This window comes from Spongisporangium articulatum (assembly GCF_044465595.1).
In the GTDB taxonomy this organism is placed as follows: domain Bacteria; phylum Actinomycetota; class Actinomycetes; order Actinomycetales; family Kineosporiaceae; genus Spongisporangium; species Spongisporangium articulatum.
On record NZ_JBITLV010000004.1, the window covers coordinates 56,053 to 169,497 of the forward strand.

Genomic DNA, 113,445 nt, shown 5'->3' on the forward strand with positions numbered 1-113,445 from the left:
GCGAGCTGATCGCGACCGGTAGATCCGCCGCTAGATTCACGGAGCGGTCCGTACCCCTGGTCGAGGGGGTACGGGCCGCTCCGCTCTTTTGTTCGTGATCACGAACGAGGGGGCTGGTGCCAGGTGTACTCGATCTCGGGTCGCCCGGGACCGCCGTAGCGCGGCGCCCGCCGCGCGAGCCCGCGTTCGGCCAGCCGCTCCAGGTACCGGCGCGCGGCCACGCGGGACAGGCCCAGGTGCCGGCCCAGCTCGGTCGCCGTGAGGGGGCCGTCGTCGCGCAGCGCCGCGATCACCCGCTCCGCCGATTCGGCCGCCAGGCCCTTGGGCGCGGGATGCGCGTCGACCGAGTGCAGCTGCCCGAGCAGGCGGTCGACCTGGTCCTGACCGGAGACGGTCGCCGACCGCGGCCCGCCGTCCGCCTCCCGCGCGAGCTCGGCCCGGTACGCGGCGTAGCGCTCCAGCCGGTCCCGCAGGCTGGCGAACACGAACGGCTTGAGTAGGTACTGCACCACCCCGGCCGACACCGCCGACTGCACCACCTCCAGGTCGCGGGCCGAGGTGACGGCGACGACGTCGGCCCGGTACCCGGCCGCCCGCATGGCGCGACAGACGGCCAGGCCGTGCATGTCGGGCAGGTTCATGTCCAGCAGCACGAGGTCGACGCGGGTGCGGGCCAGGGTGTGCAGCGCCTCCTCGCCGGTCCCCACGACGCCCACCACCTCGAACCCGGGCACGCGACGGACGAACTGGGCGTGCGCCTGCGCGGCGAGGGGTTCGTCCTCGACCACCAGCGTCCGGACCGGTTCCGGTGCGGCGGTCACGGGGCGCTCCGCACGGGCAGGTCGACCTCGAAGGTGGTGCTGACGTCGTCCGCCCCGGCCTCGTGCGAGGTCACGGTGATCACCCCGCCCGCCCGCCGCACGGCCTGCTCGACGAGGGCCAGCCCCAGACCGTGCCCGTCACCGTCCTTGGTGGTCCAGCCGCGGGCGAACATCCGGTCCTGGTCCTGCGGGGTGAGCGCCGGCCCGGTGTTGGCGACCCGGACCCGCAGCCGCCCGTCGTCCAGCTGGGCCCCGACCTCGACCCGGCGCGGCCCCGGCCCGCGCAACGCGGCCTCGATCCCGTTGTCGACGAGGTTGCCGACGACGGTGACGAGGTCCCGGGCGTCGACCGCGCCGTCGGGCACGTCGAACTCGTCCGGGAAGGCCAGGGTCACGCCCCGCTCCCCGGCCTCCGCCGCCTTGCCGAGCAGCAGCGCGGCCAGGACCGGTTGCCGGACTCCACCCACGACCTGGTCGGTCAGCTCCTGCGCGGCGGCCAGTTCCCGGGTGGCGAACTCGAGCGCCCGCTCGGTCTGGCCGAGCTCGACCAGGGTGATGACGCTGTGCAGCCGGTTGGCCGCCTCGTGGGCCTGCGAGCGCAGGGCCTCGGCCAGGCCGCGCGTGGTGCTCAGCTCCCCGGACAGCTGCACCAGGTCCGTGTGGTCCCGCAGCGTGACGACGTGCCCGAGCAGGCGACCCTGCCAGCGCACGGCGGCGCGGTTGACCACCAGCACGCGCTCGTCCGTGAGCCGCGGGACGTCGATCAGCTCGGCGTCCGGCCCGGCCTCGGGGCCGGGATCGAGGTCGGCGAGCAGGGGGGCCGGGAGGTCCAACGCCCGCAGGGGTCGGCCGACGTCCGCCTCGGACAGCCCGAGCAGGCGGCGCCCCTCGTCGTTGGCCAGCCGCAGCGTGCCGTCCCGGTCGACGATCAGCAGGCCCTCCCGCACCGAGTGCAGCACCGCGTCGTAGAACTCGAACAGCCGGGTCAGCTCCGGGGGGCTCATCCCGTGGGTCTGGCGGCGCAGCCGGCGGCTGAGCAGCCAGACGCCGGCGCCGGCCACCACCAGGGTCAGACCACCCGCGGCCAGCAGCGCCGGTACCTCCCGGCGGACCTCCCGGCCGACCGCCCGGGTGGTCACCCCGACCGAGACCAGGGCCACCACCCGGCCGCCGTCCCGCACCGGGACGACGGCCCGCACCGAGGGCCCCAGGCTGCCGGTGTACGTCTCGGTGAAGTCCCGCCCGGCGACGGCGGGGGCGGTGTGCCCGAAGAAGCGCTGCCCGATCAGGTTCGGGTTCGGGTGCGTGTAGCGGATCCCCGCCGGCGTCATGATCGTCACGAACGAGACGCCGGTGCGGCGCCGGACGGCCTCGGCGTAGGGCTGCAGGACGGCGGACGGGTCGGGCTCGCGCAGCGCCGCCAGGACGTCGGGGGACTGGGCCACGGACCCGGCGACGGCCAGCGCCTCGTCGCGCTTGGCGTCGGTCACGGTGCGCCTGGTCTGCACCAGCACGGTGGCGACGGCGACGGTGACGAGCACCAGGACCGCCGCCGTGAGCAGGGCGAACACCTGCCGGGCGAGGCTCCAGCGCCTCGGGTCCCACCACATCGCCTCAGTGTGCCGTGCGGCGGGCGGACGCGGGGGCGACCGAAACGACCAGAACCGCGACACCGGGACGGCGGGCGCCCACTCTCAGTCGCAGTGGCCCAGCTCACAGAGCCGACCCCCAACGATGAGGAGCAGCCGATGTCCGCCGTCACCCCCTCGCCCGCCCCGGCCGCGCCGGCCCGGCGCGACCGCACCCACCTGCTGTACCTGAGCGTCATCGTCGCCGTCGCCGCCGGGGCCGTCGTGGGTCTCGTGGCCCCGGACGTCGGGGTGGAGCTGAAGCCGATCGGCACGGGCTTCGTCGCGCTGATCAAGATGATGATCGCGCCCGTCATCTTCTGCACGATCGTCCTGGGCGTCGGCTCCATCCGCGAGGCTGCCAAGGTCGGCAAGGTCGGCGGCCTGGCCCTCGGCTACTTCCTCACCATGTCGACGGTCGCCCTGGGCGTCGGCCTGCTGGTGGGCAACTTCCTGCACCCGGGTTCCGGGCTGGACCTCAGCGGCCTGGCCGGGTCGGGGGCCGAGGCGGCCGGTGACGAGAAGGTCAGCACCGTCGACTTCCTGCTCAACGTCATCCCGACCACGCTCGTCTCGGCGCTGACCGAGGGGGAGGTGCTGCAGGCCCTGCTCGTGGCCCTGCTCGTCGGCTTCGCCGTCCAGGCGATGGGTTCGGCCGGGCAGCCGATCCTGCGCGGGGTGAGCGTGCTCCAGAAGCTCGTCTTCCGGATCCTGGCCATGATCATGTGGCTGGCCCCGATCGGCGCCTTCGGGGCCATCGCCGCCGTGGTCGGGGCGACGGGGGCCGACGCCCTGGTCAGCCTCGCCCGGATCATGATCGCCTTCTACCTGACCTGCGCGGTGTTCGTCTTCCTGATCCTCGGCACCCTGCTACGGGTGGTCGCGGGGATCAACATCTTCTCGCTGCTGCGCTACCTGGGCCGCGAGTTCCTGCTCATCGTCTCGACGTCGTCGTCGGAGTCGGCCCTGCCGCGGCTGATCGCCAAGATGCAGCACCTCGGGGTGTCCAAGCCCGTCGTGGGCATCACCGTGCCGACCGGGTACTCCTTCAACCTCGACGGCACCGCGATCTACCTGACGATGGCCTCGCTCTTCATCGCCGAGGCGCTCGGGAAGCCGTTCAGCATCGGGCAGCAACTGTCGCTGCTGGTCTTCATGATCATCGCCTCGAAGGGGGCGGCCGGGGTGACCGGGGCCGGGCTGGCGACGCTGGCCGGCGGCCTGCAGTCGCACCGGCCCGACCTGGTGGACGGCGTCGGCCTGATCGTGGGCATCGACCGGTTCATGTCCGAGGCGCGGGCCGTGACGAACTTCGCCGGCAACGCCGTCGCGACGGTGCTCGTCGGGCACTGGGTCGGCGAGTTCGACCGGGACACGGCGTTGCGGACGCTGGCCGGGGAGCGGCCGTTCGACGAGGCGACCATGCTGGACGACGACCACGAGCCGGTCGCCGAGCCCGCCTCGGAGGGCCGTTCGGACGCGGGGGACGCGGCGGACGCGGACCGTCCCGACGTCTCGCTCCCGGCGGGGACGGCGGTACCCGCCGCCCGCTGACCCTCCCCTTCGTTCGTGATCATGCAGAAAGGTTCCAGTGATCATGCACGAGCGCGCTCCCGGCCGGGCCGGGCGGCACGTTCCTGCATGATCGCCGGAACCTTTCTGCATGATCACGACGAGGGGGTGGTTGCGTCACCTGGTACGCGCCGGTACCGTGAATGAACGTTCATTCACGCGGAGGTGACGACACGTGCCCGAGGTACGGGAACCGGCGGACCGGCGGACCCAGCTGCTCGACGCGGCCGCCCGGTGCTTCGCCGGCGGCGGCTTCCACGCCACGACCATCGCCGAGATCAGCCTCGAGGCCGGGTGCAGCCCGGGCCTGCTCTACCGCTACTTCAAGGGCAAGGAGGAGCTGGTCACCGCCCTCGTCGAGCGGGAGGCCGAGCGCACGGTCCGCGCCCTGCGCGCCGTGGCCGCCGAGGGCGACGTCCTGGCCGGCCTCTACCGCCTGCACGAGTCACTGACCCAACGCGACCACGGCGGCTCCGCGCCACTGCACGTGCAGATCATCGCCGAGGCCTCCCGCGGCACCGCCGTCACCGCCTCGGTCCGCCGGCACTTCGCCGACGTCACCGACGCGCTCACCGCGACCCTCAAGGTCGCCCAGCAGGCCGGGGTCGTCGACGACGACCTCGACGCCGCGACGCTGGCCCGGCTCCTCGTCGCCACGGCCTCCGGTCTCACGGTGCTGCGCGCCGTGGACGGCGACGGGGCCCCCGACGCCGGGGCGACCGCCGTCCTCGTCGCCCGCCTGCTCCGTCCCCAGAAGCCGACCCAGCCCGCCCCGGAGGACGTCCGATGAGCACCAACCTCAGCGCCAAGGCCCGCGCCGTCGCCCTCCAGGGCCTGGTGGCCGGCGGGGTCGCGGTCAAGCGCGTGCAGGGCGACCCGATCGCGCGGCTGGTCACGCCGTCCGGCCGCCGCAACCCCTACCCGGCCTACCGGCAGATGCGGGAGTCCGGGCTCGTCGTCCCGAGCATGATCGGCTGGGTCACCGCGCACCACGCGGTCGGCAACGAGGTGCTGCGCGACCACGAACGGTTCGGCAGCGCCCCGGTGCCGGACGTCGAGCGCCCCTCCACGTTCCTGTCCCGGGTCATGGTGAGACTCCGGGCCGGAGGCGAGGGCAACGCCCGGATGAACGGCCGCCGGGTGACCGGCGACGGCCTGTTCGATGACACCCCCGACCCGCTCGGCGACGACTCGATGATCGGGATGGACCCGCCCGACCACACCCGGCTGCGCCGCCTGGTCAGCAAGGCGTTCACCCCGCGGGCCATCGAGGCCGTGCGCGGCCGGGTCGAGGAGGTGGCCGACGAGCTGCTGGACGCGGCCCCGCAGCGCGGGTTCGAGCTGATGGAGGGCTACGCTGGCGTGCTGCCGGTCGTGGTGATCAGCGAGCTGCTCGGCATCCCGACGTCGGACTGGGAGCGGGTCAAGCGGTGGGGCGACGTGCTCGCCTCGGGGCTCGACGTGATGGGCGGGGCGCCGGCCCACGTCGTCACGCCCGCGCTGAACGAGCTCGGCGCCTACCTGCGCACCCTCTTCGCGCAACGGCGCCGGACCGGCGGCGACCGGGTGGTCGACGCCCTCATCGCCGACGCCGACTCCGAGGCGGGCCTGACCGACCGCGAGCTGGTGGCCACCGCCATGCTGATCCTGGCCGCGGGCTTCGAGACCACCGTGAACCTGATCGGCAACGCCACCCTGGCCATGATGCGCAACCCCGACCAGGTCGACCTGTTGCGCGAGAAGCCTGAGCTGGCGGGCAACCTCGTCGAGGAGGCGCTGCGCTACGAGTCGTCGGTGCAGATGACGGCGCGGATGATCCGGAAGGACACCGAGATCGCCGGCCGGCGGGTGCGCAAGGGCTCCGCGATCGTCGTGATGCTCGGCGGCGCCAATCGTGACCCGGCGGTCTTCGCCGACCCCGACCGGTTCGACATCGCGCGCGAGAATGCGCGCGACCACATGAGTTTCGCGGGCGGGGTGCACTACTGCCTCGGGGCCTCGCTGGCCCGGCTGGAGGGCGAGGTGGCGCTGCGCATGCTCTTCGAGCGCCACCCCGCGCTGCGGCTCGACGGGAAGGTCGAGCGAGGCAAGGGGCTCATCCTGCGTGGGCCGAAACGCCTTCCGCTGCGGCTGTCGTAGCGCTCGACCGCCCCCGGGCCGCGGCCTGCTCGACCTGGCCGCCTACGACGACTACCTGCACGGCCGGATGACCGACTCCGGGCTCTCGGACGCCGACCTCGCGACCGCGCTGGCCGCCGTCCCCGTGGTCTGAGCGGAGGTCAGGCGGTCAGGTCGACGACGGTGCGCCAGGCCGCCGGGTCACCGGCGGTCTCGGCCGCCAGCTCGGCGAACGTCTCGGCCACCCGCTCGGGCGCGATCGCCCCGGGGCCCCGGCCGAGGCCGCCGCGCACGGTCACCGTCGCCACGTGGATGCCCTCCGGCCCGAGGTCGAGCGCGAGGGTCTGGACCAGGCTGCGCAGGGCCGCCTTCTGCACCCCGAGGGTGGCCACCTCGCGGATCGGGTGGTCGGCCGCGCCGCTGCCGGTGGCCAGGATGGTGCCCGTGTGCTGCTGCAGCATGAGCGGCAGCACGGCCGCCACGGCCGTCGTCAGGGCCGCCGCACCCAGGTGCAGGTCCTCCAGCAGCGTGAGCGCGTTCAGGTCGCGACCGGTCACCTCGCGCCCGAACGACGGGTTGAAGTGCAGGACGTCGACCCGCCCGTGCGCCTGCGACATGACGCTCAACGCCTCGGTCAGCGCGACCGGGTCGGTGACGTCGGCCTTGGCCCAGCCGACCTGGGCGCCGTCGGCCTCCAGGTCGTCGGCCAGCTGCGAGGCGGCGGAACCCCGCGAGACCAGGCCGATCGAGTAGCCGAGGGAGGCGAACCGCCGGGCGGTCGCGGCCCCGACTCCTGGACCGGCGCCGACGATGACGGCGAGAGGCGTGCTCATGGGGCTGAGGTTACTGGTGGGAGAATCCCGGTGTGACCGTTCCCGGAGTGAGCATCCGCGCCGCCCGCACCACCGACGTCCCGCGGATCGCGCGCCTGGTCGACGGCTACGCCTCCGACCGCATCCTGCTGCACAAGGAGACGGTCACCTACTACGAGGACGTGCAGGAGTTCCTCGTCGCCGAGGACGACGGCGGCCAGGTGATCGGGTGCGGCGCCCTGCACGTGATGTGGCAGGACCTGGCCGAGGTCCGCACCCTCGCCGTGCATCCTGAGTGGCGGGGCCGGCACGTCGGCCACGCGCTGCTCGCGGACCTGCTCGAGGCGGCCCGCGAGCTGGGCGTCAGCCGGGTGTTCTGCCTGACCTTCGAGGTCGAGTTCTTCGCCGCGCACGGCTTCGAGCCGATCGACAGCACCCCCGTCGCCCCGGAGGTCTACCAGGAGCTGCTGCGCTCCCCCGACGAGGGCGTGTGGGAGTTCCTCGACCTGGCCCGGGTGAAGCAGAACACCCTCGGCAACACCCGGATGCTGAAGACCCTGTGAACGGGCCGTCATCCTGCCCCTACGATCTGCGACATGCGCAGGTCTGTGGTGCCCCTCGCCGTCGCGGCGGCCCTCCTCCTCCCGTTCGGCTCGCCGGCCTCCGCGGCCCCACCCGTGCTCACGCAGCCGGTGCCCGCCCGGGTCACCGTCACCTGGACCGCGCCTGAGGCCCTGCCCCTGACCGGGGCCGGGGTGCAGTTGTTCGCCGTCCCGACCGACGGGCGTCCCGCGCGGCTGCTCGGCTTCGCGCACCGCTCGGACGACGGGCGCACCTACTCGCTGTCCGTTCCGGCGGGCACGATGCAGGGGGCGCGGCTGGAGGCCCGCGCCGCGGGCCGGCGCCTCGACGGCGGCCCCACGTCGATCACCGCCGCCGCCACCGGAACCGCGCGGTCGTCGTCCAGCGCCCCCGCGCCCGTCGAGAAGGCGGCCTACGCGGACGTCGACCCGGGCGCCCCGGGGAAGTACGCGACCCGCAGCGTCGACTACACGCTGCCCTCGGTCACCCTGCCCGGCCTGCCCCACCCGGTCGAGATGCTCGGGCACGTCGTCGCCCCCAAGGGGGCCCTCGGGAACCGGCCCCTGGTGCTGATCCTGCACGGTCGCCACGGCACCTGCTACATCCCCCGCGCCTCGGGGCCGGGGGACAGCGAGGTCGACGCCGACTGGCCGTGCCCCGCGCCGGAGAAGGCGATCCCCAGCTACCTGGGCTACCTGAAGGCGCAGAAGCTGCTCGCCTCCCAGGGGTACGTGACCGTCTCGATCTCCGCCAACGGCATCAACGCCCAGGACGGCGAGCTGGCCGACGGGGGCGCGCAGGCCCGCTCGTCGCTGCTGCGGTTGCACCTCGCCCAGTGGGCCGACTGGCAGGCGGACCCCGACTCCCGGCCCGCGGGGCTGGCCTCCGTGCCGCCCGTGAACCTGCAGAAGGTGTTGCTGGCCGGGCACTCCCGCGGCGGCGAGGGAGCCAACCGGGCGGCGCTCGACTCGTTGAACCCACCGCCCGCCGACGTCGACGGCTACCACGGCGCCGTGCGCTGGAAGGTGCTCGGCACCTACCTGTTGGCGCCCACCGCGTTCGGTGCCGACCCGGCCGCCGACGTCCCCTCGGTCGTGGTCCTGCCCGGCTGCGACGGAGACGTCTACGACCAGCAGGGCCAGCAGTACGTCGACGGCAGCCGCGCCACCTCGACCGGCACCGCGCTGCACAGCGCCGTGCGGATCACCGGGGCCGACCACAACTTCTTCAACTCCGAGTGGACGCCGGGCCGGTCCGTCGCCGAGTCGAACGACGACTGGTGGCTGCCGAAGGACACGTACTGCGGCACGTCGAAGAAGGTCGCGAAGACGTCGCTGCGGCTGTCGGGCACGACGCAGGAGCAGGTGGGTGCCGTCTACCTGGCCACCGCCGCCCGGTTGTTCGTCGCCGGGGACGACCGGGCCCGGCCCATCCTCGACGGGAGCAAGGTCATCCCGAAATCCCTGAAGGGACTGCGGGTCTCGGCCTCCGCGCTGGGGCTGCGCCGGACGTCGCTGGCCCGGCCCGCCAAGGGCCTGACGATCAGCCGCACCGGCTCGGTCAAGGCCTCGGTCTGCTACCAGGTGGCGGGCGGCGGCTCAGGCGGGTGCCTGCCCGGCGGTGGGGACTCCTCGCTGTCGCCGAACTTCGTGCCCTTCGTCTACGGCGCCCGCGACCCGGACCGGTTCGCGCTGCGCGCCAGCTGGACCAAGGCGTCGGGCCGTGTGCTCGTGCCCGTCACCGGTGCGGGCGGCGGCACGACCGCCGACCTCAGCCACTCGTCGTCCGTCGCGCTGCGGGTGATCGTGCCGCCGAACAGCACCTCGACGAGTTTCGACGTGGCCGTGCGTGACTCGAAGGGACACCGGGCCGTACTCGGGACCCTGAAGCCGAAGGGTCTGCCCGGCACCGCGAACACCGTCTCGTACTGGGCCCAGGAGCGCCGGGTCCCGCTCGCCGAACCGGGAAAGGTCGACCTCACCAAGGTCTCCCGGCTCGAGTTCGTCCCCCGGTCGAAGACCGGCAAGCTGTGGCTGCTCGACGCCTGGGGTCGCAAGGCCGGGACGCCCGCCGTCCGGCAGGCGCCGCTGACCCGGGTCGACGTGGGTGACGCGGGGAAGGTCGCGGAGGGTTCCACGGAGCACACCGTGGACGTGCCCGTCACGCTCACCGGGACGACGCCGGGCACGGTCCGGGTGTTCGTCACCGACTCCGCCACGGGGGTCGTCAAGGCCTCCCTGCTCCAGGTCGCCGGGGACGGGGCCGCGGGCTCCGTGCCGTGGAAGGTGCTGGGGGACGACCTCTTCGCGCCCGACGGGCTCATCACGGTGCAGGCCCGGGCCGGCGCCGGCACCGTGGTCGGCGGGTGGAGCGGTGGGGTCACGATCACCAACGACGACCCGGTGCCGACCCTGTCGTTCACCCCGGTCAAGACCACGGTGACGGAGGGCGCGACGCTGCGCTGGAAGGTCGCGACCTCGGCCCCCGCGGCCGTCGACCTGCAGATCGGGTTGCAGTTCGTCGACCCGCCGCAGACCCCGGCCATGACCACCTACGACGTGTCGGGTACGTGGTTGAGCGACACCTTCTTCGACGCCCAGAAGCCCTACCGCAGGCTGTCGAAGGTCGACGGCACCGCGGCGCTGTTCGTCGCGGCGGGTGACACCTCCGTCGACGTCACGGTGCCGACCGCGAAGGACCCCCGCGTCGAGGGCACCGAGTACCTCCGGCTGCACGCCTTCGTCGTGCCGATGTACGGCAACGAGGGCATCGACGACCCGACCGACCCGGCCAACGGCGTGATGCTCGACGGGACCGTGGTCGACGGCTGAGCTTCAGACCTCCCGCAGCCGCGCGAGCACGTCGTCCAGGGCGGGCTCCAGCACCGTCACGTCGCGCACCCGCACGTCCGGCGGCAGGCGGTCGGCGACGTCGGCGAGGACGTCCGCGGTCGCCGTCCGGCCGGGCGGGCAGAGCAGCCGCTGACGGCGCCCGTCGGCCTCCACCTCGAGCACCTCGGCGTTCGGTACCGAGTCCAGCCGGCCGGCCGCCTCGGTCAGATCGATGACCAGGATGCGTTGCGCCCCGGCCCGTTCCACCAGGTCGGGCAGCGGCCCGTCGTGCACGAGACGCCCGCCGTCCAGCACCAGGAGGCGCCGGCAGGACGACTCGAGGGCGCTGACCGAGGCGGCGCTCAGCAGCAGCGTGCAGCCGCCGACCCGGTGCTCGTGCCGCAGCAGGCCGCGGATCAGGTCACGGCCCACCGCGTCGGGCCCGTCGAGCACGTCGTCGAGGATCAGCAGCGGCGGCCGGTGCAGCAGCGCGACCGCGAGGCAGGCACGCAGCCGCAGGGCGTCGTCCAGCTGCCCGTAGGGCCGGTTCAGGTGCGGGCCCAGCGCCAGCCGCTCGGCCAGCTCGTCGCGGCGCAGCTGCCACTCGCCGGTGGCCAGGCCGCGGGCCTCGGCGACGATCGGCAGCAGCCGGGCCAGCGACAGGTCGCCGGGCAGCCCGGCGTCCTCGTCACCGGCCAGCAACGCTCCGACCACGCGGGTCAGGTCGGCCCGTTGCCGCACCGGCAGCAGGCCGGCCGTGCGCACGAAACCCGCGCTGGGCGCGAACTGTCCGGCGACGATCCGGGCCAGCGTCGACTTGCCGCTGCCCGGGCCACCGACCACCCCGACCGCCTCACCCGCCTCCACCACGAACGACAGGTCGTGCAGGGCGGTCACGCTCCGGCGGCCGCGCCACCCGGTGCGGACGCTGAACGTCTTGCCCACCCCGACGACCTCGATCTGGGGGACCGGTGGGTCCTCGGTGGGCGCGTTCATCCGCTCACCGCCCAGCCGTGCGGGGGCGCGGACAGGCCGGTGGGGGTGTCGAAGACGTCGTCGGTCAGGTTCAGCGCGACGTGGAGGTGCTGCTCGCCGTCGCGCATCGTGTAGGCGAACATGCCGTTGGCGAGGTGGTCGGTCACGAGCCGGGCTCGGTGCAGCCAGGGGTGACGGCGGCGCAGGCCGATCAGGTCCTGGTGCAGCCGGTACGTCGCCCACCCCTCGGGGGCCAGGTCGGCCTCGGACGGCGGGAACGCGGGGCGCACGGCGTCGTCCCCGCCCGCGCGGTCCTCCTTCACCCCGCGGAACGCCTGCTCGTCGCCGTAGTAGACGGCCGGGGTGCCGGCGAGGGTGAACAGGAGGACGAGGGCGTGCGCGAGGTGCCGGGCGTCGCCGAGCCGACTCGCGATCCTGGTCACGTCGTGGTTGCCCACGAACGTGAACGGCGCGAACGACTCGACCAGCTCGTCGTGCCGCTTCAGGGCCCAGCTCAGCTCGAAGAAGTTGCGGTCGTTGAGCGAACTCCAGACCGCCTTCCACAGCTCGTACTGGGTGACGCTGTCGAGGCCGGACTGCACGTAACCCGGGTAGTCGCCGTGGATCACCTCGCCGAGCAGGTACGCCTGCGGGTGCTCGCCCTTCACCCGCGCCGAGACCCGGGCCCAGAAATCCTTCGGGACGGCGTAGGCCGCGTCGAGCCGCCAGCCGTCGGCGCCGCGGGCCAGCCAGTGGTTCATCACCGCGACGACGTGGTCCTCCACCGCCGGGCTGGCGTGATGCAGGGCGACCAGCTCGGGATGCCCCTCGAAGTCGCGCGCTCTCGGCTCGCCGGCCGCGTCGCGGTGGTCCCAGTCGAGGTCGAACCAGCCGGCCTCCGCGCTGTGCGGCCCGTACTCCAGGGCCGCCCGGAACTGGGGGAAGTCGCGGCCGACGTGGTTGAACACGCCGTCCAGCAGCAGCTTCAGGCCCCGTTCGCGGCAGGCGGCGACCAGCGCGTCGAAGTCCTGTTCGGTGCCGAGCCGCTCGTCGACGCGGAAGGGGTCGCTCGTGTCGTAGCCGTGCGTGCTCGAGGCGGAGACGGGGTTCAGCAGTAGCCCGTTGCAGCCGAGCCTCGTGGCGTAATCGAGCCACTGCGTGAGCTTTTCGAGGGCTCGCGGGCCGCCGGGGGTGGGCGCGCCGGTGCGGTGCACGTCCGCGCCGGCGAAGCCGAGCGGATACACCTGCCACCAGATCGCGTGTCGCACCCAGTCGGGTTCCATGCGCCTACTCTGCCCGATCCGTGACGATTGATCAGTCTGCGATCAGTGCGGCAGCCGGTACCGGTCGTCCGGCAGGGGTTCGACCAGCCCGTCCTCGACGAGCCCGGCCAGGCAGCGTTCGCGCTGCCGCGGGTCTTTGAGGACGTCGTCGGGCGCGGCCTCGCGCAGTTGCGCGGCGGTGAGCGGGGTGCGGGTCGCGCGCAGGGCGGCCATCAGCTTGCCGCGGACCTGCCGGTCCGTACCCGCCCACGCCTGACCGCGGCGCGGCGGGCCGTCATGGGCGGGTGAGCCGGCGGCGCGCCACGCGCACAGGTGCTCGACCGGGCAATCGCCGCAGCGGGGCGTGCGGGCGGTGCAGACGAGCGCCCCGAGTTCCATCACGCCGATCGCCCAGCGGGCCGCGGTCCTCGGGTGTTCCGGCAGGAGTCGTTGCGCCAGAGCTGATTCCGCTGCGCTCAGGTTGTTCTGCGGGTGCGCGTCACCGGTCACCGCGCGGGCGTGCACCCGGCGCACGTTGACGTCGACGACGGCGTGCCGCTGCCCGTAGGCGAACGTGGCCACGGCGGCGGCCGTGTAGGTGCCGATCCCCGGCAGGGCGAGCAGCTGCGCGTGGTCGGTGGGCAGTTCACCGCCGTGCCGTTCGACGATCACGCCGGCCGCCTCGTGCAGCCGTAGCGCGCGCCGCGGGTAGCCGAGCCGGCCCCACGCGCGGATCACCTCGCCGGGCGTCTCGGCCGCCAGGGCCGCCGGCGTGGGCCAGCGCTCCACCCACTCGCGCCAGACCGGCAGCACCCGGTTGACCGGGGTCTGCTGGAGCATCACCTCGCTGATCAACACCGGCCAGGCCGGGACGCCGGGGGCGCGCCAGGGCAGGTCGCGCGCGTTCGCGTCGTACCAGGCGATCACCGGTTCGACGAGCGGGTGCTCTCCGGTGGTCTGCTGGCGCACCGGGCGACTCTAACCCGGCACGTGACGGCGTCCTCCGTATGGGCGCGGTGTCACACAGTGCTCGTCTGGTGGATGCGGTGTCACACCGTGCCCATCCGGCGGGGGTTGCCGTACGGCTCCGGCGAGCGACGCTCGTGCAGACCCGGCAGCGGCGGCGTTCGCGGCGGCTCAGACGCCGAGGTACCGGCCGGGTCGGTGGTTCAGGGCCAGCACGCTGTTCAGCACGACGGCCCCGGCCGCCGAGATCGCGACGCCGGTGGGGCTCAGGACGGCGAGGGCGAGCAGGACGACGCAGGCGTCCAGGGCCAGCTGCACGAAACCCGCCCGCCAGCCGAGGCTCTCCTGCGCGATGAGCGCGACGATGCCGAACCCGCCGGCGCTGGCGTCGTGCCGGAACAGGATGAGGAGGCCCACCCCGGACACGAGGTTGCCGAGCAGTGCGCCGGCGACCGGGTTCACGGTCCCGAGCGGGACGGCGGCCGGCAGGACGGCGCTGAGAACGGCGACGAGGGCGATGCACAGCACCGACCGGGCGGTGAAGGCCCAGCCCTTGCGGCGGACGCCGAGCGCGAGGAAGGGCAGGCCCACCACGACCAGCAGTGCGGTCAGCGGAAACCCCGTCGCGTAGGCGAGGAGCAGTGACAGGCCCGCCGTGCCACCGGTCACGGCGCCGCCCGCGTGCAGCAGGGTCAGGCCGAACGCCGTGAGCAGCGTCCCGGTCAGGAGGCCGAAGGCGTCCTCGAGGAGCGTGTGCCGGGGCGGCGTCGGGGCCGACCGGGCGGCGGTGGCGACGAGTGTTGCGGACATGTCGTCATGCTGAGCGGAGGTGCGACATGTGCGCAAGCGAGCCACCCCCAACTGTGCAGATATTCAGTTGAAGAGTCATTTCGGTGACAGAATGCTGCCATGACCCTCGACCGTCTCGATGCCCGCATCCTGCTGGCGCTGGACGACGACCCGGAGGCGACGGTGCTCTCGCTGGCCCGGGAGCTCGGCGTCGCGCGGAACACGGTGCATGCGCGGCTGCGCCGGCTGAACGCCTCCGGAGTGGTCCGCGGGTTCAGCCACCGGGTCTCCCCGGAGGCGTTGGGGTACGGGCTCACGGCGTTCGTGGCGGTCGCCGTGGCCCAGTCGTCGGCGGGGCCGGCCACCGAACAGCTGGCCCGCATCCCTGAGGTCGTCGAGGTGCACGCGACGACCGGGGAGGCGGACCTGCTGGCCCGGGTCGTCGCGAAGGACACGGCGGATCTCTACCGGATCACGGCCCGCATGCTCGCCGTCGACGGAGTCATCCGCAGCGACACGACCATCTCGTTGGCCGAGCTCGTACCCGCCCGCGTGCGGCCGCTGCTGCAGGCGATCGAGGCGTCGGGTCAGATGTAACGCTCGAGGATGCTGGACTCCGCCAGCCGCGAGAGCCCCTCGCGCACGGTGCGGGCCCGCTGCTCGCCGACGCCCTCGACCAGCATGAGGTCGTCGAGGTTGGCGGCCAGGAGCTTCTGCAGGTCGCCGAAGTGGTCGACCAGACGCTCGACGATCGCGCCGGGCAGCCGCGGGACCTTGGTGAGCAGCCGGTACCCCTTGGGGCTGACCGCCGCGTCGAGCGCGTCGGCGCCGGCGCTGAAGCCGAGGACGCGGGCCACGAGCCCGAGGTCGACGAGGTCACCGGAGGGGATGTCGGCCAGGGCCGTCACGACCTCCTCCATCGACGCCTCGCCGCGGGTGGCCTCGATGTAGTCGCGGATCACGAGGTCGCGGTCGGGGCTGACGCCGCCGATCAGCTCGTCGAGTTGCAGGGACAGGAGCCGGCCGTCGGTGCCGAGCTCGATCACGTAGAAGGCGATCTCCTCGCTGATCCGGCGGACCATCTCCAGCCGCTGGATGACGATCGACACGTCCCGGACCGTCACCAGGTCCTCGATCTCGAGCGCCGAGAGGGTGCTGGTCACCTCGTCGAGGCGCGCCTTGTACCGCTCGAGGGTGGCCAGGGCCTGGTTCGCCTTGCCGAGGATCGCGTCGGAACCCTCCAGCACGTAACGCATTCCGGCGACGTAGAGAGCGACGATCCGCATCGACTGGCTGACGCTGACGACGGGGAAGCCGGTCTGTTTCGCGACCCGCTCGGCGGTGCGGTGCCGGGTGCCGGACTCGGACGTCTCGATCTGGGAGTCGGGCACCAGCTGGACGGCGGCCCGCAGGATCTTCGAGACGTCACCGTCGCAGACGATCGCGCCGTCCATCTTGGCCAGCTCGCGCAACCGGGTAGCGGAGAACTCGACGTCGAGGACGAAGCCGCCGGTGCAGACCTCTTCGACCAGTTCGTTGTAGCCGAGGACGATCAGCGCGCCGGTACGCCCCCGCAGGATGCGCTCCAGACCGTCCCGCAACGTCGTGCCCGGGGCGACAGCGGCCAGCGTGGAGCGCAAGAGCTCCTCGGGGGTCCGGTCGACAGCCACGACAGGGATTCTAACCATCGGCCGTGACGCCGCGGTCACGAAACGTGTGGTCACGACGGGCTGAGCAGGACCGTCGGACGCAGCGCGCCGACCAGGTCGGGTACCTCGAGGACTGCCATCCCGTCGGGCGCGGGCACCTGGTCGCGGGTGCCGGCGGGCACGATCGCCTTCGTGAAGCCGAGCCGCGCCGCCTCGCTCAACCGGCGCGACACGCCCGGCACCGGGCGCACCTCACCGGCCAGCCCGACCTCGCCGAGCACCACGAGGCCCGGCGGGACCGGCCGGTCGAGCAGCGAGCTGGCCAGCGCGATGGCCACGGCCAGGTCGGCGGACGGTTCGCCCAGGCGGGCGCCGCCCACCGTGGAGACGTAGGTGTCGTGCTGGTGCAGCGTGATGCCGGCCCGCCGGTCGAGGACGGCCAGGACCATCGAGACGCGGCTGCTCTCCAGCCCGTTGCTGACCCGGCGCGGGCTCGACAGCGGCGACTGCGTGACCAGCGCCTGCACCTCCCCGACCATGGGGCGGCGCCCCTCGAGGGTGACCGTGATCGCCGTTCCCGGAACGGGTTCCGCGTGCTGGGACAGGAAGAGGCCACTGGGGTCACTGAGGCCCACGATGCCGACCTCGGACAGGTCGAAGCAGCCCACCTCGTCGGTCGGCCCGTACCGGTTCTTGACGGCCCGGACCATCCGCAGGCGGGTGTGCCGGTCGCCCTCGAACTGGCAGACGACGTCGACCAGGTGCTCGAGCACCCGTGGGCCGGCGATGCCGCCGTCCTTCGTCACGTGACCCACCAGCAGCGTCGCCATGTGGCGGGTCTTGGCCAGCTTGATCAGCGAGGCGGCGACCTCGCGGACCTGGGACACGCTGCCCGGCCCGGAGTCGACGTTCGCGCTCAACACCGTCTGCACGGAGTCGACCACCAGCAGGTCGGGCTTCACCTGCTCCACGTGCCCGAGGACCGTGGCCAGGTCCGTCTCGGCGGCCAGCAGCAGCCGCGGTCGCAGCGCGCCGATGCGTTCCGCGCGCAGCCGCACCTGGCTGGCCGACTCCTCGCCCGTCACGTACAGCACCGTGCGCCCGGTGGACGCCGCCCGGCTCGCGACGTCCAGCAGCAGCGTCGACTTCCCGACCCCCGGCTCGCCCGCGAGCAGGACCACGCTGCCGCTGACGATGCCGCCGCCCAGCACCCGGTCGAGCTCGTCGACGCCGGTCGCCCACGTGTCGGCCGACTCGGCCTCGATCTCGGCGATCGGGCGGGCCTGGGCGCTCGGGGCGACGGACCGCGCGCGCGTCACCCCGACGACGGGTGGCCCGACCTCCTCGACCGTGCCCCACGCCTGGCATTCGCCGCAGCGCCCGACCCAGCGCAGCGCCGTCCACCCGCATTCGGTGCAGCGGAACTGCGGCTGCTTCTCGCTCTTGGGTTTCGGCGCGGAGGGCATGCCGGAAACCTAACCGCCCCCACCGACAGAACGCCGAGTGCGACGCCGGTGCAGATTCTCCCGCGCAGAACTCCGCACCGGCGTCACACCCGGCGCGCGGCGAGCCCGGCGTCGAAGGACTCGAGCAGGCGGTGGAAGGAGCGGTCGACGTCGCGGGGCATGCCGAAACCGCCGCCGGTCTCGAGGGTCACCCAGCCGATCACGAGGGCGCGCAGCCCCCGCACGGCGTCCACGGCGTCATCGCCCTCGAGGTGGTAGCCGGCCAGCACGGCATAGAACAGGTCGAGCAGCTCCTGGGCGACGCGCACCAGTTCGGCGTCCTCCGCATCGGGCACCCGCTGCAGAGCGGAGAACAGCGCCGGACGTTCGCGGCCGTACGTGCGGTACGCCTCGGCGATGGCGAACAGCGCCTCGCGCCCGGACCGGCCGACCGCGGCGGCCCGCCCGCGCTCGAGCAGCTCGCGACCGCCCAGCAGGGTCAGCTCGCGGCGCAGGCCGCGCAGCCCCTCCACGTGGTTGTACAGACTGGGCTGGCGCACCCCGAGGCGCTGCGCGACGACCGCCAGGGTGAGCGCCTCGAGGCCGAGTTCGTCTGCGGCGGAAGCGGCTTCGGCCACCACCTGGGCTCGCGAGAGGCCGGCCCTAGGCAACCGGGGTGTCCTTCAGGAACGCCAGGACGGCGGGGGAGACCACCTCGGGGAACTCGAAGTGCGGGTAGTGGCCGGCGCCCTCGACCAGCACCAACCGGGCGTCCAGCCCGTCCCGCAGCCACTGCGCCTCGGCCGTCGGGTCGGGCCAGTCGGGATCCCTGGTGCCCATCACGACCAGCGATTCTGCCCGGACGCCGGGCAGCGCGGCCTCCGCGGGGGCGTGCGACGTGCGGGTGGTCCGGTAGAACGCCCGCCAACGACCGGGTCGGCGCAGCCCGGTCAGGAGGGCGTCGACGTGGTCCGCCGGGTACCGGCTGGGATAGGCCGTCTTCAGGTAGGCCTTCCAGGCGAGCGGTCCGAACGGCCGGAGCATCGCGACCCGCATGGCTGTGACGAGCAGCGGGTTGACCTTCGGGTTGCGCGCGAACGGACCGATCAGCACCAGTTTCCGCACCAGGTCCGGCCGGTGCGCGGCGGCGATCACCGCGGCGCCGGCGCCCATCGAGTTGCCGGCCACGTGCCCGGGCCCGAGCTTCTCCAGCAGCGCCACCAGGTCGGAGGCCAGCGCCTCGTCGTCGTAGTCGTCGAACGTCAGGTCGCTGTCGCCGTGCCCGCGCAGGTCGAGCACCGCCACCCGGTAGCCGGCCGCGGCCAGGTCGGTGGCCAGGACCGAATACACCGCCCCGGTGTCACCCATGCCGTGCGCGGCGACGACCAGTTCGCCGTCCGCCGGACCGTAGGTCGTGTACGCGAGCCGCCCCTCGGGGCGCTCCAGAGTTTCCCTAGTACTCATAGTCATAAAACTAAGAGCATTAGTTTCGAACGTCAAGAGGTGACGCCGCGCGCGCCACCTGCCGGCGCACCCAGTCCGGTTCCCGCATCAGTTCGGTGAAGCGTTCGGGTGGGACGGCCTTCTCGAACAGCCAGCCCTGGCCGAAACCCACTCCCAGGGCCTGGGCGGCGGCCAGCTGCTCGGCCGTCTCGATGCCCTCCGCGACCACGTCGATGCCCAGGGCGTGCGCCATCTCGGTGACGGCCCGGGCGACGGCCGATCCGCGGGCGTCGCCGAGCTGACTGGTGAGGGAGCGGTCCAGCTTCAGCACGCGCAGGGGTAGCCGGGTGAGCAGGCCCAGCGAGGCGAACCCGGTGCCGAAGTCGTCCATGGCGACGCTCAGTCCCAGGTCGGACAGCTGCCAGAGCGCGCCGACGGCGGGGTCGTCGTCCTCGATCTGCAGCGACTCGGTGACCTCCAGGACGATCCGGCCGGGCTCCAGCTCGAGCTCGTCGAGCAGGTCGGCCACCTGGGCCGCGAAACCCGGCCGGCGCAGCTGAGCCACCGAGATGTTGATCCCGCCGGAGAGTCCGCGCGCCGCCGCACCGCTGTCCTGCCACAGGCTCATCGCCCGGCGCGTGAGTTGCAGGCCGAGTTCGACGATCAGGCCGCGGTCCTCGGCCACCGGGATGAACTCGTCCGGAGGGACGAACCCGAGCTCGTCGTCGAACCAGCGGGCCAGCATCTCGCCGCCGACCATCTCCAGGCGCTGCAGGTCGACCACGGGCTGGACGTGCAGCGCGACGCCGTCGTCGGCCACTGCGGCGCGCAGCCGGCGTTCCACCGCGTCCAGCCGGTGCTGGCGCCGGGCCAGCCCGTCGTCGAACGTCACCATCCGGTCCCGGCCCGAGGACTTGGCGGCGCGCATGGCCTCGCCCGAGCGGTTCAGCAGCAGGACCGCGTCGGGCAGCTCCGGCGACCCCGCCGGCCGGTGGGCGATCCCGGCGCTGGCCGACAGGTCCACCTGGCCGGTCCCGGGCAGGGACCGGGCCACGTCGTTGACCCGGGCCAGCAAGCGGTGACCGAGTTCGACGGCCTTCGCGAAGGTGCCGATCGCGAGGACGGCGAACTCGTCACCGCCGAGCCGGAAGGTCCGCAGCGCGCCGCCCTCCCGGCGCAGCGCGTCCGCCACCGCCGCGAGCAGGTCGTCGCCGGCGTGGTGCCCGAGCAGCGTGTTGACGTCCTTGAAGTGGTCGAGGTCGACCGTGATCACCGTGACGGAGTGGCCGCCCAGCAGGTCGTGCTCGATGGCGGCGGCCAGCGCGCGCCGGTTGCCCAGGCCGGTCAGGGGGTCGGTGGTGGCGAGCGCGCTGAGCTTCTGGACCAGGTCGGCGTACGTCCGCAGCCGCAGGGACTCCCGCCACCAGAGGGACGCGAGGGTGAGCAGGACGATGCCCCCGTCGAACGCGTGCAACCGGTCCCCGCCGAAGGTGGCCAGCAGGATGGTGGCCGACAGGGCGCCGAGCCCGATCGAGGTCCCCGTCAGGACGGGTGTCGTGCCGGTCCGGACCGGTGGCTGGGCCGGGGGGCGCACGGTCCAGGTGAGGATCGTGACCAGGAGGCCGACCGCGACGGCCAGCACGGCACTGACCAGGACGGACAGCGGGGTGATCCAGCCCAGCGGCACCGAGACGGCCAGGACGAGCAGCAGCGAGGTCGTCACGGTGGACACGTCGGACAGAACCGGCTTCGCGCCCATGATCTCGATGAGCAGGCGCAGCCGGACGCGCAGCGCCATCGGCCGCGACCGCGCGCCGATGGGGCTGCCCGGTGCGTACAGTCCCCCCACGCTCGCGTTTCGGCCGTCGCGGAGGCGAACTTGACCGTTAGCGCGCGGCGCCGGGCGTGCGCGGCGTCAGAGGCTCAGCCAGAAGAGGTTGACCGCGTAGTCCACGGACGAACCCGGGTGCTCGCGCAGGATCGCCTCGGCCAGTTCGGGGGCGAACTCGATCCGGACCACCGACTCGAAGTCGGCGCGACTCCCGAACGCCCACCCCATGTCGAGCGAGCGCCGCGACCAGCCCTGCCGGGCCCAGAACTCCTCGACCGCGGCCGGGTCGTACGACGGCAGCGACCGCCGGAACCACGCGCCGAACGTCGAGCGGGACGCATCGTTGTCGATGACGAACGCCGCCCCACCGCGGCGCAGCACCCGCCGGATCTCTGCCAGACCCGGCTCGCAGCCCGGGCCGAAGAAGTAGGCCCACCGCGCGTGCACGACGTCCACCGAGGCGTCGGCCACCGGAAGTCGTTGCGCGACACCGGGTCTCACCGACACGTTCGACAACGAGGCGACGCGCCGGGTGGCGGCGGCCACCAGTGGAGGGTGGGGCTCGACTCCGATCACGGACGCCGCCTCGGCCGCGAACCGCGGCAGGTGGAACCCGGTGCCGCACCCGACGTCCAGCACCACCGAACCGGCCCACGGCCGGATCTCGCGCATCGCCGCCTCGAGCACACCGCCCGGGTCGACGCCGCGGTTCTCGATCTCGTAGGTGCGGGGGGTGTTCCAGATGTTCGGGCTCGGGACGACGCCCGTCATCGCTTCGTCCCCTCGAATCAGCGCTTCTTCCGGGCCGCCTTCTCGGCGAGCAGCGTGGCCGGGTGGACGGCGAGCGGCAGCAGCTTGCGGGGCAGCTCGCGGCGCGCCTCGACCAACCGGTCGCAGTGCTCGGCCAGCACCTCGTAGGCCTGCGCGCCGATCAGCTCGACCAGTTCGGGCTTCAGCGAGACGTACACCGGTTCGGTGCCGACGTGGGCCTGCGGGTTGCCCGTGCAGTACCAGTCGAGGTCGTGCCCGCCGCCGCCCCAGCCGCGCCGGTCGTACTCGGCGATCGTCACCTCGAGGTACGTCGAGCCGTCGGGGCGCTCCACCGTCCGGTACGTGCGCCGGATCGGAAGCTGCCAGCACACATCGGGTTTCAGCTCCAAGGGATTGCGGCGCTCGCGCAGCGCCAAGCCGTGCAGCGCGCACCCCTCGCCGCCGGCGAAACCGGGCCGGTTGTTGAAGATGCACGCCCCCTCGACGACCCGCGTCTTGCGCGCGCCCTCCGGATCCTTCTCCGTCCAGCTCTGCGCGCCCTCGGCGGCGAACTGCCAGTGCTCCGGCTCCAGCCGCTTGACCGCCTCGGCGACGCGCGCCTCGTCCTCCTCGTCGGCGAAGTGCGCGCCCAGGGTGCAGCACCCGTCGTCCGGGCGTTCGGCGTAGATGCCCTGGCAGCCCCGGCCGAAGATGCAGGTCCAGGACGACGTGAGCCAGGTGAGGTCGCACCGCACCACCTGCTCGGCGCCGTCCTCGCTGACCTCGCCTGCCGGATCGGGGAATTCGAGCCAGCTGCGGGTGACGTCGAGGTCGATCTCGGGCGCGGGGGGCTGCGGCATGGGCCAAGGCTAATTCACGTCTCGGGCATACCCACCGTGCGGCGCGGCGACGGGCTGTAGCGTGATCGCTCATGCGGTTGGGCGTCATCGACGTGGGCTCGAACACCGTGCACCTGCTCGTCGTCGACGCGCACCCGGGTGCCCGGCCCCTGCCCGCGTCCAGTCACAAGATCGAACTCCGCCTCGCCGAGCACCTCGACGACTCCGGCCACGTCACCGACGACGGGTGTCGCGCCCTGGTCGAGTTCATCGAGTCGTGCGTCGAGAAGGCCGAGGACCTCGGCGTCGAGGAGACCTACGGGTTCGCGACCTCCGCCCTGCGCGAGGCGGGCAACGGCGAGCAGGTGCTGGCCGCCGTCCGTGGGCGCACCGGCGTCGACCTGCGGGTCCTCGGCGGCAAGGCCGAGGCCTCGACGACGTTCCTCGCCGTGCGGCGCTGGTTCGGCTGGTCGGCCGGGCGCCTGCTGGTGCTCGACATCGGCGGTGGGTCGCTGGAGCTGGCGGCCGGTAACGACGAACTGCCCGACGTGTCGCTGTCGCTCCCGCTGGGCGCGGGCCGGCTGACGCGCGACCGGTTGCCGGGCGACCCGCCGGCGCTGGACGACGTCCGCGCCACCCGCCGGTACGTCCGCGCGGAGGTGGCCCGCGTCGTCCCGGACCTGAACAAGGCCGGGCCGCCGGACCGGGTCGTGGCCACCAGCAAGACCTTCCGGTCGCTGGCCCGCGTCTGCGGGGCCGCGCCCAGCACGGACGGGATCTACGCGGAGCGGTGGCTGGCGCGTGCGGACCTGGCCGACATCGTCCCCCGGCTGGCCACCATGACGGCCGGCGAGCGCGCCGAGCTGCCGGGCGTCTCGGCCGGGCGCGCCGGGCAGTTGCTGGCCGGGGCGTTGGTGGCCGAGGCGACCATGGAATTGCTGGGGGTGGAGCGGTTGCAGGTGTGCCCGTGGGCGTTGCGCGAGGGGCTGATCCTGCGGCGGCTGGACCTGATGACCAACGGGACGCGCTGAAGTCCGATGGACACAGGTCCGGACAGGTTGCCGGGGCTACCCTTGGGCGAGTGACGCCAGACGCTCAGTCCCTGCCCGCGGGCCAGCGCCGGGCCCCGGTGCGGGTACCCGCGGCGCGCGTCGTGCTGTCGGCCAGTTCCGTGTACCCGGAGACCGCGTCGGACGCGTTCGAGATCGCGGCCCGCCTCGGGTACGACGGCGTCGAGGTGATGGTCTGGACCGACCCGGTCAGCCAGGACACGGCCGCCCTGCAGCGGTTGTCGCAGCACTACGGCGTGCCGGTGCTGTCGGTGCACGCGCCGACCCTGCTGGTCACGCAGCGGGTGTGGGGCAAGGACCCGTGGCCGAAGCTCGAACGTTCCTGCCAGATGGCGGTCGACCTCGGGGCGAGCGCCGTCGTCGCGCACCCGCCGTTCCGCTGGCAGAAGGAGTACGCGGCGAAGTTCGTCGACGGGGTGGAGGAACTGACCGACTCCTACGGCGTGCTGATGACCGTCGAGAACATGTACCCGTGGCGGGCCCGCAACCGCGAGATGATGGCCTACGCCCCGGGCTGGGACCCGGTGGTCCAGCCGTACCGCAACGTCACGCTGGACTTCTCGCACACCGCGGTGGCCGGCGGCGACTCGCTGCAGATGGCCCGCGAGCTCGGCGACCGGTTGGCCCACATCCACCTGGCCGACGGGGCCGGTTCCGCGAAGGACGAGCACCTGGTGCCCGGCCGCGGCACGCAGCCGTGCGCCGAGGTGCTGGGCTACCTGGCCGAGCGGTCGTGGAACGGCGTGATCGCGGTCGAGGTGAACACCCGCAAGTGCAAGACCCGGGCCGAGCGGGAGGCCGAGCTGGCCGAGTGCCTGGCGTTCGCGCGGCTGCACCTGGCCGCGCCGTCGCTGCAACCCGTCCCGGGGGCATGACCGAGGCGCCTCGGCGGCGCGGGCGTCGTCCGGCCGGCGAGGACGCGCGGGGGGCGATCCTCGAGGCGGCCCGCGGGGAGTTCGGTTCGAAGGGCTACGACGGGACGACGTTCCGCGGCGTCGCGCGCGCGGCCGGCGTGGACGCCCGCCTGGTGCACCACTACTTCGACGGCAAGGACGCGTTGTTCGTCGCCGCGTTGGAGCTGCCGGTGCGTCCGGCCGACCTGGTCGCGGCGGTGGCGGCCGGCGGCCGGGAGGGCGTGGGCGCGCGGCTGGTGCTGACGCTGGTCTCCGTGTGGGACTCCCCGGCCGGGCGCGACCGGATCATCGCGTTCCTGTCGGGTGCGCTGTCGAGCGACGCCGGGCGCCGGATGCTGCGGGAGTTCGTGACCCGGGAGATCTTCGGGAGGCTCGGCGAGATCTTCGAGCTGGACCGGCCGCACTGGCGGGCCGGGCTGGCGGCCTCGCAGCTGATCGGGCTGGCGATGGCCCGGGCGGTGGTCGGCATCGAGGCGCTCGCCGCGGCGGAGCCGTCGGAGCTGGCCGCCGTCATCGGCCCCACCCTCGACCATTACCTCTTCGCCGACCTTCCCTGACCCCTTCCCGCCCGTGCGTCGCCCGGCGTGCCCACCGAAAGCACAGAGTTTTCGGCTTGGCGGCCGGTCTTTCTGTGCTTTGGCTGGGCACGCCGGTTGACCCGTGCCTGGGCGTACACGTAGATTTCATCGCATGATGAAAAACGCGGTCGAGGTCGACCGGCTGCGGGTGGTCCGCGGGGGTCGACCGGTCATTCCCGAACTCACGTGGTCGGTGCCCACCGGCCAGGTCGTCGGCCTGCTCGGCCCCAGTGGCTGCGGCAAGACGACCCTCATGCGCTCGCTGGTCGGCGTGCAGCGGGTGGCCGGCGGCCGGGTCGACGTGCTCGGCCGGCCGGCGGGGTCGAAGACGCTGCGCGACAAGGTCGGCTACGTCACCCAGGCGCCGAGCGTCTACGCCGACCTCACCGTCACCGAGAACCTGCGCTACTTCGCCTCCGTCGTCGGGGTGCGCCGGGGCGCCCTGGCCGAACAGGTCGCGCGGGTCCTCGAACTCGTCGACCTGACGGCCCGGGCCCACGCCCCGGTCAGCCAGTTGTCCGGCGGGCAGGGGTCGCGGGTCTCGCTCGCCGCCGCCCTGCTCGGCGACCCCCAACTGCTGGTGCTCGACGAGCCGACGGTCGGCCTCGACCCGGTGCTGCGCCGGGACCTGTGGCACCTCTTCGGCGAACTGGCCCGCGGCGGAACGACTCTCATCGTCTCCAGTCACGTGATGGACGAGGCGACCCGGTGCGACCGGCTGTTGCTCATGCGCGACGGCCGGGCGCTCGCCGACGACACCCTGCTCGGGCTGCTCGAGCGGACCGGTACGGACGACGTCGAGGCCGCCTTCCTGACCCTGGTCGACGACGCCGCGCACGAGGAGGCCGCCCGATGAGCCCGCGACTGACCCTGTCCACCGCGAGCCGGGTGCTGCGGCAGGTCCGGCACGACCCACGCACCATCGCCCTGCTGATCGTCGTGCCCTGCGTGCTGCTCGGCCTGCTCGCCTGGATCTACGACGGCACGCCGGTCTTCGACCGGCTGGGCGCCCCCATGCTCGGGGTCTTCCCGTTCGTCGCGATGTTCCTCGTGACCTCGATCGCGACGTTGCGCGAGCGCCAGAGCGGCACCCTGGAAAGGCTTCTGGCGATGCCGCTGGGCAAGGGTGACCTGCTGGCCGGCTATGCGCTCGCCTTCGGCCTGTTCGCCACCGTGCAGGGGCTCGTGGCCACGGGCTTCGCGGTGTGGGGGCTCGGTCTGGACGTCGGCGGCTCGGTGGCCCTCATGGTGCTGGTCTGCATCGCCGACGCCGTCCTCGGCACCGCGCTCGGGCTCTTCGTCAGCGCGTTCGCCTCGACGGAGTTCCAGGCCGTGCAGTTCCTCCCCGCGTTCGTCCTGCCGCAGTTCCTGCTCTGCGGGCTGCTCACCCCCCGTGAGTCGATGCCGGACGTGCTGCACGCGGTGTCGGACGTGCTGCCGCTGTCCTACGCCGTGGACGCGATGACGACCATCACCGGCGGCGGCGCGAACGGAGACGTGGTGCGCGACCTGCTGATCGTGCTGGCCTTCGCGGCGGGGGCGATCACCCTCGGCGCCGCCACCCTCCGCCGGCGCAGCGCCTGACCGGATGATGCGTTTGCGCATGATCACCGCGGGGTGTTCTCGCTGATCATGCACGAGCGCATCATCCGGCGGGGCATAGGCTCGAGTGCGTGACGAAGCAGAAGGTGGCGCTGGTCGGCGCGGGAATGATGGGCGAGAGCGTGCTCGGGGGGCTGGTCGCCTCCGGGTTCCCGGCCGAGAACCTCGTGATCGTGGAGAAGCGTGCCGACCGGGCCACCGAGCTGCAGTCCAGGTACGGCGTCACGGCGGTCGACCTCGGCCTGGCCGGTGCGTTCGCCGAGATCGTGCTCCTGGTGGTCAAACCCGGTGACGTCGGTGCCACTCTCGACGAGCTCGCGCCCAGCCTCGGTAGCGGCACGGTCGTCGTCAGCCTGGCGGCCGGGGTGACCACCGCGACCCTGGAGGCCCACCTGCCCGCCGGGGCTCCCGTCGTCCGGGTGATGCCCAACACCCCCGCCCTGATCGGCCAGGGCATGGCCGCCGCCTCGCCCGGAAGGCACTGCACGGGCGCCCAGCTCGACGCGGTGACCGAACTCCTGAAACCGACCGGCGCCGTCGTCCAGGTGCCCGAGAGTCAGCAGGACGCCGTGACGGCGGTGAGCGGTTCGGGCCCGGCGTACCTGTTCCTGGTCGCCGAGGCGATGACGGACGCGGCCGTCGGGCTCGGCCTGCCCCGGGCCACCGCCGAGCAGCTGGTCACCCAGACCCTGGCCGGCGCCTCGGCCATGCTGGCCCGCAGCACCGACGGCCCGACGACGTTGCGGCACAACGTCACCAGCCCGGGCGGGACGACGGCCGCCGCCCTGCGCGCGCTCGAGGAGTACCGGCTGCGGGCCGCCTTCGCCGCCGCACTGAGCGCCGCCCGGGACCGCTCTCAGGAACTCTCGGCGCGCTGAAGTTACGGTTGTGACCGTGGAGCAACTGCGGCTGGTCTGGGACGAGGCGTTCACCGCCTACGACTTCGGGCCGGGCCACCCCATGGCGCCGATCCGGCTCGAGCTCTCGGCGATGCTCAGCCGCGACCTCGGCCTGCTCGCCGCCCCCGGCGTCGCGCTGATGAGCGCCGAGCCGGCCCCCGACGCGCTGCTGCGCCAGGTGCACGACGCGAGCTACCTGGACGCCGTCCGCCGGGCGTCGCTCGACCCGACCGGTGCCGACCTGCGCTTCGGCCTGGGCGGTGACGACACCCCCGCCTTCATCGGCATGCACGAGGCCAGCGCCCGGATCGCCGCCGCCAGCCGCGAGGCCGCGCTCGCCGTCTGGACCGGCCAGGCCGAGCACGCGGTGAACTTCTGCGGCGGAATGCACCACGCGATGCCGGACCGGGCCAGCGGCTTCTGTGTCTACAACGACATCGCGCTGGCCATCCGGGGCCTGCTGGACGCCGGCGCCGAGCGCGTCGCGTACGTCGACACCGACGTCCACCACGGCGACGGGGTGCAGAAGGCGTTCTGGGACGACGACCGCGTCCTGACCATCTCGCTGCACGAGAGCGGCCGGGTGCTGTTCCCCGGCACCGGCTTCGCCGACGAGCTCGGCGGCCCGGACGCCGAGGGCGCCGCCGTGAACGTGGCGCTGCCGCCCGGGACGGCGGACGCGGGCTGGCTGCGGGCCTTCGACGCCGTCGTGCCCCGGCTGCTGCGCGAGTTCCGCCCCCAGTTCCTGGTCACGCAGCACGGCTGCGACACCCACATGCTCGACCCGCTGGCCCATCTCGCGCTGTCGATCGACGCGCAGCGGGCCGCCGCGGTCGCGCTGCACGATCTGGCCCACGAGCTGTGCGACGGGAAGTGGCTGGCCACCGGCGGCGGCGGGTACGAGGTGGTGGACGTCGTCCCCCGGACGTGGGCGCACCTGGTCGGGATCGCCGCCCACCGGCCGGTCGACCCCGTCGTCGAGATCCCCGAGTCCTGGCGTGACCACGTGGGCATCCGGTGTCGTCGGCCCGCGCCCTACCGGATGACCGACGGCGGTTCGACCGAGCACCGGCCCTGGTCGACGGGCAGCGACCCCGGCGACTCCCTGGACCGGGCGGTGCTGGCCACGCGGCGCGCGGTGTTCCCGCTGTACGGGCTCGATCCCTGGTTCGACTGAGTACCACCGGCTGACACGCGGACCGTCCCATCCCTAATTCGGATGACTCCGCATTCCAGCGACCACATCGTCATCAGTTGCCTCTAATGTGATTACACGGCGTTGCTGCTCGTAAACGGAGCGATACGACCGATCATGCAGGATCAGTGCGAGAGGACTGGATGAGATGTCTGCTGTGCGCCCCCTCACCAGGGGAAACTTCGAGGTCCGCTTCCTGACCGTGGCCGAGGTGGCCTCGATCATGCGCGTCTCGAAGATGACCGTGTACCGGCTCGTGCACTCGGGGGACCTGTCCGCCATGCGGGTCGGCCGTTCCTACCGCGTGCCCGAGCGTGCGGTGCAGGAGTACCTGCGCGAGTCGTACCTCGGCGAGACCCAGTCGCCGACCGGCACCGCCTGAGCGCGGACCCCGGCCTGCGCGCCGCCCGGCGGACCGGCGTCCGGAGCACTCCTGTCCGGGCGTTAGGCTGTGCCCCGGATTTCTTACGATCGAACTGCGAGGACCCGTGGGCTCCGTCATCAAGAAGCGCCGCAAGCGGATGGCCAAGAAGAAGCACCGCAAGCTGCTGCGCAAGACGCGTCACCAGCGCCGTAACAAGAAGTAGGGCCGCGCGACGGCGCCTGTCGACAAGAGCGATGGGGTCGTTTCGCGTAACATGGCAGGCGCTCGCCGAAGCCCGATGACGGGTTCCGGCGGCGCAGCCGTGTCCTACTGACAGTGGGGGTCGCCATGGGTCGGGTCGTGCTGGTCACCGGCGTCTCCCGATACCTGGGCGGGCGTTTCGCCAAGCTGCTGTCCGCCGACCCCGAGGTCGACTCGGTCATCGGTGTCGACGTCATCCCCCCGCCGCACGACATCGGCGACACGTCGTTCGTGCGGGCCGACATCCGCAACCCGATGATCGGCCGGATCATCGAACACGCGGGCGTCGACACCGTCGTGCACATGAACGTGATCGCCACGCCGATGGGCGCGGGCGGTCGGGTGTCGATGAAAGAGATCAACGTCATCGGCACCATGCAGCTGCTGGCGGCGTGCCAGCGGGCCGACACCCTGACCCGCCTCGTCGTGAAGTCGACGTCGTCGGTCTACGGCAGCAGTCACCGCGACCCGGCGATGTTCTCCGAGGACCTCGTCGGCAAGGTCCCGCCGCAGTCCGGCTGGGGCCGCGACTCGGTCGAGGTCGAGGGCTACGTCCGCGGTTTCACCCGGCGCCGGCCCGACGTCGACGTCGTCACGCTGCGCCTGGCCAACATCATGGGCCCGGGCGTGCGCACGTCGATGACCGACTACTTCCAGCTGCCCGTCATCCCGACCGTGCTGGGGTTCGACCCGCGCCTGCAGTTCGTGCACGAGGACGACGGGCTCGAGGCCCTGCGGCTGGCCACCCTGCGCCCGGTGTCGGGCGTGTTCAACGTGGCGGGCGACGGCATCCTGACCCTCAGCCAGGCCGCGCGGATCGCGGGGCGCCCCACCGTGCCGGTCCCGCCGGGGCTCGGCGGCCTGGTCGGCACCCTGTACCGGCGCACCGGGCTGACCGACTTCTCCGCCGACCAGATCCGGTTCCTGACCCACGGGCGGGGGCTCGACACCACCCGGATGCGGGAGGTGCTCGGGCTCGAGCCGCGGTACACCACGCGCGAGGCCTTCACGGACTTCGTCCGGTCCCGTACCGTGCCGGGCTCGGGCAGTTCGCTGGACGTCGTCGGGCAGCTCGAGCGTGGGGTCTCGCACCTCATCGGGGTGGCGGCGGGCGGGCCCGCCGACACCGGACGCGGCGGTGCAGGCTGAGCATGGATGCGACGGTGATCCCGATGGCGGGCAGCAGATCGCGGGCCGGAACGCGTTCCGTGCTGGCCGGGGCCGACCGGGCCAGTGGTGAACGGCAGGTCCGGCGGCGGCGCACCACGCCACTGCTGGCCGCGCGGGAGGGCCAGGCCCCCGCCGAGGCGCCCGAGGTCGAGGCGCCCGCGGTGAAGGCTCCGGCGGTGAAGGCTCCGGCGAAGAAGGCCGGGGCCACGAAGGGCGCGGCGAAGAAGGCCTCGGCCGCCCGGAAGCAGCCCACGGTGAAGAAGGCGGCCGCCACGAAGGGTCCGGCGGCGAAGGCTCCGTCGGCGAAGGTTCCGGCGGCGAAGGTTCCGGCGGCGAAGGCTCCGGCGGCGAAGGCTTCTGCCTCGAAGACGGCCGCACAGAAGAGCACGTCGCCCGCCGCCAAGGCGGCCGCGGCGCCGAAGGCCCCGGCGGCCCCGGCCCCGGCCCCGGAACCCGCGGGGACGTCGTCCACCGGCAGCACCCCGGGCAGCACTCCCGGCAGCACTCCGGGCATGCGCCCGGCCTTCCGGCCCGCCCCGGCGAGTGGGGAGGCGTCGCCCACGCCGCGTGTCGTGGCCGCGTCCGCCGCCCACGCGCCGCTGCCCGAGGGCGGCACGCAGTCCATGGCCTGGATGATGGTCGCGCAGATGGGCGAGGCCCTGGCGGACATGGTCGGCGAGGCCGTCGCCGACCAGGTGAAGAGCGTCGAGCTGCCCGAGAAGCTCACCGAGCTGCTGGGGTACGTGGGCCGGCGGCTGTCCGGTGAGTACGACCTCGACGACTTCGGCTTCGACCCCGAGTTCACCGACCTGGTCTGGATGGGCCTGATGCGCCCGGTCTACCGGCGCTGGTTCCGGGTCGAGGTGCGGGGCGTGGAGAACCTGCCCCTCGCGTCCGAGGGGGGCGCGCTGATCGTGGCCAACCACTCGGGCACGGTCCCGGTCGACGCACTGATGACCGCGATCGCCGTCCACGACGAGCATCCCGAGCACCGGTTCATGCGCACGCTGGCCGCCGACCTGGTGTTCCAGCTGCCTTTCGTCTCGGAGCTGGCCCGGCGCACCGGCTCGACCCTGGCCTCCAACCCGGACGCCGAGAAGCTGCTCTCCGACGGCAACATCGTCGGTGTGTGGCCCGAGGGCTTCAAGGGGGTCGGCAAGCCGTTCAGCGAGCGGTACAAGTTGCAGCGGTTCGGCCGGGGCGGTTTCGTGTCGGCCGCGCTGCGCACCCGCACGCCGATCGTGCCGTGCTCCATCGTGGGCGCCGAGGAGATCTACCCGATCGTCGGCAACATCCCGTCGCTGGCCCGGTTGATGGGCGTGCCGTACATCCCGATCACACCGTTCTTTCCGTGGCTCGGGCTGCTGGGCGCCGTCCCGCTGCCGAGCAAGTGGCTGATCGAGTTCGGCCCGCCGCTGCGCACCGACCAGTACGCGCCCGGGGCCGAGGACGACCCGATGCTGGTCTTCGACCTGACCGACCAGGTGCGGCAGAGCATCCAGCAGACGCTCTACGCCCTGCTCGTCCAGCGCCGATCGATCTTCTTCTGACCCTCGCCCCGGTCGGCGTGCCGAACCAAAGCACAGGAATTCGGCTCCTCACCGTCGATTCTCTGTGCTTTGGCTGGGCGCGCCGAGGGGGTCAGGGGAGGCGGGGGGCGATCAGGACGTCGACCAGGTCCGAGTAGTTGGTCGCGCCCGCGACGCCGACCAGGTCGGCCGCCGTGGTGTCGGGGGTCAGCACGGACACGAACACCGCCACCAGCTTCAGGTCCGGCACCACCTCGACCAGCTGCCCGCCCCGACCGGCGGCCGCGATCGCGGGGTGGCCGCCGGCGGCGTCCGTCCACACGGCGAACCCGTAGCCGGGGAACTTCTCGGTCGTGCCGGTGAAGACGTACTGCGTCGACATCGCGTCCACCCAGGCCGCCGGGACCAGCGGCCGGCCGTACCAGGTGCCGCGGTCGAGCCACAGCTGCCCGAGCGTCACCAGGTCGTGGACGGTGAGCCCGGCCCGGTCGGTGAGACCGGCCCGGTCGGTGAGACCGAGCGGCCCGTAGAGCTTCTCGCGCGCGTAGGCGTCGACGGTGCGCCCCGTCGCCTGCTCCAGCACCGCGGTCAGGAGCAGGGTGTCGGCACCGGAGTAGGCGAAGCGCTCACCGGGCTCGGCGACCAGCCCATGGGTCAGCACCCAGGCGACGCGCTCGCGGGCCGGGACGTCGGCGACCTGGGCGGCGTAGGCGTCGTCCTGCATCAGGCCGGCGGTCATGCCCAGGAGCTGCCGCAGGGTGACGGCCGAGACGTCGGCGGGCATGCGACGGTGGGGCAGCAGGTCGCCCAGCCGCGCATCCAGGCCGGGCAGGTCGCCGTCGGCCAGCGCGATGCCGACCAGGCTGCTGAGCACCGTCGTGCGGACGGCGTCGACGTCGGCGGGGGTGTCGGAGGTGAAGCCGCGCCGGTACCGCTGGTACACGGTGCGCCCGTCGACCGTGAGGGCGACCGCCTCGAGGTTGCGGTACAACCCGGTGGGGTCGGCGTCCAGGTTCGCCTGCAGCGCGGCGGCCACGTCGGCGTACGGCCGGTCGGGGGCGGCGTCGGCCCCGTGGCACCCGGCCAAGAGGGCGACCAGCACCGTGACCAGGACGGTCGCGGCGGCGGCTCTCACCCACCGGCCGGCCACGGCTACCGGGCGGGCTTGCCCGTGGTGTAGAGCTCTGACAACCCCATGGACCGACGTTACCGGCGGAACCGCCCGAAATCAGCGCCTCAGCGCAACGTTTACCCGGCCGTCCGGTGGCGCCGGTTGGCGGCCAGCGCGCCCACCGCGACCCCGGCCAGCACCCCGGCCGCCGCCGACGGCAGGCCGATCCGGGCGGCCCGGCGCTTGGTGCGGTAGTCCTGCACCTGCCAGCCGTTGGCCCGCGCGTGCGCCCGCAGCGCGTGGTCCGGGTTCACCGCGACGGGGTGGCCGACCAGTGACAGCAAGGGGATGTCGTTCGCCGAGTCGGAGTACGCCACGCACCGCTTGAGGGCCAGCCCCTCGCGCTCGGCCAGCGCCCGGACCGCGGCCGCCTTCGCCTCACCGTGCATCGCGGCGCCGACCAGCTTGCCGGTGTAGACGCCGTCCACGTGCTCGGGGACCGTGCCCAGCGCACCGGTCAGGTTGAGCCGCTCGGCGATCACCTGGGCGATCTCGATCGGGGTGGCCGTGACCAGCCAGACCCGCTGCCCGGCGTCCTCGTGCATCCGGGCCAGGGCCAGGGTGCCGGGCCACAGCTTGTCGATCAGCAGCTCGTCGAAGACCTCCTCGCCGACCGCCCGCATCTCCGCGACCGACCGGCCCGCGATGAAGGCCAGGGCCCGGGCCTGGACGTCGGCCACCGTCGAGGTGTTCTCACCGACCGCCATGAACTGGGCCTGCTGCCACGCGAACTTGACGATGTCGCGCCACGTCAGGAAGCCGCGCCGGTACAGGCCGCGCGCGATGTGGAAGATCGAGGCGCCGCGCACGATGGTGTTGTCGACGTCGAAGAACGCCGCCGCGGTGGGGTCGCCGACCGCGCGTTCCGACACCGTGCGCAGGGGGATGGGGCCGCTCAGCGCCGGTCTTCCGGCCGGCCGGGGCAGCGCTCGGGGGGCCAGGTACTGGCCCGGAGCCGGAGACTCGACCTCACCCGCAACCATGTCCTCAACTGTACGCGCGAGGCATGTGTGAGTGGTGTGCGTCGCATCGTCCGGACGGGTGACGTTCGCCGCTTACGGACGGGTAACAACGTCAGGGCGTGACGGAGGTCAACACACCGTCGATGTCGTGGTCGTAGACCAGCACCTGCGTCCCGCGCCCGGCCGCGATCACGCGGGCCGGCGGGCCGAACTGGGCGTCCCGCGTGGCCGCCGAGCAGCCGCTCAGGGTCAGGGCGTCGGGCACCCAGACGACGAACACCCGCGGAGCCGGCCGCGTCAGCCGCGACGTGTCGGACAACCACTGCCGGGTCGCCAGCCGGTGGTTGCTGCAGACCAGCTCCACCGACGTGCGGGGCCGCCCGGCCAGGTAGGCGTTGATCGTCCCGGCCCAGAAGGGCGCGTACCCCTTGTCGGCGCCCGCGGACCGCACCGCCCGGACGACGGACGCCTGGTACTCGAGGTCGGGCGAGGGTCGGGAGGCCGCGTCCAGGGCCGCGGCGGCCGTCGTCCCGCCGGTGAGCGCCGCGGCGACGACCAGTAACCCGGCCAGGGGCGCGACCAGCCGCGGCCGCCGGGCCCGCAGCACTGGCGCCAGCACGGCGGTGGCGAGCGCCGCGTCGTACACGATCAGCACGAGGTAGCGGCTGGTCCGGATGTCCTGCGCGTACCAGCTGAGCAGGTAGGCGGCGATCACCAGCGGCCAGTGCAGCCCGAGGAACACCGGCAGCAGCTGCCGGCGTCGCCAGCCGACGACGGCCAGCGCGCTCGACGCCGCCAGGGTGAGCGCGAGGGCCACCAGCAGCAGGACGTGCGCGGCGTCGTCCACCGGGCCCCTCGACCAGTCGTCGACGCCCAGCTGCACACCGACCCCGGGCGGCAGCAGCACCACGTGGTCCCAGACCGCGGCCAGCGACTCGGCCAGCGTCTTCCCGCCGTCGCCGGTCTCGAACCCGGCGAGCGCGACCAGCCGCACCAGCACGGGGTACAGCACGAACGAGCCCGCCAACGACCCGGCCAGCCACAGGTAGCGCCCGTCGCGCTCGAGCCCCCACAGCCGGGCTCGCAGGCCGTACCAGACCAGGCAGGCGACCAGAAGCGGTGCGGCGACGAGGATCTCGAAGTACGGGTCGTCGAGCCAGAAGACCGCCAGCCCGAACGCCACGCCGAGCGCCGCGGCGAGCCGGGGCCCGAACCGGCCCGGCGTCGTCCGCTCGCCCTGCAGGTAGCGCGCGGCGAGCGCCAGCAGCAGGAAGCACAGCCCGAGTTCGATGTTGCGGTAGTTCGGCAGCATCCGGTTGCCGGCCACGCCGCCGCCCAGGGCGGCCAGCCAGGTCAGCGGGACGGTCAGCTCCCACCAGCGGGCGGTCGGCGCGAGCAGCCGGGCCGCCAGGCCGAGCAGCACGAACGTGATCGCGTTCAGCGCCAGCACCGCCCCGAGGATGCGGGCCGGCGGCGACAGCGGCAGCAGTTCCAGCACCACGTAGACCGGCAGCTTCAGCACCCAGGTGTCCGGCGGGACGTACGTCGTGACGTGGCCGACGTCCAGCCACGTCGTGATCAGCGCCTGCTGGGCCACGGAGTCGGACGTGTAGACGGTGCGCGGGTGCTTGGTGGCGGCGATCGCCATCACCGTGAGGGCCGGGAGCAGCGTCGGGCCCAGCACGGGCATCAGTCGCGTGAGCACGGGCGTGGCTGCTCGCCCTCCTGGCCTGCGCACCCGCCCGACCCTACAGATCGTCCGGCGCGCGCTGCGCCGTTCGGGTGATGCACCCCTCTGCGCGGGATAGGCTGCCGTCGTGGGACCGACGCCCGAACCCGAGGCGGCCGCTCCCGGCGTCCGGCCAGGAAGCGCGCCGCGCATCACCCTCATCGGCAAACCCGGCTGTCACCTCTGCGACGACGCGCGGCTCGTGGTGCGCCGTGTGGCGGAGGACACAGGGGCGGGGTGGGCCGAGCGCTCGATCCTGGACGACGCCGACCTGTTCACCCGGTACGCCGAGCAGATCCCGGTCGTGCTGGTGGACGGCGAACCGCACGACGTCTTCCGGGTCGACGAGAGCCGCCTGCGGGGTGCTCTGGCCGGTCGGCGGCGGTGGTTCCGAGACCGCCGAAGGTGACGCTCGCGACTTTGTGCGTGCGTTCACAAGTGCATAGGCTGTTGCCGCCCCAGCAGATCCACGTCAGCTGACCAGGTACCGACCGCAATCTGGGCCGTCATCGAAGGAGCCGGCAAGCCCGTGAGTCGTCAACGACCGCAACGGTTGGGCGTGCGAACGCGCCCCACCCGTGACGGCATCCCCGACGCCACGGTCTCCCGCCTGCCCGTCTACCTGCAGGCTCTGACCGGTCTCGCCGAGAGTGGTGTCCCCACCGTCTCATCCGAGGAACTGGCCGCGCTCGCCGGGGTCAACTCCGCGAAGCTGCGCAAGGACCTCTCGCACCTGGGTTCGTACGGGACCCGCGGGGTCGGCTACGACGTCGAGTACCTCGTGCAGCACATCTCCGCCGAGCTCGGCCTGACCCAGGACTGGCGGGTCGTCATCGTCGGGGTCGGCAACCTGGGTCGCGCGCTGGCCAACTACGGCGGCTTCGGGTCGCGCGGGTTCAGCGTCGCCGCGCTGGTCGACGCGGGGGCCGACATCGTCGGGACGGCGGTCGCGGGGCTCCCCGTGCTGCCGCTGACCGAGCTGGAGCGCGTGGTCCGCGACCTGCGGGTGCAGATCGGCGTGGTCGCCACCCCGGCCGACGTGGCCCAGGAGGTCTGCGACCGGCTGGTCTCGGCGGGCGTGACCGGTGTCCTGAACTTCGCCCCCTGCGTGCTGTCGGTGCCGAACGGCGTCATGGTCCGGCGCGTCGACCTCTCCACCGAGCTGCAGATCCTGGCTTTCCACGAGCAGCGCCGGGCCGCCTCCGATCTCGCCGAGGACCTGTCGAGCGACCTGGCCGGCGGGCTGTTCGACGACGACGCGACGATCGCGCCGCCGGTCGACCTCCCGAAGGAGGCGGCCGGATGAGCACCCTGATCGTGGGCCTGTCCCACCGCACCGCCTCGATCGACCTGCTCGAGCGGGCCACCCTGACCGGCGAGCAGGCCGAGAAGCTGGCGCTGGAGCTGACCGACGCCGTCGAGGTGCGCGAGGCCGTCTGCCTGGTCACGTGCAACCGCCTGGAGATCTACGCGGACGTCGAGCGGTTCCACGGCGGCGTCGACGAGATCGGCACCGGGCTGGCCCGGGCGACCGGGGTGCCGCTCGACGAGCTGTCCCAGCACCTGTACGTGCACTACGACGCGGCCGCGGTCGCCCACGTGTTCCGGGTGGCCAGCGGGCTGGACTCGATGGCCGTCGGCGAGGCGCAGATCCTCGGGCAGGTCCGCACGGCGATGCGCACCGGCCAGTCGTCCGGCACCGTGGGGCGGTCGCTGTCGCACCTGCTCCAGAACTCCCTGCGGGTCGGCAAGCGCGCGCACAGCGAGACCCGGCTCGATCAGGCCGGTCCCGACCTCGTCGAGTACGGACTGGAGGCCGCCGCGACCCTGCTGGGCGGGGCACCCGGGGCGCCGTCGATGGCCGGCCGTGAGGTGCTCGTGCTCGGCGCCGGTGCGATGAGCGGCCTGGCCGCCGCCTCCGCCCAGCGCGCCGGGGCCGCCGGCATCACCGTGATCAGCCGGACCGCCGAGAAGGCGCACCGGTTGGCCGATTCCGTGGGCGGCCGCCGGCTGCCGCTCGACCGGCTGGCCGAGGCCCTCGAGGCCGCGGACGTCGTCCTGGCCTGCGCCGGGGCGACCGAGCACCTGGTGACCGTGGCGGCCGCCCGAGACGCCCAGGCGGCGCGGGGCGGGCGCGCGCAGGTGTACGTCGACGTGGCCCTCCCGCGCGACGTCGAACCCGAGGTGGCGACGCTGCCCGGCGTGCACGTGCTCGACCTGGAACGGCTCGGGGCCGACCTGGCCGAGCGCGGCCTCGCCGAGGACCTCGCCGCCGCGCGGGCGCTGGTGGCCGACGAGGTCACCGCCTACCTGGCCGGCCAGCGGTCCGAGGCGGTCAGCCCGACCGTCGTCGCGTTGCGCGAGATGGCTCTTGGGGTGGTCACGTCGGAGCTGGAGCGGCTCAACCAGCGGCTCGACGCGCGGTCGGAGCCGGTCGGCGACGACGTGCGCGCCGAGCTCGAGCAGGCTGTGCACCGGGTGGTCGAGAAGCTGCTGCACTCGCCGACCGTGCGGGTCAAGGAGCTGGCCGCCGAACCGGGTGGCACCAGCTACGCGACCGCGCTGCGGGCCCTGTTCAACCTGGGGCCGGAACCCGCCGAGGCGGTCACCGGGCTGCCGTCGGACCTGCCGGTCCCCGTGCGGGTCTCGCCGCCCGTGACCAGCGAGCACGGCCTCGACCTGACCTCCCTGCGCGCCGCCGACCCGTCGTCGGGGGAGGTGCCGCGATGACCACCGTCGGGATCGTCCCCACCCGCGTCGAGTTCCCGCCCGCGCTACTGCCCCGCAAGCTGCGGCTCGGCACCCGGCGCAGCAAGCTGGCGCTGACCCAGTCGCAGTGGGTGGCCGACCGGCTGACCGAGTCGCTGGCCGCGCTCGGCGCGACCGTCGAGGTCGAGCTGGTCGAGGTGACCACGCACGGTGACGCCACGGCGAAGGACAACACGCCGCTGGCCACGCTGGGCGGTACGGGCGTGTTCGTTACGGCGCTGCGCGACGCCCTGCTGCGCGGCGAGGTCGACCTGGCCGTGCACTCGCTGAAGGACCTGCCGACGGGTCCCGCCGAGGGCCTCTCGCCCGTCGTCGTCCCGCTGCGCGAGGACCCGCGCGACGCGCTCGTCGCCCGCGACGGTCTGACCCTGGCCGAACTGCCCGCCGGCGCGCGGATCGGCACCGGGTCGCCGCGCCGGGCCGCGCAGCTGCTCGCCCTCGGGCTCGGTCACGAGGTCGTCGGTCTGCGCGGGAACGTCGACACCCGGCTGGGCAAGGTGACGTCCGGCGAGCTGGACGCCGTCGTGCTCGCCGTCGCCGGCCTGCGCCGGATCAACCGGGCCGCGGAGATCACCGAACTGCTCGACCCGCTGCTGATGCTGCCCGCCCCCGGCCAGGGGGCGCTCGCCGTCGAGTGCCGCGAGGCCGACCCCGCGCTGCGCGAGGCGCTCGAGCTGGTGCAGGACGACGACGCGCTGGCCTGCGTGCTCGCCGAGCGGGCCCTGCTGGCCCGGCTCGAGGCCGGGTGCTCGGCGCCCGTGGGCGCGCTCGCCGACGTGGTCGAAGGGGACGACGGCCCGGAGCTGTCGCTGCGCGCGATGGTGGCCGCCCTCGACGGGTCCGTGACGATGCGCAGGTCGAGCGTCGTCCCGCTGGCCCCGGACATATCCGGCTCGTCGGGAGCCGACCGTGCCGAACGGGCGCGGGCGGCCGGGCACGCGCTGGCCGAGCAGATGCTCGCCGAGGGTGCCGCCGACCTGATGTCCGCCCCGGACAGTGAAACTCCCGCCCGAGCACCACAGCACGACCCGGAAGGTGACCAGTGAGCGCCACCCACGCAGCTCGTAAGGGCTCCAGCAGGACGGGCTCCGTCGCGTTCGTCGGGGCGGGGCCCGGTGACGACGGACTGCTCACCGTGCGCGCGGTCGAACGGCTGGCGGACGCCGACGTCGTCGTGGTCGACCAGCTCGACCGCGACGCCGTCATCAGGGCCCACTGCCGCGCCGACGTCGAGGTGCTCGACGCGGGCTTCGGTGAGGACGGTCAGCCGATGACCCGCGCGTCGCGGGCCAAGCTGGTCGCCGGTGCGGCCAAGGGCGGGCGTCGCGTGGTGCGGCTGATGGACGGCGACCCGGCCACCTTCACCGGGCTGACCGACGAGATCGCGGCCTGCCGCAAGGTGCACGTGCCGTTCGAGATCGTGCCCGGCGTCTCCGCCGTCAGCGCCGTGCCCGCCTACGCCGGGGTGCCGCTGACCCCGGCCGGCACCGACGCGCTGCACGTCGTGCACCCGCACGGGGTCGACGTCGACTGGACCGCCCACGCCGGGGCGCACAGCACCGTCGTGGTGCTCGGCGCGCAGGACGACATCCTGGGTGCCGCCGAGGGACTGCTCGCGGCGGGTCGCCGCCCCGCGACGCGCGTCGTGGTCACCGCGAACGGGACCACGGTCCAGCAGCGGTCGCTGGCCTGCACGCTGGGCGAGCTGGCCGACCTGCTGCCGGCCGCCACGCTCGGTCGCCCGATGATCGCCGTCGTCGGCGACGCCGCGGCGCTGCGCGAGAAGGCCTCCTGGTTCGAGAACAAGCCGCTGTTCGGCTGGCGGGTGCTCGTGCCACGGACCAAGCAGCAGGCCGGGGGCGTCGTGTCCCGGCTGGCCGACCACGGGGCCACCGCGCAGGTCGTGCCGACCATCTCGGTCGAGCCGCCGCGCACGCCGCACCAGATCGAGAAGGCCGTCAAGGGTCTGGTCACCGGGCGGTACGAGTGGATCGGCTTCACGTCGGTGAACGCCGTGCGCGCGATCCGGGAGAAGTTCGAGGAGTTCGGGCTGGACGCGCGGGCGTTCGCGGGCCTGAAGATCGCCGCCGTGGGCGGGGTGACCGCCGCCGCGCTGCGCGAGTGGGGCATCCAGCCCGACCTGGTGCCGACCGAGAACCAGTCCGCCGTGGGCCTTCTCGAGGTGTGGCCGGCATACGACCGGATGCTCGACCCGATCAACCGGGTGTTCCTGCCGCGGGCCGACATCGCCACCGACACCCTGGTCGCGGGCCTGCAGGAGATCGGCTGGGAGGTCGACGACGTCACCGCGTACCGCACGGTGCGCGCCGCGCCGCCGCCCGCCGAGGTCCGCGAGGCGATCAAGACCGGGCAGTTCGACGCCGTCGTGTTCACGTCGTCCTCGACGGTGCGGAACCTGGTCGGCATCGCCGGGAAGCCGCACGCCACCACGGTCGTCGCGTGCATCGGCCCGCAGACCGCGAAGACCGCCGAGGAGCACGGCCTGCGGGTCGACGTCCTCGCGTCCGAGCCCAGCGCCGAGGCGCTGATCGAGGCGCTGGCCGATTTCGGTGCGGCGCTGCGGCTCTCGGCCGACGAGGCGGGCGAGCCGGTGCTGCGCCCGTCGCAGAAGCGGCCCGCGGGCCGGCGGTCGGCCAAGTGAGCACGGCCGGGTTCTCGCGCGCAGTGGGCTCCGGCCCGAGCTTCCCGAGCACCCGGCCCCGGCGGTTGCGCTCGACCCCGGCCCTGCGCCGGATGGTGGCCGAGACCCGGCTTCACCCGGCGGATCTCGTGCTGCCGGTGTTCGTGAAGGAGGGCCTGTCGGAGCCCGCGCCGATCGCCTCGATGCCCGGCGTCGTCCAGCACACCCGCGAGTCGGTGCGCAAGGCGGCCGCCGAGGCCGTGGCGCTGGGGCTGGGCGGGATCATGCTGTTCGGGGTACCCGAGACCAAGGACGCGGTCGGGTCGGGCGCCACCGACCCGGACGGCATCCTCAACGTGGTCACCCGCGACGTGCGGGCCGAGGTGGGTGACGACCTGGTCGTGATGGCCGACCTGTGCCTCGACGAGTTCACGGACCACGGTCACTGCGGCGTGCTGACGCCGGGCGGCGAGGTCGACAACGACGCGACCCTGGTGCGCTACGCCGAGATGGGGCTGGCCCTGGCGGACGCGGGCGTCCACATGGTCGGCCCGAGCGGGATGATGGACGGGCAGGTCGGTTTCGTGCGGGCCGCGCTCGACCACGCCGACCGCACCGATGTCGGGGTGTTCGCGTACAGCGCGAAGTACGCCTCGGCGTTCTACGGCCCGTTCCGCGACGCGGTGGAGTCGTCGCTGACGGGTGACCGGCGCGCCTATCAGCAGGACCCGGCCAACGGCGCCGAGGCGTTGCGCGAGGTCGCCCTCGACATCGCGGAGGGAGCCGACACGGTGATGGTGAAGCCCGCCATGAGCTACCTCGACGTCGTGGCCCGGGTGGCCGACCGGTTCGACGTACCCGTTGCGGCGTACCAGATCTCGGGTGAGTACTCGATGATCGAGGGGGCGGCCGCCCATGGCTGGATCGACCGCGAGCGGGCCATCGCCGAGTCGGTGCTGTCGATCCGCCGGGCCGGGGCGTCGATCGTGCTGACGTACTGGGCCGCGGAACTCGCCGCCTCGCTGCGCTGAGAAGCGCGCCCTGAGAGGCCCGCCGGCTCTCCTCACGCCCCGGCGACGCCGTACTTCCAGTAGCCCATGCTGACCACGCTGCCCTTGGGCCAGCCCGCATCGCGCAGCAGGTGACGGCGGAGCGCCACGACCATCCCGGCCTCGCCGGCCAGCCAGGCGTAGCCCGTGCTCGGCCCGGTGAGTTCCTCGACGTCCCACAGGACCTCGCCCTCCGGCAGGTCCGCGACGTCGGCCGCCCGGCCCGCCGCGGGGAACAGCTCCCGCAGGGCCGGGACCAGGAGGTCGCCGACTGTGCGCCCGAACCCGCGGAAGAACCACAGCAGCTCGACGCCGGGCGGGGCGCTGACGTCGTCCAGCGCGTCACGGGCTGCCGGGACCTCCATCAGGGCCCGGCCCGTCGTCCCCGGCGCCAGCCGCTCGAGGATCGCGGCGATCGCCGGAACGGCGGTCTCGTCCCCGACCAGCAGCACCTCGGCCCCGGCCGGCGGGTTCCAGACCAGCCCACCGTGCGGCCCGTCGAACCGGCCGTCCGGCCCGACCAGCAGGATGCGGTCGCCGATCACCGCGCGGTTCGCCCAGCGGGAGGCCGGCCCCGCATCGCCGTGCAGCACGAGATCGATGTCGACCTCCCGCAACGCCGGCCGGGCGGACCGCACGGTGTAGGTCCGCACCGGGTTACGCCGCTCGTCGGGCAGGGCCCGCCAGGGCAGGAACCAGTCCGTCTCCCGCGGGAAGTGCTCGAACCCGCCGTGCCCCGCCCCCGCCAGCGGCAGGATCACCTTGATCCGCTGGTCGAGCCCGTTGTCGGCGAAGTCGCGCAGCTCGTCACCGGTGACCGTGACCCTCAGGAAGCTCGGGGACAGCCGGCGCAACGCCACGACCTCGGTGTCGAAGGTCCGGTACGGCAGGACCTCGGGCTGGGTCTCGGCGGACAACGTCACAGTCACCTTCTCCTCCGACTACTTAGGTTTACCTAACCTAACAGGCGGAACGCTCGGAGACCACGCCCGGTTCCGGACGGTGGGCCGGCGCGGCCGGCGGAATGTGGGGAGGGCAGCCGCTCGAGCTTTGCCGTGAGCGCCGATTGGCGTTTGCCGGGGCCCCGGCTGCCCCGCCTGCCGATGAGCCGGCATTGGTCTCAGAGCTAACCGTGAGAGCCAATCGGCAGTCGGGGTCGCGGCTGGGTCCGAAGGCGCCGTGAAGGCCGATGGGCGTTCACGGCAAAGCTCGAGGTCGTGACCGTGCCGTCCTCTCGATTCATCCCCGGCGAGGGGGCGTGCGTGCGGAACTTGTCGTCCACAGCAGGCAGGAATGGGGGTCTGTCCACAGGAGTGGGCTCGTACCGGGTGGTCGTCACCCATCTGCGGCAAGGCTCTGGGGATGTGGGACAAGGGCTTTCCGTCGGGGGACTACACGCGCCAGGTGCGGCGTCGATCCGAGTTGAGTCAGCGTGGGCTGGCCGAGCGGCTGGCGGTGCCCCAGTCGACCGTCGCCCGGCTGGAGACCGGAGCGCGAGTCCCGTCGGTCCGGTTCTTGGAGCGGGTGCTCGCGGTCGCCGACCTCACCCTGGTCGTGGTGGACGGGCAGTCGCGGTTCGTCAGTCCCCTGCTCGAATGGCAGGGCGACTGCCGGGACGGCGCCGGCCGCCGGTACCCGGCCCACCTGCCGCTGATCCTCGACCCCTGGTACCTCGAATGGTGGGGCGACGTGTACGGCCTGGTCCGGCCGCCCGAGACCTACATCCGGGACCCGTGGCGCAGGATGGCCCAGCGTGACTACTCGCGCTGGAGCCGCACGCGGGACCGCCCACGTCCTGACTGGCCACCCGCCGTCCGCCGGGCGGCCTACGGCGTGGCGGCGCTCGACCCGCCGCCCGAGGCTCAAGCCGTGGCGGGCGTCTCCTCGGGGTGGCGGCCGACGGACAGGTGGCCCTGCGAGGATGGGCGGGTGAGCTATCCGTACGACGCACCGGCCTCGCAGGAACTGTTCGAGCGGGCCTCCCGGGTGACCCCGGGCGGGGTGAACTCGCCGGTCCGGGCGTTCCGGGCCGTCGGGGGCACGCCGCGGTTCATGACGGCCGGCGAGGGGCCGTACCTGACGGACGCCGACGGGCGCCGCTACGTCGACCTGGTCTGCTCGTGGGGGCCGATGATCCTCGGGCACAAGCATCCCGCGGTGCTGGACGCCGTGCAGCAGGCCGTCGCGCGCGGGTTCTCGTTCGGCACCCCCACCGAGGGCGAGGTGGCGCTGGGGGAGGAGATCGTCCGGCGGATGAACGCCGCCGCCCCCGACGCCGGCGCACACCCGGTGGAGCAGGTGCGGCTGGTCTCGTCGGGCACCGAGGCGACCATGAGCGCGGTCCGGCTGGCCCGGGGGTTCACCGGCCGCAGCGCCGTCGTGAAGTTCGCCGGCTGCTACCACGGGCACGTCGACGCGCTGCTGGCCAGCGCCGGTTCCGGGGTCGCGACCTTCGCGCTGCCCGACACCCCCGGCGTGACCGGGGCCAGCGCCGCGGACACGATCGTCCTGCCGTACAACGACGTGGCCGCCCTCGAGGCGGCGTTCGCGCAGCACGGCGACCGGATCGCCGCCGTGATCACCGAGGCCGCCCCCGGCAACATGGGCGTCGTCCCGCCCGAACCGGGGTTCACCGCCGCCCTGCGCCGCGTCACGCAGCAGCACGGCGCGCTGCTGATCAGCGACGAGGTGATGACCGGGTTCCGGTGCAGCAGCGCCGGTTGGTACGGGCTCGAGGCCGACCAGGGCACCCCCGACCTGTTCACCTTCGGGAAGGTGATGGGCGGGGGTTTCCCCGCGGCCGGGTTCGGCGGCCGGGCCGACGTGATGGCCAAGCTCGCCCCGGCCGGCCCCGTCTACCAGGCCGGCACGCTGAGCGGGAACCCGATCGCCACCGCGGCGGGGCTGGCCACGCTGCAGCACGCCACCGACGAGGTCTACACCCACCTGACCAAGGTCGCTCGCGAACTGGCCGAGCAGGTGTCCGTCGCGTTGAGCGCCGAGAGCGTCCCGCACGTCGTCCAGTTCGCCGGCAGCATGTTCTCCGTCTTCTTCACCGAGCTGTCCCGCGTCGTGAACTACGACGACGCCAAACAGCAGGACCTGCCGGCCTTCACGGCGTTCTTCCACTCGATGCTGAGCCAGGGCGTGTACCTGCCGCCGTCGGCGTTCGAGTGCTGGTTCCTGTCCGCCGCCCACGACGACGCGGCCCTCGACCAGATCGTCGCGGCCCTGCCTGCGGCGGCCCGGGCGGCGGCTGGGAGGATGAGTTCGTGACGGAGCAGGAGCCCGAAGCGCCGCAGGTGACCCCGACGGCCGAGACCTCACCCGAGGCCCGCGACCGTCTGATCAACCCCGCGGTCCCGCCGGCGCCGTCCGAGCCCCTGCCCGCCGACCCCGCCGCCAACGCGGGCGTCGTGTCGCCTCCGGTGGGCGACACCGGCAGCGGGCGGACCGTCGTCCACCTGCTCCGGCACGGCGAGGTCTACAACCCCGACGGCGTGCTCTACGGGCGGCTGCCCGGGTTCAAGCTGTCCGAGCTGGGGCTGCGGATGGCCGAGCGGGCTGCCGGGTACTTCGCCAGCCGGGACGTCGTCCTGGTCGTGTCGTCGCCGATGGAGCGCGCGCAGCAGACCGCCGAACCGACCGCCGCGGCGCACGACCTGGCGATCGGCACCGACCCGCGGATCATCGAGGCCGGCAACGTCTTCGAGGGGCAGACCTTCGGCGTCGGGGACGGGTCGCTGGCCCACCCGCGGCAGTGGAAGCACCTGCGCAACCCCTTCCGCCCGTCGTGGGGCGAGCCGTACCAGCAGATCGCGGACCGGATGCAGGCTGCGATGGCCGACGCGCGCGACGCCGCGGCCGGGCACGAGGCCGTCCTGGTCAGCCACCAGCTGCCGGTCTGGATCGCCCGGCTGTCGCTGGAGCACAAGCGGCTGTGGCACGACCCCCGGAAGCGGGAGTGCGCGCTGGCCAGCGTCACGTCGTTCACCTACGAGGGCGACCGCCTGGTCGAGATCGACTACACCGAACCGAGCCGGGACCTGCTGCCCGGTGCGAGCAAGGTCGCGGGGGCCTGACCATGAAGCGCATCGTCGTCGCCGTCGTCAGCGCGGGACTGCTCCTGGCCGGGTGCACCGGCGGGGGCGGTGGGACGAAGGGCGGTGACGCCGGGTTCGTGCAGGGCAGCGGCATCACCGTGGTCCCCTCCGAGCAGCGCAAGGAGCCGGTCTCGCTGAGCGGGACGACGCTCGACGGGAAGAGCCTCGACCTCGCCGCTTACCGCGGGAACCCCGTGGTGATCAACGTCTGGGGCTCGTGGTGCTCGCCGTGCCGGGAGGAGGCGCCGGCCCTGCAGGCCGCATCGGTCGAGCTGGCGACCAAGGACGTCAAGATGGTCGGCATCAATACCGCGGACCACGACCCGGCCAAGGCGATCGCGTTCGAGAAGAACTTCGGCGTCACCTACCCCAGCCTGGTCGACAAGGGCGACCTGCTGCTGCGGCTCAAGGGGGCCGTGCCGCCCAACGCCATCCCGACCACGCTGGTGCTCGACGCCCAGGGCCGGATCGCCGCCCGGGTCAGCGGGGCCATCACCAAGACCACGCTGGTCGACCTCGTCGAGGACGCGTCGGCGCAGTGAGGTCGCGGTGAGTGGAAGCGTCGTCGACGGGTCGCTGCTGGTCGCGTTACCGGTGGCGGTCCTCGCGGGCCTCGTCTCGTTCGCCTCGCCGTGCGTGCTCCCGCTCGTCCCGGGCTACCTCGGCTACGTCACCGGCCTGACCGGGGAGGACCTGGAGAACCGCCGGCGCACCCGGATGCTCGCCGGGGCCACGCTCTTCGTGGCCGGGTTCACCGCCGTGTTCGTGCTGATGGGGTACTGGGTCGGCGTCGTCGGCGAGTCGCTCTACCGCTACAACGACCAGATCTCGCGGGGGCTGGGAGTCGTGGTCATCGTGCTCGGGTTGATCTTCGCGGGGCTGGCCCCGCGTCTGGCCGGCAGCTGGCGACCCTCGATCCGGCCGGCCGCCGGGCTGGCCGGCGCGCCGGTGCTCGGCGTCGCGTTCGCGTTGAGCTGGACGGCGTGCTCGTCGCCCACGCTGGGCGCGATCCTCGGCCTCGGCATGACCTCGCCCGACCGGGGCATGCTGCTGGCCACCTTCTACTGCCTCGGCCTCGGGCTGCCCTTCCTGTTCGCCGCGGTCGCCTACAAGCGGGCCAGCGAGAGCTTCGACGTCCTGCGCCGGCACCGCCTGGCCATCACCCGCTTCGGCGGCGCGATGCTCGTGCTCATCGGCGTGCTGCTGGTCACCGGGCTGTGGAGCCAGTTGATGGTCACCGTGCAGGGCAGCATCGCCGGATTCGAGGTGGCGCTCTGATGGCCATCACCGACGACACGTCCTCGACCGCGCCCCCCGACGAGCCCGAGGAGCCGGGCCCCGAAGGGCGCAAGGGCACGTCCGAGGCTCCGGTGCTGCCCAAACTCGGGGTGCTCGGCACCCTGCGGTTCGTCTGGCGACAGCTCACCAGCATGCGGGTCGCGCTCATGCTGCTGATGCTGCTGGCCGTCGCCGCGGTGCCGGGCAGCATCTTCCCGCAGAACCGGATCAACCCCTCCTCGGTCACCAGCTACCTGCTCGACCACCCGACCGTCGGCCCGACGCTGCGCAAGCTCGGCATGTTCGACGTCTACAACTCGCCCTGGTTCTCCGCGATCTACCTGCTGCTGTTCATCTCGCTGATCGGCTGCGTGCTGCCCCGCTCCCGGCAGCACTGGCAGGCCATGCGGCAGGGCCCGACGATCGTCCCGCGCCGACTCGCCCGCCTCCCCGAGCACCGCGAGCTCACCCTCGACGACGACGTGCTGGCCGGCCGGACGGCCGAGCAGGTGCTGGCCGCCGCCCGGAACCGGCTGCGGCGCAAGGGATACCGGACGCGGGTTACGGACGGCGATCCGCTGGCTCTGTCGGCGGAGCGCGGGTACCTCGCCGAGACCGGCAACCTCGTCTTCCACCTCGCCCTGCTCGGGCTGCTGGCGGCGATCGCGGCCGGGTCGTTCCTGGCCTACTCCGGGCAGGTCATCGTGGTCGAGGGCCAGTCGTTCTCGAACACGCTCGTGGACTACGACTCGTTCACCGGCGGGCGCCGTGTCGACCAGGACGACCTGCCGCCCTTCTCGTTCACGCTGAACTCCCTCAAGGTCCGGTTCGAGGAGGCCGTGGGCGGCAACCAGTTCGGCGCCGCCCGCGACTTCGAGGCGTCCGTCGACTACCGCCGCGACGTGGACGCGCCGCAGGAGTCCAAGGTGATCCGGCTCAACGACCCGCTGGACGTCGACGGCGCGCGCGTCTTCCTCGTCGGCAACGGGTACGCGCCCGTGATCACCGTCAAGGACGGCGAGGGCAACGTCGTCCAGTCCGACGCCACCGGCACCCCGTTCCTGCCCGTCGACGGCGTCTACACCTCGAACGGCGTGATCAAGGCGGCCGACGCGAAGCCGAAGGGCATCGGGCTGATCGGCGTGCTGCTGCCGACCGAGGCGCAGAACGAGATCGGCCAGCCGGTGTCGGTGTTCCCGGACGCGAAGAACCCGCGGCTGATCTTCACCGCCTACACGGGCGACCTGAACATGGACGGCGGCACGCCGCAGAACGTGTACTCGCTCGACACGTCGAAGATGACCCAGCTGAAGACCAAGGACGGCGGCGTCTTCAGCGTCATGGTGAAGCCCGGCGACACCGTGACGCTGCCCGACGGCGCCGGCACGGTCACCTTCGACGGGCTGAAGCGCTACGCGGCGTTCGACGTCCGGCACGACCCGACGAAGGAGTGGGTGCTGGTCTTCGCGGTCGCGGCCCTGGTCGGGCTGACCCTCTCCCTCTTCGTCCGGCGGCGCCGGGTGTGGGTGCGCGTCGAGGCTCAGGAAGGCACCTCTACGGTGGTGCAGGTCGCGGGCCTGGCCCGCAGCGACGGCGACCGGGGTCTGGGCGCCGAGGTGGACGGCGTGCTGGCAGCACTCGAACAGCGGAAGGCGTCACGGTGACGGTCGACGAGAACCTGGCTCACCTGAGCAACAACCTCGTGTACTCGGCGATGGCCGCCTACGCGGCGGCGCTCGCCGCGTTCACGATCGACCTCTCCGGGCGCGGGCGGGTCGCCGAGAAGCCCGCCGAGCAGCAGGCGGCCCCCAAGCAGAAGGCCGCCGCCCTGACCGCTCCCGGCGGCCGCCCGGTGGCGGGCGTCCCCGACCAGGCCGCGGGCGTCGTCCCCGAGCAGGTCACCCCGGAGCGGCGCAAGGCGGCCGCGATCGGTGTGACCGTGACCTGGCTGGCGTTCCTGCTGCACCTGGGCGGCGTGATCGCCCGCGGCGCCGCGTCGCACCGCGCGCCCTGGGGCAACATGTACGAGTTCTCGGTCAGCGGCGCGGTGGTCGTGACCGGGGTCTTCCTGGTCACCCTGTTCAAGAAGGACCTGCGGTTCCTGGGCACGTTCGTGGTCGGCCCGGTGCTGCTGATCCTCGGCCTCGCGGTGACCGTGCTCTACACCGAGGCCGCGCAGCTGGTGCCGGCCCTGCAGAGCTACTGGCTGATCATCCACGTGTCGATCGCGTTCATCGCCTCGGCGCTGCTGACGCTCGGCTTCTCGGTGACGATCATCCAGCTCGTCCAGGACCGTCGCGAGCAGCAGCGCGCCGCCGGGAAGACGCTCAAGGGCGGCAACTTCATGAACAAGCTGCCCCCGAGCGCGGAGCTGGAGCACACCGCCTACCGGCTGCACGCCATCGCGTTCCCGCTGTGGACGTTCACGCTGATGGCGGGCGCGATCTGGGCCGAGAAGGCCTGGGGCCGCTACTGGAACTGGGACCCGAAAGAGGTCTGGACCTTCGTGATCTGGGTGGTCTACGCGGGCTACCTGCACGCCCGGGCCACCCGCGGCTGGGACGGCCGGCGGGCCGCCTACTTCGCGCTGGTCGGTTACGCGTGCGTGCTGGTCAACTTCCTGGTCGTGAACATCTTCTTCTCCGGCCTGCACTCCTACGCCGGCGTGGGCTCGAACTGAGTCCCGGCGCTAGTTCTCGTCGTCCGGCTTGACGTCGTTCGGCTCGTTGTTCAGCGAGCGCAGGAAATCGGGGTCGTCGTCGGGGGCGATGGTGCGCGGCGAGCGGCCCATCTGATGGTTCGGGGCCGAGGAGTCGCCCATGAGGATCCACGCGATGCCGCCCACGGGGGCCAGCACCACGATCACCACCAGCCAGAAGGGTTTCGGCAGCCCCCGCACCGTCGTCGGGTCGCACCGCGCGCAGTCGATGAAGGCGTAGATGGTCACGCCGATGATCACGAGTGCCAAGACCACCTGACCCATCACCCCACTGTAGGCCAGGTCCTTGTGCGGTGAGGACGCTCAGCGAGCAGTGCTGCCGGATCGTGACTGCTCCGGGGTGGTGCGCCGCAGCGCCGGTCGCTTCAGCAGCAGCGAGACGATGTCCTCGCTGGGCAGCGGCCGGGCGATCGCGAAGCCCTGCACGGCGTCGGCCTCGATGTCGCGGGCCCCGCGCAGCTGCATCATCGTCTCCACGCCCTCGACGATCACCCGCAGCCCGAGCGAGCGGCACAGCTGGGCGATCGAGCGCGGTACGGCGTCGCCCGACTCGCCGCGGCCCAGCTCGGCGGCCAGCACGTGGTCGAGCTTCACCGCGCTGACCGGCAGCTTGCGCAGCGCCGACAGCGAGGTGCCGGAGCGGCCGAAGTCGTCGAGCGCGACGGCGATGCCGAGCGAGCGGAGCATGCTCAGCGTGGTCTGGGTCTGCTCGGCCTCGACCAGGTGGGCGGCGCTCACCTCGACGACCAGGCTGGACGGCGGGAGCCCGCGGGTCGCGAGCCGCGCGGCCAGGTCGTGGGCCAGGTCGGGGTCGCGCAGTTGTGCGGGGGAGACGTTCACCCAGACCTGGTCGACCTGGAGGCCGCTCCGGCGCCAGTCGACGAGCGCGTCGAGGGCCAGGTCGGCGATCTGCAGGCCGAGTTCGCCGCCGATGCCGAGCTCGTCGGCCATCGGGATGAACGTGGTCGGCGGCACGCTGCTGCCGTCGCTGCGGATCCAGCGGGCCAGCGCCTCGGCCCCGACGATCCGGTCCTCGCCGTCGCCCTCGCCGTCGTCGCCGGCCCGGCCCAGCGCGACCAGCGGCTGGAAGTAGACCTCGACGGCGCCGGTGCGCACGACGTCCCGCAGCTCGATCTCCAGGCTGGCCCGGCTGTGCGCGGCGGCCCGCACGGCCTGGTCGAACAGCACCCAGCGGGCGGTGCCCGCGGCCGTCGCGGCGCGGGTGGCCTCGTCGGCCGCCTGCAGCAGGTCGTGCGCGTCGCGCAGGCCCGGACCGCGCAGCGCGGCGCCGACCGAGCAGGTCACCGAGTAGTCCCGGGCCCCGGCGACGACCGGGCGCTCCATCAGCCGGGTGATCCGGCGGGCCACGCCGGCGCACGAGTCGGGCGTGGCGTGCGGCAGCAGGAGGCCGAACCGGTGCCGGGCGAGGCGGGCTACCAGTTGCTGGGCGGGCAGGCCGGAGCGCAGCCGGCGGGCGACCTGCAGGGCCACGTCGTCGGCCAGCGCGGCCCCGAGGCTGTCGGCGATGACGTCGAACCGGTCGACCTCGACGATCAGCACGGCGACCTGGTCACGCGACGGCTCCAGGTCGTGCGCGGTGCGCGCCTCGAGGGCCGCCGTGGTGGCGCGCAGCAGGGCGTCGCGGTTGGGCAGGCCGGACTCGGCGTCGGTGGTCGAGGCCCGGCCGATCCGCGCCGCGGCCTCGGCGGCCTCGGCCTCGCGGCGGACGGCGAGCTCGGCGGTCGTGGCCAGGGCCCGGCGCACCGACACCGCCGTCATCCCGACCAGCAGGACGACGAGCACGCCGCACAGCTGGACGACCCGCACCCGTCCGAGGAGGGTCGCGTCCAGCGGGGCGCCGGCCGGGGCGGTCAGCGAGTCGACCACCGGCCCGAACCCCTCGATCGCGATCCCGGCCAGCAGCGGGACGGCGAGCGCGGCACCGGCCATGGCCAGCACGATCCGGGACTGCCGCTCGGCCAGGCCGATCGGGTAGGTACCCGCGGCGGCCACGGCGATCAGGACGGCGATCGCCCCGGTCGGTTCGTGCAGGAGGGGCAGCGCCGCGGCGGCGGCCAGCATCAGCCCGGCCCGCAGCACCCGCAGCCGCGGTTGCTCCGGGGTCATCACGCTGAGCGGGGCGACCAGCGCCAGCCCGACGACCGGCAGCCAGGCGGCGGCCGGGGCGCCGGACGAGCCGACCCCGATCGCGGCGACGGCGGCCAGGGTGACGGCCACCGTCGGCTCGGGCAGCCGCGGCATCGCGATGGAGTCGGACGGCGCCCCGCCCGGCCGGGGCTCGGGGCCGGCCCCGGGGGTGCGCGGTGTAGAGGGCTTCGGCGCCCGACCCTTACCGGGGGCCGGCGGCGTGACGAACGACGTGCGCTGCTCGCGGGGGGCCAGGCCCGGGATCAGCAGCGCGGGGTCGGCCCCGAGGACCGCGTCGAAATCGGTCGGGGGTGCCGGCGGCCCCGGCTCGGGCGCGGCCCAGCGGATGGCGGCCGGCGGGACGTCGTCGGCCTCGCGCGGTTGGGCCTGGCGCCCCGTGGTCAGGTCGGCGTCCTCGATCAGGTCGACCGGGTCGCCGATGGTCTCGGTGTCCTCGTCGGGCCCGGCGGCGCGCGGCGCCGGGACGAGCGGCCGGTCGCCGGATCCGTCCCGGGGCCGGGTGATCAGCCGGGGCCCGTCGGAGAGGTCGATGTGCAGGTCGGCGCCCGGCGCGCGGAGCGGGCGCCCATCGGTGTCGGGAGCGGCCCACAGCTCGGTGGGCTCGTCGTCCGCGGGGCCGTCGTCCGCACCGTCCGTCCCGGGGGACGGCTCGTCGGCCGGGACGTCGGCCGGGACGTCGGCCACCGCGTCGGAGGGTTCGTCGCCGTGGATGCTGTCAGCGCCGGCATCCGGGGCGAAGTAGGCCTTGGCCGGAGGGCGCGGGCGGCCGAGCGCCGCGAACGGGTCGTCCTCGTCCGGGCCGGCGGGACTCTCGGCCTCGTCCGGGCCGTCCGGCTCGCCCGAGCTGTGGGCGGCTTCGAGCTCGTCGGCCGAGGGGGCGTCGGGCGCCCGGACGGCGCGGGCCAGGGCGGCCAGGTCGGACTCCCCGTAGGGCGTGTCACCGGGCGTCGTCCAGAGGGGTTCACCGGCCGCCGGCGTGCCGATGACCTCGGCGTCGAACAGCCCGAACACCGACAGCCCGGACGCGGACCCTCCGGACGCGGACCCCCCGGACGCGGACCCCCCGGGCACCGACGGTCCGGTCCGGCGCGAGTCGCGGCCGAGTGGCCGACCGTCCGCCCGGGCGGGCCGGCCCGGTTCGGGGAACGGCAGGTCGTCGGGCCGGTCGTCGCGGCCGGGCTCGGTGGTGGTCCGGCGGAACAGCCGGCCGGGCGAGGAGTCCTCGAGCAGCAGGTCGAGCGGGGTCGGTGCGTGCAGCAGCGGGGCCGGCAGCGAGGCGTCGTCGACGGACGGCTTGGAGCGGGCGCGGACCCGGGCGCCCCGGCGGTGCAGCGGTTGTGCCGGCATTCGTGTTTCCCCTCCACGCCCCGGGCCGTCCGGCCTGGGGCCGGTACTCGCAGCCGGACCCGGGCGGGAGGCCACTAGGCTGACCTCGTGCACGTGGCCCTGCTGAAGTTCACCGTCCTGCGACTCGGTCTGTTCGTCGCCAGCCTCGGCCTGCTGTTCGTGCTCGGGATGCGCGGCCTGATCACCTTCGTGCTGGCCGCGGTCATCTCGCTGGTGCTCTCGTACATCCTGCTGCGCCGTCAGCGGGAGGAGTTGGCTCAGGCCCTCGAGCAACGCACCCACGAACGACTGGCGAACCGGCAGGCCGCAGGAGCGGACGCCGATGCCGCCGCAGAGGACGGTACGGGTCCGCAGGGCTGAATCGCGGTAACACAGCGTCGCGACACGCTTACGGCGAGGTAACAGTTCTTCGGTGCGACTCACCCGTCACGCGCGTCACGCCGGGCGCCGGGAGGCGTCAGAAGACCGGTCCGGACAGCACCAGCCCGATCGCCAGCAACGCCGACCACACCAGGTCGAGCCGCCCGGTGCCGGCCAGGGCGGGCAGCAGCCCCGCCCCCTCCCGCCCCCCGAGCACGGCCTGTAGCGGACCGCGCGCCAGCGGCAGCGCGGCGAGCGCGATCAGTGCCCACCCGGCGCTCGGCGCGATCGCCAGGGTGAGCACGAACGGCGTCCCGATCAGCACGGCGAAGAACGTGCGCGTGCGGGCCGCGCCGAGCCGCACCGCGAGCGTGTTCTTGCCGACCAGCGCGTCCTTCGGCTCGTCCCGCAGGTTGTTGGCGACCATCACCGCGCAGGCCAGCGCCCCCGTGCCGATCGCTCCCAGGACGGCCACCGCCGTGATCGCGCCGATCTGCGTGTACGTCGTGCCCAGCGTGGCGACCAGGCCGAAGAACACGAACACCGACACCTCGCCGAGACCCGAGTAGCCGTAGGGCCGCCGGCCGCCCGTGTAGTACCAGGCCCCGAGGATGCACAGCACGCCGACGGCCAGCAGCCACCAGTGCCCCGACCAGGCGATCAGCGCCAGCCCGGCGACCGCCGCGACCCCGAACGCCGCGAACGCGGCCGCCTTCACCTGGGCCGGTTCCGCGGCGCCGGACCCGGTCAGCCGGAACGGGCCGACCCGGTCGTCGTCGGTGCCGCGGATGCCGTCGGAGTAGTCGTTGGCGTAGTTGACCGCCACCTGCAGCGCGAGCGCGACGAGCAGCGCCAGCACCGCCTGTCCGGCCTGCGCCCAGCCCCAGAAGATCGTGTCGGCCCGGCCGATGGTCGAGCCGGGCAGGTACTCGGCGTGGACCCGGGGCGTGTCGCCGAAGCGCACCACCGTCAGGATCGCCGCGCCCGTGCCGATCAGCACCGGCGCCACAGAGACCGGCAGCGTCCTCGGGCGTGCACCCGAAACCCATTGCGCCGCAGTCGCCATCAGCTCTTCTCCAGTCGTTCGGTCACGATCCGCAGCACCGCGGCCCGGTCGGGTTTCCCCGGCCCGCGCACCGGCAGGCCGTTCAGCAGCACGAGCTCGCGGGGGGCGGCCGGGGCGCCCAGCTCCGCGGTCACGGCCCGGCGCAGGTCCGCCAGGAGCCCGTCCGGTTCGATCGAGCCTTCCACGACCACGGCCGCCACCACGCGCTGCCCCCACGTGGCGTCGGGCACGCCGACCACCACCACCTCGGCCACGCCGGGCACCCGGTGCGCGACCGCCTCCACGGCGGCGGGCGCCACGTTCACGCCCCCGGTGATGAGCACGTCGTCGAGCCGGCCCACGACGGCCAGGCGCCCGTCGTCCAGCCACCGACCCTGGTCGGAGGTGACGAACTCCCGTCCGGTCAGGGAGTCGACGAACGCGGCGGCCGTGGCCGCCGGGGCGCCCAGGTACCCCCGCGCGAGGGTGGGGCCGGACAGCCGGACCCGGCCGTCGTCGTCCAGGCGCACCCGGACGCCGTCGAGTGCCCGCCCGTCGTAGACGCACCCGCCGCTGGTCTCGCTCATGCCGTAGGTGGTGACCACGTGGACCCCCGCCGCGGCGGCGCGCTCCAGCAGCGGGGCGGGCGCCGCGGCGCCGCCGAGCAGGACGGCGTCGAAGGTGCGCAGCGCGGCGCGGCCTCCCGTGTCGTCCAGCAGGCGCCCGAGCTGGGTGGGCACGAGCGACGTGTAGCGGCGCCCGGCGGGCAGCTGCGCGGTGCCGGCCGCGAAGGCCTCGGCGGTGAACGAGGCCTGCGGGTCGAGGACGACCGGCGTGCTGCGCGCGACCAGCGAACGGATCAGCACCTGGACGCCGGCGACGTGCTGGGCGGGCAGTGGCAGCAGCCAGTGCCCCGGGCCGCCCAGCCGGTCGTGCGTGGCCGCGGCGGAGGCCAGCAGGGCGGAGGCGGGCAGCAGCACCGTCTTGGGTTCGCCGGTGGACCCCGAGGACGAGACGGCCACGGTCGTCGGGTCGCGCGGGTCGTCGTCGGCCGGGCCGAGCGCGAGGGGCGGGGCCGGGGCGAGGGCCGGGCGGACGGCGGGCCCGGCGCCGGAGAGTGCCGCCCGCAGGTGGTCGACGGCGGCCAGGACGTCGCTCCTGGTGTTCACGGGTACGGTCACGAGAGCCCTCCGTGCCGTCATGATCACCGCCCGTGTGCCGAATAGTCGGGTCCGAGCCGAGATAGTGGCACGTTCACGGTGATCATGATCCACGAGGGTGCCTGCGTGTCTGATGACCGGTTCATCCCGGTTCGGGGGGACGTCGAAACACAAAATTCGCTGGTCGTAGCCATGTTGTGGCCAGCGCGGCGGTTTTCGTGACCCGGGGTGAGGTGGCAGGCTTTCCATCGTGCAGTCCGTGGAGCAGGCACTGGCCGCCATCGGCCGTGTCGAACCCGAGGTGGCCGAGGATGCGCGCGCGGCGTGGGAGTCGCTGACCGGGGGCCAGGGCCCCGAGTCGCTCACGCAGTGGCGCCTGCAGCAGTTCCTGTGGGATGAGCTGAGCAGATCCTCCTCCACCGACGCCCCCGCCCGGTGGCGGGTCGCCTCCGCCCTCGCCGCCCTGCTCGACGGCCTGGGCATGCAGCGGTACTCCTCGATCGCCCGCAGCGAGACCACCCGGCAGATCCTGGCCAGCGGCGAGTCCACCCCCGACCGGGGCCGCACCGCGGTCCGGCGGGCCATGCAGCGCTCGGGCATCGAACCGCCCGACACCGAGCTGCTGACCTGGGGGTCGGTGTCCGGGCAGGTCGAGGCCCAGGCCCTCGAGGCCGTGGCCGACCGGCTGGAGCTGGCCGTCGCCGTGGGCGACCTGGTCCCCGGCGGCCGGGGCTGGCGCGACCAGCAGGCCGAGATCGCCGTCGACGTGCTGATGGCGCCCCGGCTGGAGACGTCCGGCGAGTCGTTCTACGACGGCATCCTCGACGAGCGGCTGGACCACTGGGTCCGCGGGCCCCGCTCGACCACCCGCGGAGGGCTGCTGGCCCCCCTGGAGCTGGCCCTGCGCGAACCCGTCGACCCGGGGATGGCCGCCCCGGCCCGCGCGCTGCTGCGGCCCCTGGACTGGTTGCTCACCGAGATCGGTGACGGCCTCGCCCTGACCGCCGCCGGCTACCTGCCCCCGCGCACGGTGTCCCGGGCGCTGGACGAGCTGGGCTGGCGGGACGAACTGATCGGCCCCGCCAACCGTGAGGTCGACGCCTACCCCGTGCTCGTGCTGCGGGAGACGGCGCAGCGGCTCGGCCTGGCCCGGCGCCGCGGGGCCCGGCTGACGCTGACGCCGGGTGGCCGGGCGGCGCTGGCCGACGGGCGCACGCTGTGGCAGGCCGTGGCCGCCGGACTGGTCGGTCCGGAACACTCGGCGCTCGCGGTGGCCTGGGAGGTCGTTCTGGCCGTGCTCGCCACCGGCGATGTGGTCGGCGAGGAGGACGTGCGGGTCCTCGTGCAGCAGGTGATCACCGAGTCCGGCTGGCGGGTGGCCGGGCGGCGCACACCGTCGGAGTCGGACACCTCGGCGCTGTTCTTCGCGGTGCTGCGCGAGCTGCGCTGGCTGGAGCTGGTCGAGGAGACCGGTGCGTTGCTCGACCGCCGGCTGCGGGCCCGGGCCGGGGCGCCGGACCTGTTCCGCTCCGCGCTGCGGCACCGGGTGCTGCACCGCGACGTCGTCCCGTTCTGAGCGCACGCCAACCGTCGACGAGTGATTTTCGCGTGGCTATGGCGCGCGTAGTTCTCTCGTCGACGATCGGCGCCCGGCTCTAGGCGGGCAGTGGGGGAGCCACCACGGCCGACGACGCCCGGTGCAGCAGGGTGCGCAGGGCGCCGGCATCGTCTCCCAGCGGCGCCAGCAGGTCGTCTTCGACCGCGCGCAGCTGCGTGCCGATCGTCGTGACGGTCTGCTCGCCCGCCGTCGTCAGCGCGATCAGCCGGGCCCGGCGGTCGGCCGGGTCGGGGCGACGCTCGATCAGGCCGGCCCCCGCGAGCTCGTCGAGCAGATAGGTCATCACGGTCCGGTCCAGGCCCAGGTCGGCGGCCAGGCTCGCCTGGTTGCGCCCGCCGCCCTCCCCGGCGCGCAGCAGGACCAGGAACCCCCGGGGCCCACCCGGCAGCTCCTCGAACGCGGCGGCCGACTGCCGGTGGTACTCCCGCAGCAGCGTGCCGAGGGCGAAACCCAGGTCACGGGCGCAGCTGGGAGTGTCCGGCGCGAGGCGGGCCTGGGCCTCTGCGCCGGTCGTCAGCTCCACCCCGGTGCAGGGTTCCACGTCCGCCACCTCCACAGGATAGGTCAGACGTTCGGCGATCTCTATGGTCTGTTGACAAGATAGTCTTGAGCGCAGATCATCTGTCGAGACGACGACGTCGTGACCTTCTGAACCGCGTACCGATGTGAGGACCCGATGACCCTGTTCCGACTCGACAGCAGCATCCAGGGCGACAACTCGACCAGCCGGGCGGTGGCCGACACCGCGCAGCGGGCCTGGGAGGTCACCCGCCCGGGCGTGACCGTCGTGACCCGTGACCTGGCCGCGACCCCCATCCCCGCGGACGCCTGGCAGCTGAACATCGCCGGCTCCTACGCCCCCGAGGGCACCCGCACGCCGCAGCAGCAGGAGGCCATCGACCTGGCCGCCACCCTGGCCGACGAGCTGCTGGAGGCCGAGGCGTACATCTTCGCCGCGCCGCTCTACAACTGGGGCGTCTCCCAGCACATGAAGGCCTGGATCGACCTGGTGCTGCGCGACCCGCGCACCGGCCCGGGCCAGCAGCCGCTCGCCGGGCGCCCCGCCGTCCTGGTGGTCTCCCGCGGTGGCGGCTACGGGCCGGGCGCCCCCAAGGAGGGCTGGGACCACGCGACCCCCTACTACCGGCGGATCTTCGCCGACCAGTGGGGCCTCGACCTGCACGTCAACGAGGTCGAGCTCACCCTGGCCAAGGTCACCCCGGCGATGGCCGACCTGATCCCGCAGGCCGAGGAGAACCTGGCCAACGGTCACTCGACCGCCGAGAAGCACGGCCGCCTGATCGCCGAGCGCGCGGCCTGACCGCCTCGTTGATCATGCACAAACGCAGAAACGGTGCGGGCGAGCGGCGAGCTCATCCGCACCGTTTCTGCGTTCGTGCATGATCGACGCAGGGTCAGAGGCCCGCCCGGTAGGCGCGGGCGGCCCGCGGGTTCTGGACCGGACCCCACAGCGAACCGGCGTAATAGGACGCCGACTCGTTGAAGTACGCCTCGTAGGCGATGTACTTCGCGTTGGCCCGGAAGAAGCGCGTCATCTTGGCGATGTAGTAAGGGTTGTCGCCGCCGTTGTGACCCGCGTGCGACGTCCCCGGGTACACCCCCCACTCCGGCACGCTCAGCTTCTTGCCGTGCGCCTTGGCGAACCGCAGCCAGAAGTTCAGCCCGTAGGCGCCGTTCAGCTGCTGGTTCCAGGCGCTCGCGCTGGTCGCACCGGGCCACACGTCGTAGGAGTCGACCCCCACGACGTCCACGTACCTCGACCCGGGCCACGCCTTGCGCGCGTCCGAGACCGATTGTCCGGCACCGCGATTCACCGACCAGTCCCAGCGCAGCCCGGGCGCCACCGACTCGGCCGCCGACACCACCTGCCGCCAGCACCTCACGAACAGGCTCGGCGAGTGGGCCGACCAGCGGTACCAGTCGCCGTTGAACTCCCAGCCCAGCCGGACGATCGTCTCGTACTCCATGCCCGCGGCCTTCACGGTGCGCGCGAACGTCTTCCACTGCTCGTCGTAGGCCCCGGCCGCGCACTGCGACATCGTCGCCGAGCCGTTCTCCGGGATCGGCGGCACACCGATCACCTTGACCACGGGCATGTCCGACCACGTGCGGTAGATCCAGTCGGGGTTCGTGATCTCCGACCAGTTCGAGCGCGCCGTCCACATCACCGCGACGTCGAGCTTGTGCCCGCGCCAGGCGCCGAACCGGGCGTACGTGTGCGGCGATCCGCCCGGCACGTACGCACCCGACGGCCAGGACAGGCCGGACCGGTTGCGGCCGGCCACCAGCAGCCGGGCCGCCGAGGCGTCCCGGTCGGCGATGGACTGCGTGCTCACCTGAGCGCCGGACAGGCGGGGGGACGACGGGAGCCCGGCGGTCGCCGTCCGGTCGGGTGCGGCGGTGGTCGAGAGGGAGGAGCCGCCGGCGGCGGCTGCGCACATCCCCACGGTGAGCGCGGTGAGCAGGACCAGGGTCGGACGGATGCGCGTGCGTCGCACGGGTGTGAGCCCCTCGAGATCGTGCGCCGGGCCTCGTCCGTGGGCACCGGCGCGCTGTCCGGAACCCGTTCGGGTCACCGGCCTACCTGACCTCGATCGGGGCCTGGGGCGCCGCCCTGAATCCCCCGTCCGGGGGACAGGCGCGCGCCGCGAGTGGAACGAAGTGCCCCGTAAACGACCCGAACCGGGGTCGAAAAGGGGCAGAACGTTCCACTCGGCTCGGGCTACTGCGGCAGGAAGCCGGTGCGCATGGCCGCGCCGATGTCGGGGAAGCCGTTCTGGGCGGCCGCGTCGGCCGCGGCGTCCCAGTCGTAGACGACCTGGCGGTACTCGGCCGACCAGCCCTCGTCGGGTGAGCCGGTGACGATCGCGTACCGGGCGTGCGGCGAACCGGCCTCCACCACATGAAAACTCGGGACGTCGTCGTCGTAGGCGGGCCAGCCGACGCTGCCGGGGTTCACGATGTACAGGCCGCCGAGCCGCAGCTCGCGGGCCAGGTGGGTGTGCCCGACCAGCAGCAGGGTCACCCCGTCGAGGAGCCCGGCCGTCCGGGCCGGTACCAACCGCTCGGCGACTTCGTCAGGAGTCGCCCGCCGGAGCGCGCCGGGCTGGATCGCCGGGTCGACGGTCTCGAGCAGGTACTGGAGGTCGTCTGTCGGGGAGCCGTGGCAGGCCAGGACGCCGGGCGCGGGCTCGAGCGTCGGGGCCAGCGTCGCCAGCCACTCGAGTCGGGCCGCGCCGAGGTGGTCGTAGGTGAAGTCGTCGACCCGGCTGGGGATCCGGGTCAGCACCTGCCGCTCGTGGTTACCGGCCAGCGACACCCACGCGCGCCCGGGCGCGGTCAGGAAGTCGGCCACGCCCGCCGGGTCGACCGGCCCGGACACGATGTCGCCGCAGTTCACGACCAGGTCCACCCCGTCGTCCGCCAGCGCCGCGGCCACCGCCTCCAGGGCCGGCAGGTTGCCGTGGACGTCCGCGACCACACCGATCCGCACAGGTACCTCCCTCAGGTCGAATCAGTTCTCGGACAAGCTCATTCGCTCGACGGCGGGCAGCCACCGGTCGGTGGGCAGGAGCAGGGCGACGGCGACCCGCAGCATCGTCGCCCGGGTGGCGGCGAGGGCCTCGGTGTCGTCCTCGGCGTGGGTCAGATGGTGGTGGTAGCAGCTGAACTCGAGGGTGTTCAGCAGCACGTACAGCACCTGCGGGTCAGGTCGTCGCCCGCCGGCCTGCTCGAACTGCAGGCCCAGCAGGTCGACGAGCCGCCCCAGCCACAGGTCGCGGTTCGTGGCCACCGGTGAGCTGGGGTCGTGCAGGTCGGCGAAGAGCGAGGGCAGAACCGCGCGGTGTCGCCGCCCCCACTCCAGGTATCCGTCGACGGCCTCCTCCGTCCGGCGGGTGAAGCCGCCCGGGCCGACCAGGGCCGGCGTGACCAGGTCGACGATCGAGCGGGTCACGCGCTCGAGCATCAGGGCCATCGGTTCGTCCAGGTCGCGGAAATACTTGTAGAAGGTGCCGCGCGAGACCTGCGCGCGCTCGAGCACGAGGGCGACCGTGAGCCCGTGGTACCCGACCTCCGCGAAAGCGTCGGTCAGGGCCTCGACGATCGAGTCGCGGACCCTCTGCTCGTCCTCGGGACTGTTCGGACGCCGTCCCCGACGGCCGGGCGCAGGAGCCGCCGGGACGTCGTCCGTCGCCATCCGTCCCCTCCTCGCCGCTCGTCGTGAGGCCCGGATCGTACCCGTGGTTGACGGCCCCCACCGGGGCCGCCTACTGTCCGGATTCTATTTCTCGACAGTAATGTCGAGAAATGGCTGCACGGTCACCCTGACATGGAGGTCAGCATGGTTCCGCGCCTCGCACGCGCACTTGTCGCCGCGGCCGCGGTGGTGGCGCTGAGCGGTATCGCCGCCCAGGCCGCTCCGGCGCCCGTCACGGAGGCGCCGCAGGCCGCGGCCCTCATCCCCGTCAACAGCCAGATGGGCCGGCTGCGGCTGCCCTACACATGCGCCTTCCCGATCCTGGGCAAGCAGACCCTGGGCCTCGATCTGCAGGGCACCTTCACCACGCTGCTCGCGCCCGGTCAGAAGTACTGGTTCACGGACGGCAAGGCGAACATCGAGGTGCCTTCGAACCTCGCCTCGCTGCTGGCGGGTCTCGGCGCCGCGTACATCGACGCCACGGTCAGCAGCTTCACGATCAATGCCGTGAACGCCAGCCCGGCCAGCGTCAACGCGCTGCCGAACGGGCTGGTGCTGAAGAACATCCCGGTGACGGCCGGGCAGAAGACGGTCATCCCGATCGCCGGCCCGCTCACCGTCGGCCCGTTCACGGCCGGGCCGAGCGGCATGGCCGCGCTGAAGATGGGCGGCGCCAAGGCGAGCATCAAGCTGAAGGCGAAGAACGGTGCCACCCTGCCGATCCCGCTCGACGTGAGCTGCGCCGCGCCCGTACCCGACGTCGTCCTCGCCGGCATCAACATCGGCACGGCCGGCGACGCCACGAACGGCGCGCCCAGCCACGGCGGCCTGTACACGTACCCCGCCGTGGACCTCGACCACCAGCAGGGCAGCGGGAAGGTGCCGCTGGTCTGCCAGTTCCCGGCCCCGATCGGCGAGCGCACCCTCACACTGACCTTCACCGGCGACGCGGGCACCGTGTACGGGCAGGGCGAGAAGTTCTACCTGAAGCGGGCCTCCGCCTACCTCGAGGTCCCGGGGCCCGTGGTCGACGCGCTGCGCGCCCGGTTCCCGACCGCCACGAGCGTGCGGACGTCGATCTCCCGGTTCGACATCGACTCCTCGGGCGCCAGCCCGGCGTCCCTGAACGTGGCGGGCTCCGGCTGGACGCTCCCGGCCCAGCCGCTGACGGCGGGGACGACGCTCGGGATGCGGATCCCCGGCAGCGACTACATCACCGCCGGGCCGTTCACCGCGGGCGCCCCCGGGCTCATGCGGCTGGAGGTCGGCGTCTCGGCCGGCACGGTCTCCTTCCTGGGGGCCGGGGGGACGCAGGTCGGCTCGCTGAGCATCAGCTGCGCCAAGCGCGTCCCGGCCGTCGTCATCGTGCCCCTGGTGTCGGCCAAGCCCGACCCGATCAAGCCCGTCGTCAGCTTCCTCCCGCCGGCCACCGGGAAGACGGCGGGCGGTGAGTTCGCGACCCTCACCGGCATCGGTCTCGACCAGATCCGCGAGGTCTACTTCGGCGACGTCGCCGCGCCGTACCTCGCGGTCGGCAACGGGATCGTCGTGGTCGAGACGCCACCGCACGCGGCCGGAAAGGTGACGGTCACAGTACGGGCGCTGAACGGCACCACGACCACGCCGTTCACCTACACGTAGGCGAACGCGGGCCGGGCGCGCGATCGACGTGCCCGGCCTCACCCGCCGAGGAGGCGGGTTTCAGTCCGGGGGCGCGAGTCCGCGGGTCAATGCATCCACGATCTCCCGACGGCGTTCCGACCGAGAAAGCCACGGCGGCATGAAGGTCGCCGTGAAGTTGTGGACGAGCATCTCCAGGTCGCCGGGCCAGCGGTGCATCAACTCGGCGACCCTTTCGGGCCCCAGCACCGTCGAGACGTCGGAACCCAGCAGCCGTGCCGCAGCCCGCTCGACGTCCGCTTCTTCGGCGACGAGAATCTCTTGGCCCCGGGGTGAGTCGTACAGCTCGTCCTCCACCTGCTTCGACTCTGCGTACCAGTACGCGGCGAGGGCCAAGTCGTTCGCGTCCTTCACCTCGCCCCACGCCGAGCGGTCCAGCCAGGCGGCCAGCTTGGCCGCCGTGTAGCCCGGGACCGTCGGGCAGCGAATGTCCAACGTGGGGTCCACTGCCAGCGGTCGCGAGTCCTCGAAGATCTCCGAGAAGGCCCAGACGCTGATTGCCTCACCACGGGTCGGGGGGACGACCGTGCCTCGTGGGTCCTCCGGCTCGCCGAACGGGATCAGGTCGACCGGTAGCCCGGCGATGCTGAAGCGGACACCGCTGTCTCCGGTGCGGGGGAAGGACCTGGCCAACAGGTTGTAGGAATCCCACCCGGACAGCGCCACCGCGAGGTCGATGTCGCGCGTCGCGCTGGTGCTGAACTCGTGCCCGAGACAGGCGTGCAGCGTGTCGCGGCACCAGGCGCCGACGAGCATGACCCGATCAGGGGTGATCTCGGGCGCCTGATCGCGTATCTCGCGGACGATCTGCGCGACCGGGTCGAGAAGACCCTCAGCGCCCCGGGTCGCGGTGAGCACTGCGATCCCTCCACTCCGCGGCCACGTTTCGCACGCGTGGATCGTTGCTGGACAGCAGGTCGGCGAAGACCAGTACCGAGGGGGCCGTGGGCAGGCCGACCGACGGGTGAGCGGGCTCGGGTGACTCGTCCAGCGGCGTCTTCCAGAACTTCCGCCGCACGGTGACGTTGGAGTCGGAGGGTTCGCGCGAGCGCCAGCGATTCATCACCGGCAACATCGGGTCCACGTCGGTGACGTAGATCGTCAGCGTCGTCGGGCGGATGAGGTCCTCGGCGGCGAACTCGCCTGAGACCACAGCTTCGGAGTCGAGCGTTCGGAAGCCTTGGATCGAACCGTGGAACGTGGCCAGGAGCAGTTTCCGGCCGAGCCCGTTGGGGAAGGATGCGGCCCACAGATCGAGGAACTCGTCATCCGTCCGATGCCCTCCGGGTCCGAAGCCGTTGTCACGGAACATCTTCATCGCGTCGTTGGCCTGGCCCAGTGACACCCCGGCGATGTCCGCGACCTCGCGCTGCGGCTTCTTCCAGGATCGAGGCCATTGCAGGAGCGCGAAGGCGACCTGGGCCCGCGCAGTGCTGAAGAGGTTGCCACCCTTGTCCATTCGCCCGTCCGCCGCGTCGCGTTCTGAGCGGCGACCGCGGACATCGATGAGCACGTCACCGAAACGGATGGAGGCGTTACCCCCGGCGTCCACGTACTGGATACCGGCTCGTCGGAAGGCGTCTGCGGAACGGGACGACACCGATGAGGCGCCGATCAGCGGAGTGGGAGCTTTCTCCTCGGGGCTCCTGTTGTGGCGAACATGGGAGAGTGTGCCGTACTTGGAGAGTTCCAGGACGAACTCTCGACGTGAGGAGCCACGGGACAGGATCAGTGGGACATCGCCGTACCCGTCCGGAGGGCGTCCCGTCGTCTCCACCCGAAGTCCGAACTCTTCCAGGCGCGTCTTCAAGATGGCGAGGAGATCGCTCATGGCCCCTCATGTTCGGCTTTGTGAGGCGTTCAGAATAACTGAACAATCTCAAAATCCGAACGGGACGCGCCGGGCTCAGTAGTAGTACGGGAACGGCGACCAGTCGGGCGCGCGCTTCTCCAGGAAGGCGTCCCGGCCCTCGACGGCCTCGTCGGTCATGTAGGCCAAACGGGTGGCTTCGCCGGCGAAGACCTGCTGGCCCATCAGCCCGTCGTCCACCAGGTTGAAGGCGAACTTCAGCATCCGCTGGGCGGTCGGCGACTTGGCGTTGATCTCGGCCGCGACCTGCAACGCCTCGGCCTCCAGCGACTCGTGCGGGGCCACGATGTTCACCGCGCCCATCCGCTGCATCTCCTCCGCCGAATAGGAACGGCCGAGGAAGAAGATCTCCCGGGCGAACTTCTGCCCCACCTGCCGGGCCAGGTACGCCGACCCGTACCCGGCGTCGAACGAGCCCACGTCGGCGTCGGTCTGCTTGAACCGCGCGTGCTCGGCGGAGGCGATCGTGAGGTCGCAGACGACGTGCAGGGAGTGCCCTCCACCTGCGGCCCAGCCGTTCACGACGGCGATCACGACCTTCGGCATGGTCCGGATCAGCCGCTGCACCTCGAGGATATGCAGGCGCCCGCCCTCCGCGGCCACCCGGGCCGAGTCGACCGTCTCGGCGGACTCGCCGGTGGCGTACTGGTACCCCGACCGGCCCCGGATCCGCTGGTCCCCGCCGGAGCAGAACGCCCACCCGCCGTCCTTGGGTGACGGCCCGTTCCCGGTGAGCAGCACGGTGCCCACGTCGGGGGTGCGTCGGGCGTGGTCGAGGGCCCGGTACAGCTCGTCGACGGTGTGCGGCCGGAAGGCGTTGCGCACCTCCGGCCGGTCGAACGCGATCCGCACCGTCCCGCCGGCCGGACCGGAGAGCACGCACCGGTGGTAGGTGATGTCGGTAAAGTCGAAATCGTCGACGGCCGCCCAGGCGGCGGGATCGAAGATGTCGGACACGGACTGGGACTCACTCGTCGGCACGCGCCCGAGGATAGGAGGTGCGCCTTGGACGTCGGCGCACCCTCCGCGCATCCGCACCGCCAGGCCCGCCTGCGCTACCACCTCCAGCCCGACGGTGGGGTCTGGTACCACGACGTCCCGGCCGGTGAGGGCCGGTTGTCCGGCAACCACGTGCTGGTGGACGGCGCCGCGCGGGCCCGTGCGCTGGGCGAGGGTTTCGTGCGCCCGATCGAACTGTGGGAGTCGTCGCGCTGGCTGGGCCCCTCCAGCGTGGCGGTGGTCCGGTACCGCAACACCGGTGGGGTGGCCGGGCTGGACGAGGTCCCGGTCACCGGCGGGGTGGTCGACCGGTCGAGCGTCGTCGACTTCCTCGGCGACCCGGTCACCTTCCGCGGGTCGACGCTCGGCCTGCTGATCGACGCGGTGGAGGCCGCCCTGCGGGGCGGGCCGGCGGTCGTCCTGGCCGCACCGGCCGAGGAGGCGCCGCTGTGGATCGGCGCGGTCACCTTCCTGGCGCCGCCCGTGGCCGCGGCCGCGATCTCGTTCTCGACCGGGGAGCGGTACGCCGACGTGGTCCGCGCCGCCGGCCGCCCGGACGGCAGCTTCACGGACGAGGTCACCAAGGTGCCCGGGTGGCGGCTGCCGGTGCTGTGCGTCGTGCCGCCGGACGACGTCCCGACCGCCCCCGCGGGCCCCGCCGACGACCTCCCGCTCGTCGTGGTCGACCCGCGCGTCCAGGCGGTCCGGGTCACGGTCGACGGGAAGCCTTACCGCCGAACGCATCTGGGCCAGCTAGTGCCGGTGGCGCAGTGGTCGGGGGTGGCGCAGCGGGCGGTCGCCGAGGACTATCCGGTCCTCGAGCGCTGCCTGGAGCGGATGGACGACGAGCCGCCGCTGCCCGACGAGGTCGACGAGATCGACCCGGCCCGCTCGCTCGCCGAGGCGCTGGGCGCCACCGGGGGGACGGTACTGACCGGGGTGGACGACGTCCTGGCGCCGCTGCGCGCGGCCGCCGGTGCCGCCGGGCGCCCGGAGGTCCAGGAACTGCTGGCCGCGACCGTCCGGCGGCTCGTCGAGGCGCCCGCCCGGGCCGGGGCGGGCGGGATCGCCTCCGGCCTGGCGGCCCTGCGGGCGGTCGACCTCGCGCACCGGTTGTCCCGGCAGGTACCGGGTCTCGACCTGCGGGCCGCGCGGGTCGACAGCCTCGCGGTGGTGGCCGCGGAGGCGCTGGCCGGTGACCCGTTGACCGGGCACCGTGGCGAGTGGGTCGCCGAGCTCGCCGGCGCGCTGGACGGCGATGCGCTGGCCACCTGGGTGCACCCGCCGCTGGCGCACCTCGGCGCGTTGGGCGGGGGCTGGCGGCGCCCGGGCCGCAGCGTGGGCGACCGGCTGCCGGCGCCCGTCCTCGCCGCCTTGTGGCCCGCGGTCGACGTGGCCCAGGTGGTGGCCGAGCCGGCCGCCCTGCAGGCGGATCCGGTGCTGGCCGAGCTGGTCGTGGCCGTCGGTTCCGGGCGGCTGGCCGGCGACCCCAGGTTGCGGGCGGCGGCGGTCCGGCACCTGGTCGTCACGCTCGCCGAGGCGTACTCGGGGGCCGACCCGGAACGGCTGGTCACCGAGGTCCTGCGGGTCCTGCGCGAGGACGGTTCGAGCGGCTGGCGGGCCGAGACGCTGCTCCAGATCGCCCGGCTCGGCACGCCGCGGTTCGTCGCCGAGCTGGCCGTCCCCGCGATGCGGCACCTGTCCGGTTGGGCCGACGACCCCGCCGCCGGTCTGCTGGCCTCGGCCCTGCTCGAACCGGTCGAGGAGCTCGAGCAGCGCCCGGTCGGCCTGACCCGGGGTGACGTCGCGCTGCTGCACCTGCTGGCCGTCTCCGGTGAGGGCTGGCTGCGCGCGGACGGTGGGCTGCACCACCTGGCCGCCGAGGTCCTGGCCTGGGCCGACGGCGCCTGGCCCGGCCTGTCCCCGCAGGACCGGGCGCTGGTCGAACCGCGCGTGGTGGTGGCCGCGGTGCAGGTCGCCCTGGGCGCCGCGGCCCCCATCGGACCGGTCGGTCCCGCCTGGCAGGAGGCGGTCACGATCGGCCTGCACGCGGCCCTGCCCTACCTGACCGACCTGTTGCGGGCCGACGACCTGCGGCTGGCCGAGGCCCTGGTCGCCGCGACGACCCGCGCGATGGTGACGCCCGCGCGGACCGGGGCGAACGTCGTCCCCGGGGCCGTGAGCCGCCCGAGCGGCGACGTGCCCGGCGTCCTCGACCTGCCCGTGGAGGCGATCCTCAAACCGGTGCTGGACGGCGTCGGCGAGAACGTCGTCGCCCGGCTGGCCCGGGCCGTGGAGGGTGAGCTGCCCGCCGACCTGCCGAGCGTCTACGCGGCGCCGGTGCTGCGGTTCTGGACCGGCGTGCTGCCGGGCGTCCGGCTGCGGTCGGGGACGGTGGCGGCGATCGAGGCGATCCCGGCGCCCGAGACCGCCTGAACCGTCAGAACGGGACGGCGGTGGCCAGCAGGCCGGCGCCCGTGCCCCGGCCCGAGACGGTCCGGCAGAACTCCAGCGCGTCCAGCGTCAGGTGCTCCCCGCCGTCCCCCCACCGGCCGCCGGCGGGGCCCGTGAGTTCCAGGGTGCACGGGCGGCCGTGACGCTGCGCCCACTCGCGGGCGACGTCGTCGACCAGGCAGCCCTCGTGCTCGGCGCTCACCTCGACGGGCAGTCGCGTCGCGGCGTGGATGTCGAGCCGGTGCATGAACGGGTCGCGGGTGAGGATCACGTCGAGCAGGAACCCGAACGTCCAGCGCTCCAGCTGCCCGCCGACGAGCTGCTTCTCGGGCAGCGTCCGGCCGCCGAGCAGGCCGGACAGCCGCCGCCGGCCGCGCACGGCTCGCGGGGTCAGCGCCCGCCACTGCTCGATCAGCTCGGCGGTGCTGAGGCCGGCGTTGCGCCGCACCTGCAGCGCCGTGAGGTGGTCGATGGAGACGGGAGCCTGCGCGCGCCGGGCCTCCCGCATCGACGTCGACATCTGCCCGGCGAGGCCGGGCAGGCTGCTGACCATCTGCATCATGCCCAGCATGTGCCCGGCCGTGTCGCGCACGGTCCACCCGGTGTTCACGGTCGGCAGGGCCCAGTGCTCGGGCTCGAGCCGCTCGAAAAGCGTTGCACAGTGAAGGTATTCGGCCTCGGCGAGGGCCATCGCCGAGGCGCGGTCCGGGCCCGGGCGGCGGGGCGGTGCGGTGTCGACGGGTAGGGCGGGCGCGGTCATGGCGGTCTCCTGTCGGTGGTCTTCAGTGGGTGACGCCGACCCCGTCGGCGTACATGTCGATGGCCCGGTCCAGCAGACGCGACCAGCGCTCGCCGCCCGGGTCGTTGGCCAGTTGCGCGTCGACCAGGCCGCTGACGATGGCGACGAAGAGGTCGATCTCGTCCTGCCCGGTCACGCCCCGGCGGGCCATGCGGGCCATGAAGTCGCTCATCACCGCCACCGACGGGGCGTAGGCCTCGGGGCTGGGCGTGAAGTCCGGCAGGGTGCGCAGGTTCATCAGCTGGTGCCGGGCCGGGAACGCGACGGCGAAGTCGAAGAACACGCGGGCGTAGAAGCGCAGCGCCGCCCGGTCCGCGCGCGGTTCGTCCACCTCGCGGGCCCGCGAGTACTCGCCGAACGCCGTCCAGGCCTGGCCGAACATCGCGTCGTAGATGGCGTTCTTGGAGGCGAAGTGCGTGTAGAGGGACGGCGGGCGCATGCCGACCAGGTCGGCCACGTCCCGCAACGTCACCTGGGCCAGGCCCTTCTCCCGGGCCACCTGCCAGGCGGCCCCGACGATCTCCAGGCGCGTCGCCGTACGGCGTTCGGCCTGCCTATCGCGATTCGTTTCGCCTAACATGATTAGGAGGATCGTCGCGCACAGGGCCCGCTGTCAAGCGCGGCCGCGGTGCTCGGCGCCGCCCAGTTCGGCATCGCCGCCCTCACCCCCGCCGCTGGTCGGTGTGCTCGGGGTCGACGCCCTGGCCATGGCCACGCTGATGCCGGCCGGGATGGCGCTCGCCCTCGCGGTGCTCGTGGTGCTGGTGCGCCCGGTGAGCGCCGTCGAGGCGGTCGGGGACGTGGTGCCCGCCGGGTGACCGGAGAGTCGCGTGTGGCCGGGCGCGGCGAATGCGTGACGATGGTCTGGTGAGCACGTCACAGCCGTCGGCCGAGCCGTCGACCGAGCCGTCGACCGAGCCGTCGACCGAGCCGTCGACGCAGGTCGCGGAGACCCTGGTCGCGGCCCTGACCGCGCTGGGTGTCCGGCACGCCGTGCTGTGCCCCGGCAGCCGGTCGGCGCCCCTGGCCTACGCGCTGGCCCGGGCCGAGCAGGCCGGCCGGCTGCGGCTACAGGTCCGCCTCGACGAGCGCACCGCCGGGTTCGCGGCGCTCGGCACGTCGCTGGCCACCGGCGAGCCGGCCGTCGTGGTCACCACCAGCGGGACGGCGGTCGCCAACCTGCACCCGGCGGTGCTCGAGGCCGGCGCGGCGGGCGTACCGCTGATCGTGCTGTCCGCCGACCGCCCGCACGAGCTGCGCGGGATCGGGGCCAACCAGGTCACCGACCAGGTCAAGCTGTTCGGGGCCGCGGTGCGCTGGTTCGGTGAGCTGCCCGCGCCCGAGGCCGTCACCGACGGGCTGCGGAAAGGCGTGCGGCAGCAGGTGTCCCGGGCCGTCGCGGCCGCCCGTGGGGTGCCCGGCGGCCATCCCGGCCCGGTGCAGGTGAACGTCGCCTTCCGCGAACCGCTGGTCGCCTCCGGCCCGGTCGCCGCGGACGAGGGCACCGCCGGGCTGACCCGGGTCGAGGCCTCGACCGAGCCCGCCCGGGTGCGGCTCGAACCGGGCCCGCGCACCGTCGTCCTGGCCGGGCACGGCGCCGGGCCCGAGGCGCTGGTCGTGGCGCGCGCCGCGGGCTGGCCGCTGCTGGCCGAACCGTCGTCCGGCGCCCGGATGGAGGACGCCGTCCCCGCCTACCGCCTGCTGCTCGACCGCCCGGACCTGGGCGGCCGGATCGAGCGGGTCCTGCTCTACGGCCGGCCGACGCTGTCGCGGCCGGTCACCCGGTTGCTGTCCCGGGACGACGTCGAGGTGATCGTCGTCTCCACCCGCCCCGACTGGGCCGACCCGGGCGGCCGCGCCGCGCGCGTCGTCGGGGCCGTCGACCCGCCCCTGGGCGGCACCGGCCCCGCCGCCCAGGTCGAGGCCGACGGCGACTGGATCGACGCCTGGCTGAAGGCGGGCGAGCTGGCCGGGCAGGCGATCGACGCGGCGCTCGCCGAGGCCGACGGCCTGACCGGCCCGCTGGTGGCGCGGGAGGTGCTGGCCGCGACCGGGCCCGGCGACGTGCTGGTCACCGGCTCCAGCAACCCGGTGCGCGACCTCGACCTGTTCGGCGTCCTGCCCGGGTCGGTGCGCTGGGCGGCCGGCAAGCACGTGTACGTCAGCGGCGGCGCGCGCCTGCTCGCCAACCGCGGGCTGGCCGGCATCGACGGGACGGTCTCGACCGCGCTCGGCGTGGCCGCCGCGCTCGAGGGGACGACGGTCCGCGCCCTGGTCGGCGACCTCACCTTCCTGCACGATGCCGGGGCGCTGGTCCGGGGCGTCCACGAGCCCGAGGTGCCCCTGCAGATCGTGGTGCTGGACGACGGGGGCGGCGGCATCTTCTCGACCCTCGAGCAGGGCGCCCTGGCCGAGGTGTCCCAAGCTGAGAACGCTCTGTTCGAAAGGCTTTTCGCGACCCCGCAGGGAATGGACCTCGAGCGGCTGTGCGCGGCGCACCGGGTCGCCTACGCGCCCGCCCGCGACCTCGACGAGCTGCGCAGCGCCCTGGCGGGCCCGCCCACCGACGGGCTCGGCGTCGTCCACGTGCGCGTGCCCCGCGACGGCCGCCGCGCGCTCGGCGAGAAGCTGACCGCCGCCGTCCAGGCCGCGCTGGGCCCCAGCGAGCGGAGCGAGGGCTAGCGGGCACGGTGTGACACCGCGATCACCTGGTGAGCACTGTGTGACACCGTGCCCACCCCTGCCGTTGCGGGCGGGCCGAGGTCAGTCCAGGGCCATGCGCATCGGCAGGAGCTTGGCCTCCGACTCGGCCAGCTCGGCCGCCGGGTCCGACCCGGCCACGATCCCGCAGCCCGCGAACAGCCGCAGCCGGCGGTCGTCGTCCGCGTCGATCCGCGCGCAGCGCAGGGCGATGCCCCACTCGCCGTCGCCGTCGGCGTCCATCCAGCCGACCGGGCCCGCATAGCGGTCGCGATCCATCCGCTCCAGCTCGTCGATCAGGTCGGCCGCGGCCTTGGTGGGAGTGCCGCACACCGCCGCCGACGGGTGCAGCCGGGCGGCCAGGTCCAGCGACGTCGACCCGGAATCCCGCAGCACACCGCTGATCTCGGTGGCCAGGTGCATCACGTTGGCCAGGTGCAGCACGAACGGCGACTCGGGCACGTTCGTGGTCGCGCAGAACGGGGCCAGCGCCTCGGCGACCGAACGCACCGCGTACTCGTGCTCCTCCAGGTCCTTGGACGAGCGGGCCAGCGAGGCGGCCAGGCGCAGGTCGTCGGCCTCGCGGGCCGGGTCGTCGCTGCGCCGGATCGTGCCGGCCAGCACCCTGGACGTGACCAGGCCGCGTTCCAGCCGGACGAGCATCTCGGGGGTGGCGCCGAGCAGGCCGTCGACGGTGAACGTCCAGCAGCCGGGGTAGTCGGCGGCCAGCCGCCGCAGCAGCGCCCGCGGGTCGACCGGCGCCTGCGCGGTAGCGATCACGTCGCGGGCCAGGACGACCTTCTCCACCTCCCCGGCCGTGATCCGGTCGATCGCCGCCGCCACGGTGTGCGCCCACTCGTCCGGGGCCTGCGCGCCGGGGGAGAAGGCCACGCCCCGTGGGGGCTGCGGCCCGTCGGCCGGCGCCGGACGCACGGAGCGCGGCACGGACCCGAGACCGATCGTCGTCACCCACCACACGCCGTCCCGGCACCCGACCACGACCTCCGGGACGACCAGCACCCCGCCGGCCGCGGAGGCGTCGGAGAAGGCGAACGAGCCGAACGCGACCGGGCCGGTGCCGGGCAGGTTCACCTCGTCCCGGACGACGGCGTGCCGGTTCAGGTCGGCCCAGGCGGCCGCCGCGTCGGCGAACCGTTCGGGCCCGCCGGTCTCGATCCGGGCGGCCTCGCCCCAGCCCACCAGCCCCTGCCCGCCGCGCACCCAGGCGGCCGCCTGCTCGCGGGGCAGCAGGTCGAGCAACCCGCCCAGCTCCGCGACGGCGGCACCACTCAGCGGCACGGTGCGCGCCACGAGGGGGCGCGAGGCCGGGGCTGTCGTCATCGTCCATCAGCGTAGGACCACCGGATTCCCCCTCGGCGCGGAGGGCCCGGCTGGCACGATGCCCGACATGGGACGGGGCGCGCGGTTCGGGGTAGGGCTGTCGGTGGTGGCGGGGCTGCTGCTGGCCACGGTGATCCTGGTGGTGACGGGGTTGAGCGGCCTGGACTGGAACGACGGGCTGACCGCGCAGGCCCGGGCCACCGTGCTCGACGTCGACCACGACGAGTGGGACGACACGTGGGTCAGCGTCGACGTGAAGTTCGAGTACGACGGTGAGATCGAAGTCACGTACATCGACTGGCCCGGCGGCCGCGAGGAACCCCGGCTCGGGGCCTCGGTGCCCGTGCGCTTCGACCCGACCGACCCGGAGTACACGGTGGTCTACGACGACGACCCCGACAACCGGGGCCAGCACGTCTCCGACCCGTCCGCCCCGGTCTTCGGCCGGCTGGCCTGGGCCTGGTGGGCGGCGCTCGGCTGCGTCCTCGCGGCGGTCGTCGTCGTGGCCGCGACGATCGCGTGGGCGCTGCGGGCGCCCCGGCGGGAGCCGGCCCTCACGCCCTACCCCGGGCCCTACTACGGGGTCCCGACGCCGGGATGGGGTGCCACGCCGCCGCCCGGCTATCCGGCCGGCTACCCGGCCGGCTACCCGGCCGGCTACCCGGCCGGCTACCCGCCGCCGGGGTACCCGCCGCCGGTCGTCCCGTCGCCCGTTCCGACCACCGGGCCGCCCGCCGGGTCGCCGCCCGGTCCGGCCGGCCCCGGCTACCACCCGCCGACCTGATCCCGAGTCTCTGAGACCATCGAGGCATGAGCCGCGCCAGCCTGGAGAAGTCGCCGCACGACGTCGCCGCGATGTTCGACCGGGTCGCGCGCCGCTACGACGTCACCAACACGGTGCTGTCGTTGAGCCAGGACCGGCAATGGCGCAAGGCCGTCGCCGACGCGCTGCAGGTGCACGCCGGGCAGACGGTGCTCGACCTGGCCGCCGGCACGGGCACCTCGAGCGAGCCGTTCACCGACGCCGGCGTGCACACCGTGCCGTGCGACTTCTCGCTCGGCATGCTGCGGGTCGGGCGCACCCGCCGTCCGGACATGCCGTTCGTGGCCGGCGACGGCACGCGGCTGCCCTTCGCCGACGCCTCGTTCGACGCGGTGACCATCTCGTTCGGCCTGAGGAACGTCGTCGACGTCGACGCCTGCCTGCGGGAGCTGTACCGGGTGACGAAACCCGGTGGGCGCGTGGTGGTCTGCGAGTTCTCCCGGCCGACGTGGGCACCGTTCCGGACGGTCTACACCGAGTACCTGATGAAGGCCCTGCCCAAGGTGGCCACCGCGGTCAGCTCCAACCCGGAGGCGTACGTGTACCTCGCGGAGTCGATCCGCGCGTGGCCCGACCAGCCCGGCCTGGCCGCCAAGCTGCAGGACGCGGGCTGGAACACGGTCCAGTGGCGCAACCTCTCGGGCGGCATCGTCGCCCTCCACCGCGGCATCAAGTAGCTCGCGACTGCCCTCCCCAAGGCACACCACTGCCCTCGAACGTGCACTTTCGAGGGCACTCAGTGGAGTTGTCCACAGGTGGGTGGCTGACTTGAGGGGGCCGCCGCCGGAGCGCGCCAGGATTTGGGCATGGGGGTGCCACCTGAACTGCGTGCGCGGCCCTTCACCCGTAGGCAGGGCCTGAAACACCTCAGTCGCAGGCAGCTGGCCGGCCCAGATTTCCGCCGGTTGGCGCCCAACGCCTACTGGGTGAGTCAGGGCGATCTGACCCACGGCCGGATGATCGAGGCCTGGCGGCTCACCCTGCCTCAGCGGGCCGTGCTCAGCGGCGTGAGCGCCGCCTGGGCGCTCGGAGCCCGATTCGCCTGGCCCGACGACCCGGTCGAGGTGAGCCTGCCGCCCCACCTGCGCATCACGAGCCGCCCCGGCCTGCGGGTGCGGGGAGTCGAGCTCGGCGGGGACGACGTCGTCGAGTCGTCGTTCGGCCTCTGCACCTCGGCGTTGCGTACGGCCTGCGACCTCGGTCGGACCGGGCCGCTGCCCCTGGCGGTGGCCCGGCTGGACGCGGTCGCCGCGGCCACCCGCCTGACCGCGTCCGGGCTGACGCGGGCGGCGAACGCCCTGCCCGCCGGGCGGGGGACCCGTCAGCTGGCCCGGGCCGTCCGGCTCGTCGATCCGAGGGCCGAGTCGATCCGGGAGTCGATGCTGCGGGTGGCCCTCGTCCTGGCCGGTCTCCCGCCGCCGGTGGTGCAGCACGAGGTCAGGGACCCAAGGGGTGGATTCGTGGCCCGCGTCGATCTGGCCTGGCCGCAGTGGCGACTGGCCGTGGAGTACGACGGCGCGTATCACGATGACCGGCGCCAGTTCTCGCGCGACCGCGACCGGCTGAACCGGCTGCGGGAGGCCGGCTGGGAGGTGCTGTCCTTCGACGCGACAGCGCTGCGCGACCTGGATCGCGTGGTGGCGCTGGTACGGGCCGTCCTCGCGCGACTGTCCTCGTGAAGGCGCGATCAGGACCCGAGACGTGCACCGCGAGGGACAGTCGCCGACGAGGTTAGGCAGCCCTCATTTTTTGGTGGGCGCGCGATGGTTCTAGACTCCACCTCGTGAATCAGTTCACAAACCACGACGCCGACGTGATCGTGGTCGGCGCCGGCCCTGCGGGGTCCACCGTCGCGCACTACCTGGCCCGCGCCGGGGTGCAGGTCCTCGTCCTCGAGAAGACCTCGTTCCCGCGCGAGAAGGTGTGCGGCGACGGCCTGACGCCGCGCGCCGTGCGCGAACTGGTGAGCATGGGCGTGCCGACCCGCGAGGAGGACGGCTGGATCCGCAACCAGGGTCTGCGCATCATCGGCGGCGGTCAGCGGCTCGAACTTCCGTGGCCGGACCTCGGGTCGTTCCCCGACTACGGGCTGGTCCGCCCGCGCCAGGACTTCGACGCCGTCCTGGCCGAGCACGCCCGCACGTCGGGCGCCAAGATCGTCGAGCGGATGTCGGTCACCGAGCCGGTGCTGGACGACGACGGCCGGGTGGTCGGGGTCGTCGCCAAGCCGGTCGACGAGAAGGGTCGCCGCGCGGGTGACGACGTCACCTACCGCGCGCCGCTGGTGATCAGCGCGGACGGCGTGAGCGCGCGGCTCGCGCTCGCGCTCGGCATCGAGAAGCGCGACGACCGACCGCTGGGCGTCGCGTACCGCACCTACTTCAAGAGCCCGCGCCACGACGACGACTGGCTGGAGAGCTGGCTCGAGCTGTGGGACGGCGAGCCGAACCGTTCGAAGCTGCTGCCCGGCTACGGCTGGGTGTTCGGGGTCGGCGACGGCACGAGCAACGTCGGGCTCGGCATCCTCAACTCCTCCGACGCGTTCGGCAAGGTCGACTACAAGGACCTGCTGCACCGCTGGGTCGCGAACATGCCGCCCGAGTGGGGCTTCACGCCCGAGAACATGACGACGCCGATCCGGGGCGCCGCGCTGCCGATGGGCTTCAACCGCACGCCGCACTACACCCGTGGCATGCTGCTGATCGGCGACGCCGGCGGCATGGTGAACCCGTTCAACGGCGAGGGCATCGCCTACGCGATGGAGAGCGCGCGGATCGCCGCGGAGATCGTCGTCCAGGCCCTGTCCCGGCCCACGCCGGAGGCGAGAGAGGCTGCGCTGCAGGCGTATCCGGATGCGATGAAGGATGCGCTGGGCGGCTACTACACGCTCGGCCGGGTCTTCGTGAAGCTGATCGGCAACCCGCAGGTGATGAAGTACGCGACCCGCTACGGCCTGCCCCGGCCGCTGCTGATGAAGTTCACCCTGAAACTGCTCGCGAACCTGACCGACCCGCGCGGCGGCGACGCACTGGACCGGCTGATCAACGGCCTGACCCGCATCGCGCCGGCCGCGTAGGAGGATCGATGACTCGGGGAAAGACACGCAGCCTTACCCGGCCTGTAACGAATGTGATGCATGTTGCAGGGCGTCCCCTTGAATTGGGCCGCCACCCTGACCGGGCGGGAGCCCACCGACTGCCTAGGATGACCGTGGCTCGACCAGACGCCTGCCTCTTCACGGGTGAAGGGAACTGTTGGTGAACCCGTACGTCGCGATCCTCCCGTTGCTGGCGATCGCCGGTGGTTTCGCGCTCTTCTCGATCGTCGCGGGTTCGCTGTCGGGGCCCAAGCGCTACAACCGGTCGAAGCTCGACGCCTACGAGTGCGGCATCGAGCCCACTCCCCACGCGGTGGGCGGCGGGCGCTTCCCGGTGAAGTACTACCTGGTCGCGATGCTCTTCATCATCTTCGACATCGAGAGCGTGTTTCTGCTCCCGTTCGCGATCGGGTTCGACTCGCTGGGCTGGTTCGCCCTGACCGAGATGGCGCTGTTCGTCCTGACCGTCTTCGTCGCCTACGGCTTCGTATGGCGGCGCGGCGGGCTGGACTGGGACTGAAAGGCGGCGTGGGACATGGGTATTGAGGAGAAGCTACCCGCCGGGTTCATGCTCACCTCGGTCGAGGCGCTGGCCGGGTACATGCGCAAGGGTTCGCTGTGGCCGGCGACGTTCGGTCTGGCCTGCTGCGCCATCGAGATGATGACGACGGGTGCGCCGCGCTACGACCTGGCCCGGTTCGGCATGGAGGTGTTCCGCGCCTCGCCGCGGCAGGCCGACCTGATGATCGTGGCCGGGCGGGTCAGCCAGAAGATGGCCCCGGTCGTGCGCCAGGTCTACGACCAGATGGTCGAGCCGAAGTGGGTGCTGTCGATGGGCGTGTGCGCCTCGTCGGGCGGCATGTTCAACAACTACGCAATCGTGCAGGGCGTCGACCACATCGTGCCCGTCGACATCTACCTGCCGGGCTGCCCGCCGCGGCCGGAGATGCTGATCAACGCGATCCTCGAGCTGCACAAGCAGATCCAGGCCACGCCGCTCGGGGTGAACCGCGACGCCGCCGCGCGCGCCGCGGAGGAGGCGGCGATGGCCGCGCTCCCGACGTCCCACATGAAGGGTCTGCTCAGGTGAGCGACGACGACAAGCCGGCCGACGAGGCCGCGAAGGTCAGCGACCCGCCGCCGGTCCAGGCGGAGCCGCAGGACGAGCGCGCCCTCGGTCAGACCACCGCCGACGGCCTGCCCTCGACGACCGACCCGCAGGCCGACGTGATCACCACGCGCACCGGCATGTTCGGCGTGAAGGGCAGCGGTGACACGTCCGGCTACGGCGGCCTGGTCCGCAGCGTCTCGCTGCCCGGGCCGAGCCTGCGCCCCTACGGCGGCTACTTCGACGAGGTCGCCGACGCGCTCAGCCGGTCGCTGCGCGACGCGGGCGTCGACCCCGACGAGGCCGTGGCCTTCGTCGTCGTCGACCGCGGTGAGATCACCTTCCACGTGCGGCGGGAGCACATCGTCGAGGTGTGCCGGCAGCTGCGCGACCAGCCGGACCTGCGCTTCGAGCTGCTGGCGTCGCTGTCGGGCGTGCACTACCCCGAGGACGCCGGCCGCGAGCTGCGCAGCGTCTACCAGCTGCTCTCGATCACCCACAACCGCCGTGTGACGCTCGAGGTGGCGACCGCCGACGACGACCGGCACATCCCGTCGGTCGTCGAGGTCTACCCGACCGCCGACTGGCACGAGCGGGAGACCTGGGACTTCTTCGGGATCATCTTCGACGGTCACCCGGCGCTGACCCGCATCCAGATGCCGGACGACTGGCCCGGTCACCCGCAGCGCAAGGACTACCCGCTGGGCGGCATCCCGGTGGAGTACAAGGGGGCGACCATCCCGCCGCCCGACAAGAGGAGGTCGTACTCGTGACCGAGACCCTCAACGAGCCCACCGAAGGCAAGGTCTTCACCGCCTCGGGCGGCGACTGGGCGGACATCGCGGAGGAGGCGGCGAGCCTCAACGAGGAACGCATCGTCGTCAACATGGGGCCGCAGCACCCGTCGACGCACGGCGTGCTCCGGCTGATCCTCGAGCTGGACGGCGAGACGGTGACCGAGGCCCGCTGCGGCATCGGCTACCTGCACACCGGCATCGAGAAGAACATGGAGTTCCGCACCTGGACGCAGGGCGTCACGTTCTGCACGCGGATGGACTACCTGACCCCGCTGTTCCAGGAGACGACGTACTGCCTGGGCGTCGAGCGGCTGCTCGGCATCACCGACGACGTGCCCGAGCGGGCCACGGTGATCCGGGTCCTGCTGATGGAACTCAACCGCATCGGGTCGCACCTCGTGGCGCTGGCCACCGGGGGCATGGAGATCGGCGCGCTGACCGTGATGACGGTCGGCTTCCGGGCCCGCGAGACGGTGCTGCACCTGCTGGAGTTCATCACCGGTCTGCGGATGAACCACGCGTTCATCCGCCCCGGTGGGCTCGCCCAGGACCTGCCGCCCGGCGCGATCGACCGGATCCGCGCGGACATCCCGAGCCTGCTGCAGGACCTGAAGGACCTGGAGAAGCTCAACAACGAGAACCCGCTGGTGAAGGCCCGCCTCCAGGGTGTCGGCTACCTCGACCTGACCGGCTGCATGGCGCTCGGCATCACCGGGCCGATCCTGCGCTCGACCGGGCTGCCGCACGACCTGCGCAAGAGCCAGCCCTACTGCGGGTACGAGACGTACGACTTCGACGTCCAGACCTGGGACACCTGCGACGCCTACGGGCGGCTGCGGATCCGGCTCAACGAGATGTACGAGTCGATCCGGATCATCGAGCAGACGCTCGACCGGCTCGAGGAGATCGGCCCGGGCCCGGTGATGATCGGCGACAAGAAGATCGCCTGGCCCGCCCAGCTGGCCATCGGCGGCGACGGGATGGGCAACAGCCTGGACCACATCAAGGAGATCATGGGCACCTCGATGGAGGCCCTGATCCACCACTTCAAGCTGGTCACCGAGGGCTTCCGGGTGCCGGCCGGGCAGGTCTACAACCCGGTCGAGTCGGCGCGCGGCGAGCTCGGCGTCCACCTCGTGTCGGACGGCGGGACGCGCCCCTACCGCGCGCACTTCCGCGACCCGGGCTTCGTCAACCTGCAGGCGGTGGCCGCGATGTGCGAGGGCAGCCAGATCGCCGACGTGATCGCCGCAGTCGCAAGTATCGACCCCGTGATGGGAGGGGTGGACCGCTGATGGCGCTGTCTGCCGAGGCGACCGAACGCCTCACCGGTGAGGCGCAGCAGATCATCGCCCGCTATCCGGTGCCGCGCTCGGCGTTGCTGCCGATGCTGCACCTGATGCAGTCGGAGGAGGGCTACGTCAGCCCCGACGGCATCGCGCTGTGCGCGGGCCTGCTCGACCTGACCACCGCGGAGGTCTCGGCGGTGGCGACGTTCTACTCGCAGTACAAGCGGCACCCCAACGGTGAGTACACGGTCGGGGTCTGCACCAACACGCTGTGCGCGGTGATGGGCGGCGACGCCATCTTCGAGGCGCTCGAGGACCACCTCGGCGTCGGGCACGACGAGACCACCGAGGACGGCAAGATCACCCTCGAGCGGGTCGAGTGCAACGCGGCCTGCGACTTCGCCCCGGTCGTGATGGTCAACTGGGAGTTCTTCGACAACCAGACGCCGGGCAGCGCGCGCACCCTGTGCGATCGGCTGCGGGCCGGGGAGGCCGTGCAGCCGACTCGCGGGCCCGACCGGGTGCCGACCTTCAAGGAGGTCTCGCACACGCTGGCCGGGTTCAACGACGGGCTCGCGAACCAGGGTGTCGGGGCGGGCGAGGCCTCGCTGCGCGGCACGGTGCTGGCCGCCGAACGCGGTTGGACGGCCCCCGAGGGTCGCTCGGGCCGCAGCCTCTCCTCGCCCGGCACGGGAGCCCGCACGACCCGCGCGGACACGGCGTCCGCGGCCGCCGACGTCGCGGCCCGCGGCGCGGCGAGCAGCGGCACCGACGCCCAGCCGGCGGATGCCGAGCGCGGCGACGGCCCGAACGGCGCCGGCCCCGGGACGACGGCGGGCAAGTCGCCGGCCGAGGCCGGCCCGGGCAGCGCGAAAGACCCGCAGGACCCCGGTTCCATCGGCAAGCAGGAGGGCTGAGCAGTGGCGGACGAGGAACGCGCGCCGGTGACCCTGGCGCCGGTGCTGTCGGCCTCCTGGGACGCCGAGGAGTCCTGGACGCTCGACACCTACCTGGCCAACGGCGGGTACGAGGGGCTGCGCCAGGCGTTGGCCATGGCCCCCGAGGACGTCGTGACCGCGGTGAAGGACTCCGGCCTGCGCGGCCGCGGCGGGGCGGGCTTCCCGACCGGCCTGAAGTGGAGCTTCCTGCCCAAGCCCGACGGCGGGGCGCGCTACCTGGTGGTCAACGCCGACGAGTCGGAACCCGGTACGTGCAAGGACATCCCGCTGATGATGGCGGCCCCGCACTTCCTGATCGAGGGCGTCATCATCACCTGCTGGGCGATCCGCGCGGAGCGCGCGTTCATCTACCTGCGCGGTGAGGTCGTGCACGTCTACCGGCGCCTGCTGCAGGCGATCGAGGAGGCGCGTGCGGCCGGGTTCATCGGCGAGAACGTGCTCGGTTCGGGCCTGAACATCGAGGTCGTCGCGCACGCCGGGGCGGGCGCGTACATCTGCGGCGAGGAGACGGCGCTGCTCGACTCGCTCGAGGGCCGCCGCGGCCAGCCCCGGCTCAAGCCGCCGTTCCCGGCGGTCGCCGGCCTGTACGCGCGCCCCACGGTGGTGAACAACGTGGAGTCGATCGCCTCGGTTCCCTCGATCATCACCGAGGGCGCCGACTGGTTCGCGGGCATGGGCACCGCGAAATCGGCCGGCTACGGCCTGTTCTCGCTGTCCGGCCACGTCACGCGCCCCGGCCAGTACGAGGCGCCGCTGGGCATCACGCTGCGCGAGCTGCTCGACATGGCCGGTGGCATGCGGGCGGGTCACGAGCTGAAGTTCTGGACCCCGGGCGGCTCGTCGACGCCCCTGTTCACGGCCGAACACCTCGACACGCCACTGGATTTCGAGTCCACCGCGGCGGCCGGGTCGATGCTCGGCACGCGGGCGCTGCAGTGCTTCGACGAGACCACGTGCGTGGTGCGCGCCGTCCTGCGCTGGACGGAGTTCTACGCGCACGAGTCCTGCGGCAAGTGCACGCCCTGCCGCGAGGGCACGTACTGGCTGGTGCAGGTGCTGCGCCGGCTGGAGAACGGCCAGGGCACGCCCGAGGACCTCGACAAGCTGCTGGACATCTGCGACAACATCCTCGGCCGGTCCTTCTGCGCCCTGGGTGACGGTGCGACCAGCCCGATCTCCTCGTCCATCCAGTACTTCCGGGACGAGTACATCGCCCACCTCACGGGCGGTGGCTGCCCCTTCGACCCGGTGGCCTCGACCCTCTTCGCGGGAGCAACGGCATGACCGTGACGCAGAACGACGCCGCACCCGCGGCCGTCGAACTGGTGACCCTGACCATCGACGACATCGAGGTCAGCGTCCCCAAGGGCACCCTGGTGATCCGGGCGGCCGAGGAGCTCGGCATCGCGATCCCGCGGTTCTGCGACCACCCGCTGTTGGCCCCGGCCGGCGCGTGCCGGCAGTGCCTCGTCGAGGTGTCGATGCCCGGCCCGGACGGCTCGCTGCGCCCGATGCCCAAGCCGCAGGCCTCGTGCACGCTCGAGGTCGGCAAGGGGATGGTGGTCAAGACCCAGCTGACCTCGCCGGTCGCCGACAAGGCGCAGCGCGGCGTGATGGAGCTGCTGCTGATCAACCACCCGCTGGACTGCCCGGTCTGCGACAAGGGCGGCGAGTGCCCGCTGCAGAACCAGGCGATGGCCAACGGCCAGGCCAGCTCCCGGTTCACCGAGACCAAGCGGACGTTCGCGAAGCCGATCCGCATCTCCACCCAGGTCCTCCTCGACCGCGAACGCTGCATCCTGTGCCAGCGCTGCACCCGGTTCTCGAAGGAGATCGCGGGCGACCCGTTCATCGACCTGCAGATGCGCGGCGCGAAGCAGCAGATCGGCACCTTCTCGCCGGGCATCCTCGGCTACCACGTCGACCTCCCCGAGCCGACCGTGCGCACGCCCGAGAACCTCGAGCCCACGCCGTCCACCACCGAGCAGGGCACCCTGCAGACCGGCGGCGACGAGAGCCGCGGCGCGGGCCACGCGCACGTGACCGGGACGTACGCCACCGACGACATCGACGGCACCCGCACCACCATCGGCGAGTCCCTGATGGACGAGTCGGGCCAGCCGTTCGCCAGCTACTTCTCCGGCAACACGGTCCAGATCTGCCCGGTCGGCGCGCTGACCGGCGCGGCCTACCGGTTCCGGTCCCGCCCGTTCGACCTGGTCTCCTCGCCGGGCGTCTGCGAGCACTGCGCGTCGGGGTGCGCGCTGCGTGTCGACCACCGGCGCGGCACCGTCGTCCGGCGGCTGGCCGCCGAGGACCCGGCCGTCAACGAGGACTGGAACTGCGACAAGGGCCGCTGGGCGTTCACCTGGCAGACCGCCGCCGACCGGCTCACCACGCCCCTGGTCCGCGACGCCCAGTCGGGGGAGCTGGAGCCGGCCTCGTGGCCGTACGCGCTGCAGGTCGCGGCCGCCGGTCTGGCCGCCGCCCGCGACGCCGGCGGGGTCGGCGTCCTGCCCGGTGGGCGGCTGACCGTCGAGGACTCCTACGCCTACTCGAAGTTCGCCCGCGTGGTGCTCGGCACCAACGACGTCGACTTCCGGGCCCGCCCGTTCTCCGCCGAGGAGGAGCAGTTCCTCGGTGCGCACGTGGCGGGGACGGGGCTCACGGTGACCTTCGCCGACCTGGAGGCGGCGTCGTCCGTGCTGCTGGTCGGCCTGGAGGTCGAGGAGGAGGCCGCGAGCGTCTTCCTGCGGCTGCGGAAGACGGTGCGGGCCAAGGGACTTCCGGTCGCCTCGCTCGCCGCGTACGCGACCCGTGGGCTGGAGAAGCTGAACGGCACGCTGCTGCCGACCGTGCCCGGTGACGAGGCCGCGGTGCTCGGGACGGCGGCCGCGCGCGACGCGCTGTCCGGTTCCGCGCCGCTGATCCTCGCCGGGTCGCGGCTGGCCGAGGCGCCGGGCGCGCTGAGCGCCGCGCTCGCCCTGGCCACCGCGACGGGGGCCCGGCTGGCCTGGGTGCCGCGCCGGGCGGGGGAGCGGGGCGCGGTCGAGGCCGGCCTGCTGCCGTCGCTGCTGCCCGGCGGCCGTCCGGTCGCGGACGCGCAGGCCCGCGTCGACGTGGCCGCCGCCTGGGACGTCGAGACCCTGCCCGCCGAGCCCGGCCGTGACCTGGGGGGCATCCTCGCCGCCGCGGCGTCGGGCGAGCTGGCCGGTCTGGTGGTCGGCGGCGTCGACCCCGACGACCTGCCCGACCCCGCGCTGGCCCGGGCCGCGCTCGAGAAGGCGCAGTTCGTGGTCAGTCTCGAGGTGCGGGCCAGCGACGTGACGCCGTTCGCCGACGTCGTGTTCCCGGTCGCCCCGCCCGCCGAGAAGGCGGGCACGTACCTCAACTGGGAGGGCCGCTGGCGGCCCTTCGGCGTCGCCCTGCTGGGCGGCAACGGGGACGGCCGGGTGCTCGCGGACGCCGAGGTGCTCGACGCGATCGCCGCCGAGAGCGGCTGGCTCGGGCTGCGCACGCCCGAGCAGGCCTACACCGAGCTCGCCGAGCTCGGCGCCTGGGACGGGCCGCGGGTCGCCGCCCCGGCCGAGAGTGCCGGGGCCGCAGCGGCTCCCGTGCGCGGCGAGGCCGTGCTGGCCAGCTGGTCGCTGCTGCTGGACAAGGGCCGACTGCAGGACGGCGAGCCGTACCTGGCCGGGACGGCGCACCGCGCCGTCGCGCGGCTGTCCGCGGCCACCGCCGCGGGCGTCGTGACGGACGGCACGGTGACGGTGTCCACCGACGCCGGGTCGCTGCAGCTGCCCGTCGCGGTCACCGACATGCCCGACGGTGTGGTGTGGCTGCCCGCCAACTCGGGAACCTCGACGGTGCGCGCTACCCTCGGCGCGACCTCGGGGGCGGTGGTCAGGCTCGGTGCAACCACGGCCGCGGATACCACCGAATCGAGCGAGGAGCCTTCGTGAGCCCGCTTGCTGCCACCACCGTGACCGGTGGCGTGTCGGAGAACCCGTACGCGGACTTCAGCCAGGACACCCTCGGGATCGTCATCCTGAAGGCGCTGCTGATCTTCGTGTTCTGCGTCGTCGCCACGCTGCTGACGATCTGGGCCGAGCGCAAGGTCGTCGGCTACATGCAGTCCCGGCCGGGCCCGATGTACACCGGCCCGTTCGGGTTGCTGCAGAGCCTGGCCGACGGCGTGAAACTGGCGCTGAAGGAGGACATCATCCCGGCCGCGGCCGACAAGATCGTCTTCATCATCGCGCCGATCATCTCCTGCACGACCTGCTTCCTGGCCTTCGCGGTGATCCCGTTCGGGCCCGAGGTGAAGATCCCGTTCACCGACACGATCACGCCGCTGCAGCTGACCGACCTGCCGGTCGCCGTCCTCTACATCCTGGCCGTCGCCGGGATCGGCGTGTACGGCATCGTGCTGGCCGGCTGGTCCTCCGGGTCGACCTACCCGCTGCTGGGGGGCCTGCGCTCGTCGGCCCAGGTGATCTCCTACGAGATCGCGATGGGCCTGTCGCTGGTCGCGGTGTTCCTCTACTCGGGGTCGATGTCCACGTCCTCGATCGTCGCGGCGCAGACGTCGCTGTGGTGGGTCATCCCGTTGTTCCCGTCGTTCGTGATCTACGTGATCGCGATGGTCGGCGAGACCAACCGCGCCCCCTTCGACCTGCCCGAGGCCGAGGGCGAGCTGGTCGGCGGCTTCCACACCGAGTACTCGTCGCTGAAGTTCGCGCTGTTCTTCCTGGCCGAGTACGTGAACATGGTGACCGTCTCGGCGCTGGCCACGACCCTGTTCCTGGGCGGCTGGCGGGCCCCGTTCATCACGGCCTTCTGGCCCGGCGCCAACCACGGCTACTGGCCGGTGCTGTGGTTCGTGCTGAAGGTGGTCTCGTTCCTGTTCGTCTTCATCTGGCTGCGCGGCACGCTGCCCCGGCTGCGCTACGACCAGTTCATGGAGTTCGGCTGGAAGCGGCTGATCCCGATGTCGCTGCTGTGGATCATGCTGGTCTCCGGCGTGCGCGCCACCCAGCAGTTCGGGGACCTGACCCAGCGCGACCGGTTCATGATCCTGGGCGGCGCCGCGCTGGTCTTCTTCCTCCTCTACTTCGCCTACGAGGCGCTGCGGCTGCCGGAGGAGGAGCCCGAACCGGTGGACCCGAACGTGCCCGTCGACCCGTTCGCGGGCGGCTACCCCGTCCCGCCGATGCCGGGTCAGAAGCTGATCAGCACGTCCGGTCCGTCGTCCGGCAGTACCAAGAGTGAGCTGAAGGAGGTGGCCGGTGGCTGACAACAGCCAGAACCGCAAGGGCCCGAACTGGCTCTCCGAGGCGCTCGGCCTGCCGAAGATCGCCGGGTTCGGCGTCACGTTCGGCACGATGTTCCGCGGCAAGGTCACGGAGTACTACCCGTACGAGAAGCTGCCCACCGCGCCGCGCTACCACGGCCGGCACCAGCTGAACCGGCACCCGGACGGCCTGGAGAAGTGCATCGGCTGCGAGCTGTGCGCGTGGGCCTGCCCCGCGGACGCGATCTACGTCGAGGGCGCCGACAACACCGAGACCGAGCGGTTCTCGCCCGGTGAGCGGTACGGGCGCGTCTACCAGATCAACTACCTGCGCTGCATCTTCTGCGGGCTGTGCATCGAGGCCTGCCCGACCCGGGCGCTGACCATGACCAACGAGTACGAGCTGGCCGGGCCCTCGCGGGCCGGGCTGATCTACGAGAAGCAGGACCTGCTCGGCCCGGTGCTGCCCGGCATGCTGCCGGCGCCGCACCCGATGGTCCCCGGGACCACCGAGAAGGACTACTACCGGGGCGAGGTCAAGGGCGCCGTCCCCGAGCAGGAGGCCTGGGTCGAGGCGCGTCGAGGTCAGGACGAGCCGGCGGAGGAGTTGTCGTGACGGGTGAGGCGGTCTACGGCAGCGGCGGCGAGAACGTCCTGTTCTGGATCCTGGCGATCGTCATGGTCCCGGCGGCGTTCGGCCTGCTCTTCGCCCGCAAGGCGGTGCACGCCGCGCTGTGCATGGCCACCGTCATGGTCGGCCTGGGCATCGCGTACCTGTCGCTCCAGGCGCCCTTCCTCGGCGTCGTGCAGATCTTCGTCTACGCCGGCGCCGTGATGATGCTGTTCCTCTTCCTCCTGATGTTCATCGGCGTCGATTCCTCCGACTCGCTGGTCGAGACCATCAAGGGCCAGCGCTGGATCGCCCTGGTCTTCGGCATCGGCCTGGCCGTCCTGCTCTCCAGCGTGATCGCCGACGCCGCGTTCGCGCCGCCGCAGGGCCTCAAGGACATCGACACCGGCGGCAACATCACGACGCTGGCCGGGGCCATCTTCGGCCAGTACGTGTGGGCCTTCGAGGTGACCAGCGCCCTGCTCATCACCGCCGCGCTCGGCGCGATGGTGCTGGCCCACCGCGAGCGGATCGTCCCGAAGCCGACGCAGCGCGAGCTGTCGATCAAGCGCATCAAGGACGGCCCGATCAAGGCCCCGCTGCCCGCGCCCGGCGTCTTCGCCCGGCACAACGCGGTCGACATCCCGGCGCTCCTGCCGGACGGTTCGCCGTCCCCGCTGTCCGTCTCGCGGGTGCTCACGGCCCGCGGCCAGATGCGGGCCGTCGCCACGGTGGCGGACGACGTCGCGACCATCGAGAGCGAGATCGACCCCGAGCGTCGCGGTGAGAACCGGGACGCCGGAGAGAGGGGCGCGCAGTGAACCAGGTCCACTGGTTGTACCTGTCGGTCCTGCTGTTCAGCATCGGCGCCGCGACGGTCCTGGTCCGCCGCAACGCGATCATCGTGTTCATGGGCGTCGAGATGATGCTCAACGCCACCAACCTGGCCTTCGTCACCTTCTCCCGGATCAACGGGAACATCGACGGCCAGGTGATCGCGCTGTTCGTGATGCTCGTGGCGGCCGCCGAGGTCGTGGTCGGGCTGGCCATCATCATGTCGATCTTCCGCACCCGCAGGTCCGCGTCGGTCGACGACGCCAACCTGCTGAAGTACTGAGAGGCGTAACGGATGCTTGCCGCCGAAACCGCTGAGTCCGTGGGGCATTACCTCCCCGCCGACGGGACGGTAGAGCAGTACGCCTGGCTGCTGATCGCCCTGCCGCTGGCCGGCGCCGCGTTCCTGCTGCTCGGCGGCCGCCGCACCGACCGGTGGGGGCACTGGCTGGCGGTCGCGCTGTCCTGGGCCTCGTTCGTCTGGGGCGCGCTGCTCTTCTTCGACCTGCGCGGGCTCGCCCCCGAGGAGCGGGCGCGCAGCCTGCACCTGTTCCACTGGATCGAGGCGGGCGCGTTCAAGCTCGACGCCGGGCTGCTGCTCGACCCGCTGAGCATCGCCTTCGTGCTGCTGGTGACGTTCGTCGGATCGCTGATCCACGTGTACTCCGTGGCCTACATGGAGCACGACCACGACCGGCGCCGGTTCTTCGCCTACCTGAACCTGTTCGTCGCCTCGATGCTGCTGCTGGTGCTGGCCGACTCCTACCTCCTGCTGTTCGTCGGCTGGGAGGGCGTGGGTCTGGCCTCGTACCTGCTGATCGGGTTCTGGAACCACAACCCCGACTACGCGGCCGCCGCCAAGAAGGCGTTCGTCGTCAACCGCGTCGGGGACATCGGGCTGTCGCTGGCCACGATGAGCGCCTTCGCGTTCTTCGGCTCGGCGTCGTTCAGCGTGGTCTTCCCGAACGCGGCCGCGGCCGGTGAGGGCAAGCTGACCTGGATCGGCCTGATGCTGCTGCTGGGGGCGTGCGGCAAGTCGGCGCAGTTCCCGCTGCAGTCCTGGCTGGGCGACGCGATGGCGGGCCCCACCCCGGTCTCGGCGCTGATCCACGCGGCGACGATGGTCACCGCAGGCGTCTACCTGGTCGTGCGCAGCGCGCCGATCTTCAACGGGGCGCCGAACGCGCAGCTGGTCGTGGTCATCGTCGGGGCGATCACCCTGACCTACGGGGCGATCGTCGGCTGCGCGAAGGACGACATCAAGAAGGCGCTGGCCGCCTCGACCATGTCCCAGATCGGCTACATGATGCTGGCCGCCGGCCTCGGCCCGGTCGGCTACGCCTTCGCGATCTTCCACCTGCTGACCCACGGCTTCTTCAAGGCCGGGATGTTCCTCGGGGCCGGGTCGGTCATGCACGGCATGAACGACTCCGTGCAGATGCGCACCTACGGCCGCCTGGCCGGGGCCATGAAGTTGACCTGGATCACCTTCGGGTTCGGCTGGCTGGCCATCCTGGGCATCCCGCCCTTCTCCGGCTACTGGAGCAAGGACAAGATCATCGAGGCGGCGTTCATCGGCGACGGCTGGCGGCCCTGGGTCTTCGGCCTGGCCACGCTGCTCGGCGCCGGGGTGACCGCGTTCTACATGTCCCGCCTGTTCTTCATGACCTTCCAGGGCAAGCAGCGCTGGCCGAAGGACGCGCACCCGCACGAGTCGCCGCTGCTGATGACCGTGCCGATGATCATCCTGGCGGTCGGGTCGGCCGGTCTGGGCGCGTCGCTCGGGGTCAGCAACGCGCTGGTCCACTGGCTGGAGCCGGTGACCGGTCCGGAGGGCGACGGCGAACCGGTGCTGTCGGTGCCCGTGCTGACCACCGCCACGCTCGTGCTGATCGCGCTCGGCGTGGGTCTGGCCTGGTTCATGTACTGGCGGGCCGACGTCCCGACCACGGCGCCGCGCGGCAGCCTGCTGACCCGCGCGGCCCGGCGGGACCTGTTCCAGGACGACCTGAACGAGGCCGTGTTCATGCGGCCCGGCCAGTACCTGACCCGCACCCTCGTCTTCGTCGACAACCGCGGCGTGGACGGCGCGGTCGGCGGCCTGGCCGCCCTGGTCGGCGGCCTCGGCGGTCGGCTGCGCAAGGTGCAGACCGGCCTGGTCCGTTCCTACGCTGCCTCGATGCTCGCGGGCGTCGTGGTGGTGCTCGGCGGCGTACTCCTAGTGAGGATCTGATGGACTTTCCCTGGCTCACCGTGATCGGTGCGGTGCCGCTCGTCGGGTCGGTGGCGGTCGGCGCCCTGCCGCGGGCCCTCGCCCCCCGGGCCCGGCACCTGGCGCTGGCGGTCTCGCTGGTCACGCTCGCCCTGACCGTCGCCATGGTGCTGCAGTTCGACACCGGGAAGGCCGGCGAGTACCAGTTCGCCGAGCAGCACCAGTGGATCCCGCAGTTCGGCGTCTCCTACGCCCTCGGGGTCGACGGCATCGCGCTGGTGATGGTCGCGCTTTCGGTGATCCTGGTCCCGGTCTGCGTGCTGGCCGCGTGGAACGAGGTCGGTGCCGAGAAGGCCCGGCTGTTCTTCGGGTTGATCCTCGCGCTGGAGACGATGATGGTCGGCGTCTTCGCCGCCCGGGACATCTTCCTGTTCTACGTGTTGTTCGAGGCCATGCTGATCCCGGTCTACTTCCTGATCGGCTCCTTCGGCGGCCCCCGGCGCAGCTACGCCGCGGTGAAGTTCCTGATCTACTCGCTGGCCGGTGGGCTCGTCATGCTGGTCGCGGTCATCGGCCTGTACGCGGCCGGTCCGGGCGGCGAGACCGGTTTCCTCACCTCGAACCTGACCGGGCTGGGCTTCAGCAGCGACGTGATCGAGCGCCTGCTGTTCCTCGGCTTCTTCTTCGCCTTCGCGGTGAAGGCGCCGATGTGGCCGGTGCACACCTGGCTGCCCGACGCGGCCGCCGAGGCGCCCGCGGGCGTCGCCGTCCTGCTGGTCGGCGTGCTCGACAAGGTCGGCACGTTCGGCATGCTCACCCTCTGCCTGCCGCTCTTCCCGGACGCCGCCCACTGGGCCGGGCCGGTGATCATCGCCTTCGCGCTCGTCTCGGTCATCTACGGTGCGCTGCTGGCCATCGGGCAGAGCGACCTGAAGCGCCTGATCGCCTACACCTCGATCTCGCACTTCGGCTTCATCGTGCTGGGCATCTTCGCGTTCACCTCGACCGGACAGTCGGGTTCGACGCTGTACATGGTCAACCACGGGTTCTCGACCGCGGCGCTGTTCCTGGTCGCTGGCATGCTGATCGCCCGGCGCGGCTCGCAGCAGATCGAAGACTACGGAGGCCTGCAGCGCAGCACGCCGATGCTGGCCGCGGCCTTCCTGATCGCCGGCCTGTCGTCGCTGGCGCTGCCCGGGCTGTCGAGCTTCATCAGCGAGTTCCTCGTGCTGGCCGGCACCTACGTGAAGTACCCGGCCGCCGCGGTGATCGGCACGCTCGGCATCGTGCTGGCCGCGCTGTACATCCTGCTCACGTACCAGCGGATGTTCACCGGCCCGGCCAAGGAGTACGCGGCCGGCTGGAAGGACCTGAGCGTCCGTGAGGGCTGGGTGGTCGCGCCGCTGGTCGCGGTCATCGTCCTGCTCGGCTTCTACCCGAACCCGGTGCTGAAGGTGATCAACCCGGCGGTGCACCGGACCATGACCACCGTGCACAGCACCGACCCCGCTCCCACCGTGCCCGTCGAGGCTGGAGGCCAGAAGTGAAGGCTCCGTCCATCGACTACGCCGCCGTCCTGCCGATGCTGATCGTCTTCGGCGCCGGCCTGGTCGGCGTGCTCGTCGAGGCGTTCGTGACCCGCGCCCAGCGGTTCATCAGCCAGGTCGTCGTCACCGTGGTGGGCCTGGCCGCCGCGCTGGTCTCGGTGATCCTGCTGGGCGTCGACGGCAAGAGCGTCTCGACCGCGTCGGGCACCGTCGTCATCGACCCGCCCGCGCTGTTCCTGCAGGGCACGATCCTGGTGCTGTCGCTGCTGGCCGTGCTGACCATGGCCGAGCAGACCGCCGGCGACTCGGGCGCCCTCACCGCCCAGGCGTCCGCCGTCCCCGGGTCCCCGGAGGAGGCCGCGGCCGGCCGGCTCAACCTGGTCCAGAGCGAGGTCTACCCGCTGCTGCTGCTCTCGGTCGGCGGCATGCTGCTGTTCCCCGCGTCGGGCGACCTGCTGACCATGTTCGTCGCGCTCGAGGTCTTCTCGCTGCCGCTGTACATCATGTGCGGCCTGGCCCGCCGCCGGCGCCTGCTCTCGCAGGAGGCGTCGATGAAGTACTTCCTGCTCGGCTCGTTCTCCTCGGCGTTCTTCCTGTTCGGCAGCGCGATGATCTACGGCTTCGCGGGCACCGTGAAGCTGTCCGGCATCGCCTCGGCCATCTCGGTGCAGTCCGGCGACAGCACCGCCGGGGCCGTGGTCGGCCGGGACGGCCTGCTGTTGCTCGGCATCGGGCTGCTGGCCGTGGGCCTGTTGTTCAAGGTCAGCGCGTTCCCGTTCCAGGCCTGGACGCCGGACGTCTACCAGGGCGCCCCGACGCCGGTCACCGGCTTCATGGCCGCCTGCACCAAGGTCGCCGCGTTCGGTGCGCTGCTGCGGATCGCCTACGTCGCCGTCCCGGACGCGCGCTGGGACTGGCAGCCCGCCCTGTGGGTGGTCGCGGTCGCGACCATGCTGATCGGTTCGATCGTCGCGATCGTGCAGGCCGACGTGAAGCGCATGCTGGCCTACAGCTCCATCGCGCACGCGGGCTTCATCCTCGCCGGGCTCATCTCCATGGACAAGGCGGGCGTCAGCGGGGTGCTGTTCTACCTGGCCGCCTACGGCTTCACCACGATCGGCGCGTTCACCCTGGTCGGGCTGGTCCGCAACGCGACCCGCGACGGCGGCGTCGGTGGCGAGGCCACGCACCTGTCCCAGTGGGCCGGGCTCGGCAAGCAGAGCCCGCTGCTGGCCGGCCTCTTCACGCTGTTCCTGCTGGCCTTCGCGGGCATCCCGCTGACCAGCGGCTTCACCGGGAAGTACGCGGTCTTCTCGGCCGCCCTGGACAGCGCGCCCTGGGGCGCCTGGCTCGTCGGGTTCGGCGTGCTGGCCAGCGCCATCGCGGTGTTCTTCTACGTCCGCGTCCTGGTGCTCATGTACTTCTCCGACCCGGAGCCCGACGTCGAGGGCACGACCGTCGTGGTGGCGCCCGGCGCGTTGACGGTGCTGGCCGTGGGCATCGGTGCGGTCGCCACGATCGTGCTCGGCGTCATGCCGACGTGGGGGCTGCACCTGGCGCAGAACGCCTCCGTCTTCCTGCCTTGAGGCCCTGCCCACCGCCCGGGTGGCCTCAAGTACGGTGGGGGCTGTGACGTCGCCTGTCGCCGCGGTCCTCGACCTCCCCGTCGCCGACGCCGAGCTCGCCCGCTCGGTGCAGACCGGCCTGGAGGCCGTCGAGGTACGCCTGCGGGAGGCCGTCCGGCACCAGGACCAGTTGGCGGACGACGCGTCCCGGCATCTCGTCGAGGCCGGTGGCAAGCGGGTCCGGCCGATGCTCGCGTTGATCGCCGCCCAGCTCGGCGACCCCACCCGGCCGGAGATCGTGGACGCCGCGGTGGTCTGCGAGCTGACCCACCTGGCCTCGCTGTACCACGACGACGTGATGGACTCGGCGCCGCTGCGGCGGGGTGTGCCGGCCGCGCACGAGGTGTACGGCAACACGGTCGCCATCCTGACCGGCGACCTGCTCTTCGCCCGCGCGTCGCGGGTGGTCGCCAACCTCGGCCCCGACGCGGTGCAGATCCAGGCCCGCACGTTCGAGCGGCTGTGCATCGGGCAGTTCCACGAGACGGTCGGCCCGGCTCCGGGGGAGGACCCGGTCGAGCACTACATCCAGGTGCTGGCCGACAAGACGGGTTCGCTGATCGCCGCGTCGGCCCGGCTGGGGGCGATGTTCGCGGGTTGCCCGCCGCACGTCATCGACGTGCTGGTCACGTACGGCGAGAAGGTCGGCGTCGCGTTCCAGCTGGCCGACGACGTCATCGACCTGACCAGCACCGACTCGGGCAAGACGTCGGGCACCGACCTGCGCGAGGGCGTGCCCACCATGCCGGGCCTGCTGGTCCGGCGGGCCGCCGAGGCCGGTGACGCCCAGGCCGCGGCCGTGGTCGAGCTGCTGGACGGTGACCTGTCCACCGACGAGGCGCTGGCCGCCGCCGTCGCCGCGCTGCGGGCCCACCCGGCGATGGAGCAGGCCCGTCAGGAGGCGTTGCGCTGGGCGCGCGAGGCCGTCGAGGCGCTCGACGACCTGCCGTCCGGGAAGGCCACGGAGGCGTTGCGGGCCTTCGCCGGCCTGGTCGTCGACCGCACCCGCTGAGCCGCCGGTCTAGTCGCCCGAGAGGCGGCGCATCTCGGCCTGGATCTCGGCTTCGGTGAACCCGTCCCGGCCGAACACGCTGCGGGCCTGGAAGGCCAGTCCGAGGCCCCAGCCGAGCAGCGGGAAGATCGGCCACGGGAACCAGCTGCCGCCGTTCAGGCCGCTGATCACCCAGATCACCCACAGGAACGCGTTGACGATCAGGTAGGTCGTGAGCTGGCGGTAGAAGGCCTGCTTGCGCTTGAGCCGCTGCAGGGCTCGCCCCCGCAGGTCGTCGCCCGCTGACTCCTCCGGTGTCCCGTACGGCGCTGCCATGGAGGCATTCTGGGGCGTACCGCCGCACCATGCCACGTCGTCAACCTTTATTGACGCTGGGCTGTGCGTCAACTATGGTTGACAGCATGACGCAGGCGACCGAACTGGCGACCGCCGCCGGCAGTGCCGACCCCCGGGTCGGGCTCCGGGCGGCCCTGGCATTGCGGCGGCTGGCCGAGCAGCTGGAACGGCTGCAGGTCGAGAACGCCCGCCACCAGGGCTGGTCCTGGCAGGAGATCGCGGCCGCGCTCGACGTCACCAAGCAGGCCGTGCACAAGAAGTACTCGGCGACCATGCCACCTCAGGAGGGCTGACATGCTCGAGCGATTCACGTCCGGCGCCCGCGAGGCCGTCGTCGGTGCGCGGCAGGCGGCGACCGACCAGCAGCGACCGGTCGGCACCGAGCACCTGCTGCTCGCGCTGACCGCCGACCCCGGGCCGGGCGGCACCGCCGTGCGGGAGTTCGCCCCCGGTCTCGACGCCGCCGCCGTGCGGGCCGCGATCGAACGGCTCGTCCCCTCGCCCCGGCCCCTGCTGGACGCGCAGGACGCCGAGGCGTTGCGTTCTGTGGGCATCGATCTGGACGCGGTCCTGGCCCGGATCGAGGAGACCTTCGGCCCGGCCGCGCTCGAGCGTCCGAAACCTCGCCGGGGCTGGTTCCGCCGCACGCCGGTGGAGCCGCCGGTCGGCCGGTTCGTCCCGCGGGCCAAGAAGGTGCTGGAACTGGCGCTGCGCGAGGCGCTCCGGCTCGGTGACGGGGAGATCGGTTCCGGGCACCTGCTGCTCGGGCTGCTGCGCGAGGGCGAGGGACTGGGCGTGCGCATCCTCGTCGACGCCGGGGTCGACCTGGCCGCGCTGCGCCAGGCCTGCGAGGAACGGCTCGGGCACGGTCGGGCCGCCTGAGGGCCACTGATTGTCGATTGGCCTTGCTCCCGAAGGGTTCGCGGCCGGGGCGACCGGGCCTCCGCTCGATACAGTGGTGGGATGAATTCGAAGGGCGTCCTGTACGGCTTCGGGGCGTACTTCCTGTGGGGTGCCTTCCCGCTGTACTTCCGGCTGCTCGAGGACTCCAGCGCCTTCGAGGTCCTGCTGCACCGGGTGGTCTGGTCGGTGCTGGCCTGCCTGGTGCTCGTGGTGGCGCTGAGGCACCGGCGCGAGCTGACCGCCGTCCTGGCGCAGCCGCGGCGGGTGGCGACGCTGGGGGCCGCCGCCGCCGTGCTCGCCGTGAACTGGGGCGTCTACATCTACGCAGTGAACTCGGGGCAGGTCATCGAGGCCGCCCTCGGCTACTTCATCAACCCGCTGATCACCGTCGCCCTCGGCGTGCTGGTGCTGCGCGAGCGGCTGCGCCGGCTGCAGTGGGCGGCCGTCGTGGTGGGCTCGGTGGCGGTGGCGGTGCTCACCGTCGACTACGGGCGGCTGCCGTACATCGCGCTGATCCTGGCCTTCTCGTTCGGGGCCTACGGGTTGATCAAGAACCGGGTCGGCGGCCAGGTGAGCGCGCTGGTCGGGCTGACCACCGAGACGCTGACGCTGACGCCGTTGGCGCTGGTCGGCCTGGTCGTTCTGTCGGTGAACGGTTCGCAGACGTTCACGTCCGACCCGCCGTGGCAGGGACTGCTGCTGGTCTCGACGGGCCTCGTGACGATCGCCCCGCTGCTGCTGTTCGCCGCCTCGGCGTCGCGGGTGCCGCTGACCACGCTGGGACTTCTGCAGTACGTCACGCCGACGCTGCAGTTCCTCTGCGGCGTCACGGTGCTCGGCGAGCACATGCCGTTGTCCCGGTGGCTGGGCTTCGGTCTCGTGTGGGCGGCGCTGGTGCTGCTGACCGCCGACACCCTGCGCACGGCCCGGGCCAGCGGTCGGGCGGCGCGGGCGGCCGAGGTGGTCGAACCCCTCCCCGCCTGACTCTGCTCGCACCTTGTCTCTCCTAGCGTCGTCTTGGTGCCTCCGGTAGGCCGGGAAAGCGACGCCACGCGAGACAAGGTGCGAGCAAGGTCGTCAGCGCAGCGAGACGACGGCGATGTACGGCCCCATCTCGGCGGCCCGACGGCAGGCGACCTCGATGCGGCGACCGAGGGCTTCGGCCCGGACGAGGTCGAGCACGTCCACCGCGCCCCACCGGACGACGTCGATGCCGACGTCGCGCATGTTCCGCTCCCGTCGACGCTCGGAGTCGAGCACCTTGAACAGGGAGTCGGGGTTCGCGCCGCCACGTTCGGCAGCCGCCAGCCTGTACTTCGACTTGCCGTCCGCCTCGCCGATCACCCCCGCCCACCAGGCATCGCCCCGCCCGATGAAACGGCCGTCGGGGTCGCGGACCACCACCTGCCACTCGGGCCCTGGGACGCCCACCTGCTCGAACGCCCAGGCCGACCAGGACTCGAAGGGGGACTCGCGGCGCCCGTCGGCCAGTTGCAGCAGCAGGCGGGCCCTGGCGACACCCGGCCATCGTCGTTGCGTAGCGGCCACCCCCAGGAGTTGCTGCCTGGTCACCAGCCCTCGATGCAGGGCGGCATCAGCGATGGCCAGACCGTCCCGTGGTTCCAGGGATCGCAGGCAGTCCACGACCGTGCGGGCCGTCCCGGTCAGACGTACCGTGCTGCCGATCACGGCGCCGTCCGGCAGTTCGGCGACGTGAATGTGAAGGTCCGGACGGACGACGACCGGACGGCGGTTGCTGGTGAAGGTCGGTGGTCCCCAACCGGTCAGGGGTTTCGGCAGCTTGTGGAGGCGCGCCGCGGTGAGGTGGGAGGCGACCAGGTCGCGACCGGGGTGTGCGAGCCGGGCCGCCTGCACGACAGCGACGGTGCCCGGTTCGGCTGCCGTGAGCACGCCGCGATGGGTCGCGCTCAACACGCCGGACCGAAGGCGCCTGTCGATGGCGCTGTCGCTCAAGCCGGCCGCGCGCAACTGGGCTCGGGTCCGGGGTTCCATGAACCGAAGGATGACGCGAGTACCGAGTGGGCCCAACGGCCCGCTGTGGACGAGCGCCCTGTGGACGCCGCGACCAGCGGGCCACTGGAGACGGCCCGGGAAACGGTTGGCGAGCCGTGATGTCCGGCGGCTACGGTCCTGCGCATGACCTGCACCGGCCGTCGACTTACCGCGCTGCCTACAGCGCGCAGTTGAGCACGGCTGCTCACACCGCGCCACAGGCCGGTGTAGCCCAATCGGCAGAGGCGACAGGCTCAGACCCTGTGCGTTGGGGGTTCGAATCCCTCCACCGGTACCGATTTCAGCGCGTGCGGGCCGCGGCCAGCGCGGGCTTGGGGACCTTCTTGGCCACCTCGTAACGGCGCAGGTCCAGCCGGACGGCGAGGTCGGCGTCCGCCAAGCGCTTCAGCACCAGGGGGCAGGCCTGGCACCGAGGCTTGTCCTTGCAGCACTTGCGCTTCGCCTTGACGGCTTTGAAGCCCTTGGTCGCCTTCTTGGACACCGCAGCAGTGTAGGTAAGGCTTACCTGATTGTGAAGTCAGGTGAGTGATCCGACCACGGACCACGCGCCGATGCCTCCGAGCACCCCGAGCGCCAGGACCAGGACGGCCAGCAGGGCTTCGGGCCGCAGCACGCGGATGGCCTCGTCCACCGGCACCCGCCCGACCGAACGGAACGGGTCGTCGTCCACCGGGCCGGCCGCCGCCCGCAGCGCCTCGGCGCTCGCGGCGACCGCCTCGACGTCGGCGTAGGGGCCGCTGCTCAGGGGACGACCGCTGTCGCGGAACACCATGATCTCGTCGTCGTCGACCCGCAGCTGGCTGATCTGCGTCCACGGCACCCGGTCGGAGAACACGGGACCGTCGACCTGCAGGCCGTCGGCGTCGAGCACCAGCCGGCTGACCCGCACGGTCCAGCCGTAGTAGACGCCGAAGGCCAGCTGGAAACCGATGACTGCCAAGGTGATCGGGTCGGCGCCGGCCCAGCGCGCGAAGGCCGCCGCGACGGTCGACACCACCGGGACGCCGGGCAGCAGCAGGGGCGACCACCAGGGCTGATCGGGGCGGACGACGATCGGGAGCGCGGTGGGCACCTGCTCGGCGGCGGGCACGACCCAGCCGACCTGGGGCCCGTCCTGGGTACGGCGCTGCGGCCCCGACCCGCCGGGATCGGGCGACCCGGCCGGACGGCGGTGCCGGCCCGTTCCGTCCTCGGCGCCGTACCGCCGGTCGAGCAGGCCGGGCCAGTTGCTCACCCACCACCACGGCGCGTCGCGCACGGTGCGCAGCGCGGTGCGCGGCAACAGGACGGCGTCGTCGAGCAGGACGGCGACCGCACCGCCCGTGGTCACGTCACCGACCAGCGTGCCCGGCGCCAACCCGGCGTCCACCAGGATCGGTGCCGGGCTCAGCTGCCGGTATTCGACCCCGAACTCGGCGAACGGCGGGTCGCCGGGCCCGGCGTCGACCGCGTGCAGGTACGCCGTGGTGCCGTCGGTGTCGACCAGGACCATCAGGGCCGGCCGCTCCTGCCACCCGCCCACCCAGGTGACCAGCGACCGGTCGCGCCAGAACAGCAGCCCGGCCGCCAGCAGGGCCAGCACGGCGCCGGTCAGCCAGAGGCTGTTGTCGGCCCGTTCGGCGACCAGGCGGAACCAGCCCGGGTCCGCCGGGTCGACCAGGACCGGCACCGACGTCCCGACCGGGTACTGCGCCGTGTCGAACGGCTCGACCGTGTGCCTCGTCTGCCCCGGGACGGACAGCTCGATCCCGTACGAGTCGTCGGGAGCCGGGTTACGGGTGACGGTCGCCGTGATCACGACGGCCCGGGCGACGTGCCGCTGCTCGGCGGCGTCCACCACGTGCAGGACGGTGAGACAGGCCAGCCCGGCCAGCATCAGGCCCCCGGCGGCGGCCGTCCGCCAGCCGTACCGGTGCCCACCCGGCAGCTGCGGCACGCGGGCCGTGCGCCCACCGGCCGCGCGTTCGGCCAGGCCCCGGCGCCGGACGACGTCCTGGTGCAGCAGGAGGAGCGTCACCAGGCAGGCGAGGGCGAACCCGGCCCACGGGATCCGGGCGGGCGGCGCCGAGTCGAACCCGAAGCCGTAGAGGCCCAGCGCGACCCCGGCTAGACAGCCGAGCCGCGGCATCGACCAGAGCAGCACCGGCGTCAGGAAGACGAGGCTGATCGCGGCTCCGAAGACGTCGTCCTGGCCGCAGGGGTCCGTGGCCGTGCAGACCACCGCGTCGGTGCTGATCGACAGGGTCAGCACCGACCCCCACGCCACGATCAGCACGCCGCTCGGCACCCACCAGGGCAGCAGTCCGTGCGCCCAGTCCCGGGCGGTGCGGTGGTCGAAGGACACCGCGCGATCGTGTCAGGTGGAACTGCTGGTGCGCCGGGGAACTACGAAGAGACCGTCCAGGTGTCCTTGCCGTACAACAGCGCCTCGAGATCCTCGTCGGACGCCCGACCGCCGGCGTCGGACACCGCGAACTCGACCTGTTCCCGGGCCAGGTCGTCGTAGGTGGGCCGGTCGACGGACCGGAACACCCCGACGGGCACGTGGGCCATGGTCGGCTCGTCGAGCCGGGACAGGGCGAACTGCACCGACGGGTCGGGGTTGACGGCGTCGTGCACGAGCAACCCCTCGACCCCGACGGACGCGACGTCGACGACCTCGAGCCCGCCCGACGCCGTCCGGGCGATCCCGCGCACCGGCTCGCCGTCGTCCCCGGCCGGCCCGAACCGGATCGGCTGCCCGTGCTCGAGCCGGACGAGACGCGCGGTGGCCTCGTCGCGGTCCTTCAGCACGTCGAAGGCGCCGTCGTTGAAGATCGGGCAGTTCTGGTAGATCTCGACGAGCGACGCGCCCCGGTGGTTGACGGCGGCCCGCAGCACCGAGGTGAGGTGCTTGCGGTCGGAGTCGAGAGTCCGCGCCACGAACGAGGCTTCGGCGCCCAGGGCCAGCGACACCGGGTTGAACGGGGTGTCGAGCGATCCGGCCGGGGTCGACTTGGTGATCTTCCCGGGCTCGGACGTCGGCGAGTACTGGCCCTTGGTGAGCCCGTAGATCCGGTTGTTGAACAGCAGGATCGTCAGGTTCACGTTGCGCCGCAGCGCGTGGATCAGGTGGTTGCCGCCGATCGAGAGCGCATCCCCGTCGCCCGTCACGACCCACACGTTGAGGTCGGGGCGCGACGTGGCCAGGCCGGTCGCGATGGCCGGGGCGCGGCCGTGGATGGAGTGCAGGCCGTAGGTGTCGAGGTAGTACGGGAACCGCGACGAGCAGCCGATACCCGAGATGCACACGACGTTCTCGGGGGCGATCCCCAGCTCCGGCATGAAACCCTGCACGGCGGCGAGGATCGCGTAGTCGCCGCAGCCGGGGCACCAGCGCACCTCGGAGTCGGAGGTGAAGTCCTTCTTCGTGGGCTTCACGGCGTCGTCGGCCAGCAGCGGAACGCCGACGAGCCCCTTCGGCGGGGGGACGGTGACTGACATCAGATCTCCTCGGACGAGGCGAGTTTGCCGATGGCGTCGGCCAGTTCGGCGGAGCTGAAGGGCAGGCCGCGCACCTGGTTGTAGCCGCGCGCGTCGACCAGGTAGCGGGCCCGCAGCAGCAGGGCCAGCTGGCCGAGGTTCATCTCGGGCACCAGCACCTTCGGGTAGCGGCGCAGCACCTCACCGGTATTGGCGGGGAACGGGTTGAGGTGCCGCAGGTGGGCGGTGGCCACGCGCACGCCGTTCTCGCGGGCCAGCCGGGCGCCGGCCGCGATCGGCCCGTACGTCGAACCCCAGCCCACCACGAGCACTTCCGCATCACCCGAGGGGTCGTCGACCTCCAGCGGCGCCGCGTCGATGCCGTCGACCTTGGCCTGGCGCAGCCGGACCATCCGGTCGTGGTTGGTCGGGTCGTACGAGATCTCGCCCGTACCGTCGGCCTTCTCGATGCCGCCGATGCGGTGCTGCAGCCCCGGCGTGCCCGGCACCGCCCACGGGCGGGCCAGGGTGTCGGGGTCGCGTTCGTAGGGCCGGAACGGCACGTCGCCGCCGGCGGGCGCGAAATGCACGTCGATCCGGGGCAGTTCGGAGACCGACGGCAGCTTCCACGGCTCCGACCCGTTGGCCAGGTAGCCGTCGGACAGCAGCAGCACGGGCGTCCGGTAGACCGTCGCGATGCGCACGGCCTCGAGTGCCGCGTCGAAGCAGTCGGCGGGGGAGCGCGGCGCGACGATCGGCACCGGCGACTCGCCGTTGCGCCCGAACATCGCCTGCAGCAGGTCGGACTGCTCCGTCTTGGTGGGCAGCCCGGTCGACGGGCCCCCGCGCTGCACGTCGACGATCACCAACGGCAGCTCCAGGGAGACCGCCAGGCCGATGGTCTCGGACTTCAGCGCCAGGCCCGGACCACTCGTGGTGGTCACCCCGATCGCGCCGCCGTACGAGGCGCCGAGCGCCGCCCCGATGGCCGCGATCTCGTCCTCCGCCTGAATGGTGGTGACCCCGAACCGCTTCAGCCCCGACAGCGTGTGCAGGATGTCGGACGCCGGGGTGATCGGGTACGAGCCCAGCACGAGCGGCAGCTGGGCCCGGTGCGCGGCGGCCACCAGCCCGTAGGACAGCGCGATGTTTCCGGTGACGTTGCGGTAGGTCCCCGACTCCGCCGCCGCCGGCGCCACCTCGTACGAGGCCTCGAAGGCCTCGGTCGTCTCGCCGAACGCCCACCCGGCGCGCAGCGCGGCCAGGTTGGCGCGCAGGATCTCCGGCTTCTTCCCGAACTTGGCCTGCAGGAACCGTTCGGTCCCGGTGGTCGGCCGGTGGTACATCCACGAGAGCAGGCCGAGGGCGAACATGTTCTTGGCCCGCTCGGCGTCCTTGCGGGTCAGGTCGAACTCGCGCAGGGCCTCGACCGTCAGCGAGGTCAGCGGCACCGGGTGCAGCCGGTAGGAGTCGAGCGAGTCGTCCTCCAGCGGCGAGGCGGCGTACCCGACCTTGGCCAGGTTCCGCTTCGTGAACTCGTCGGTGTTGACGATGATCGTCTTCCCGCGGGGCAGGTCGCCCAGGTTCGCCTTCAGTGCCGCCGGGTTCATCGCGACGAGCACGTCGGGCGCGTCGCCGGGGGTCAGCACCTCGTGGTCGGCGAAGTGCAACTGGAACGACGAGACGCCGGGCAGCGTGCCCTGGGGGGCGCGGATCTCCGCGGGGAAGTTGGGGAGCGTCGCGAGGTCGTTGCCCAGACCGGCGGTCTCCGCGGTGAACCGGTCACCGGTCAACTGCATCCCGTCCCCGGAATCGCCCGCGAACCGGATGACGACACTGTGCACCTGTTCGACCGTGCCCACGGCTGCTTCTCTCCTCGTGACCTGCCTCGGGACCGAGACCATGCATTCACAAGCCTGCAACCATTCTGCGCCTCGTGCTAGTCCCCGCAGAACGGTGAGGTCACAAGCTCTGCTTGTGAGAAACTGCTGGTCGTGCCGCTGTCACCCCGGGTGCCCGACCTGATCTCGCTCGACCTGTTGCTGTCCGTGGCCCGCACCGGCAGCCTCGGCGCGGCCGCCCGCGAGCACGGCGTGACCCAGCAGGCGGCCAGCCTGCGCATCCGTCGGCTCGAGGGGCTGCTCGGCGTCCCGGTGGTGACCCGGTCCCGCCGCGGCAGCAGCCTGACCAGCGCCGGCGTCCTGGTCGCCGACTGGGCCGCGCAGCTGACCGAGCTGGCCGCGGGCCTCGACGCCAGCCTCGAGGCGTTGCGCGGGTCGCGCTCGGCGCAGCTGAGGGTCGCGGCCAGTCTGACGGTGGCCGAGTACCTGATGCCGCGCTGGTTGGTCACGCTGCAGCACGCGGCGCGGGCGGACGGCGGTCCGGGGTTGGCCGTGCGGCTGCGCGCGGTGAACTCGGACGAGGTCGCCGAGGAGGTGCTCGCCGCACGCGCGGACCTCGGCTTCGTCGAGGGCCCGCAGGTCGCGCCCGGGCTGGGCTGGGAGCAGGTCGGCGCCGACCAGCTGGTGCTCGTCGTCCCGCCGGGCCACCCGTGGGCGCGGCGCCGCCGGCCGGTGACCGTCGCCGAACTCGCGGCCACCCCGCTGGTCGCCCGCGAGGCCGGTTCCGGGACGCGGCGCGCCTTCGAGGTCGCTCTGCAGGCGGCGGGCGCCGAGCCCGTCGCGCCCAGCCTCGAACTGTCCGGGACGGCGGCCGTGCGCGGCGCGGTGCTGGCGGGGGCCGGGCCGGCGGTGCTCAGCTCGCTGGCGGTGCAGGACGACGTGAGCTCGGGTCGGTTGCGGGCGGTCGGCGTGGTGGGCCTCGCCCTGCGTCGACGGCTGCTCGCCGTGTGGGACGCCGGGACGGCGCTCAGCTCACCCGCCGCCGACCTGCTCGCCGTGGCCCGCGCGGCCCGCCGATGATGCGTTTGCGCATGATCACCACGCCCTATTCGTGATCATGCGCAAACGCAGCATTACCGCGCTGATCATGCGCAAACGCAGCACGCAGGAAGCGCCCCGCGGAGTCCAGCGCCTCACCCGCCTCGTCCAGCGGCAGGGCCGTGCCCTGGAACACGTGGGTCAGGCCCGGCCACGCCTCCAGCGAGACCCGGACGTCCCCGGCGGCGGCCCGCGCGGTCAGGCGCGTGGCGTCGTCCAGCAGCACCTCGGCCGAGCCGACCTGGACCAGGAGCGGCGGCAGCCCGGCCAGGTCGGCGAACACGGGGCTGACCAGCGGTTCGGCCGGGTCGCGACCGGCCAGGTAGCCGGGCGCGTAGGCGCCGATCCGGTCGCGGGTGAACAGCGGGTCGACGCCGTGCTTGGTGTCCATGCTGTCGCCGGTGAAGGTCAGGTCGACCCACGGCGAGAACACGACGGCGGACGCGGGCAGCGGGTCGCCGGCCGCCCGCAGCGCCAGCAGCGTGGCGACGGTCAGACCGCCGCCGGCGGAATCGCCGGCGATCACGAGATTCTCGGGCCGGTGCCCACGGGACAGCAGGTCGCGGTAGGCGGCCACCGCGTCGTCGAGCGCGGCGGGGAACGGGTGCTCGGGCGCGAGCCGGTAGTCGAGGGAGTAGGCGTTGCCGTTCACCCGCCCGGCCAGCTCCCAGGCCAGCGTGGCGCCCGTGCGGGCCGAGCCGACCATGTAGCCGCCGCCGTGCAGGTACAGGACGACGGCGGGCCCGGTGCTCGCCGCGACCGCCACCTCGAGTGCGGGGCGGCTGCCGAGCGTGGTGTCGGTGAGGGCCACGCCGTCGGGCACCGGCCGGCTCAAGCTCTGCTCGAAGATGTCGCGTTGCTGCCCCACGGAGGCGTCGGCGTCGTAGGGAGCGGAGCGCAGGGCGTCCGCCACGGCCTGGATCTGCTGGATACTCATGGCCGGCTCAAGTAGATTCTTAGGAATCTAATTCCCAGGAATGGAAAATTCTCGATGGCCGACGTGGGCGAGTTCTTCATCAGGCTGGTGCGGGCCGAGACGCTGCTCTACAACGCGGTCGACGCCCGGCTGCAGGCCGACTTCGGGCTGTCGCTCGGGCAGCTGCAGTTCCTGCAGATCGTGGCCCGGCGCGGTACGACCCGGGTGCTCGACCTGGCCACCGAGGTCGGCATCACCGTGGGGGCCACGAGCAAGGCCGTCGACCGGCTGGTCGAGCGCGGCTGGGCCGAGCGGGCGGCCAACCCCGACGACCGGCGCTCGTCGCTGCTCACGCTGACCCGGTCTGGATCGGCGTTGCTGATGCGGGCCACCCGGGTCTTCGAGGCCGAGCTGACGGCCCGGTTGCGCGGCGTCGTCACCGACGCGGAGCTGACCCGGACGACGGCCGCCCTCGCGGCCCTGCACGCGTCGCTGGCCGTCGACCGATGATGCGTTTGTGCATGATCACGGCGGAGTTGCTGCGTTTGCGCATGATCACCGCGGGGCCTCGGTGATCATGCGCAAACGCAGGATTCGGGTCGACGAGGTCAGCGGGTGAGGCGCTCGTCGCGTTCGGCGGCCCGCAGGTCGCGCTTGGCCCGGACGAGCGCGTGCTCGGTCTGGGCGGCCCGGTCACGCAGCTGCGCCAGCTCGGCGGCCAGCTCCTCGTAGCGCTGCGTCACGTCGGCCAGCTCGGCGCGGGCCCCGGCCAGGTCGCTGTCCAGCGACTCCACGAGAGCCCCTGCGGCCCGGACCTTCTCGGCCGCTGCGGCGCGGCGGGCGTCCCGGGCCGCGGTGTCGGCCTTCGGTTTCGGGGCGGGCGCCGGCCTCGCGCCCGGCTCATCCGGCACGGCCTTGAACCGCCGTGGTGGGACGACGGGCGCCTCGGGCACCGAGTCCGGGTCGGCCACCGCGCCGGTCAGGTCGGGTGGCCCCAGCCCGTCCGACGTCAACCCGCGCAGCAGTTGCCCGCTCACCGCGGCGGCGGCGGTGGCCGGGTCGGTCAGCGCCGCGCGCAATGTCTGGTCGAGCTCGCCCAGCGCCGCGTCGCCGGCCGGCTGGTCGAGCTGGTCGGCCAGCGACCGGGCCACCCCGAGCACCGAGGCGACCACGGCGGAACGCTCACCCGACAGCGTGCGCAGGCGGGCGCCGTCCAGCTCCTCCTGCGCGGCCCGCATCGCCGCGCCGAGCGCGAGCAGCTCCTCCAGGTCGGACTGCCGGTGCCGGGCCAGCATGTTGGCCAGCCACGCCCCGGCCGACGGCTTGCGCAGCTTCTTCACCGTCGCGGCGAGCGCGGCGTCGCCGTCGGCCTTCGCCGCCTTGGCCAGCGCGTCGCGGCGGGCCACGAAGTCGGCCTGGCCGCCCGCGTACAGCTCGCGCACCGCCTCGGCCAGGTCCATGCCCAGAACTATGGCCGAACTAGGCCTGCGCCACCGACAGGATGTTGCCCGACGGGTCGGTGAACCACGCGATCCGCGGCCCGGCCGCGGCGATGCCCCGCTCGTCCTGGTCGAACCCGTCGTAACGCAGCATCGTCACCCCCCGCCCGACGAGCTCGTCGACCGCCGAATCGATGTCCGGCACCGGGAAGTTCAGGATCGTGAAAGTGGCCGGCACGTGGTCCGGTTTCGCGTAGACCAGCACGTCACGACTGCCCTTGATCTGCAGTCGCATCAGGTAGCCCCGCATCGCCTCGTCCTCGACGTCGGCCACACCCAGCCCGAGCGTCTCGGCGTAGAACCGCCGCGCCTGCTCGACGTCCTTCACGGCGAATCCGCTGTAGGCCTCGGAATCCGTCAGCATTGGAACTCATCTCCTCGCGTTGCGACAAGACACCCAGCCAACACCGTCACCGCCTACTGTGCAGGTCATGACCCTCGTTCCCGCGCTGATCCTGGCGCGGGGCCGGGCCGCGGGGCTGCGGCACGCCGTCCTCATCGCCGCGCTCGCGCTGGGCGCCGCGCTGCCCGTCGTCCTGCAGGCCGGGGCGCTGGTCACCGCCGACGCCGCGCTGGGCCGGGCGCTCGACGACCTGCCGCTCGCCGACCGCAGCGTCACGGTCAGCCGGGCCGGCCTGCTCACCGACGCCGAGCTCGCCGGCGTCGACGCCGCCGTGCGGCGCGAGCTGACCGGCCTCGTGGACGACGCGACGCCCCTGCGCAGCCAGGTCGTCTACCACCGGTTGGGCGACACCCACGGCACCGACTTCGTGCTGGCCGGGACCCAGGACCTGCGCACCGCCGTCCGGCTCACCTCCGGCCGCCCGCCCCGCAGCTGCACGCCGACCCGGTGCGAGGTGCTCGCCGTCCCGGCCGATCCGGCGGCCCCGCCCAGCACGGACCCGCACCCGGACGCCGACTCGGGGCTGGTCGTCGTCGGCCGGGCCGTGCGCATCGACCCGCTGCTGCTGTCGGGGACGTTCGACCCGAAGGCGACGGTGCTGCTGGCCGACGGCGTCGGGCCGGTGAGCCGGGTGGCGCCGCTGGAGCTGATCCAGCGCACCTACGGCTGGGTCGGCCCGCTCGACCGCGACCAGTTCCGGCGCTCGGGTGTGGCGGCCTGGACGGCGGCCGAAGTCGCGGCCGCGGACCGGCTGTCCCCGTACGGGGCGGCGCTGACCGCCCCCGACTCGGCGATCGCCGCGGCGGCCGCACGCTCCGACGCCTCGACCGGGCGGTTCGGGCTGCTGGCCGGCAGCTGCGCGGTGCTGCTGCTGGGCGCCGCGCTGTGCGGGGCCGCGGCGCTGCGCCCCGACCACGTCCGGTTCACGGCCGCGCTGCGCCGCCGCGGGCTGGCCGCCACGCCGCTGCGGCTGGTCACGCTGGGGGAGGTCGTGCTCGTCTGCGTGGCCGGCTCCCTGGCCGGGCTGGTGCTGGGGGCGGCGGTCAGCGCCGGGACGGCGGGCGTCGCCGGCCCGCCGGTCGCGGGCACCGTCGACGGCGCGCTGAGCGCGGCCCTGCCGACCGTCGGGGGGCTGGGACTCGCTGCGCTGGCGCTGATCTCGCTGGTCCTGTGGCCCGCCGCCGCGCGCCCCGCCTGGACCGACGAGCGGGCCACCTGGCGACTGGTCAGCGTGGTTGCCGCGGCGGCCGTGGCCGCCGTCGTGCTGGTCGTCTCGCGCGGTTCGGCCGGTGCGGACGACCCGCTACTGGTGGTGCTGCCGTCGCTGGTGCTGTTGGCCGCCGCGTTGCTCGCCGCCCGCGCCTGGCCCTGGGTGGGCCGCGGGGTCTACCGCCTGCTGCCGCGCCGGGCGGTCGGCCTGCGGCTGGGCGTCGCCGGCGTCTCGGCCCACCCGCTGCTGGCCGCGTCGACGGCGGCTCTGCTGGTCGCCGGGGTCGGCGCCTCCGGGTTCGCGATCTCCTACCGGGCCACGCTGCAACGCGGGGCCGCCGACCAGGCCGCGTTCGTCGTCCCGCTCGACGTCCGCCTCGCCGCGGGCGCGTCCGGCGCCTCGGTGCTCGGCGCCGGATCGGCCGCCGAGCTGACCGCGGCCGCCGGCGGGAGGTTCGCCCGCCCGGTGATTCGGACCGCCGGGTCCCTGCGCAGCGGGGCGCAACGCTCCGAGGTCGTGCAGTTCGTCGGGCTGGAACCGGCTGCGCTGGAGGAGGTCCGGCGCTGGTCGGCGACCGTCGGGGGTGGTGAGGCGGAAGCGGTCGCACGGGCCGTGGCGACATCCGTGCCGGCGACGGGCCTGGCCCTGCCCGCCGGTCGCACGCTGGCCGTGGCCACCGACGAGGACACCGTGATGGATCTCAGTGCGGTGCTGCGCGCGGACGACGGGCGCGAGCGTTCGCTCCCGTTGAGCGCCGTGCGCGGGGCGAAAGTGCCTCGCCAGGAGGCGGTCCTGCCCTCGGGGGCCGGCTGGCGGCTCATCGCCCTGACCTACACGCCCGACAACGAGACCGAGACGCTGCGCGAGCACGGCCTCGCCGAGGACATCCGGACCCGGGCCGCGCTGTCCGGCCGGATCGAGCTCGGGTCGGTGTCCGTGGACGGCGCCCCGCTGACCCACCCGTGGGCGGGCTGGACCGGTGACGGGCTGTCCGTGCGCGACGGCGGTGAGGCGGTACGCCTGGACTACCGGCTGGACGGCCCCGTCGGCACGATCGCGGCCGCCCGCACCGTGCGGCTCGCGACGGCGGGCACCCCGGTGCCGGTAGCGGCGGACCCGGTGACCGCCCGCGGGGCCGGGGGTGTGGGCGGGCGGGTCACGCTGACGCTCAACCAGGAGCCCGTGCAGGCCCGGATCGCCGCCGTGCTGCCCCGGTTCCCGACCGTCGACGGCGGGCGGTTCGTGGTGGCCGACCTGGCCGCGTTGTCGACCGTGCTCGACCAGCAGTCGCCGGGGACCGCGCAACCCGACGAGCTGTGGGTGTCCGGGACGGGTGGAGCCTCGAATGCCGCTCTGCTGAGCGGGCTTTCGGTGCAGCGGGCGGTCGGTGTGGAGCGCGACCTGCGCACCGACCCGGTGGCCGTGGGGGCCGTCCGGTTGCTCCTGCTCGCGGCCGGGCTGACCGCCCTCGTCGGGCTGGCCGCCCTGGTGCTGCTGGTCGCGGGCGAACGCGACGAGGACGCCGGGGAGCTCTACGCCTGGGAGACCGAGGGCGTGCCGCCCGCGGTGCTGCGGCACAGCCTGTGGGCCCGGGCCGCGGCGGTGACGGTGCTGGGGGTGCCGGTCGGCGTGCTCGGGGCCCTCGTGCTCACCCGCCTGACCGCCCGGCTCGTGCCGCTCACCGCGGGCGCCGGGCAGCCCCGGCCGCCGTTGGCCCCGGTGGCGGGGCTCGGGACGGCGACCGTCGCCCTGGTCGGGGCCCTCGCCCTGGCGCTGACCTCAGCCGTGCTCGTGGCCGCGCGCAGCTTCCGGGAGCCGTCGCCCGTGCCGCCCGGGACGGGCCGATGAACGCGTCGGGGCACGAGCTGGTCGTGGACGTGCGCGACGCCTTCTGCCTGCACACGCTGCCCGACGGTGACGCGGTGGCCGCGCTGCGCGGCCTGAGCCTGCACGTCCCGGCGGGGGAACGGCTGGTGCTGCACGGCCCGAACGGTGCCGGGAAGACGACCCTGCTGCGGGTCCTGGCCGGTGAGCAGCGGCTGGCGGCCGGGACGGCCGAGGTCGCGGGGCTGGCCGTCTCGACGGCGGGGGTCGCCGACCTGGCCCGGTGGCGGGCCCGGTCGCTGGGGCAGGTCGACCAGGACCCGTGGCGGCTGCTGCGCCGCGAGTTCGACGTGGTGACCAACGTGGCCCTGCAGCTGCGGGTCACCGGGGTGGGCGCGCAGCCGGCCCGGTCGCGCGCCGCCGAGGCGCTGGAGTCGCTGGGGCTGGGCGACCTGACCGGCCGGGACCCGGCGACCCTGTCGGGCGGGCAGCGGCAGAAGGTCGCGGTGTGCGCGGCCCTGGCCCACGGGCCCGCGCTGGTCCTGGCCGACGAGCCCACCGGCCAGCTCGACCTGCGCTCGGCCGACGAGGTCTACGAGCTCCTGGACCGGGCGGTCCGGCACGCCGGGGCCACCCTGGTGCTGGTCACCCACGACGACCGGGCGGCCGGGATAGCGGACCGGGTGGTCCGGATCCGGGACGGGCGCATCTCCGAGTCGTGGACGCCGGGCCCCGACGCCCGCGAGGCGCTGGTGGTCGACGACCGCGGCTGGCTCCGGCTGCCGGCGGAGGTGCGGGGTGATGCCAAGGCCGTGCACGTGTCGTCATCGGGTGACGGCATCACCCTGCACCCCGTTGGTCGTGATCATGGAATCTTCCAGTCTGCGCCGCCGGGTGCTGCCCTGGCAGAGAAGCCCGCCAGACTGGAAGATTCCATGATCACGACCAATGAGGTGGTGGCCCGGCTGTCCGGGGTCTGCGTGGCCTACGGGGGGACCACCGTGCTGGACGGCGTGGATCTGGACGTGCACGCCGGGGAGCTGACGGTGCTCACCGGGCGCTCGGGGGCCGGGAAGAGCACGTTGCTGCGGGTGCTGCTCGGGATGCAGCGCCCGGACGCCGGCGCGGTCGAACTCGACGGCCACCCGCTCGAGGAGCTCGACCGGGCGCAGCGGGCGGCGCTGCGCGGGCGGGTGTGCGGCGTCGTCCTGCAGCAGGTCCACCTGGCCGGCACGGCCGACCCGGTCGGGAATCTCGACCTGGCCCGGGCCGCCCGAGGGCTGCCACTCGACCCGGACGCCGGGCGCTGGCTCGAGCGGCTCGGCGTCGCCGGGTTCGACGGCCGGCCCGCGGCGGGGCTGTCGGGCGGCGAGCGGCAGCGGGTCGCCCTGGCCCGCGCGCTGGTCGCCCTGGACCGCCCCGGCGCGCGGCTCCTCGTGCTGGACGAGCCGACGTCCCAGCTGGACGAGGGCTCGGCCGAGCTGGTGACGCAGGTGCTGCGGGAGGTCGTGGGGGCGGGCGCCGCTGTGCTCGTCGCCACCCATGACCCCGTTCTGGTCACAGCGGCCGATCGGACCCATACCCTGGACTGACGATGGGGTACGAGGACTTCTACGAGCACCGGGGCCAGGGACGGCATGCCAAGGCGCCGCGGTCACGGGTTTTGCGGCGCACCGTCCTGGTGCTCGTGCTGATGGTCGGGCTGGGCGTCGGCGGGGGCGTCGAGCTGAGCGCGTACGCCCGCACCGGCTGGGTGCCCGCCGCGCTCCGGTCGCCGAGCAGCCCGACCCCGGCCCCGGACCCGACGTCCACCACCGCCCCCGCGCTGAACGTCGCCGCGACCGCCGGTGCCGGCGCGACGCCGAGCACCACCCCGAGTGCGAGTGCGAGCGCGACTCCCACGCCCAGCCCCACGCCGGTGGCCCGGCCGTTGCGGGTGATGCCGCTGGGCGACTCGATCACGTGGGGCAACTACTACGCGGGCGCCTACCGGGTGACGCTGTGGAAGAAGCTCAAGGCCAACCACCTGAAGGTGAACTTCGTCGGTTCCGTCTCCAACGGGCCCTCGAGCCTGGGCGACCACGACGTGGAGGCGTTCTCGGGCTGGCGCACCGACCAGTTCAACGACGACGTGGCCGGTTGGCTGAAGACGTACCGGCCCGACGTCGTTCTGCTGCAGACCGGTTCCAGCGACATCGAGCAGGGGGCCACCGGCGCGACCACCGCGCAGCGGCTCGACACCCTGCTCGCCACCATGTACCGGACGAAGCCGCACCTGATGGTGATCGTCTCCACCACCACGCCCGAGGCCGACGCCGACGGCAACTGGTACACCAAGCCGTACCAGGACTACGACAAGAAGATCCCCGGCCTGGTGACGAAGTACCGCAACGCCGGCCGGCACGCCTACCTGGCCAACATGCACGCGCGGAACTTCTCGTTCGGCAGCCCCGACATCTCGCCCGACGGCGTGCACCCGACGGCCACGGGCTACGTGAAGATGACCGCCGTCTGGTACCCGGTCCTGAAGCCGCTCTTCTACACCGAGAAGCCCTAAGCCACCTTCAGCCCGAAGATCGACCGGTGCGAGGGCGGCACCAGCTCGGCGTAGTCGGGGTTCTTCACCATGAACTTCC

Annotated in this window: 106 protein-coding genes, 1 tRNA gene and 2 pseudogenes (2 of these 109 cut by a window edge); 67 read left to right on the top strand and 42 right to left on the bottom strand. The window is 73.0% G+C overall.

Annotated elements, in window-relative coordinates; all coding sequences use genetic code 11:
• Window positions 1-9: the final stretch of an ATP-dependent Clp protease ATP-binding subunit gene (locus ACIB24_RS12765; RefSeq protein WP_398280607.1), read on the top strand. 2,532 nt of this gene lie to the left of the window's left edge; 9 of the gene's 2,541 nt are visible here — the last part of the coding sequence; its start codon lies off the left edge, out of view; it ends in the stop codon at window positions 7-9.
• Window positions 10-98: 89 nt separating this feature from the next.
• Here the strand turns inward: ACIB24_RS12765 and ACIB24_RS12770 are convergent, their stop codons facing one another.
• Both ACIB24_RS12770 and ACIB24_RS12775 read right to left on the bottom strand, forming a co-directional pair.
• Entirely contained in the window at window positions 99-821 is a 723-nt protein-coding gene (locus ACIB24_RS12770) for a response regulator (RefSeq protein ID WP_398280611.1), read from the bottom strand.
• A complete protein-coding gene (locus ACIB24_RS12775; protein ID WP_398280614.1) occupies window positions 818-2,431 on the bottom strand; it encodes an ATP-binding protein in 1,614 nt (537 codons plus the stop codon). Before ACIB24_RS12775 ends, ACIB24_RS12770 begins: the two co-directional genes overlap by 4 nt.
• Before the next feature lie 138 nt (window positions 2,432-2,569).
• On the opposite strand from ACIB24_RS12775, the gene ACIB24_RS12780 reads away from it, so the two are divergent.
• From ACIB24_RS12780 to ACIB24_RS12795, 4 genes are all read left to right on the top strand, one after another.
• A complete protein-coding gene (locus ACIB24_RS12780; protein WP_398280617.1) occupies window positions 2,570-4,003 on the top strand; it encodes a cation:dicarboxylate symporter family transporter in 1,434 nt (477 codons plus the stop codon).
• A gap of 193 nt (window positions 4,004-4,196) precedes the next feature.
• Window positions 4,197-4,811: a TetR/AcrR family transcriptional regulator gene (locus tag ACIB24_RS12785; RefSeq protein WP_398280620.1), complete on the top strand. Its 615-nt coding sequence runs from the start codon at window positions 4,197-4,199 to the stop codon at window positions 4,809-4,811.
• Complete coding sequence (locus tag ACIB24_RS12790; protein ID WP_398280623.1) at window positions 4,808-6,160, top strand: cytochrome P450; 1,353 nt, start codon at window positions 4,808-4,810, stop codon at window positions 6,158-6,160. The genes ACIB24_RS12785 and ACIB24_RS12790 overlap by 4 nt, the downstream gene beginning before the upstream one ends.
• Window positions 6,126-6,293, top strand: a complete 168-nt coding sequence (locus tag ACIB24_RS12795; RefSeq protein WP_398280626.1) for a hypothetical protein — start codon at window positions 6,126-6,128, stop codon at window positions 6,291-6,293. Before ACIB24_RS12790 ends, ACIB24_RS12795 begins: the two co-directional genes overlap by 35 nt.
• Before the next feature lie 7 nt (window positions 6,294-6,300).
• Here the strand turns inward: ACIB24_RS12795 and ACIB24_RS12800 are convergent, their stop codons facing one another.
• Window positions 6,301-6,972 (bottom strand): SDR family NAD(P)-dependent oxidoreductase, encoded by a 672-nt coding sequence (locus tag ACIB24_RS12800; protein WP_398280629.1) that lies wholly within the window; start codon window positions 6,970-6,972, stop codon window positions 6,301-6,303.
• 32 nt (window positions 6,973-7,004) lie between these two features.
• Here ACIB24_RS12800 and ACIB24_RS12805 point away from each other — a divergent pair, with 32 nt between their 5' ends.
• The gene (locus ACIB24_RS12805) at window positions 7,005-7,514 is read left to right on the top strand and encodes an amino-acid N-acetyltransferase (protein WP_398280632.1); all 510 of its coding nucleotides are present in this window, start codon (window positions 7,005-7,007) and stop codon (window positions 7,512-7,514) included.
• Between the two features lie 33 nt (window positions 7,515-7,547).
• Complete coding sequence (locus ACIB24_RS12810; RefSeq protein WP_398280635.1) at window positions 7,548-10,364, top strand: alpha/beta hydrolase family protein; 2,817 nt, start codon at window positions 7,548-7,550, stop codon at window positions 10,362-10,364.
• 3 nt (window positions 10,365-10,367) lie between these two features.
• On the opposite strand, the gene ACIB24_RS12815 is transcribed toward ACIB24_RS12810, so the two are convergent.
• From ACIB24_RS12815 to ACIB24_RS12830, 4 genes are all read right to left on the bottom strand, one after another.
• Window positions 10,368-11,360, bottom strand: a complete 993-nt coding sequence (locus tag ACIB24_RS12815) for an ATP-binding cassette domain-containing protein (protein ID WP_398280638.1) — start codon at window positions 11,358-11,360, stop codon at window positions 10,368-10,370.
• Window positions 11,357-12,622, bottom strand: a complete 1,266-nt coding sequence (locus tag ACIB24_RS12820) for an alpha-amylase family protein (protein ID WP_398280641.1) — start codon at window positions 12,620-12,622, stop codon at window positions 11,357-11,359. The genes ACIB24_RS12815 and ACIB24_RS12820 overlap by 4 nt, the downstream gene beginning before the upstream one ends.
• Before the next feature lie 42 nt (window positions 12,623-12,664).
• On the bottom strand, window positions 12,665-13,570 hold the full coding sequence (locus ACIB24_RS12825) for an A/G-specific adenine glycosylase (protein ID WP_398280644.1): 906 nt from the start codon (window positions 13,568-13,570) through the stop codon (window positions 12,665-12,667).
• A gap of 168 nt (window positions 13,571-13,738) precedes the next feature.
• A complete protein-coding gene (locus ACIB24_RS12830) occupies window positions 13,739-14,377 on the bottom strand; it encodes a YitT family protein (RefSeq protein WP_398280647.1) in 639 nt (212 codons plus the stop codon).
• A gap of 99 nt (window positions 14,378-14,476) precedes the next feature.
• Here ACIB24_RS12830 and ACIB24_RS12835 point away from each other — a divergent pair, with 99 nt between their 5' ends.
• Window positions 14,477-14,953 carry an Lrp/AsnC family transcriptional regulator gene (locus ACIB24_RS12835; RefSeq protein WP_398280650.1) on the top strand — a complete coding sequence of 159 codons (477 nt, stop codon included), beginning with the start codon at window positions 14,477-14,479 and terminating at the stop codon, window positions 14,951-14,953.
• Here the strand turns inward: ACIB24_RS12835 and disA are convergent.
• The 7 genes from disA to ACIB24_RS12870 all read right to left on the bottom strand — a co-directional run bounded on the left by disA (window position 14,944) and on the right by ACIB24_RS12870 (window position 22,334).
• Window positions 14,944-16,044 (bottom strand): DNA integrity scanning diadenylate cyclase DisA, encoded by a 1,101-nt coding sequence (gene disA / locus ACIB24_RS12840; RefSeq protein WP_398281863.1) that lies wholly within the window; start codon window positions 16,042-16,044, stop codon window positions 14,944-14,946. The two genes, ACIB24_RS12835 and disA, sit on opposite strands and share 10 nt — an antisense overlap.
• A gap of 32 nt (window positions 16,045-16,076) precedes the next feature.
• Complete coding sequence (gene radA / locus ACIB24_RS12845; protein ID WP_398280653.1) at window positions 16,077-17,471, bottom strand: DNA repair protein RadA; 1,395 nt, start codon at window positions 17,469-17,471, stop codon at window positions 16,077-16,079.
• Between the two features lie 83 nt (window positions 17,472-17,554).
• A complete protein-coding gene (locus ACIB24_RS12850) occupies window positions 17,555-18,091 on the bottom strand; it encodes a TetR-like C-terminal domain-containing protein (protein ID WP_398280656.1) in 537 nt (178 codons plus the stop codon).
• 22 nt (window positions 18,092-18,113) lie between these two features.
• The gene (locus ACIB24_RS12855) at window positions 18,114-18,914 is read right to left on the bottom strand and encodes an alpha/beta fold hydrolase (RefSeq protein ID WP_398280658.1); all 801 of its coding nucleotides are present in this window, start codon (window positions 18,912-18,914) and stop codon (window positions 18,114-18,116) included.
• Window positions 18,915-18,933: 19 nt separating this feature from the next.
• Entirely contained in the window at window positions 18,934-20,691 is a 1,758-nt protein-coding gene (locus ACIB24_RS12860; RefSeq protein WP_398280661.1) for a putative bifunctional diguanylate cyclase/phosphodiesterase, read from the bottom strand.
• A 117-nt stretch (window positions 20,692-20,808) separates the two neighbouring features.
• Window positions 20,809-21,495: a class I SAM-dependent methyltransferase gene (locus ACIB24_RS12865; protein WP_398280664.1), complete on the bottom strand. Its 687-nt coding sequence runs from the start codon at window positions 21,493-21,495 to the stop codon at window positions 20,809-20,811.
• 17 nt (window positions 21,496-21,512) lie between these two features.
• Window positions 21,513-22,334, bottom strand: a complete 822-nt coding sequence (locus tag ACIB24_RS12870; RefSeq protein WP_398280667.1) for a hypothetical protein — start codon at window positions 22,332-22,334, stop codon at window positions 21,513-21,515.
• A gap of 71 nt (window positions 22,335-22,405) precedes the next feature.
• On the opposite strand from ACIB24_RS12870, the gene ACIB24_RS12875 reads away from it, so the two are divergent.
• From ACIB24_RS12875 to ACIB24_RS12925, 11 genes and pseudogenes are all read left to right on the top strand, one after another.
• Window positions 22,406-23,344, top strand: a complete 939-nt coding sequence (locus ACIB24_RS12875) for a Ppx/GppA phosphatase family protein (protein WP_398280670.1) — start codon at window positions 22,406-22,408, stop codon at window positions 23,342-23,344.
• Between the two features lie 50 nt (window positions 23,345-23,394).
• Window positions 23,395-24,258, top strand: coding sequence for a sugar phosphate isomerase/epimerase family protein (locus tag ACIB24_RS12880; RefSeq protein ID WP_398280673.1), 864 nt, complete (start codon window positions 23,395-23,397; stop codon window positions 24,256-24,258).
• Window positions 24,255-24,854, top strand: coding sequence for a TetR/AcrR family transcriptional regulator (locus ACIB24_RS12885; protein WP_398280675.1), 600 nt, complete (start codon window positions 24,255-24,257; stop codon window positions 24,852-24,854). Before ACIB24_RS12880 ends, ACIB24_RS12885 begins: the two co-directional genes overlap by 4 nt.
• A gap of 133 nt (window positions 24,855-24,987) precedes the next feature.
• The gene (locus ACIB24_RS12890; protein WP_398280678.1) at window positions 24,988-25,731 is read left to right on the top strand and encodes an ABC transporter ATP-binding protein; all 744 of its coding nucleotides are present in this window, start codon (window positions 24,988-24,990) and stop codon (window positions 25,729-25,731) included.
• Window positions 25,728-26,459 (top strand): ABC transporter permease, encoded by a 732-nt coding sequence (locus ACIB24_RS12895; RefSeq protein ID WP_398280681.1) that lies wholly within the window; start codon window positions 25,728-25,730, stop codon window positions 26,457-26,459. The genes ACIB24_RS12890 and ACIB24_RS12895 overlap by 4 nt, the downstream gene beginning before the upstream one ends.
• 86 nt (window positions 26,460-26,545) lie before the next feature.
• Window positions 26,546-27,355, top strand: a pseudogene (gene proC, locus ACIB24_RS12900) (pyrroline-5-carboxylate reductase); the annotation flags it as partial.
• Between the two features lie 16 nt (window positions 27,356-27,371).
• Window positions 27,372-28,553 (top strand): acetoin utilization protein AcuC, encoded by a 1,182-nt coding sequence (locus ACIB24_RS12905; protein ID WP_398280684.1) that lies wholly within the window; start codon window positions 27,372-27,374, stop codon window positions 28,551-28,553.
• A 166-nt stretch (window positions 28,554-28,719) separates the two neighbouring features.
• Window positions 28,720-28,953, top strand: a complete 234-nt coding sequence (locus ACIB24_RS12910) for a helix-turn-helix domain-containing protein (protein ID WP_398280687.1) — start codon at window positions 28,720-28,722, stop codon at window positions 28,951-28,953.
• Between the two features lie 106 nt (window positions 28,954-29,059).
• Complete coding sequence (locus ACIB24_RS12915; protein WP_003792170.1) at window positions 29,060-29,158, top strand: 30S ribosomal protein bS22; 99 nt, start codon at window positions 29,060-29,062, stop codon at window positions 29,156-29,158.
• 125 nt (window positions 29,159-29,283) lie between these two features.
• Window positions 29,284-30,345 carry an NAD-dependent epimerase/dehydratase family protein gene (locus ACIB24_RS12920; protein WP_398280691.1) on the top strand — a complete coding sequence of 354 codons (1,062 nt, stop codon included), beginning with the start codon at window positions 29,284-29,286 and terminating at the stop codon, window positions 30,343-30,345.
• Between the two features lie 23 nt (window positions 30,346-30,368).
• On the top strand, window positions 30,369-31,916 hold the full coding sequence (locus ACIB24_RS12925) for a lysophospholipid acyltransferase family protein (RefSeq protein ID WP_398280694.1): 1,548 nt from the start codon (window positions 30,369-30,371) through the stop codon (window positions 31,914-31,916).
• 91 nt (window positions 31,917-32,007) lie between these two features.
• Here ACIB24_RS12925 and ACIB24_RS12930 read toward each other — a convergent pair whose 3' ends face one another.
• From ACIB24_RS12930 to ACIB24_RS12940, 3 genes are all read right to left on the bottom strand, one after another.
• The gene (locus ACIB24_RS12930; RefSeq protein WP_398280697.1) at window positions 32,008-33,030 is read right to left on the bottom strand and encodes a serine hydrolase domain-containing protein; all 1,023 of its coding nucleotides are present in this window, start codon (window positions 33,028-33,030) and stop codon (window positions 32,008-32,010) included.
• Between the two features lie 113 nt (window positions 33,031-33,143).
• The gene (locus ACIB24_RS12935) at window positions 33,144-34,049 is read right to left on the bottom strand and encodes an HAD family hydrolase (RefSeq protein ID WP_398280700.1); all 906 of its coding nucleotides are present in this window, start codon (window positions 34,047-34,049) and stop codon (window positions 33,144-33,146) included.
• Between the two features lie 91 nt (window positions 34,050-34,140).
• Window positions 34,141-35,733 carry a hypothetical protein gene (locus tag ACIB24_RS12940; RefSeq protein ID WP_398280703.1) on the bottom strand — a complete coding sequence of 531 codons (1,593 nt, stop codon included), beginning with the start codon at window positions 35,731-35,733 and terminating at the stop codon, window positions 34,141-34,143.
• A 175-nt stretch (window positions 35,734-35,908) separates the two neighbouring features.
• On the opposite strand from ACIB24_RS12940, the gene ACIB24_RS12945 reads away from it, so the two are divergent.
• The 6 genes from ACIB24_RS12945 to hemB all read left to right on the top strand — a co-directional run bounded on the left by ACIB24_RS12945 (window position 35,909) and on the right by hemB (window position 42,198).
• Window positions 35,909-36,166 (top strand): glutaredoxin family protein, encoded by a 258-nt coding sequence (locus tag ACIB24_RS12945; protein WP_398281866.1) that lies wholly within the window; start codon window positions 35,909-35,911, stop codon window positions 36,164-36,166.
• 144 nt (window positions 36,167-36,310) lie between these two features.
• Window positions 36,311-37,063 carry a redox-sensing transcriptional repressor Rex gene (locus ACIB24_RS12950; RefSeq protein ID WP_398281869.1) on the top strand — a complete coding sequence of 251 codons (753 nt, stop codon included), beginning with the start codon at window positions 36,311-36,313 and terminating at the stop codon, window positions 37,061-37,063.
• Window positions 37,060-38,487, top strand: coding sequence for a glutamyl-tRNA reductase (locus tag ACIB24_RS12955; RefSeq protein ID WP_398280706.1), 1,428 nt, complete (start codon window positions 37,060-37,062; stop codon window positions 38,485-38,487). Before ACIB24_RS12950 ends, ACIB24_RS12955 begins: the two co-directional genes overlap by 4 nt.
• A complete protein-coding gene (hemC, locus tag ACIB24_RS12960; protein ID WP_398280709.1) occupies window positions 38,484-39,572 on the top strand; it encodes a hydroxymethylbilane synthase in 1,089 nt (362 codons plus the stop codon). The genes ACIB24_RS12955 and hemC overlap by 4 nt, the downstream gene beginning before the upstream one ends.
• Entirely contained in the window at window positions 39,569-41,188 is a 1,620-nt protein-coding gene (locus ACIB24_RS12965; protein WP_398280712.1) for a bifunctional uroporphyrinogen-III C-methyltransferase/uroporphyrinogen-III synthase, read from the top strand. Before hemC ends, ACIB24_RS12965 begins: the two co-directional genes overlap by 4 nt.
• Window positions 41,185-42,198 carry a porphobilinogen synthase gene (gene hemB, locus ACIB24_RS12970; RefSeq protein ID WP_398280715.1) on the top strand — a complete coding sequence of 338 codons (1,014 nt, stop codon included), beginning with the start codon at window positions 41,185-41,187 and terminating at the stop codon, window positions 42,196-42,198. Before ACIB24_RS12965 ends, hemB begins: the two co-directional genes overlap by 4 nt.
• A 32-nt stretch (window positions 42,199-42,230) precedes the next feature.
• Here the strand turns inward: hemB and ACIB24_RS12975 are convergent, their stop codons facing one another.
• The gene (locus ACIB24_RS12975; RefSeq protein WP_398280718.1) at window positions 42,231-43,145 is read right to left on the bottom strand and encodes a siderophore-interacting protein; all 915 of its coding nucleotides are present in this window, start codon (window positions 43,143-43,145) and stop codon (window positions 42,231-42,233) included.
• Between the two features lie 433 nt (window positions 43,146-43,578).
• Between ACIB24_RS12975 and ACIB24_RS12980 the strand changes: the two are divergent.
• The 7 genes and pseudogenes from ACIB24_RS12980 to ccsB all read left to right on the top strand — a co-directional run.
• A pseudogene (locus tag ACIB24_RS12980) lies at window positions 43,579-43,755 on the top strand (helix-turn-helix domain-containing protein); the annotation flags it as partial.
• Between the two features lie 390 nt (window positions 43,756-44,145).
• Window positions 44,146-45,492 carry a glutamate-1-semialdehyde 2,1-aminomutase gene (gene hemL / locus ACIB24_RS12985; protein ID WP_398281872.1) on the top strand — a complete coding sequence of 449 codons (1,347 nt, stop codon included), beginning with the start codon at window positions 44,146-44,148 and terminating at the stop codon, window positions 45,490-45,492.
• A gap of 152 nt (window positions 45,493-45,644) precedes the next feature.
• Entirely contained in the window at window positions 45,645-46,298 is a 654-nt protein-coding gene (locus tag ACIB24_RS12990) for a histidine phosphatase family protein (protein ID WP_398281875.1), read from the top strand.
• A gap of 2 nt (window positions 46,299-46,300) precedes the next feature.
• A complete protein-coding gene (locus tag ACIB24_RS12995; RefSeq protein ID WP_398280721.1) occupies window positions 46,301-46,861 on the top strand; it encodes a TlpA family protein disulfide reductase in 561 nt (186 codons plus the stop codon).
• A 7-nt stretch (window positions 46,862-46,868) separates the two neighbouring features.
• Window positions 46,869-47,597 (top strand): cytochrome c biogenesis CcdA family protein, encoded by a 729-nt coding sequence (locus ACIB24_RS13000; protein ID WP_398280724.1) that lies wholly within the window; start codon window positions 46,869-46,871, stop codon window positions 47,595-47,597.
• Window positions 47,597-49,261, top strand: coding sequence for a cytochrome c biogenesis protein ResB (resB, locus tag ACIB24_RS13005; protein ID WP_398280727.1), 1,665 nt, complete (start codon window positions 47,597-47,599; stop codon window positions 49,259-49,261). The genes ACIB24_RS13000 and resB overlap by 1 nt, the downstream gene beginning before the upstream one ends.
• A complete protein-coding gene (ccsB, locus tag ACIB24_RS13010; RefSeq protein WP_398280730.1) occupies window positions 49,258-50,277 on the top strand; it encodes a c-type cytochrome biogenesis protein CcsB in 1,020 nt (339 codons plus the stop codon). Before resB ends, ccsB begins: the two co-directional genes overlap by 4 nt.
• Window positions 50,278-50,286: 9 nt before the next feature.
• On the opposite strand, the gene ACIB24_RS13015 is transcribed toward ccsB, so the two are convergent.
• The gene (locus ACIB24_RS13015; protein WP_398280733.1) at window positions 50,287-50,580 is read right to left on the bottom strand and encodes a PLD nuclease N-terminal domain-containing protein; all 294 of its coding nucleotides are present in this window, start codon (window positions 50,578-50,580) and stop codon (window positions 50,287-50,289) included.
• Window positions 50,581-50,619: 39 nt separating this feature from the next.
• Window positions 50,620-53,832 (bottom strand): EAL domain-containing protein, encoded by a 3,213-nt coding sequence (locus ACIB24_RS13020; RefSeq protein WP_398280736.1) that lies wholly within the window; start codon window positions 53,830-53,832, stop codon window positions 50,620-50,622.
• Between the two features lie 87 nt (window positions 53,833-53,919).
• On the opposite strand from ACIB24_RS13020, the gene ACIB24_RS13025 reads away from it, so the two are divergent.
• Entirely contained in the window at window positions 53,920-54,192 is a 273-nt protein-coding gene (locus ACIB24_RS13025; RefSeq protein ID WP_398280739.1) for a DUF4229 domain-containing protein, read from the top strand.
• Window positions 54,193-54,289: 97 nt separating this feature from the next.
• Here the strand turns inward: ACIB24_RS13025 and ACIB24_RS13030 are convergent, their stop codons facing one another.
• The gene (locus ACIB24_RS13030) at window positions 54,290-55,201 is read right to left on the bottom strand and encodes a 1,4-dihydroxy-2-naphthoate polyprenyltransferase (RefSeq protein WP_398280742.1); all 912 of its coding nucleotides are present in this window, start codon (window positions 55,199-55,201) and stop codon (window positions 54,290-54,292) included.
• 56 nt (window positions 55,202-55,257) lie between these two features.
• Window positions 55,258-56,418, bottom strand: coding sequence for an o-succinylbenzoate--CoA ligase (gene menE / locus ACIB24_RS13035; protein ID WP_398280744.1), 1,161 nt, complete (start codon window positions 56,416-56,418; stop codon window positions 55,258-55,260).
• A gap of 238 nt (window positions 56,419-56,656) precedes the next feature.
• On the opposite strand from menE, the gene ACIB24_RS13040 reads away from it, so the two are divergent.
• Window positions 56,657-57,973 (top strand): hypothetical protein, encoded by a 1,317-nt coding sequence (locus ACIB24_RS13040; RefSeq protein WP_398280747.1) that lies wholly within the window; start codon window positions 56,657-56,659, stop codon window positions 57,971-57,973.
• A 79-nt stretch (window positions 57,974-58,052) separates the two neighbouring features.
• Here the strand turns inward: ACIB24_RS13040 and ACIB24_RS13045 are convergent, their stop codons facing one another.
• Window positions 58,053-58,565 carry a MarR family winged helix-turn-helix transcriptional regulator gene (locus tag ACIB24_RS13045; RefSeq protein ID WP_398280750.1) on the bottom strand — a complete coding sequence of 171 codons (513 nt, stop codon included), beginning with the start codon at window positions 58,563-58,565 and terminating at the stop codon, window positions 58,053-58,055.
• 126 nt (window positions 58,566-58,691) lie between these two features.
• Here ACIB24_RS13045 and ACIB24_RS13050 point away from each other — a divergent pair, with 126 nt between their 5' ends.
• Window positions 58,692-59,336: an FMN-dependent NADH-azoreductase gene (locus ACIB24_RS13050; RefSeq protein ID WP_398280753.1), complete on the top strand. Its 645-nt coding sequence runs from the start codon at window positions 58,692-58,694 to the stop codon at window positions 59,334-59,336.
• Between the two features lie 94 nt (window positions 59,337-59,430).
• Here ACIB24_RS13050 and ACIB24_RS13055 read toward each other — a convergent pair whose 3' ends face one another.
• From ACIB24_RS13055 to ACIB24_RS13065, 3 genes are all read right to left on the bottom strand, one after another.
• Entirely contained in the window at window positions 59,431-60,534 is a 1,104-nt protein-coding gene (locus ACIB24_RS13055) for a glycoside hydrolase family 26 protein (protein WP_398280755.1), read from the bottom strand.
• A 224-nt stretch (window positions 60,535-60,758) separates the two neighbouring features.
• On the bottom strand, window positions 60,759-61,529 hold the full coding sequence (locus tag ACIB24_RS13060) for a metallophosphoesterase family protein (protein ID WP_398280758.1): 771 nt from the start codon (window positions 61,527-61,529) through the stop codon (window positions 60,759-60,761).
• A 21-nt stretch (window positions 61,530-61,550) separates the two neighbouring features.
• Window positions 61,551-62,234 carry a TetR/AcrR family transcriptional regulator gene (locus tag ACIB24_RS13065; protein ID WP_398280761.1) on the bottom strand — a complete coding sequence of 228 codons (684 nt, stop codon included), beginning with the start codon at window positions 62,232-62,234 and terminating at the stop codon, window positions 61,551-61,553.
• 144 nt (window positions 62,235-62,378) lie between these two features.
• Here ACIB24_RS13065 and ACIB24_RS13070 point away from each other — a divergent pair, with 144 nt between their 5' ends.
• Window positions 62,379-63,875 carry a DUF6801 domain-containing protein gene (locus ACIB24_RS13070; RefSeq protein WP_398280764.1) on the top strand — a complete coding sequence of 499 codons (1,497 nt, stop codon included), beginning with the start codon at window positions 62,379-62,381 and terminating at the stop codon, window positions 63,873-63,875.
• Between the two features lie 60 nt (window positions 63,876-63,935).
• On the opposite strand, the gene ACIB24_RS13075 is transcribed toward ACIB24_RS13070, so the two are convergent.
• From ACIB24_RS13075 to ACIB24_RS13085, 3 genes are all read right to left on the bottom strand, one after another.
• Window positions 63,936-64,772: a hypothetical protein gene (locus ACIB24_RS13075; RefSeq protein ID WP_398280767.1), complete on the bottom strand. Its 837-nt coding sequence runs from the start codon at window positions 64,770-64,772 to the stop codon at window positions 63,936-63,938.
• Window positions 64,747-65,745 carry a type IV toxin-antitoxin system AbiEi family antitoxin gene (locus ACIB24_RS13080; RefSeq protein WP_398280770.1) on the bottom strand — a complete coding sequence of 333 codons (999 nt, stop codon included), beginning with the start codon at window positions 65,743-65,745 and terminating at the stop codon, window positions 64,747-64,749. The genes ACIB24_RS13075 and ACIB24_RS13080 overlap by 26 nt, the downstream gene beginning before the upstream one ends.
• Before the next feature lie 75 nt (window positions 65,746-65,820).
• Complete coding sequence (locus tag ACIB24_RS13085; RefSeq protein ID WP_398280773.1) at window positions 65,821-66,765, bottom strand: 1,4-dihydroxy-2-naphthoyl-CoA synthase; 945 nt, start codon at window positions 66,763-66,765, stop codon at window positions 65,821-65,823.
• 24 nt (window positions 66,766-66,789) lie between these two features.
• Between ACIB24_RS13085 and ACIB24_RS13090 the strand changes: the two genes are divergently transcribed.
• Window positions 66,790-69,219, top strand: a complete 2,430-nt coding sequence (locus tag ACIB24_RS13090) for a hypothetical protein (RefSeq protein WP_398280776.1) — start codon at window positions 66,790-66,792, stop codon at window positions 69,217-69,219.
• A 4-nt stretch (window positions 69,220-69,223) separates the two neighbouring features.
• Here ACIB24_RS13090 and ACIB24_RS13095 read toward each other — a convergent pair whose 3' ends face one another.
• Both ACIB24_RS13095 and ACIB24_RS13100 read right to left on the bottom strand, forming a co-directional pair.
• Window positions 69,224-69,997, bottom strand: coding sequence for a maleylpyruvate isomerase N-terminal domain-containing protein (locus ACIB24_RS13095; RefSeq protein ID WP_398280779.1), 774 nt, complete (start codon window positions 69,995-69,997; stop codon window positions 69,224-69,226).
• 22 nt (window positions 69,998-70,019) lie between these two features.
• Window positions 70,020-70,616: a TetR/AcrR family transcriptional regulator gene (locus tag ACIB24_RS13100; RefSeq protein ID WP_398280782.1), complete on the bottom strand. Its 597-nt coding sequence runs from the start codon at window positions 70,614-70,616 to the stop codon at window positions 70,020-70,022.
• 103 nt (window positions 70,617-70,719) lie between these two features.
• Between ACIB24_RS13100 and ACIB24_RS13105 the strand changes: the two genes are divergently transcribed.
• Together ACIB24_RS13105 and menD are read left to right on the top strand one after the other, a co-directional pair.
• Window positions 70,720-70,854, top strand: coding sequence for a hypothetical protein (locus ACIB24_RS13105; RefSeq protein ID WP_398280785.1), 135 nt, complete (start codon window positions 70,720-70,722; stop codon window positions 70,852-70,854).
• A gap of 49 nt (window positions 70,855-70,903) precedes the next feature.
• Window positions 70,904-72,718 carry a 2-succinyl-5-enolpyruvyl-6-hydroxy-3-cyclohexene-1-carboxylic-acid synthase gene (menD, locus tag ACIB24_RS13110; protein WP_398280787.1) on the top strand — a complete coding sequence of 605 codons (1,815 nt, stop codon included), beginning with the start codon at window positions 70,904-70,906 and terminating at the stop codon, window positions 72,716-72,718.
• A gap of 81 nt (window positions 72,719-72,799) precedes the next feature.
• On the opposite strand, the gene ACIB24_RS13115 is transcribed toward menD, so the two are convergent.
• Window positions 72,800-74,077, bottom strand: coding sequence for an isochorismate synthase MenF (locus ACIB24_RS13115; RefSeq protein ID WP_398280789.1), 1,278 nt, complete (start codon window positions 74,075-74,077; stop codon window positions 72,800-72,802).
• A 67-nt stretch (window positions 74,078-74,144) separates the two neighbouring features.
• On the opposite strand from ACIB24_RS13115, the gene ACIB24_RS13120 reads away from it, so the two are divergent.
• From ACIB24_RS13120 to ACIB24_RS13210, 19 genes are all read left to right on the top strand, one after another.
• Entirely contained in the window at window positions 74,145-74,861 is a 717-nt protein-coding gene (locus tag ACIB24_RS13120) for a DUF3592 domain-containing protein (RefSeq protein ID WP_398280792.1), read from the top strand.
• A gap of 26 nt (window positions 74,862-74,887) precedes the next feature.
• Window positions 74,888-75,577, top strand: a complete 690-nt coding sequence (locus tag ACIB24_RS13125) for a demethylmenaquinone methyltransferase (RefSeq protein WP_398280795.1) — start codon at window positions 74,888-74,890, stop codon at window positions 75,575-75,577.
• A 249-nt stretch (window positions 75,578-75,826) separates the two neighbouring features.
• Window positions 75,827-76,579, top strand: a complete 753-nt coding sequence (locus tag ACIB24_RS13130; protein WP_398280798.1) for an endonuclease domain-containing protein — start codon at window positions 75,827-75,829, stop codon at window positions 76,577-76,579.
• A 104-nt stretch (window positions 76,580-76,683) separates the two neighbouring features.
• Entirely contained in the window at window positions 76,684-77,976 is a 1,293-nt protein-coding gene (locus tag ACIB24_RS13135) for a geranylgeranyl reductase family protein (RefSeq protein WP_398280801.1), read from the top strand.
• Between the two features lie 181 nt (window positions 77,977-78,157).
• Entirely contained in the window at window positions 78,158-78,517 is a 360-nt protein-coding gene (locus ACIB24_RS13140) for an NADH-quinone oxidoreductase subunit A (RefSeq protein WP_398280804.1), read from the top strand.
• Between the two features lie 15 nt (window positions 78,518-78,532).
• Window positions 78,533-79,087: a NuoB/complex I 20 kDa subunit family protein gene (locus tag ACIB24_RS13145; RefSeq protein ID WP_398280807.1), complete on the top strand. Its 555-nt coding sequence runs from the start codon at window positions 78,533-78,535 to the stop codon at window positions 79,085-79,087.
• A 107-nt stretch (window positions 79,088-79,194) separates the two neighbouring features.
• Window positions 79,195-79,878: an NADH-quinone oxidoreductase subunit C gene (locus ACIB24_RS13150; RefSeq protein ID WP_398281878.1), complete on the top strand. Its 684-nt coding sequence runs from the start codon at window positions 79,195-79,197 to the stop codon at window positions 79,876-79,878.
• Window positions 79,875-81,197, top strand: coding sequence for an NADH-quinone oxidoreductase subunit D (locus ACIB24_RS13155; RefSeq protein WP_398280810.1), 1,323 nt, complete (start codon window positions 79,875-79,877; stop codon window positions 81,195-81,197). The genes ACIB24_RS13150 and ACIB24_RS13155 overlap by 4 nt, the downstream gene beginning before the upstream one ends.
• Complete coding sequence (nuoE, locus tag ACIB24_RS13160) at window positions 81,197-82,108, top strand: NADH-quinone oxidoreductase subunit NuoE (protein ID WP_398280813.1); 912 nt, start codon at window positions 81,197-81,199, stop codon at window positions 82,106-82,108. The genes ACIB24_RS13155 and nuoE overlap by 1 nt, the downstream gene beginning before the upstream one ends.
• A 3-nt stretch (window positions 82,109-82,111) precedes the next feature.
• Window positions 82,112-83,434, top strand: a complete 1,323-nt coding sequence (gene nuoF, locus ACIB24_RS13165) for an NADH-quinone oxidoreductase subunit NuoF (protein ID WP_398280815.1) — start codon at window positions 82,112-82,114, stop codon at window positions 83,432-83,434.
• A complete protein-coding gene (locus ACIB24_RS13170; RefSeq protein WP_398280818.1) occupies window positions 83,431-86,112 on the top strand; it encodes an NADH-quinone oxidoreductase subunit G in 2,682 nt (893 codons plus the stop codon). The genes nuoF and ACIB24_RS13170 overlap by 4 nt, the downstream gene beginning before the upstream one ends.
• Entirely contained in the window at window positions 86,109-87,446 is a 1,338-nt protein-coding gene (nuoH, locus tag ACIB24_RS13175) for an NADH-quinone oxidoreductase subunit NuoH (protein ID WP_398280821.1), read from the top strand. Before ACIB24_RS13170 ends, nuoH begins: the two co-directional genes overlap by 4 nt.
• A 49-nt stretch (window positions 87,447-87,495) precedes the next feature.
• Complete coding sequence (nuoI, locus tag ACIB24_RS13180; protein WP_398281881.1) at window positions 87,496-88,059, top strand: NADH-quinone oxidoreductase subunit NuoI; 564 nt, start codon at window positions 87,496-87,498, stop codon at window positions 88,057-88,059.
• Entirely contained in the window at window positions 88,056-88,874 is an 819-nt protein-coding gene (locus tag ACIB24_RS13185; RefSeq protein WP_398280824.1) for an NADH-quinone oxidoreductase subunit J, read from the top strand. The genes nuoI and ACIB24_RS13185 overlap by 4 nt, the downstream gene beginning before the upstream one ends.
• Window positions 88,871-89,170: an NADH-quinone oxidoreductase subunit NuoK gene (gene nuoK / locus ACIB24_RS13190; protein ID WP_398280827.1), complete on the top strand. Its 300-nt coding sequence runs from the start codon at window positions 88,871-88,873 to the stop codon at window positions 89,168-89,170. Before ACIB24_RS13185 ends, nuoK begins: the two co-directional genes overlap by 4 nt.
• Before the next feature lie 12 nt (window positions 89,171-89,182).
• Window positions 89,183-91,120 (top strand): NADH-quinone oxidoreductase subunit L, encoded by a 1,938-nt coding sequence (nuoL, locus tag ACIB24_RS13195; RefSeq protein WP_398280830.1) that lies wholly within the window; start codon window positions 89,183-89,185, stop codon window positions 91,118-91,120.
• Entirely contained in the window at window positions 91,120-92,646 is a 1,527-nt protein-coding gene (locus tag ACIB24_RS13200) for an NADH-quinone oxidoreductase subunit M (protein ID WP_398280833.1), read from the top strand. The genes nuoL and ACIB24_RS13200 overlap by 1 nt, the downstream gene beginning before the upstream one ends.
• Window positions 92,647-92,681: 35 nt before the next feature.
• Entirely contained in the window at window positions 92,682-94,232 is a 1,551-nt protein-coding gene (gene nuoN / locus ACIB24_RS13205; RefSeq protein WP_398281884.1) for an NADH-quinone oxidoreductase subunit NuoN, read from the top strand.
• 43 nt (window positions 94,233-94,275) lie between these two features.
• Window positions 94,276-95,283 (top strand): polyprenyl synthetase family protein, encoded by a 1,008-nt coding sequence (locus ACIB24_RS13210; RefSeq protein WP_398280836.1) that lies wholly within the window; start codon window positions 94,276-94,278, stop codon window positions 95,281-95,283.
• A 9-nt stretch (window positions 95,284-95,292) separates the two neighbouring features.
• Here ACIB24_RS13210 and ACIB24_RS13215 read toward each other — a convergent pair whose 3' ends face one another.
• Window positions 95,293-95,598, bottom strand: a complete 306-nt coding sequence (locus ACIB24_RS13215) for a 2TM domain-containing protein (RefSeq protein ID WP_398280839.1) — start codon at window positions 95,596-95,598, stop codon at window positions 95,293-95,295.
• Between the two features lie 86 nt (window positions 95,599-95,684).
• On the opposite strand from ACIB24_RS13215, the gene ACIB24_RS13220 reads away from it, so the two are divergent.
• The 3 genes from ACIB24_RS13220 (at window position 95,685) to rarD (ending at window position 97,506) form a co-directional block, all read left to right on the top strand.
• Window positions 95,685-95,912, top strand: coding sequence for a hypothetical protein (locus ACIB24_RS13220; RefSeq protein ID WP_398280842.1), 228 nt, complete (start codon window positions 95,685-95,687; stop codon window positions 95,910-95,912).
• A gap of 1 nt (window position 95,913) precedes the next feature.
• A complete protein-coding gene (locus ACIB24_RS13225; RefSeq protein WP_398280845.1) occupies window positions 95,914-96,501 on the top strand; it encodes a Clp protease N-terminal domain-containing protein in 588 nt (195 codons plus the stop codon).
• 81 nt (window positions 96,502-96,582) lie between these two features.
• Complete coding sequence (gene rarD, locus ACIB24_RS13230; protein WP_398280848.1) at window positions 96,583-97,506, top strand: EamA family transporter RarD; 924 nt, start codon at window positions 96,583-96,585, stop codon at window positions 97,504-97,506.
• Window positions 97,507-97,599: 93 nt separating this feature from the next.
• On the opposite strand, the gene ACIB24_RS13235 is transcribed toward rarD, so the two are convergent.
• A complete protein-coding gene (locus tag ACIB24_RS13235) occupies window positions 97,600-98,433 on the bottom strand; it encodes a hypothetical protein (protein ID WP_398280851.1) in 834 nt (277 codons plus the stop codon).
• A gap of 323 nt (window positions 98,434-98,756) precedes the next feature.
• Here ACIB24_RS13235 and ACIB24_RS13240 point away from each other — a divergent pair.
• A tRNA-Leu gene (locus ACIB24_RS13240) sits at window positions 98,757-98,830 on the top strand.
• A 6-nt stretch (window positions 98,831-98,836) separates the two neighbouring features.
• On the opposite strand, the gene ACIB24_RS13245 is transcribed toward ACIB24_RS13240, so the two are convergent.
• From ACIB24_RS13245 to ACIB24_RS13260, 4 genes are read right to left on the bottom strand one after another with little or no spacing between them, the layout of a single operon-like run.
• Complete coding sequence (locus tag ACIB24_RS13245; RefSeq protein ID WP_398280854.1) at window positions 98,837-99,037, bottom strand: hypothetical protein; 201 nt, start codon at window positions 99,035-99,037, stop codon at window positions 98,837-98,839.
• Between the two features lie 36 nt (window positions 99,038-99,073).
• Window positions 99,074-100,900, bottom strand: a complete 1,827-nt coding sequence (locus ACIB24_RS13250) for a DUF3592 domain-containing protein (RefSeq protein WP_398280857.1) — start codon at window positions 100,898-100,900, stop codon at window positions 99,074-99,076.
• Window positions 100,901-100,941: 41 nt separating this feature from the next.
• Complete coding sequence (locus ACIB24_RS13255) at window positions 100,942-102,039, bottom strand: 2-oxoacid:ferredoxin oxidoreductase subunit beta (protein ID WP_398280860.1); 1,098 nt, start codon at window positions 102,037-102,039, stop codon at window positions 100,942-100,944.
• The gene (locus tag ACIB24_RS13260) at window positions 102,039-103,922 is read right to left on the bottom strand and encodes a 2-oxoacid:acceptor oxidoreductase subunit alpha (protein WP_398280863.1); all 1,884 of its coding nucleotides are present in this window, start codon (window positions 103,920-103,922) and stop codon (window positions 102,039-102,041) included. The genes ACIB24_RS13255 and ACIB24_RS13260 overlap by 1 nt, the downstream gene beginning before the upstream one ends.
• 90 nt (window positions 103,923-104,012) lie before the next feature.
• Between ACIB24_RS13260 and ACIB24_RS13265 the strand changes: the two genes are divergently transcribed.
• Entirely contained in the window at window positions 104,013-104,939 is a 927-nt protein-coding gene (locus ACIB24_RS13265; RefSeq protein WP_398280866.1) for a LysR family transcriptional regulator, read from the top strand.
• A gap of 25 nt (window positions 104,940-104,964) precedes the next feature.
• On the opposite strand, the gene ACIB24_RS13270 is transcribed toward ACIB24_RS13265, so the two are convergent.
• Window positions 104,965-105,894, bottom strand: a complete 930-nt coding sequence (locus ACIB24_RS13270; RefSeq protein ID WP_398280869.1) for an alpha/beta hydrolase — start codon at window positions 105,892-105,894, stop codon at window positions 104,965-104,967.
• Window positions 105,895-105,948: 54 nt separating this feature from the next.
• Here ACIB24_RS13270 and ACIB24_RS13275 point away from each other — a divergent pair, with 54 nt between their 5' ends.
• Entirely contained in the window at window positions 105,949-106,383 is a 435-nt protein-coding gene (locus tag ACIB24_RS13275) for a MarR family winged helix-turn-helix transcriptional regulator (protein ID WP_398280872.1), read from the top strand.
• 98 nt (window positions 106,384-106,481) lie between these two features.
• On the opposite strand, the gene ACIB24_RS13280 is transcribed toward ACIB24_RS13275, so the two are convergent.
• The gene (locus ACIB24_RS13280; RefSeq protein ID WP_398280875.1) at window positions 106,482-107,333 is read right to left on the bottom strand and encodes a hypothetical protein; all 852 of its coding nucleotides are present in this window, start codon (window positions 107,331-107,333) and stop codon (window positions 106,482-106,484) included.
• Between the two features lie 19 nt (window positions 107,334-107,352).
• Complete coding sequence (locus tag ACIB24_RS13285; RefSeq protein WP_398280878.1) at window positions 107,353-107,736, bottom strand: VOC family protein; 384 nt, start codon at window positions 107,734-107,736, stop codon at window positions 107,353-107,355.
• A 67-nt stretch (window positions 107,737-107,803) separates the two neighbouring features.
• On the opposite strand from ACIB24_RS13285, the gene ACIB24_RS13290 reads away from it, so the two are divergent.
• The 3 genes from ACIB24_RS13290 to ACIB24_RS13300 are packed head-to-tail and all read left to right on the top strand — an operon-like array spanning window position 107,804 to window position 113,366.
• Window positions 107,804-110,833, top strand: coding sequence for a hypothetical protein (locus tag ACIB24_RS13290; protein WP_398280880.1), 3,030 nt, complete (start codon window positions 107,804-107,806; stop codon window positions 110,831-110,833).
• The gene (locus ACIB24_RS13295) at window positions 110,830-112,401 is read left to right on the top strand and encodes an ABC transporter ATP-binding protein (RefSeq protein WP_398280883.1); all 1,572 of its coding nucleotides are present in this window, start codon (window positions 110,830-110,832) and stop codon (window positions 112,399-112,401) included. The genes ACIB24_RS13290 and ACIB24_RS13295 overlap by 4 nt, the downstream gene beginning before the upstream one ends.
• Window positions 112,402-112,403: 2 nt before the next feature.
• On the top strand, window positions 112,404-113,366 hold the full coding sequence (locus ACIB24_RS13300) for an SGNH/GDSL hydrolase family protein (RefSeq protein WP_398280886.1): 963 nt from the start codon (window positions 112,404-112,406) through the stop codon (window positions 113,364-113,366).
• On the opposite strand, the gene ACIB24_RS13305 is transcribed toward ACIB24_RS13300, so the two are convergent.
• Window positions 113,363-113,445 carry the end of a GNAT family N-acetyltransferase gene (locus tag ACIB24_RS13305; RefSeq protein ID WP_398280889.1) on the bottom strand. It continues 235 nt past the right edge of the window, so only the last 83 of its 318 coding nucleotides appear in the window; the start codon falls outside the window, past its right edge; its stop codon occupies window positions 113,363-113,365. The genes ACIB24_RS13300 and ACIB24_RS13305 overlap by 4 nt on opposite strands.

Coding starts and splice junctions, on each gene's coding strand:
- ACIB24_RS12775 (WP_398280614.1), bottom strand. CDS start 2,431: ATGTGGTGGGACCCGAGGCGCTGGAGCCTCGCCCGGCAGGTGTTCGCC.
- ACIB24_RS12780 (WP_398280617.1), top strand. CDS start 2,570: ATGTCCGCCGTCACCCCCTCGCCCGCCCCGGCCGCGCCGGCCCGGCGC.
- ACIB24_RS12790 (WP_398280623.1), top strand. CDS start 4,808: ATGAGCACCAACCTCAGCGCCAAGGCCCGCGCCGTCGCCCTCCAGGGC.
- ACIB24_RS12800 (WP_398280629.1), bottom strand. CDS start 6,972: ATGAGCACGCCTCTCGCCGTCATCGTCGGCGCCGGTCCAGGAGTCGGG.
- ACIB24_RS12810 (WP_398280635.1), top strand. CDS start 7,548: ATGCGCAGGTCTGTGGTGCCCCTCGCCGTCGCGGCGGCCCTCCTCCTC.
- ACIB24_RS12815 (WP_398280638.1), bottom strand. CDS start 11,360: ATGAACGCGCCCACCGAGGACCCACCGGTCCCCCAGATCGAGGTCGTC.
- ACIB24_RS12820 (WP_398280641.1), bottom strand. CDS start 12,622: ATGGAACCCGACTGGGTGCGACACGCGATCTGGTGGCAGGTGTATCCG.
- ACIB24_RS12830 (WP_398280647.1), bottom strand. CDS start 14,377: ATGTCCGCAACACTCGTCGCCACCGCCGCCCGGTCGGCCCCGACGCCG.
- ACIB24_RS12835 (WP_398280650.1), top strand. CDS start 14,477: ATGACCCTCGACCGTCTCGATGCCCGCATCCTGCTGGCGCTGGACGAC.
- disA (WP_398281863.1), bottom strand. CDS start 16,044: ATGGTTAGAATCCCTGTCGTGGCTGTCGACCGGACCCCCGAGGAGCTC.
- radA (WP_398280653.1), bottom strand. CDS start 17,471: ATGCCCTCCGCGCCGAAACCCAAGAGCGAGAAGCAGCCGCAGTTCCGC.
- ACIB24_RS12855 (WP_398280658.1), bottom strand. CDS start 18,914: ATGAGTACTAGGGAAACTCTGGAGCGCCCCGAGGGGCGGCTCGCGTAC.
- ACIB24_RS12860 (WP_398280661.1), bottom strand. CDS start 20,691: ATGGCGCTGCGCGTCCGGCTGCGCCTGCTCATCGAGATCATGGGCGCG.
- ACIB24_RS12865 (WP_398280664.1), bottom strand. CDS start 21,495: ATGACGGGCGTCGTCCCGAGCCCGAACATCTGGAACACCCCCCGCACC.
- ACIB24_RS12870 (WP_398280667.1), bottom strand. CDS start 22,334: ATGCCGCAGCCCCCCGCGCCCGAGATCGACCTCGACGTCACCCGCAGC.
- ACIB24_RS12875 (WP_398280670.1), top strand. CDS start 22,406: ATGCGGTTGGGCGTCATCGACGTGGGCTCGAACACCGTGCACCTGCTC.
- ACIB24_RS12885 (WP_398280675.1), top strand. CDS start 24,255: ATGACCGAGGCGCCTCGGCGGCGCGGGCGTCGTCCGGCCGGCGAGGAC.
- ACIB24_RS12890 (WP_398280678.1), top strand. CDS start 24,988: ATGATGAAAAACGCGGTCGAGGTCGACCGGCTGCGGGTGGTCCGCGGG.
- ACIB24_RS12895 (WP_398280681.1), top strand. CDS start 25,728: ATGAGCCCGCGACTGACCCTGTCCACCGCGAGCCGGGTGCTGCGGCAG.
- ACIB24_RS12910 (WP_398280687.1), top strand. CDS start 28,720: ATGTCTGCTGTGCGCCCCCTCACCAGGGGAAACTTCGAGGTCCGCTTC.
- ACIB24_RS12920 (WP_398280691.1), top strand. CDS start 29,284: ATGGGTCGGGTCGTGCTGGTCACCGGCGTCTCCCGATACCTGGGCGGG.
- ACIB24_RS12925 (WP_398280694.1), top strand. CDS start 30,369: ATGGCGGGCAGCAGATCGCGGGCCGGAACGCGTTCCGTGCTGGCCGGG.
- ACIB24_RS12935 (WP_398280700.1), bottom strand. CDS start 34,049: ATGGTTGCGGGTGAGGTCGAGTCTCCGGCTCCGGGCCAGTACCTGGCC.
- ACIB24_RS12955 (WP_398280706.1), top strand. CDS start 37,060: ATGAGCACCCTGATCGTGGGCCTGTCCCACCGCACCGCCTCGATCGAC.
- hemC (WP_398280709.1), top strand. CDS start 38,484: ATGACCACCGTCGGGATCGTCCCCACCCGCGTCGAGTTCCCGCCCGCG.
- ACIB24_RS12995 (WP_398280721.1), top strand. CDS start 46,301: ATGAAGCGCATCGTCGTCGCCGTCGTCAGCGCGGGACTGCTCCTGGCC.
- resB (WP_398280727.1), top strand. CDS start 47,597: ATGGCCATCACCGACGACACGTCCTCGACCGCGCCCCCCGACGAGCCC.
- ACIB24_RS13015 (WP_398280733.1), bottom strand. CDS start 50,580: ATGGGTCAGGTGGTCTTGGCACTCGTGATCATCGGCGTGACCATCTAC.
- ACIB24_RS13020 (WP_398280736.1), bottom strand. CDS start 53,832: ATGCCGGCACAACCGCTGCACCGCCGGGGCGCCCGGGTCCGCGCCCGC.
- ACIB24_RS13050 (WP_398280753.1), top strand. CDS start 58,692: ATGACCCTGTTCCGACTCGACAGCAGCATCCAGGGCGACAACTCGACC.
- ACIB24_RS13065 (WP_398280761.1), bottom strand. CDS start 62,234: ATGGCGACGGACGACGTCCCGGCGGCTCCTGCGCCCGGCCGTCGGGGA.
- ACIB24_RS13070 (WP_398280764.1), top strand. CDS start 62,379: ATGGTTCCGCGCCTCGCACGCGCACTTGTCGCCGCGGCCGCGGTGGTG.
- ACIB24_RS13080 (WP_398280770.1), bottom strand. CDS start 65,745: ATGAGCGATCTCCTCGCCATCTTGAAGACGCGCCTGGAAGAGTTCGGA.
- ACIB24_RS13095 (WP_398280779.1), bottom strand. CDS start 69,997: ATGACCGCGCCCGCCCTACCCGTCGACACCGCACCGCCCCGCCGCCCG.
- ACIB24_RS13100 (WP_398280782.1), bottom strand. CDS start 70,616: ATGTTAGGCGAAACGAATCGCGATAGGCAGGCCGAACGCCGTACGGCG.
- ACIB24_RS13115 (WP_398280789.1), bottom strand. CDS start 74,077: ATGACGACAGCCCCGGCCTCGCGCCCCCTCGTGGCGCGCACCGTGCCG.
- ACIB24_RS13120 (WP_398280792.1), top strand. CDS start 74,145: ATGGGACGGGGCGCGCGGTTCGGGGTAGGGCTGTCGGTGGTGGCGGGG.
- ACIB24_RS13125 (WP_398280795.1), top strand. CDS start 74,888: ATGAGCCGCGCCAGCCTGGAGAAGTCGCCGCACGACGTCGCCGCGATG.
- ACIB24_RS13145 (WP_398280807.1), top strand. CDS start 78,533: ATGGGTATTGAGGAGAAGCTACCCGCCGGGTTCATGCTCACCTCGGTC.
- nuoE (WP_398280813.1), top strand. CDS start 81,197: ATGGCGCTGTCTGCCGAGGCGACCGAACGCCTCACCGGTGAGGCGCAG.
- ACIB24_RS13170 (WP_398280818.1), top strand. CDS start 83,431: ATGACCGTGACGCAGAACGACGCCGCACCCGCGGCCGTCGAACTGGTG.
- nuoL (WP_398280830.1), top strand. CDS start 89,183: ATGCTTGCCGCCGAAACCGCTGAGTCCGTGGGGCATTACCTCCCCGCC.
- ACIB24_RS13200 (WP_398280833.1), top strand. CDS start 91,120: ATGGACTTTCCCTGGCTCACCGTGATCGGTGCGGTGCCGCTCGTCGGG.
- nuoN (WP_398281884.1), top strand. CDS start 92,682: ATGCTGATCGTCTTCGGCGCCGGCCTGGTCGGCGTGCTCGTCGAGGCG.
- ACIB24_RS13215 (WP_398280839.1), bottom strand. CDS start 95,598: ATGGCAGCGCCGTACGGGACACCGGAGGAGTCAGCGGGCGACGACCTG.
- ACIB24_RS13220 (WP_398280842.1), top strand. CDS start 95,685: ATGACGCAGGCGACCGAACTGGCGACCGCCGCCGGCAGTGCCGACCCC.
- ACIB24_RS13225 (WP_398280845.1), top strand. CDS start 95,914: ATGCTCGAGCGATTCACGTCCGGCGCCCGCGAGGCCGTCGTCGGTGCG.
- rarD (WP_398280848.1), top strand. CDS start 96,583: ATGAATTCGAAGGGCGTCCTGTACGGCTTCGGGGCGTACTTCCTGTGG.
- ACIB24_RS13255 (WP_398280860.1), bottom strand. CDS start 102,039: ATGTCAGTCACCGTCCCCCCGCCGAAGGGGCTCGTCGGCGTTCCGCTG.
- ACIB24_RS13260 (WP_398280863.1), bottom strand. CDS start 103,922: ATGGTCTCGGTCCCGAGGCAGGTCACGAGGAGAGAAGCAGCCGTGGGC.
- ACIB24_RS13270 (WP_398280869.1), bottom strand. CDS start 105,894: ATGAGTATCCAGCAGATCCAGGCCGTGGCGGACGCCCTGCGCTCCGCT.
- ACIB24_RS13275 (WP_398280872.1), top strand. CDS start 105,949: ATGGCCGACGTGGGCGAGTTCTTCATCAGGCTGGTGCGGGCCGAGACG.
- ACIB24_RS13280 (WP_398280875.1), bottom strand. CDS start 107,333: ATGGACCTGGCCGAGGCGGTGCGCGAGCTGTACGCGGGCGGCCAGGCC.
- ACIB24_RS13285 (WP_398280878.1), bottom strand. CDS start 107,736: ATGCTGACGGATTCCGAGGCCTACAGCGGATTCGCCGTGAAGGACGTC.
- ACIB24_RS13290 (WP_398280880.1), top strand. CDS start 107,804: ATGACCCTCGTTCCCGCGCTGATCCTGGCGCGGGGCCGGGCCGCGGGG.
- ACIB24_RS13295 (WP_398280883.1), top strand. CDS start 110,830: ATGAACGCGTCGGGGCACGAGCTGGTCGTGGACGTGCGCGACGCCTTC.
- ACIB24_RS13300 (WP_398280886.1), top strand. CDS start 112,404: ATGGGGTACGAGGACTTCTACGAGCACCGGGGCCAGGGACGGCATGCC.